The organism is Bradyrhizobium sp. 141, from assembly GCF_023074055.1.
Taxonomy (GTDB): Bacteria; Pseudomonadota; Alphaproteobacteria; order Rhizobiales; family Xanthobacteraceae; genus Bradyrhizobium.
This window is the reverse complement of record NZ_JADPKR010000053.1, coordinates 54584-167939: the sequence shown is the minus strand read 5'-3', so window position 1 is coordinate 167939 and position 113356 is coordinate 54584. Positions and strand designations below refer to the sequence as shown.

Here is a 113356-nt window from a genome sequence, read left to right as displayed (position 1 = left end):
CTCGGCGGCACCGTCGCCGACGAGGTCGCGATCGGCCCGATCACCTTCCGTCACGAGCCGTCCGGTGCGCGCGGCGAGATCGCCGGCCATCTCCATCCCAAGGCGCGCGTCTCCGCGCGCGGCCGCTCGATGGAGCGCCGCTGCTTCGTCTCCGACGGGATGCGCGCGGTGATGCCGGCGTTCGGCGCCTATGCCGGCGGTCTCAGCATCCGCGACGCTGCCTTCGCAAAGATCTTCCCGACCAATGGTTTTGTCGCCCATCTGCTGGGCGACCGCCGCGTCCACGCCATTGCGGCCTCGCGCTGTTCCTGAGATTTCAGCGTGATCTCGGAACAAATTAAGAACAATTTAGCAAGTCTTTGATATATCATTGTGATTCGGCGCGTTGCCGACACAATATCTAGCGTCTGTCAGACTTTGCGAGGACTACATGTCCACCATCGCCTTCGATCAATTTGCCCTCACCCGGATCGCCGATTTCGCGCGCTCGCTGTCGCGGCTGCATCACGCCGCGCGGCGCCAGAGGATCGACGACGACCAGTTCGACCGCGAGTTCAACGCGGTGTGCCAGTCGATCTGGGGCTACACCATCGACGATGTCAGCGATGATCTGTTCGTGGCCGAGGATCATCTGTTTCTCGACACGCTGGACGAAGCGCATGCGCGCATCTTTGCGGCCGAGCAGGGCTACGACCTCGTCGGCGATCAGGGCATGCTGACGGACTGGTGGGGCTTTTGCTGGATGATCCTGGCCGAGAAGCGCGGCCTCCTGACGCCGGACAACCGCGCTGCCGCGCGCGCGGCGATCGAGGAGAAATATCTGGCGGCGCCAAACGTGATCGGGGTGATCATCGGGAGGTGACGCGCCGTGCTCGGGACAAAGCGCAGCGCGCCAAGCGATGCGCTGCAGAGCCGGGGCCATCTCGCGGCATTCTGGGTCCCGGCTCTGCGTCGCGTCATTGCATGCCGCGCCGCGTCCGGGACACGAGAGCGAACTATTCCAATCCCGCGCGCTTCGCCGATTTCTGCGCCGTCGTCTTCGGCACCGTCACGTCAGGCAGCGTCTCACGCACGATCTCCGCAGCAGGAGCATCCGCCGATACCGTTTCCGCCCGCACCGGCGCCACCCTCATCTCGCCGAGCCGTGCGCGGACCTGGGCGGTGAGGCCGGGATAGGAGGCAACCGGGGTGAAGTCCGCCGCCTGGTCGTTGCCGACGCGGATGCCGGTATAGGCGACGAGGCCGTCAGTGGTGGCGATCACGTCGCCGGCTTTCAGCGAGGAGTCCAGCGCGAGATCGACCGGGGCAAGGCCCACGGGCTCACGGCCGTTGCAGGTGCAGTCGGCGCGCAGCGCCTTGCGGTAGGCGAACGCGTTTTCGCTGTCGGCGTAGCGTTCGCCGGTCTGTGACGCGGCACCGTCGATCGAGGAGCCGAAATAGACCTTGGTCGCGCTGGCAGGACAGAACGCCTGACACATCTGTGCCGGCGAGGCGAGGCCCCGCATCAGCGGAAAATACTTGCCGTCACAGCTGCGCACGCAGAAGGCCGGGCCCGAGCTGCCAGCCGCGGCTGACCGCGTCGGTGGCACATATTGCGGGGTCGCGGCATTTTGCTGGCCGGTGAAGGGATCGGCGTACGGGCTCGCCTGTTGCGGCACCTCGCGCCGCGGCCGCTGCTGTTGCATGCCGCCGAACAAGAAGTCGAACAGGCCCTCGGCTGAAACCGGGGCGGGAGCCGCAAGCAGCGGTGCTGCAAGCGTGGCGGCTACAAGCATCGCGCGCCGCCGCGGGCGCGCATGGGACAGGACTGTACGCAACGCTCACTCCACCCGACGCTACTGAACAAGGCTGGAACCCCAGGGCCTCAGCACATGATTCACCATAAGCCGCGATGGTAAATGAGCAGTTGAGCGGAGGCGGTTTCAAGTCGGGGTGGTGACCTCTTTGAGGCCGGGCACAGCTTCCGACGGATGGTGGCTTCCGGGCAACGCCCGGACGCGACGGCCACGCGTGTTTCGTACCGTTACGCCTTCAAGAACTCCGACGCCTTATACAGCGAGCGGAACGGCAGGCCGGCTGCGCCGAACGTATCTGTGGCGCCTTCCTCGCGGTCGACCATGGTCAGCACCAGCACCACCTCGGCGCCGGTCTCACGCACCGATTCCACTGCCTTCATCGCCGAGCCGCCGGTGGTGGTGACGTCCTCGACGATCACGACGCGCTTGCCCTCCAGCGTCTCGCCTTTCGGCAGGCCCTCGATCGCGAGCTTGGCGCCATGCTCCTTCGGCTTCTTGCGCACGAAGAAGGCTGCGATCGGATGGCCCTTGATCCAGGAGATCTGCGCCAGCGCGCCGGCGAGCGGTACCGCGCCCATCTCGAGGCCGCCGATGAAATCGAGATTGTCGTCTTTCAGCGCCTCATAGGTCAGCTCGGCGAGCAGGGTCGCTCCCTCGGGGTCGAGCATGGTCGGCTTGAGGTTGAAGTAGAAATCGCTCTTGCGGCCCGACGCGAGCGTCACCTCGCCGCGGCCGAAGGAGCGCCGGCGGATGATTTCGAACAGGCGGGCGCGGGAGGCAGATTTCGACACGGCGGTCCCTCGAACAGCTTTTTAGAGGAGGCGGAATTTATCCGCGACGGCCGCCACATTCCAGAGGGGGCGTCCCTCGTCAACAGGGATCGGCCATCCCCCGGCTGCCGGTTGTGGGGGCGCGACCTTCTGGAGTAGTTGAGAGCCCAAGTCAGGGCACGACGCCTCCTCGGGAAGGGCATGGGAATGACCATCGAGCTGCACACCTGGAACACGCCGAACGGCCGCAAGATCTCGGTCGCGCTGGAGGAGATGGGGCTGCCCTACAAGGTGATCCCGGTGAACATCACCAAGGGCGAGCAGATGGCGCCTCGGTTCCTCGAGCTCTCCCCGAACAACAAGATCCCCGCGATCGTCGACCCCGAGGGCCCCGACGGCAAGCCCGTTAGCATCTTCGAATCGGGCGCGATCCTGCTCTATCTCGGTGAAAAGACCGGCAAATTCCTGCCGAAATCGCTCAGCGCCCGTATCCCCGTCTACGAATGGCTGATGTGGCAGATGGGCGGCTTCGGCCCGATGCCCGGCCAGGTGCACCATTTCATCGCGCTGGAGAACGAGCAGGACCGCGCCTACGGCCTGAAGCGCTACATGGCGGAGACGCGCCGGCTCTACGGCGTGCTCGACCGCCGCCTGGAGGGGCACGACTTCGTCGCCGGCGACCTCTCGATTGCCGATTTTGCCATCCTGGGCTGGGCCTGGCGCCATCCTCGCCACAAGGTTGAGCTGGCGGACTTCCCCAACGTCAAGCGCTGGTATGAAGCGCTGATGGCCCGTCCGGCCGTGAAGCGGGGGATGGACGCGAAACTGGATTAGCTTGCCGGGCCTCGTGCCCCGGACGCGACGCAGCGCGCCCGGCGATGCGAAGCATCGTCCGGTGCGTCGCAGAGCCGGGGCCCATGCATCTGCGATCTCGTTCTTGGCCTGCTGGGTCCCGGCTCAGCGCAGCAGCGCAAGAGCGCTGCTGCGCGTCCGGGACACGAGCGCGCGGCTTGTGGCGTCAGCTACACCTTCTTCGCTTCGACCGCCATCCGCAGCGCAAGCCCGGCCAGCACCGTGCCCATCAGCCAGCGCTGCACCATCATCCAGCTCGGCCGGCTCGCCAGGAACTGCGCGATCGATCCGGCGGCAAGCGCGATCATCGCATTCACGCTGACGCTGATCGCGATCTGGATTGCGCCCAGCACGACCGACTGCGCCAGCACGCTGCCGGCAACGGGATCGATGAACTGCGGCAGCAGCGCCAGATACAGCATCGCGATCTTCGGGTTGAGCAGGTTGGTGACGAAGCCCATCGCGAACAATTTGCGCGGGCTGTCGATCGCGAGCTGTTTCACCTGGAATGGCGAGCGTCCGCCCGGCTTCACCGCCTGCCAGGCGAGCCAGAGCAGATAGAAGGCGCCGGCAAAGCGCAGCGCGTCATAGGCGAAGGGAATCGCGAGCAGGAGCGCCGTGATGCCGAACGCCGCACACAACATGTAGAACACGAAGCCGAGTGCCACGCCGCCGAGCGAGACGATACCGGCCATGGGCCCCTGCGTGATCGAGCGCGAGATCAGATAGATCATGTTCGGTCCCGGGGTGAGCACGAGACCGAGGCAGACGAGGGCGAAGCCGAGCAGGGCGGAGGTGTGAGGCATGGGTGAACCGGCGCGGGAGACGCGGTGGTTCTAATATGCGCGGCGAAGTGGGGCCATTGCGCAATTGCTCGGAGGACAATTCAACTCTCGTGTCCCGGACGCGGCGCAGCGTGAAACGGTGCGCCGCAGAGCCGGGATCCAGTTCGCGCGGCGTGCACCCCGGATCAGCAGCGCACCACGCCGCGAAGGGCGGCGCGCTGCGCAGCATCCGGGGAAAGCAGCCTCAATGCGCCTCGTCCCAGTTGTTCGCCGCGCGCGCGTCGACATGCAGCGGCACCGAGAGCAGCACGGCGGGGAACGGCGCGTCCTGCATGACGTGCTGCACGACGGGAAGCGTCGCCTCGACCTCGGCGTCCGGCACCTCGAAGATCAATTCGTCATGGACCTGCAGCAGCATCTGCGCCGATAGTTTCTTTGCGGCGAGCGCATCCTCGACCCGCGTCATGGCGCGGCGGATGATGTCGGCGGCGGTGCCCTGAAGCCGCGCGTTGATCGCGGCGCGCTCGTTGAAGGCGCGCACCGAGGCGTTCGACGCCTTGATGTCGGGATAGTACATCTTCCGGCCGAACAGGGTGGTGACGTAGCCGTGGCTCCGGCAGAAATCGCGCGTCTCGTCCATATAGGCGCGGATGCCGGGGAAGCGCTCGAAATATTTCTTGATGTAGGCGGAGGCTTCCTCGCGCGCGATGCCGAGCTGGTTGGCGAGGCCGAATGCCGAGATGCCATAGATGATGCCGAAATTGATCGCCTTGGCGCGGCGGCGGATTTCGCTCGGCATGCCCTTGATCGGCACGCCGAACATTTCCGACGCGGTCATGGCGTGAATGTCGAGCCCGTCGCGGAACGCCTGCTTCAGCACGGGAATGTCGGCGATCTCGGCCAGCAGCCGCAGCTCGATCTGCGAATAGTCGGCGGAGACGAGCTTGTGCCCTGATGTCGCGATGAAGGCGCGGCGGATCTTTCTGCCGTCCTCGGTGCGCACCGGGATGTTCTGCAGATTCGGCTCGTTCGACGACAGCCGGCCCGTCGTGGTTGCTGCCAGCGCGTAGGTCGTGTGCACGCGATGGGTCTGCGGATTGACATAGGTCGGCAGCGCGTCGGTATAGGTCGATTTCAGTTTCGAGACCTGGCGCCACTCCAAAATCTTCCTCGGGAAGTCGTGGCCCTGCTCGGCGAGCTCGTCCAGCACCTGAGCGGTGGTCGACCATGCGCCGGTTTTCGTCTTGGTCCCGCCTGACAATCCCATCTTGCCGAACAGGATGTCGCCGATCTGCTTGGGACTGCCGACATTGACCGGCTCGCCCGCGATCTCCTGGATCTCGGCTTCCACGCGCGCTGCGGTCTGGGCAAAGTCGCCGGAAAGACGCGACAGCACCTGGCGGTCGATCGAGATGCCGCGCCGCTCCATGCGCGCGAGCACGGACACGAGCGGCCGCTCCAGGGTCTCGTAGACTGCGGTCATGTGCTCTGCGACGAGGCGCGGCTTCAGCACGTGCCAGACACGCAAGGCGACGTCGGCGCCTTCGGCCGACAGCGCCGCGGCCTTGTCGATCGGTACCTGGTCGAAGGTGATCTTGCCCTTGCCGCTGCCGAGCAGCTCATTCTCCTTCAGCATGGCATGACCGAACCAGCGCTCCGACAGCGAGTCCAGCGCGTGCGAGCCGCGGCCGGCGTCGAGCACGTAGGAGATCAGGAGCGCATCGTCGATGTTGCGCAAGGTGATGCCGTGCTGCGCCAGCATCACGGCGGTAAACTTGACGTCGAAGCCGATCTTGAGGATGCCTGCCGATTCCAACACCGGCCGCAACGCTTGAACCGCCTCTTCATGCTTGACCTGATCGAGCGCGAGGCCTGCATCGAACAGGCCGGCACCGCCGCCGGACTGCTTGTGCGCCAGCGGCACATAGCAGGCCTCGTTCGGCGCCAGCGCCAGCGCAATGCCGCAGAGATCGGCCTGCATCGGATCGATGGAGTTTGCCTTGATCTCGATCGCGACATGGCCGGCGTCATGAATGCGCGCGACGAATGCGTTGAGTTCTTTGAGCGTCTTGATCGTCTGATACTTGCTCCGATCGACCGGGAGCTTCCGCATGGCCTCTTCGCGCGCAGCCGCCAGCGAGATCGGCGCGCCCTTCAGGCTGGCGCCCTTGTCGCCCTTGTCGCCGCCCGTTGCGCTCGCGGCAGGGGCGGCGAAGAGATCGCCGGAAGCCTCGGACGTCCTTGCTTTCGATGCGCCTTCGCCGGCCCTGGCGCCGCTGCTGTTGCTCGCATCGGCATCGACATTGGCGGGATCGATCTGCGAATAGTCGGCGACGCGGCGCGTCAAGGTGGTGAATTCCATCGCCTTCAGGAAGGCGATCAGCTTGCGCGCATCGGGCTCGTGGACGGCGAGCTCGTCGAGCGGCACGTCCAGCTTGACCTTGTCGTCGAGCAGCACGAGTTTTCGCGAGATCCGCGCCTTCTCCGCGTGCTCGAGCAGCGCCTCGCGGCGCTTGGGCTGCTTGATCTCGCCGGCACGGAACAACAATTGGTCGAGGTCGCCATATTCGGTGATCAGCTGCGCCGCGGTCTTGATGCCGATGCCGGGCACGCCCGGCACGTTGTCGGTGGAATCGCCGGCCAGAGCCTGCACTTCGACGACCTTGTTCGGCGGCACGCCGAATTTCTCGATCACCTCGGGGATGCCGATGCGGCGGTCCTTCATGGTGTCGTACATGGTGACGCAATCGGTCACGAGCTGCATCAGGTCCTTGTCGGAGGACACGATCGTCGCGCTCGCGCCGCGTTCGCACGCCTCGCGCACATAGGTCGCGATGAGGTCGTCGGCCTCGAAGCCACCTTGTTCCAGGCAGGGCAGGTCGAAGGCGCGCACCGCTTCGCGGATCAGCGCGAATTGCGGGATGAGGTCGTCCGGCGCCGGCGGCCGGTGCGCCTTGTATTCCGGATAGATCGCGTTGCGGAAGGTGACCTCCGACTTGTCGAACACGATGGCGAGGTGCGTCGGCCGGTTATCGGCCGGCATGTCGCGCAGGAGCTTCCACAGCATGTTGCAGAAGCCGAGCACGGCGTTGACCTGCAGCCCGTCGGACTTGCGGTTCAGCGGCGGCAGCGCGTGGTAGGCGCGGAAGATATAGGAGGAACCGTCGACCAGGAACACGTGGTCGCCCTTGCCAGCGGCCTTGGCTGCTACAGGTTTGGCCGCAACCGGTTTGGCAGCAGCTGTCGCGGCGGGCTTGCTCTCGGCGGCGGCGGTGGTCTTCGGGGATGTTTTGGGCATGGCCGCAATGTATGAATTTTTGCGGACTTTGACAGCCTCGTGAGGGGGGTTTTTGGCTCGCTATCCCCACTGTCATTCCCCGCATCCCCACTGTCATTCCCCGGCTTGACCGGGGAATCCAGTACGCCGCGGCCCATCGGTCGACAACGACTGTCTCTGGAATACCGGGTCGCCCGGTCGAGCCGGGCGACGACAGTGTGCTACTCCGCCGCCTGCAGCCGCACGCCCGCCTTCCTCGGTGCGATCCAGAACGCATCGGGCCGCTCGAACAGAAAGCGGGCATTGAACAGCAAGGCGGCCCGCCAGATCGCGAGCGCACCGATCACGCCGGCGATGGTGACGATCAGCGACACCGTGCCGATATCGGGAATGATGCCGGTGCGCAGTAGCAGCGTCCGTGTCGCCGCCATCGGCAGGAAGAAGGCGAGATAGATCACGATGGAATGTTCGCCGCAGAAGCGCAGGAAGTTCATCCATTGGGCGCGTGCGAGCAGCGTTCCCATGGTGATGATCGCGCAGGCGCCGGCAAAACCGAGCACGAGCGAGACGATCTTCCATTCGCTAGCCCCCAACACGACGAGGCCGGCATTGACCAACGCCCAGGTCGCGAGCGCTGCGAGCGCAAGCGCCGGATGCTTCCGCGCGCGGTCCGACAGCGCGAACACGTAAGGCGCGAACAGATAGCCCGAATAGAAATAGACGAAGCGCGAGCAGAACTCGTCGATGACGGTCCACCCCGTCGTGATGCGTGCCATCTCCAGCGCGGCGGCAATGAGCCAGATCGCGAGCGGCGGGACCTTGCGTGTCAGTTTTGTGACGATGAAGAAGATGGGAAGGAGATAGATAAACCACAGCGTGCCGAACGGCTCCACGAAGGATTCCAGATACAGCAGGCCGGCGTCACGCCAGCTCGTCTCCGCCGCGAAAGCGGGCGCCTTGAAGCCAAACTGGATTGTCACCCAGACGACATAGAAATAGGCGAAATGCACCACCTTGCGGTCGAGATAGGTTCGCCAGTCCCGGTCGATCACCAGCGCCAGGAACAGGCCCGAGATCAGGAAGAAATCCGGCATCCGGAACGGCTTTGCGAAGGCGACGGCGACATGCATGAAACCGGTCGCGCCGGCGGCGAGCTCGACCCCCAGCACCGAATGCATCATCACGACCATGATGATGCAAATGCCCTTGGCGTAGTCGACCCAGTCGACACGCGCGGCAGAAGGGGCTCTGGTGCCTCCGCTCCCTGCGATTGTGCCTGATGGTGCCATGGTGTCCCTTTTCGAGGCGCCTTTCGCCCGTCCTGTTCGGGTGTGGGGCAGTGTGGGGCCTCAGCGGTTTCCGACTTCTTTACCGGATCAATTCCCATGCCGCTTTTTTGTCTGCGGACTGTTCCCTCCCCTCGGGAAAATGCTAAACCGCCCCGCGTCGGGGTTTTGTTAACCATTCTGAAACAGGGATTTTCATGCGCATCGCGATGATCGGCACGGGCTATGTGGGATTGGTGTCCGGAGCCTGCTTTGCTGATTTCGGTCACGACGTCACCTGCGTCGACAAGGACGAGAAGAAGATCGCGGCGCTCCATCGCGGCGAGATCCCGATCTACGAGCCCGGCCTCGACGAGCTGGTTGCGACCAATGTCAAGGCCAAGCGGCTCGACTTCACCACCGACCTGAAGAAGCCGGTCGCGGACGCCGATGCCGTCTTCATCGCGGTCGGCACGCCCTCGCGCCGCGGCGACGGCCATGCCGATCTGTCCTACGTCTATGCTGCCGCGCGCGAGATTGCGCAGTCGCTTCAAGGCTTCACAATCGTGGTGACGAAGTCGACCGTGCCAGTGGGCACCGGCGACGAGGTCGAGCGCATCATCCGCGAGACCAATCCCAACGCCGACGTCGTGGTCGCCTCGAACCCCGAGTTCCTGCGCGAGGGCGCCGCGATCCGTGACTTCAAGTTTCCCGATCGCATCGTGGTCGGCACCTCCGACGAGCGCGGCCGCAAGGTGATGAGCGACATCTACCGTCCGCTCTCGCTGAACCAGGCGCCGCTGATGTTCACGGAACGTCGCACCGCCGAGATGATCAAATACGCCGCCAACGCGTTTCTCGCGACCAAGATTACCTTCATCAACGAGATCGCCGATCTCTCCGAAAAGGCCGGCGCCAACGTCCAGGAGGTCGCGCGCGGCATCGGCCTGGACAACCGCATCGGCACCAAATTCCTGCATGCCGGTCCCGGCTTCGGCGGCTCGTGCTTCCCGAAGGACACCAAGGCACTGATCAAGATCGCGCAGGATTACGACGTGTCGCTGCGCATCGTTGAATCCGTGCTGGCCGTGAACGAGAACCGCAAGCGTGCGATGGCGCGGAAGGTGAGCCAGGCGCTCGGCGGCTCGCTGCGCGGCAAGACCATCGCGGTGCTCGGCCTGACCTTCAAGCCCGACACCGACGATATGCGCGACGCGCCGTCGATCCCGCTGGTGACGGGTCTCATCGACATGGGCGCAACGGTCAAGGCGTTCGATCCCGTCGGCATGGAGCAGGCCAAGGGCGAGCTGCCTGACATCACCTATTGCGAGGACGCCTATTCCTGCGCGCAAGGTGCCGATGCGCTCGTCATCGTCACCGAATGGGTCCAGTTCCGCGCGCTCGATCTCGATCGGCTGAAGACCATCATGGCGCAGCCCGTCGTCGTCGACTTGCGCAACATCTACCGCCCCGAAGACATGGAAGCTGCCGGCTTCACCTATGACAGCGTCGGCCGCCCGCCGGTGCAGGGCTGACGATTCGCTGCCGCGAATAATTCCGTCATGGCCGGGCTTGTCCCGGCCATCCACGTCTGTTTTCTAGTCCAAGACGTGGATGCCCGGCACAGGGCCGGGCATGACGAGTGGATAAACATTGCCCCGCAGCTTCGACACGCCCCTGCCGATCGATGCCGTGCTCGACGATTTGTCGCGCACGCTGGAGACCAACAACGCCGCGGTGCTGGTGGCGCCGCCGGGGGCCGGCAAGACCACGCGGGTGCCGCTGGTCTTGCTCGATGCGCCCTGGGCCAGGGGCAAGAAGATCATCGTGCTGGAGCCGCGCCGCATCGCGGCGCGCGCCAGCGCCGACCGCATGGCCAAATCGCTGGGCGAGCGGCCCGGTGAGACCGTCGGCTATCGCGTCCGGTTCGGCTCGAAGATCTCACGCGCCACGCGCATCGAGGTAGTGACCGAGGGCATCTTCACCCGCCAGATCCTCGACGATCCCGAGCTCTCCGGCGTCGGGGCCATCCTGTTCGACGAATTCCACGAGCGCTCGCTCGATGCCGACATGGGCCTGGCGCTGGCCCGTGACGCGCAAACCGGCCTGCGCGAAGATCTGCGCATCCTTGTGATGTCGGCAACGCTCGACGGGGCGCGCGTGGCAAAGCTGCTCGGCGAGGCGCCCGTCGTCGAGAGCGAGGGCCGCGCCTTCCCCGTCGACACGCGCTATCTCGGCCGCAAGGCGGACGCACCCGTGGAGCGGCAGATGGCGGATGCGATCGCATCCGCGCTGCGCGCCGATAGCGGCTCGGTGCTGGCGTTCCTGCCGGGCGCCGCTGAAATCCGCCGCACCCAGAATTTCCTCAGCGAGCGCGTGCAGGACGCCTCGATCGAGATCGTGCCGCTGTTCGGCGCGCTCGATGCCGCCGTGCAGGACCGCGCCATTGCGCCGCCGCCCAAGGGCTCGCGAAAAGTGGTGCTGGCGACATCGATCGCCGAGACCTCGCTCACCATCGAAGGCGTGCGCATCGTGGTCGATTCCGGTCTTGCCCGCGTGCCGCGCTACGAGCCGGACATCGGGTTGACCCGGCTCGAGACCGTGCGTGCTTCGCGTGCGGCGGTGGATCAGCGCCGCGGCCGCGCCGGCCGCACCGAGCCGGGTGTCTGCTACCGGCTCTGGGACGAGCCGCAGACGGCCTCGCTCGCGCCGTACACCCAGCCGGAAATCCTCAGCGCCGATCTGTCCTCGCTGGTGCTCGATCTCGCGCAATGGGGCGTCGCTGACCCCACAGCGTTGTCGTTCCTCGACCCGCCGCCCGCACCGGCCTGGAAGGAAGCCAAAGGCCTTCTCACCGAGCTCAACGCGCTCGATGGTGACGGCCGCATCACCGCGGAAGGCAAGAGTCTGCGTGCTCTGGCGCTGCCGCCGCGGCTCGCGCGCATGATCGTGGATTCGCATCGCGTCGGGGAGGGCGAAGCCGCGGCGGAGATCGCCGCCATCATCACCGAGCGCGGGCTTGGCGGCGACAGCGTCGATCTCGAACACCGGCGCGACCAGTTCCGCCGCGACCGCTCGCCGCGCGCGTCGAGCGCGCGCGACCTGGCGCGGCGCTGGGCCTCGCAGGTGGCGGCTTCGGAGAAGGCGGGGCCACAAGATGACCTCTCGACCGGTTTGATGCTCGCCTACGCGTTCCCGGACCGCGTTGCGCGCAACCGCGGCAATGGCAGTTTCGTGCTGGCCAACGGCCGCGGCGCCGCCGTCGAGCAGACCTCCTCGCTCGCCCGCGCACCCTACATCGCGATCGGCGAGATGACGGGAACGGCGGCGAGCGGGCGTATCCTGCTCGCTGCGCAAATCACGGAGGGCGAGATCGAGCGGCATTTCGCCGAGCACATCGAGACCGCCGACGAGATCTCCTTCGATCGCGGCGCGATGGCTCTGCGTGCGCGGCGCAAGCGCGCGCTGCACGCCATCACGCTGTCCGAAGCCACCCTCGCAGTGTCACCTTCCGAGGAAACCGCGCGCATTTTCGCCGACGGCTTGATCGCCGCCGGTCTCGACCGGCTGCCCTGGTCGAAGGCGGCCAAGCAGTGGCGCGACCGCGTGATGTTCCTGCGCAAGGCCGAGGGCGACAGCTGGCCTGATCTCACGGATGACGGATTGATCGCACGGCGCGAGGACTGGCTGGTGCCGGCGCTCTACGACAAGATCGCGCTGAAGGATATCTCGCCGGGCGATCTCTCCGACGCGCTGATGGCGATGCTGCCGTGGGAGATGCGCGCGCGGCTCGAGCGCGAGGCGCCGACGCATTTCGAGGCGCCGACCGGAAGCGTGCTCGCGATCGACTACGAGGCCGAGCAGGGACCGACCATCGCGGTGCGGCTGCAGGAATTGTTCGGCCTCAACACCCATCCCTCGATCGCGGCCGGCAAGGTGCCGCTGGTGCTGGAGCTGTTATCGCCGGCACAGCGCCCGGTGCAGGTGACGCGCGATCTCCCGGGCTTCTGGCGCGGCAGCTACGCTGCCGTGCGCTCCGACCTGCGCGGCCGCTACCCGCGCCATCCCTGGCCGGACGATCCGGCGAGCGCCGTGCCCACCCGACGCGCGAAGCCGCGCGGGACGTGAGGTGCCTTCGCCCTCGCCCCGCAGGCGGCAAGGCAATCGCATATGAGCTTTGTACTTGGGGCGTCATAGTCTCCACATCGTCATGGCCGGGCTTGTCCCGGCTTGCTCCGCGGCACAAAGAACGTGGATGCCCGGGACAACCCCGGGCATGACGTGCGGTGAGGGGTTCAGCGAGGCCGCATTAACCCTCCGCTCATCCTTTTCGTCAAAATAGCAGCGCTCCGGCCGCAGCTCCGCTCGCGGCCGGGCGTGTCGCGTGGTGAAATCGAGCTTTCGGCTCGGAAGTGGTGTAATGCGTAACATTATGATCCTCGCGGCCGTCATGATCGGCCTCGGCACCTTCATGGCGCAGATGGCGGACAAGATGAGCTCGGCGTCCGCCACGTCAGCGCCGCGCACGACGGTTGCTGTCGCGGCCGCGGCACCGACCGGCGGCCGCAGCCTCGCCATTTCTCGCGACGGCCGTGGTCACTTCCAGACCGAGGGCAGGATCGAGGGCCAGCGCATCGGCTTCATGGTCGACACCGGCGCCTCCGTGGTTGCGCTGAATGAGACCTCGGCCGCCCGCTTTGGCCTCCGTCCCTCGCGCGGCGAGTACAACGCCACCGTATCCACCGCCAACGGCACCATCAAGGCCGCTCGCACCCGCATCGCGATGCTCGATGTTGGCGGCCTCATTGTGCGCGACGTCGATGCCATGGTGCTGCCCGATGCCGCGCTGTCGGAGAACCTGCTCGGCCTCTCCTTCCTCTCCCGCCTGAAGCGCTTCGAATACGCCAACGGCCAGATGGTGCTGGAGCAGTAGGCCCGCCCGGAGGCCTTTGATGGGGGCTCCCGTCGGGCCAAACAGGGTGCTATATTCTCTCAATGAATGGCCCCGATGCGATAGCGATCCTGCGAAAATCCGAGCCCGCTCTTCGCGAGCGCGGTGTTTTGCATGCCGCGTTGTTCGGCTCGGTGGCGAGGGGTGAAAATCACTCCGGCAGCGATGTCGATATCATGGTCGAGATTGATCCAGATGCGCGGATCACGGTCTTCGACTACGTCGAGCTCAAAGAATACATCTCCAACCTCTTCGGCGAGCCGGTTGACGTCGTCAATCGCGACGGTCTGAAATCATACGTCGCTCCGGCTGCGACGGCCGACGCTGTCTATGCCTTCTGATCGCACCGACGGGATTCTGCGGGACATCTTGCATCACATCGATTTGGCGATTGAGTTCGCCGCAGGTCTTGATCGCGATGCGTTTGCGGCGGACCTGCGGACGGTCTATGCGGTTACGCGATGCCTGGAGATTATTTCAGAGGCATCCCGTCGGCTTTCCGATGATGTGAAATCGAGGCATCCGGCCATCGCATGGAGGCAGATGGCGGCCGCGGGCAATGTCTATCGACACAACTACGAAGACGTTGCTGCCCATTTCGTCTGGGAGACTGTTCAACAGGCTCTGCCGCCTCTCAGGGAAGTCCTTGAAGAGGAGGTTGCACGGCTACAGACTTAGCCCCATTTTGGTCAGACATTTATATCGTGACGTCGGCACATCCTTCGTTACCAAACTGCCGCAATTAACGGCCATAAGCCTTCATTCCCGCCTTTCGTTGCGGCCCGGCATTCGCTAAGGCTGCAGCAAATCCTGCCCCCCCTTTTCACGAGACCGTCTCAATGTTCCCCAAGCCGAAATCCGTATTGCTGCCCAACACCTACGCCTTCGAATCCGAGCCGATGGTGAAGCCGACCGGCTTTCGCGAGTACGACGCGCGCTGGTTGTTCCAGAAGGAAATCAACCTGATGGGTGTGCAGGCGCTCGGCATGGGGCTGGGCGCGCTGATTGCCGAGCTCGGCGTCAAGCAGGAGATCGTCACCGGCCACGATTTCCGCGGCTATTCGGCCTCGATCAAATATGCGCTGATCTCCGGCCTGATGGCGGCGGGCTGCAAGGTGCACGACATCGGGCTGGCGGTGACGCCGATGGCCTATTTCGCGCAGTTCGATCTCGACGTGCCCTGCGTCGCCATGGTCACGGCCTCGCACAACGACAACGGCTGGACGGGCGTGAAGATGGGCGCCAACCGTCCGCTGACCTTCGGCCCCGACGAGATGACGCGGTTGAAGGAGATTGTGCTGGGCGCCGAGTTCAAGAACAAGGCCGGCGGCTCCTACCAATTCCACGAGAACTATCCGGCGCGCTACATCGCCGACCTCACCAGCCGTCCGAAGCTGACGCGCAAGCTCAAGGTCGTCGCCGCCTGCGGCAACGGCACCGCCGGCGCGTTCGCGCCGCAGGTGCTGGAGGCGATCGGCTGCGAGGTGATCCCGCTCGACACCGAGCTCGACCACACCTTCCCGAAATACAATCCGAATCCGGAAGACATGGAGATGCTGCACGCGATCCGCGACGCGGTGCTGCATCACAAGGCCGATGTCGGCCTCGGCTTCGACGGTGACGGCGACCGCTGCGGCGTCGTCGACAATACCGGCGAGGAGATCTTTGCCGACAAGGTCGGCGTGATGCTGGCGCGCGACATGTCGGCGATCCACAAGGATGCGCAATTCATCGTCGACGTGAAGTCGACCGGCCTGTTCGTCACCGATCCGGTGCTGCAGAAGCAGGGCGCGAGGGTTGCCTATTGGAAGACCGGCCATTCCTACATGAAGCGCCGCACCAACGAGACCGGTGCGCTCGCGGGCTTCGAGAAGTCCGGCCACTTCTTCTTCAACAAGCCGTATGGCCGCGGTTATGACGACGGCCTGGTCTCGGCGATCGCGATCTGCGACATGCTCGACCGCGCGCCGGGCAAGTCCATGGCGGACCTGAAAAACGCACTGCCGAAGACCTGGTCGTCGCCGACCATGTCGCCGCACTGCGCCGACGAGACCAAATACGGCGTCATCGACCAGGTGGTGAAGCACTTCGAAGGCTTGCAGGCCAAGGGCGCCAAGATCGGCGGCCAGGCGATCCGCGATCTCGTCACCGTCAACGGCGTGCGCGTCACGGTCGAGGACGGCAGCTGGGGCCTGGTGCGCGCCTCCTCCAACAAGCCCGAGCTCGTTGTCGTGGTCGAGAGCCCGGTCTCCGAGCAGCGCATGCACGACATGTTCGAGATGGTGAACAGCGTGCTGCGCACGCATCCTGAGGTGGGCGAGTACAATCAGACGATTTGATATAAAAGGCGAGAACGCCTCGAGCCACAACTTCCGCCGTCATGCCCGGGCTTGTCCCGGGCATCCACGTTCTTCTCTCTGTGCAGATGCGCGTGGATGGCCGGGACAAGCCCGGCCATGACGACTACCGATGAAGCCGCGCCAGTAGTAAGTAAAACCTAAGCCGCCACCGCTGCCGGGATCGGCAGCGCGGTGACCGACTTGATCTTCTCCATCGCGAAGCGCGAGGTGACGTTCTTCAGCGGCACGGCGCTGATCAGCTTCTTGTAGAACACGTCATAGGCCTGCATGTCCGCGACCACGACGCGCAGCATGTAATCGACGTCGCCGGCCATGCGATAGAATTCCATCACCTCGGGCATGGCGCTGACGGCTTCGGCGAACTTCTTCAGCCAGGCGTCGGAATGGTCGGAGCTTTCGACCGACACGAACACGGAGATGCCGAGCCCGATCTTGTTCTGGTCGACGAGGGCGACCCGCTTGATGATCACGCCGTCGGCCTCCAGCCGCTGGATACGCTTCCAGCAGGGGGTCGAGGACAGGCCGACGCGGTCGCCGATCTCGGCGACGGACAGCGAGGCATCCTCCTGGAGTACCATCAGAATCTTGCGGTCGATGGCGTCGAGGCGGCGGCTGGTCTCGGGGATCTGGACGGCGACATCGGTCATTTGAAGAACTTTGTTCCATTTCAGGGGCTGATTTCCCTGATATAGAGAAAATCTTTCCACAGCAAGCCCATAATCTCGGCGGGAGAGTGGAATCGCTCTACAGCGCGCCTCGCAAAAGCCCTTCAACTTCAATGCGTTGAGGGGCCGCCAAGCCTCCGCCATGGCGGGTGCATTTCAGCGCCGCGGCGGCCGCGGCGAATCGCAGCGCCTCCCGCACGCCCTCACCCTCGGCGAGGCAAAGCGTGACGGCGCCATGGAAGACGTCGCCGGCGCCAAGCGTATCGACCGCCTGGACCGGGAAGGCCGCGGTTTCTTCCAGCTCGCCCGCCTCGTTCAGCCAGATCGTGCCACACGGACCGCGGGTCGCGGCGAGGAAGGCGGGCGTCAGCTTGGCGAGAAGCCTCAAGGCCTCGCCGTCATCGGCGATGCCGGCCGTCTCCTGCATCTGCTCGCTGGCGAACAGCAGGTGCGAGGCCGCTGTGAGCAGGCCGTCCTGCAACGACATCGCGCGGTCGACGCCGACGATGACGGGAATACCGCGCCGGCGTGCCTCGGTGCAGAGAGAGATCGTGAACGCCGCGCAGCGGCTCTCGACGAGGACAGCCTGACAATCGTCGAGCAGCTCGTCGGCATCGGGCAGCTTGACCGTCCAGAGAACAGGATCGCGATAAATGGTCAGCGTCCGCTCACCCGCCGCGTCGATGATGATCGCCGAGACGGGCGTGCTCACATCAGGCATGCGCACGATATGGCTGGTGTCGATGCCTTCGGCGGTCATGCGTTCGAGGATGAAGCCGCTCGACGTCTCCCGAGCATCGCCCATCGGTCCCGCGAAGGCAACGCGGCCGCCAAGCCGGGCAATCGCGATCGCGGCATTGAGTGCGTTGCCGCCGCAGATCTCCGCGAGATGGCTGGCATTGGCCTTGCTGCCGCGTACGGGCACGGCCTCGACCCGAAAGGTCAGGTCGCGCACGGGAATGCCGATGCAGAGGATGCGCGGCGCGGCCTCAGATAGCGCCATCGGCGGTCAGCTCTTGTGGTGGACCCAGCGGCCGAGCAGGTGATGGGCGATCGCGAAGGGATGCGGGCCGGCGAGCCCGTCCGGATGCGTCCGTGTCAGCATCAAGGCGGCCTCTTCGCGCGTGAACCAGCGCGCGTCCTCCAGCTCCATGCGATCGACGACGATGTCCTCGTTCAGGGCCCGCGCGCTGCAGCCGATCATCAGCGACGACGGATAGGGCCAGGGCTGGGTCATGTAATACTGCACGTCGGTGCAATTGATGCCGGACTCTTCGAGGATCTCGCGGCGCACCGCGTCTTCGATGGTCTCGGCGGCTTCGACGAAGCCGGCGAGGCACGAATACATGCCCGGCGGAAACTGCTTCTGGCGGCCGAGCAGGCACTTGTCGCCGGAGGCGACCAGCATGATCACGACCGGATCGGTGCGCGGAAAATGCTCGGCCTTGCAAGCCGGACAGTCGCGCTTCCAGCCGCCTTCCTTCATCGCGCTGCGGGTGCCGCAATTGGCGCAATAGCCGTGGCGCTGGTGCCAGCTCACCATCGACTTTGCCATCGCGATCGCCGAGAGCTCCTCGGGGGGAATCGCGCCTTGCATCGCCATGCCGCGCAGCTCGGTCAGAGTGTAGTCCTCGCGTCCCACCAGCTTCTCGGCTGCAGCCTGCGACAGGCCCATGCCGAACATCGCGGCGCCGTCGCGAAGCCCCAGGAAGATCGTGCCGGGATTCGCGCCGCACTTCAGCGCCTCGTCGATCGAGAGCAGCGCGCGAAACTTGTCGCCCTCGCGCTTGACCAGGAGCGAGTCGCGGTAGACGAGATAGGCGCGCGAGGTCGGCTTCTGCTCCATCGCGAACAGCTTCTCGTCGTCGCGGCGCAGATGCGCGGCGCGGTCGAGAATGTTGGTGACGAAGGCCGGCTGCCCCAGCGGAAATGCGTCGAATGCTGACATTATTGCTCTTTCAACCCAACCAGATCTTGCGGCGAAGCGCGCTGATGAAATTCTGAACCTCTGCGGTGTCATGCGCCAATGGCGGCATCACGCCCCAGACCGGCCGTGGCCAGGCGGCGTCACTGGTGCGGCGCGCGATGATGTGAACGTGAAGCTGCGGCACGAGGTTGCCGAGCGCGGCGACATTGAGCTTGTCGCATCTGGTGATCTCCTTCAGCGCGCGCGAGACGCGGGAGATCTCCGTCATCAGCTGCGCCTGCTGCACCTCGTCGAGATCGATGATCTCGACCGCGTCGGGGCGCCGCGGCACCAGCAGCAGCCAGGGATAATGCGCATCCTTGATGACCAGCACCTTCGACAGCGGCAAATCGCCGATGTCGATGGTGTCGTCTTTCAGGCGGGAATGCAGCGACCAGGCGGGTTCGGGCATAGGTGTTTCCGGATGGCCCGGTGAGGTCGGGCTTGTTGGTCCGACCATACGACAGCGATTCCGATAGGGGAAGGATTGCGCCCCGCTGTCACCGCATACACGGTCGTCGCTTTCTTCTCCCTCTCCCCGTTCTTACGGGGAGAGGGAGCCTCTTTCCGCGGATGAGATCGTCGAGAGACCTGTACCCCCTCACAAGGAATTCAAACTTCGTTTGAATTCCGACCTCTCCCCGCAAGAGGGGCGAGGTGAAGCGGAACGCGCGGCTGAATCCTCCTTACGCCTCCGCCAGCACCCGCGCATTGGCGCGGATCGAGGCTTCGCTGACGCGAATGCCGAGGCCGGGCCCGTCGGGCACCACGACATGGCCGCCGCGGTTGGCGACGCGCTCTTCCAGCACATCCTCGGTCAGCACATGATGCGGCATGTAGAACTCGCAGCCGAGCGAGATGCCCGGTGTCGCCGCGATCAGCTGTGTGCCGGCGGCAAGCCCGATGCCGCCCTCCCACAGCGTGCCGCCATAGCCGGGCAGGCCGGCGATGTCGGCGATGGCCATGATCGCCTGCGCCTCGAACAGGCCGCCGGCCTTCATAAGCTTGATTGAGACGGCATTGGCCGCCTCACGGCGCACCACCTCCATCATGTCGCGGCGGTCGAAGCAGCTTTCGTCGGCCAGCACGGGCGTTTCCAGCGCCGCGGTGAGCTGCGCCATCACGTCGAGAAACTTGCGCGGCACTGGCTGCTCGATGAAGGTCGGCGCGAACTCTTCGACGTCGCGCAGGATCTTGATTGCGCCGAACGGCGCGAGCGCCTGATTGTAGTCGACGCGGAGGTCGACCTTATCGCCGAATTCCTTGCGAATCGCCTCGAGGTGATCGAGGTCCTCGCGATGCGGCTTCACGCCGGTCTTGACCTTGTAGATGACGTTGCCGTCCGGAACCATCTTCCGCATGCGGTCGAGATCGGCGGCGAAATCCGGGTCGGCGATCGAGAACGACAACGGGATCGTGTCGCGCACGCGGCCGCCGAGGAGGTCAGCGACCGATAGCCCCGATGATTTACCGACGATGTCGAGCAGCGCCGTCTCGATCGCAACCTTGGCCTCGGCATGGCCGACCAGCGCGCGGTCCAGCTCGGTCATCAGCGCACGAATGCGGCGCACCGGTTTGCCGAGCACGATGGGACGCAGATAGATGTCGAGCGCGGAGAAGGCGGCTTCAGGCGTTCCCGTGAACACCTCCCACGGCGCCGCTTCGCCCCAGCCGACGACGCCGTCGCTCGCGGTGAGCTCGACCAGCACGCGCTTGACCGTGCCCTTGACGTTGCCGACGCCCTGCAGGCGCGCCATCTTGATCGGGCTTTCGATCAGGAACAGCCTGAGACGTTCGATCGTTGCTTCGGTCATGTCAGGCCTCCATTGACGTGCCAGACCTGGCCGGTGACGTAGGATGCTTTGGGCGACGCCAGGAAGGCGATGATCTCGGCGACTTCCTCGGGCCGCCCGCGGCGGCGCATCGGGATCAGCGCCTCGGTCGCGGCGATCTGCTCGGGCGACAGCCGGCTCTCGCCCGGCTTGTCCTTGATGATGAGGCCCGGCGCGACCGCGTTGACGGTGATGCCGTCGCTGGCCAGTTCAATCGCGGTGAGCCGCACCAGCGCTTCCAGTGCGGCGCGGCTGGCAGCCGTCGCTGCGAAGGGCGCGAATTCGGGCCGGATCGCATGGGCTACGAACGACGATACCGCGACGATCCGCGCATTGCGCCCTGCGCGAAGGAGCGGAAGCGCGGCAGCGACCATTCGCGTGAAGGCGAGGGCGGACTCATCCATCGCCTGCCGGAACTGATCCGCCGGCGTGCCGATCGCACTGCCGCGGCGAGCGTGGCCGCCGACCAGGATCAATCCGTCGAGCCGGCCGAAGCCGGCTTTAGCGGCAGCGACGGCATCGGTGGCGGCGGCCGCCTCGGCAAGATCGCCAAGGCACTTTGAGACAACGGCGCCCTTCGCTTCGGCATCCGCTGCGGTGGCGTCGAGACCTTCTGCGTTCGAGCGCGTGTGCAGTAGCAGCGCGGTGCCGGGGCCCGCGAGCAATTTTGCGGTGGCACGGCCGATGCCGCTGGCGGCACCGGTGACGAGATAGGCGCGGTTGATATCGGACATCACGATGCCGTTGTGGCCGGCGGCAATGCACCGGTGCGGTGGAAATGGTTGAGGAAGGCGCGTGTCGCGGCTTCCTGCGGGTTGTCGATCACCTGCCGCGCCGGGCCTTCTTCTACCACGACGCCGTCGCGCATGAAGATGAGGCGGTCGGCGACTTCGCGGGCAAAGGCGATCTCGTGCGTCACGATCACCATGGTCATGCCCTCGGACGCCAGTTGCTGGATCACGTTCAAGACCTCACCGACGAGTTCGGGATCGAGCGCGGAGGTCGCCTCGTCGAACAGCATCACATCGGGCTCCATCGCCAGCGCGCGTGCGATCGCGACGCGCTGCTTCTGTCCGCCGGAGAGCGTCGCCGGATACTGGTCGGCTTTCTCGGCAAGGCCCACCTTGGCGAGCTGGGCGCGCGCGAGCGTCTCCGCGTCGGCCTTGGCCATGCGCCGCACCGTGACCGGCCCCTCCATCACGTTCTGGAGCGTCGTCATGTGCGGGAACAGATTGAAGTGCTGGAACACCATGCCGGTGGTGGCACGGAAATTTGCCAGCGTCCTCACGTCCGGGAGTTTTGAACCGTCGCCGAACGCAAAGCGCGTATCGCCGACGCGGACGCTGCCGCCGTCGGGCACGACAAGGAGATTGATGCAGCGGAGCAGGGTCGACTTGCCGGAGCCTGATGGCCCGATCAGCGCGACGACGCCGCCCTTGGCGACGTCGAGATTGATGTTCTTCAAGACCTCGTTGTTGCCGAAGCTCTTGCGAAGGCTGCGGATCTCGATTTTTGACGTTTCGCTCATTCGCTGACCGCCAGTCGCTTCTCGCCGCGGCGGACGAGGATGGTCAGGGGAATCAGGATCGCCGCATAGGCGACCGCGACGGCGGTGTAGGTCTCCAGCGGCCGGTAGCTGTCATGGGCGGCGACCTGGCTCTGATAGACGAGGTCGGGCACCGCCAGCACCGAGACCAGCGAGGTGTTCTTGAACTGGATGATCGACTGGTTCATCAGCGCCGGGATCATGCGCTTGATCGCCTGCGGCAGCACGATGCGGCGCATGGTCTGGACCGGCGTCATGCCGAGCGCGGCACCGGCTTCGGATTGGCCGCGGTCGATCGAGATGATACCGCCGCGGATGATCTCCGAATAGAACGAACCGCCATAGAGCGAGAGCGCCAGCGCCGAGGCCGTGATCGGCGTCATCTCGACACCGGCGAGGATCGGCAGTGCGTAATAGAACCAGATCAGCTGCACCAGGATCGGCGTGCAGCGGAACGCCTCGATGAAGGTGAGCGCGAGAAGACGCAGCGGCTTGAAGCGCGAGAGGGTGCCGAACGCCCCTAACAGGCCGAACAGCAGTCCGCACACGACGATGACCACGGTGAAGCCGACGGTGACGCCAAGCCCGTTGAGAAACAGCCAGCGATAGGTCCAGAGGATGCCGAAGTCCCACTGATACATGCGTGCTTTCTTGCTTCACCTCTCCCGCTTGCGGGAGAGGTCGCATCGCATCGAAGATGCGATGCGGGTGAGGGCTCTGTCCTCAGGGGGAATCTTGCCAGCGGAGACGCCCTCACCCCGGCCCTCTCCCGCAAGCGGGAGAGGGAGAGGAGCGGTGCCCGCGGCTCGCGCTTGCCCCAAACGGATCACTTACAGCGAAACGCCCGGCGGAATGTCCGCCTCGGTCACGCCCACCAGCTCCATGTTGGTGATGATCGCGTTGCGGATGAAGCCGAGGCCCTTGTTGAAGTCGATCCAGGTGTTGACGTAGTCGCGCCAGGTCTTGTCGGCCTCGCGGCGGAAACCGGCATTCGACGTCGTCGCGAAGATCGGCGTCGGCAGCACGAGCTGGCCGAGCGAGGGATTCTTCTTCAGCACGGTCAGGGACAGCATGGTGATCAGGCACTGCGCGTCGACGCGGCCGGTCTGCAGCGCGGCGGTGGCGTCGTCCGCGGTCTTCAGCCGCGTGATCTGCGCCTTCGGCGTCAGGCGGCTGACGACCTGGTCGTGCGAGGAGCCCTGGTCGACCGCGATCTTGATGTCGGGCGAGTTCAGCTCGGCCCAGCTCTTCGGCTTGAAGTCCTTCTTGCAGAGGATGGCGAAGGCATTGTTGAAGACCGGGACCGAGAAGTCGACCACCAGCGCGCGCTTCGGAGTGGGGTTGAGGCCGAAGAAGATGTCGATCTTGTTGGCTTGCAGATCGAGCACCGAATTGCCCCAGGTGGTCTCGGTGATCTCGAGCTCGGCCTCCATGTCGTCGGCCAGACCCTTGGCGATGTCGATGTAAAAGCCCTTCCACTGACCGCTGGAGAGATCCTTCATGTAATAGGGGGCGCCGCCGCCGACCGCGCCGATGCGCATCTTCTTGGTCCGGCGGATGCGGGCGAAGGTCGATTCATTCGAATCGGCGGTCTGGGCCACCGCCGGCGAAGCCAGCGCGGCCGCCGTCATCGCGCCAAGTCCGACAATCGATGCAACATCACGACGTGTAACCATTGGGATCAATCGCTTTTCTGGTTGGGACAGGTTCCGGCAGGTTCATACCAAGGCAGCACAATCAGTGAAAGCACAGCCTATCGGCTGGGCAGATCGGGAATTGCCCGGATGCTGGGCAGGCGCTGGCGACGAAGGGCGATAGCCGCTTGCTTTCCGGTCCTTTTGGCCCCAAATAGGGACCGGGAGATTGGCGGTGGACGAGCCACTCGCCAACCGGGTCAGGTCCGGAAGGAAGCAGCCCTAACGAGGTCCGGATCGGGTCGCTCGTCAGTCTCCTACCTGTTTTTCGAGCGAATTGCGCCGGCGGCACCAGCCGCCAGCGCGCTCCTTTCCGCAAAAGCCGGCCAAGAGACATTTCATTGCGGATCGACCGATGACCGACGCTGGCGCCCCTCCCAACCCCGACAGCGCCGGCCCGGCCGCCAACGCGCCTTACCGGGTGCTGGCGCGCAAATACCGCCCCTCCAGTTTCGATGATCTGATCGGCCAGGAGGCCGTGGTCCGCACCGTCTCCAATGCGTTCGAGACCGGGCGCATTCCGCAGGCCTGGATCCTCACCGGCGTCCGCGGCGTCGGCAAGACCACCACCGCGCGCATCCTGGCCCGTGCACTCAACTACGAGATGCCTGATGGTTCGGTGAAGGGCCCGACCATCCACATGCCGACGCTCGGCGTGCATTGCCAGGCAATCATGGAAAGCCGGCACATGGACGTGCTGGAGATGGACGCGGCCTCGCACACCGGTGTCGACGACGTTCGCCAGATCAACGACAGCGTGCGCTATGCGCCGGCCAGCGCCCGCTACAAGGTCTACATCATCGACGAAGTCCACATGCTGTCGACGGCGGCGTTCAACGCCTTCCTGAAGACGCTGGAGGAGCCGCCGGAGCACGCCAAATTCGTGTTCGCGACCACCGAGATCCGCAAGGTTCCGGTCACGGTGCTGTCGCGCTGCCAGCGCTTTGATCTTCGCCGCGTCGAGGCGGACGTGCTGATGAAGCACCTCGCCAATATTGCCACGAAAGAAAATGTTGAGATCGAGCCGGAGGCGCTCGGCATCATCGCGCGCGCCGCCGAAGGTTCTGTGCGTGATTCGCTGTCGCTGCTCGACCAGGCGATCGCGCATGCCGCTGGGCAGGTGAGGGCCGATGCGGTCAGGCAGATGCTGGGCCTGGCCGACCGCACCCGCGTCATCGACCTCTTCGATTCGCTGGCGCGAGGCGACATCGCGGCCGCGTTCAAGGAGTTCCGCGACCAGTACGACGTCGGCGCCGATCCGATCGTCGTGCTTTCGGACCTCGCCGAATTCGTCAATTTCGTCACCCGTGTGAAGATCGTGCCGGCGACCGCCGACAACGTCGCCTATGGCGAGACCGAGCGCGTGCGCGCGAAGGAGTTCGCTTCAAAAATCTCGATGCGCGTGCTGTCGCGGATGTGGCAGATGCTGCTCAAGGGCATCACCGAGGTGCAGGCCGCGACACGTCCCGCTGCGGCCGCCGAGATGGTGCTGGTGCGCATTGCCTATGTCGCCGACCTGCCGACGCCGGACGAAGCGATCAAGATGCTGGAGCAGAACGGCGGCGGCTCGCCGGTCGTGAGCGGGGGCGGTGCTGCGCGCAGTACTGCGCCGGCCGCGCCGGTGGCTTCCGCAGCGCCTGTTCGTATGCCGACGTCGTCGCCGTCTGCGTTCGGCGGTGGCGGAGCCCGGCCGCAAATGGCGGCACCGGCGCCGGATCCGCAGGGCACAGCGCCGGTGCTGCGCGTCACAAGCTTCACCCAGCTCGTGGCGCTCGCCGGGCAGAAGCGCGACATCATGGCCAAGAGCGCGCTCGAAGGCGACATGCGCCTCGTCGGTTTCGAGGAGGGCCGGCTGGAGGTCGCGCTGGAGCCGAACGCCTCCAAGACCATGATCTCCGAGCTCGCGAAGAAATTCGAGCTGTGGACCGGCCGGCGCTGGACCATGATTGTCTCGAATGAGGCGGGCCAGCCAACGCTGCGCTCGGTGAACCAGGCCGCCAAGCAGGAGCATGCGCGGACCGCGGAGGCCGATCCGCGCGTGCAGGAGGTGCTGTCGCGCTTCCCCGGCGCGAAGGTCGTCGAGGTCCGCAGGCTTGCCCCCGAGACGCCGGAAGCCAATATAAACGCTGACTATGGCAGTGACGATCCGCCCGACGGTTCCGACGGCGACGACGATCTCTGAGCCATTCTTTCTTTCCAAGGACACGCACCCATGGCTGATTTTCTCGGCATGATGAAGCAGGCGGCGCAGCTGCAATCCAAGATGCAGGAGATGCAGGAGCAACTCGCCAACGTGGAAGTCGACGGCATCTCCGGCGGCGGCCTCGTTGCCGTGCGTATGACCGCGAAGATGGACGTCAAGGGCATCAAGATCGATCCGTCGCTGATGAAGCCGGAAGAGCGCGAGGTGCTGGAAGACCTGCTCGTCACCGCCATGGGCGATGCGCGCCGCAAGGCGGAGGCCGCGATGCAGGAGAAGATGCAGGCTCTCACCGGTGGGCTCGGCCTGCCGCCGGGGTTGTTCGGCCAATAATATGGGCGCTGTTGCAGGTCCCGAAATCGAACGGCTGGTCCAGCTGCTCGCACGGCTGCCGGGCCTCGGTCCGCGCTCGGCGCGGCGCGCCGCGCTGCATCTGATCAAGAAACGCGAAGCGTTGATGATGCCGCTGGCCTCGGCCATGCAGGTCGCGCTCGACAAGGTCGAGGTCTGCAAGACCTGCGGCAACATCGACACGCAAAATCCCTGCACCGTCTGCACCGATCCGAAGCGCGACCCATCCATCATCGTCGTCGTCGCCGACGTCGCCGACCTCTGGGCGCTTGAGCGGGCCAATGCGACCCAAGGGCGTTATCATGTGCTGGGCGCGACATTGTCGCCGCTCGACGGCGTCGGCCCGCAGGATCTGACCATCGACGCGCTGGTCGCGCGCGCCCATGATTCGCAGGTGCACGAGATCATCCTGGCGCTGAATGCGACGGTGGACGGCCAGACCACGGCGCACTACATCACCGACCTGCTTCAGGACGCCAATGTGAAGGTGACGCGGCTCGCCCACGGGGTTCCAGTCGGCGGCGAGCTTGATTATCTCGATGAAGGTACGCTATCGGCAGCGATGCGGCAGCGGACCCTGTTCTAGCCATCCAAGATATCTCACGGAACGGACGACATGACGAAACTTTTCGCCACACGATTGGCTTTGGTCGCGACGATGGCGATGCTGGTGAGCCCGGCCATCTCCGCGCAGCAGGGCGACGAGGCGACGCCGCCGTCCAAGCCCGGCAAGCCGATCAACACCGGCGACGTGCTGTCGGGCGAGTTGAACGCGATGAAGGTGCGCGACGTCAAGAAGGCCGGCAAGCGGATCGCGATGTACCAGATCACCTCCGAGCCGCGCCGCCTGCCGGCACCGAACGGGCTGTGCAATCTCGAGACCGGGCCGGAGACCTTCCAGCTGGTCACCTCCAGCGACGCGCAGGCCACGCAGCTCAAATCGTTCGTCGGCAAGGAGATCTCGGTCAAGGTCGACGAGATCGCCTGCGCCAGCGATCCCGGCCAGATGAGCGAGGCCGTGATCACGAAATGGAGCCTGATCAAGAAGCAGTAGGGGGCGCGGCCTCACGGCGATCTGCCGTAGGGTGGGCAAAGCGAAGCGTGCCCACGTCCTCTTTCGAATTCCTGGCGCGATGGTGGGCACGGCGCGTTGCGCCTTTGCCCACCCTACGAGACCTTTAGACCCGCACCGGCCCCAGCGCCTCGAAATGCCCGCGCTTCTGCAACCAGGCCAGCAGCATCAGGCTCGGGATCGCGACGAGGACGGAGATCGCGAAGAACATCGGCCAGCCCGTCGCCTTCGCCAGATAGCCTGCGCCCGATGACAAATAGGTGCGTCCGACGGCGGCCAACGCAGTCAGCAGCGCATATTGAGTCGCGGTGTGCAGCGGGTTCTGGCACAGCGCCGACAGATAAGCGACGAAGATCACGGTGCCGATCGCGTTGCAGAAATTATCGGACGTGATTGCGAGGGTCAGCGCCCATTCATTGACGCCGACCAGCGCCAGCCACGAAAACGACAGGTTGGACATCGCCTGCACGATGCCGCCGATCCACAGGCTGACCGCCAGCGGATAGCGCCGCGCCACATAGCCGCCGACGAATCCGCCGGCGAGAGTGGCGATAACCCCGACGCCCTTGACGATGATCGCATAGTCGTTGCGGGTAAAACCGATGTCGATCACGAACGGCACGGTCATGTTACCGGAAAACGCGTCGGTGAATTTGAACAGCACGACGAAGGCAAGTGCGGCCCACGCTTCCTTGCGCTGCAAGAATTCCGAGAATGCGCCGAACGCGGCATGGAGCACCCGCGTTACTGCATCGTCTGCCTGCGTGGCGGCCTCGGCGCGCAGCGACTGGGGCGGCTCCGTGGCGGCGAGCGCGGTCATCGTGCCGATCAGCACCAAAGCCGCCATCACCACATAGCCCCACATCCAGGCGGCGCCACGAGGGACGATCGCCTCGAAGCCCGTGACGATGAACAAGGCGCCTGCAGTCGATATCAGCATGCCGATGCGGTAGGCCGCGACATAGGCGGCCATACCCGCCGCTTGCTCGCTTTCAGGCAGGCTCTCGACGCGGAATGCATCGACGACGATGTCCTGCGTCGAGGACATGGTCGCGACCAGGAGTGCGCCAAGCGCGACGAACAACGGAGAGCGCGCCGGATCGGTCAGCGCCAGCAGCAGAATAGCGCCGATCAGCAGCAGCTGCGAAAACACCAGCCAGCCACGGCGACGCCCGAGAGCACGCGTGAACAGCGGGACATGCAGCGCATCGACCAGCGGCGCCCACAGGAATTTCAAAGTATAGGGCGTGCCCACCAGCGCAAACAGCCCGATCGTTCCAAGATCGACCCCCGCCTCGGCCATCCACACCAGCAGCGTCGAGCCCGACAGCGCCAGCGGCAGGCCGGATGAGAAGCCGAGGAACAGCACGATCAGCACCCGCGGCTGCAGGTACACGGCAAGACTTTCGCGCCAGGAGGGCGCGGAAGCGGGAGTCGCGGCGGGAGAGGTCGCGTCGGGTGCGGTCATGGGGAGGTGTTAGCAGATTCTGGGGGCGGTGCCTCTTCTCCCTCGCCCCGTTCTTACGGGGAGAGGGTTGGGGTGAGGGGCCTCTCTCCGCACGTGAGATGGTCGAGAGACCTGTACCCCCTCACCCGAATTCGATCTGCGATCGAATTCGACCTCTCCCCGCAAGCGGGGCGAGGTAAGAAACCTCACTCCCCCGCCTGGAGCTTCCGCGGGAACAGCTCCGGCGCACTGGTGGCGACCAGATGCGGTCCCTCCGGCGCATCCGCCTTGCTGAAATCGAGCTCTTCGATTCGTCCGGCACGCTTCTCGATCTTGTCGGCGGAGATCAGCACCTGCCGCACGTCCTCATTCACGTCGGCGAAATGTTTCTGTAGCTTGAGCACGCGGTCGCGCAGGCGCCCCAGATCGTCGCCGAGCTTGATCACCTCGGTGCGAATCTGGTCGGCGGCGTCGCGCATGCGCGCGTCCTTCATGATCTGCTGCATCACCTGGATCGCGAGCATCAAGAGCGAGGGCGACACCAGCACGACGCGGGCGCGATAGGCCTTCTGGATCACGTCGTCGAAACCGTCATGGATCTCGGCGTAGACCGATTCCGACGGCACGAACATCAGCGCCATCTCCTGGGTCTCCCCAGTGACGAGATATTTTTCGGCGATGTCGCTGACATGCTTCATCACGTCGACGCGCAGGCGCTGCGTGGCAACGCGCCGCTCCTCGTCGGTGCGGGCGTCGTGCAGCGCGGTCATCGCCTCCAGCGGAAACTTTGCGTCGATGCAGAGCGGGCGCTGGTCCGGCAGGAACACGACGCAGTCCGGCCTTTTTCCGGTCGAGAGCGTGAACTGGAACTCGTAGGCCCCTTTGGGAAGGCCGTCCTGGACAATCGCCTCCATCCGCGCCTGACCGAAGGCGCCGCGCGACTGCTTGTTGGCGAGCACGTCGCGCAAGGTGGTTACTTGCGTGGTGAGGTCGGTGAGGTTCTTGTGGGCACTGTCGATGATGCCGAGCCGCTCATGCAGCGCGCGCAGGCTCTCCATGGTGTTGCGGGTCGAGTGTTCCATGGACTGGCCGACGCGATGGGTCACCGAATCCAGCCGCTCGTTGACCGCCCGCGCCATGTCGGCCTGGCGGCCGGCCAGCGCCTGGGTCATCGCGTCGACCCTTCCAGAGGATTCGCTCTGGGCGCGCAGCACCTCGCTGAGGCGCTCCTCGAGCTCGTCAGCCCGGATCGCGTGCGCCATCGCGAGTTCCGCGCCGCGTCGGCCCGAGCGGGCGATCACGACGGCAATCACCATCAGGAGGATGAGGACGAGGGTGCCGAAGCCGATCAGCGCATCGATCGTGCGCACCGGCCAGTCGCCCAGCATGAAAATGATCTCGTTCATGTCGCCCTTCTAGCCGATTCGCGGGCCTGCGCGAACGAAGAGGGAACGTCGGCGGTTAACAACTCCCTGATTTTCATGGTTAACGAAGCTTGAAGTTTTATGGTTAGCGAAGCGTTAACGGGTTCCTGGCCGCATTGACCGGCCGAGGGCAGCGGCTTAAATCGCGGCCATGGCCCTCAGAGAAATCATCATCCTGCCCGACAAGCAGCTGCGTTTGGTCTCCAAGCCGATCGAGAAGGTCACGCCGGAGATCCGCAAGCTTGCCGACGACATGTTCGAGACCATGTACGACGCGCCCGGCATTGGCCTCGCCGCGATCCAGATCGCGCAGCCGCTGCGGCTGATCACCATGGACCTCGCCAAGCGCGACGAGAACGGCGAGACCACGCCGCTTCCGCGCGTCTTCATCAACCCCGAGATCATCGCGTCCTCCGAGGAGCTGTCCGTCTACGAGGAAGGCTGCCTCTCGATCCCCGAATATTACGAGGAGGTCGAGCGTCCCGCGAAGGTGCGCGTCCGCTTCACCGATCTCGACGGCAAGGTGCACGAGGAGGACGCCGAAGGTCTCTACGCCACCTGCATCCAGCATGAGATCGACCACCTCAACGGCGTGCTGTTCGTCGACTATCTGTCGAAGCTCAAGCGCGACCGCGTGATCAAGAAGTTCGAGAAAGCCGCCAAGCGCGCGGAGTAGTCACGTCCTCCGCCGTCATGCCCGGCCTTGTGCCGGGCATCCACGTTCTTTGCCGCCGCGAGCAGGAAGAACGTGGATGGCCGGGACAAGCCCGGCCATGACGGGTACCTTGCTCGTTTTCGAGGATTGTCGCCGCCACATGCCCCTTCGCCTGATCTTCATGGGCACGCCCGATTTCTCCGTGCCGACGCTCTTGGAGCTGGTCGCGCATGGCCACGAGATCGTCGCCGTCTACACCCGCGCGCCGAAGCCCGGTGGGCGGCGCGGCCTGCAATTGCAGCCGACGCCGGTCGAGGAGGCCGCGCGAAAACTCGGCGTGCCCGTGCTGACGCCGAAGACACTGAAGACCAAGGAAGCGCTCGACGAGTTCAGTGCGTTCGACGCCGATGCCGCGGTCGTCGTTGCCTACGGCATGATCCTGCCGCAGGCGATCCTCGATGCGCCCAAGCTCGGCTGCTACAATCTGCACGCTTCGCTGTTGCCGCGCTGGCGCGGTGCGGCGCCGATCAATCGCGCGATCATGGCTGATGATGCCGAGAGCGGCGTGATGGTGATGAAGATGGATGTCGGCCTCGACACCGGCGATGTCGCGATGGCCGAGAGGCTCGCAATCACGGACAGCATGACCGCGGTCGATCTACATGATCGCCTGTCCCGGCTCGGTGCCGACCTGATGGTGCGAGCCATGGCCGCGCTCGCCCGCGGCGGCCTCCAGCTCAAGAAGCAGAGTGACGACGGCGTCACCTACGCCGCCAAGATCGACAAGGCCGAGGCGCGGATCGACTGGAGCAAGCCGGCGCGCGCCGTGCTGCGCCACATTCACGGCCTGTCGCCGTTTCCAGGCGCCTGGGCCGAGCTCGAGAATGCGCGCGTAAAGCTCCTGCGCTGTGAGTTGGCCAAGGGGGCGGGCACTCCGGGCGAGGTGCTCGACGATCAGCTCACCATCGCCTGCGGCGAGGGCGCGATCCGCATCATCGAGCTGCAGCGTGAGGGCAAGGCGCGGATGCAGGCCACAGACTTTTTGCGTGGCGTGCCCGTCAAGCCGCCGATGCGGTTCGGTTGATGCCCCGCTACAAGCTCACCATCGAATATGACGGCGCGCCGTTCTTCGGCTGGCAGGTGCAGGAGACGCTGCCCTCGGTGCAGGGCGCGCTGGAAGCGGCCGTGAAGGCGATGACCGGTGCGGATCTGCGCGTGCATGGCGCGGGCCGCACCGATGCCGGCGTGCATGCGCGCGGCCAGGTGGCGCATGTCGATGTCGACAAGCAGTTTCCGCCGGGCCGTTTTCGCGACGGACTCAATGCGCATCTGCGCCCGCATCCGATCGCGGTGTTGGAGGCCGAGATCGTGCCCGATAGTTTCGAGGCGCGCTTCTCTGCCGTGAAGCGCCATTATCGCTACCGCGTGATCAACACGCGCGCCAATCTCGCCCTCGACATCGGCCACGCCTGGCGCGTGCCGCGCCGGCTCGATGCCGACGCGATGCATGCGGCAGCGCAGCGCCTGCTCGGCAAGCACGATTTCACGACCTTTCGCGACACCGAGTGCCAGGCCAGGTCGCCGGAGAAGACGCTCGATCAGCTCGACGTGCTGCGCAACGGCCGCGAGATCACGATCATCACCTCGGCGCGCTCGTTCCTGCACAGCCAGGTGCGCTCGATGGTGGGATCGCTGGTCTGGGTCGGCGACGGACGCTGGACCGCCGACGATCTCTCCGCGGCACTGGAAGCCCGCAACCGCACCGCCTGCGGCATCGTCGCCCCGCCGGACGGGCTGTATCTAATGAAGGTGGATTATTAGCGCGTGATGCCGCCACAGGCGTCATGGCCGGGCTTGTCCCGGCCATCCACGTGCGTCAACATGCGACCATGCAAGGTGGATGGGTTTACATCCTGGCGAGCGCGCCAAACGGTATTCTGTACGTTGGCGTGACCAGCGACATTATTCGTCGCATCTACCAACACCGAAACGGACTCGTGCCTGGCTTCACCAAGAAGTACGGCGTCAAGCGGCTCGTCTACTTTGAGCGCTACGAAGACATCCAAACGGCGATCCAGCGCGAACACAACATCAAGCATTGGCCGCGGACGTGGAAAGTCCGGCTGATCCTGAAGGACAATCCCGAATGGAAGGATCTCTACGACACGATCGTCCAGTAGAGTGCGCCGAGCTCTCACCACATCGTCATGGCCGGGCTCGTCCCGGCCATCCACGATCTTTCCTTATGCAGCGGCAAAGAACGTGGATGCCCGGGACAAGCCCGGGCATGACGGCGGAGGGTTTGGCGGCAGCAGCGCCCTACCCAAAATACCTTGTCAGCATCCCGCGATACACCTTCGTCAGCTTCTCCAGATCCTTAACCGGCACGCGCTCGTCGACCTGATGCATGGTCTGGCCGACCAAGCCGAACTCGATCACCGGGCAATAGCTGGAGATGAAGCGCGCATCCGACGTGCCGCCAGAGGTCGACAGCTCCGGCTTGCGGCCCGTCACCTCCTCGATCGCGGCCACCGCAAGATCAGTGAACGGGCCGGGCTTCGTCACGAACACGTTGGAGTTCGAGGGTTCCCAGACGATGCGGGCGCGGATGCGGTTGCCGCAGGCTTTTGTCAGACGCGTCTCGACCAGCTCGCGCAGGCTCGCCTGGGTGTGGTTGTCGTTGTAGCGAATATTGAATTTCGCGCGGGCCTCGCCGGGAATGACGTTGCTCGCTTTGTTGCCGACGTCCACCGAGGTGAATTCGAGATTGGAGGCCTGGAACTGCGCGCTGCCATGGTCGAGCGGCTCGTCGGAGATCGCCACGATCAGGCGCGAGATATCCGGCACCGGGTTGGAGGCGCGATGTGGGTAGGCGACATGGCCCTGCACGCCGTCGACGACGAGCGTGCCGGACTGCGAGCCGCGGCGGCCGACCTTGATGGTGTCGCCGAGCGTCTCGACATTGGAGGGCTCGCCGAGCACGCAATGATCGAATTTCTCGCCGCGCTCGGCGGCCCATTTCAGCAGCTTGATGGTGCCGTTGATGGAGACGTCTTCCTCGTCGCCGGTGATCAGGAACGAGATCGAGCCCGAGCCTGATTTTTGGCCGTCGCTGCGCGGCTTGCCGCCATTGGCGGCGAGATGCTCCAGGACAGCTGCGACCGAGCAGGCGATGCCGCCCTTCATGTCGACCGCGCCGCGGCCGTGCAGGATCCCATCCTTCACCTCGCCGGAGAACGCGCCGACGCTCCAGGCGCTCTCGTCGCCCGGCGGCACCACGTCGGTGTGGCCGGCAAAAGTGATGTGCGGGCCGTCGTTGCCGATCCGCGCATAGAGATTGTCGACGTCGGCGGTGCCTTCCTCGCTGAACGTCACGCGATGACAAGTGAAGCCGGCGGCGCTGAGGGCTTTTTCGAGCACCCCGAGCGCACCGGCATCTTCAGGGGTTACCGAGGGGCAGCGGATGAGATCGCGGGCAATGGAGAGAGCATCGGTCATGCGTCCCGCTTAACATGCATGCCGCCGGGTGGGCTAGCACGGGGCGGAACAAATTCGATCTCGTGGCTCTGGTCCCAGCTTTTGACAGGGGGCGCGGCGGAGCCGTCCTCGATGTCGGCGAGCGGATCGGGGCCGAACCGATTGTCGCCGATACTGCCGGGGATGCAGAACATCTCGACGAAGCCCCACAGCCACAGGCTGGAAGCGGTCAGGCCGAACGGAAGCATCCAGTTGGAGTCAGGCAGCAGGTCCGAGAACTGGCTGAACAGGCCGGGTACGAAAAAGAACGGAACGATCCACCAACCGCTCCTGTCCCGATCGTGCAGCCGCTTGATGCCCGTCGCGAGGAAAATCCATGAGAACAGCGCCAGGCCGGACGACTTCAGGATCAGATCCGTGCGGTCAACGGACGCCAGCGAGCGATAGGCCCGTGGATCGACCAGACTGAAGAGGTCGTCGAGGCCGAAGTCAAAATCGAGCTTGATGGTTAGCTTCGACGATCCCTCGGCGCTGACGAGGTGGACCAGCTGACCGATGGTTCCCAGCAAGGCTGCCAGCACCGCGACGATCAGCAGCGCCTGCCACAGCAAAGCGCGGTTGATGCGGCCGTCGACGCGGAAGAGGTACCAGGTCCAGTCCATCCGAGAGCGCTCCGGACGGTGGAGGCCGCCCGAAGAGTTGGTCGCGATGGATGGGGCGAGGGTTCGACTAAGCTACCAGACCCGTCATCCTGAGGCGCGAGGCGTGGGACGCAACGCGTCCCACGAGGAGCCTCGAAGGATGCACGGCCCAGATGCAGCCGGGCCGTCGCCCTTCGAGGGCCGCCGAAGGTCAGGGTGACGGTGAGAGATTGGCGCTTGTCGCCCCGATCAATCCCGCAGCAGCTCGTTGATGCTGGTCTTGGACCGCGTGCGCTCGTCGACGCGCTTGACGATGACGGCGCAGGCGGTGCTGGGGCCGATCTGGCCGTTCTTCATCGGCTTGCCGGGCAGCGCGCCGGGCACCACGACGGAATACTCCGGCACTTCGCCCATGAAGACCTCGCCGGTCTCGCGGTCGACGATCTTGGTCGAGGCGCCCAGAAACACGCCCATCGCCAGCACCGCGCCCTTGCGCACGATCACGCCTTCGGCGACCTCGCTACGCGCGCCGATGAAACAATCGTCCTCGATGATGACGGGCTCGGCCTGCAGCGGCTCGAGCACGCCGCCGATGCCGGCGCCGCCCGAGATGTGCACGCGCTTGCCGATCTGGGCGCAGGAGCCGACGGTCGCCCAGGTGTCGACCATGGTGCTCTCATCGACATAGGCGCCGAGATTGACGAAGGACGGCATCAGCACGACGTTCTTGGCGATGAAGGCCGAGCGGCGCACGATGGAGCCGGGGACGGCCCGGAAACCCGCATCGCGAAAACGGTTCTCGCCCCAGCCTTCGAACTTCGACGGCACCTTGTCCCACCAGGTCGCCTTGCCGGATCCGCCGGGGATGACACCCATGTCGTTGAGGCGGAACGACAGCAGCACGGCCTTCTTCAGCCATTGGTTGACCTTCCACTTGCCGTCAGCGCCGCGCACGGCAACGCGCGCCTCGCCCTTGTCCAGGATATCCAACGACTGGTCCACGGCCTCGCGCACCTCGCCCTTGGTCGAGGTCGAGATGCCGTCACGCGCGTCGAAGGCGCTGTTGATGGTGGATTCAAGGGCTGCAAGGGACATCGGGATTTCCTCTGGGAAGGGGAATTTTGACGGATTGGCGCGCTTTTTCGGGATTTGGAGGGGCAGAGTCAAGGCATACTCCACCGTCGTCCCGGACAAGTGGAGCGCCCCCCGTAGCCCGGATGGAGCGAAGCGCAATCCGGGAAAGTCTTGCCGCGGCGCGAGGCCCCGGATTTCGCTGCGCTCCATCCGGGCTACCGCTTCACCGCGCCAACCTGTCCAAAAACCCGCTCAGATCATCCGTGACGTGGTCGACATGGGCCGCGTCCCGGCCCTCCAGTTCCCAATCCTCGCGCACCACCTCCTTCGTCCCATCCGGCACCACCAGCACGGTGGTCATGCCGAGCTGATGCGGGACGGTGAGGTTGCGGGCGAGGTCCTCGAACATGGCGGCTTTGGCCGGATCGACCGCGTGGTCGGAGAGGAATTTCCGATACGTCTGCTCCGCCGGCTTCGGCTCGAATTCGGCGGCGATGATGTCGAACACGCCGTCGAAATGGCTGGCGAAGCCGAGACGCGCCAGTACCGCATCGACATGGTCGACCGAGCCGTTGGTCAGGATCAACTTGCGCCCCGGCAGCTTTGCGATGGCTGCGCCGAGCGCCGGGTTCGGCTCCAGCGGCGAATGGTCGATCTTGTGGACGTAGGCGAGATAGTCGTCGGCGGAAACGCCATGCAGGGTCATCATGCCGCGCATCGTGGTGCCGAAGCGGCGGTAATAGTCCTTCTGAATAGCCCGCGCTTCCTCCGGGCCGACGTTCAGCCAGTTGCAGACGAACTCCCCGATCCGCGCATCCACCTGCTGCCACAGATTGACGTGATGCGGATAGAGCGTGTTGTCGAGGTCGAACACCCAGGTGTCGACGTGGTCGAAGGTGCGGGGTGAAGTCATCAAAACCCTCTCGATCACGGCACCGCAAAGCGCAGCGTCTTGCCGCCGCTCGACATGTCCACCGCGCCGAATCCCGTTGCCGCGAATCCGCGCGCGCCGCAATCGGTCTGCTCAACGGTCTCGAATTTGGTCTCGCGCGTGCAGAGCTGCCTGTCGCCGCCCCAGTTCAGCGGCCTGTCCTTCAGCTTGACGGCGCGGTTGTCGCCATCGACGGCTTCCGCGAAGCTGAAAATCTGTTTGGGCTGGCCGGTCACATCGGGGTGCAGGCACGTCCTGGGGTCGATGCGATACCAGCCGCGGCTGGTCACGGACTTGCCGTCGTCGGTCGCGATCGCCGCCATTACCTTGTGCGGCGTGTCGTTGCACCAGGTGAGGCCGGTCGCAGACGGCGTCTGCACCGCATCGACCATGGTCTTGAAGAAGTTTTGCGAGCCCACGATGTCCGACGACAATCCGCGGCTTTTCAGGAACGCGGCCAGCGCGCCTTGCGTCTTCGGCCCGTCGACGCCATCGATCGGCGCGGCGTCGTAGCCTGCGATCACCAGCAGGCGCTGGATGCCGGCGAGGCGGGCCTGCTCGTCGTCATATTCGGAATCCTCGGCGAGATAGGCCGTGAGGTTGCCGTCCGTTGCCTGCGTCGGCGTCACTTGCGTGAACGCGACTTGCGTCTGGCCGCTGCGGCACTGCCGTGCTGCCGCAATGACGAAATTGTCCTGCGCTATGCACAGCATGTCGCGGCCGTTCTGCGGGATCGGGGAGGCGCCATAGACGCCGAGCGCGCGGGCGTGGAGCAGGATGCGGTCGGCGGTCAGGGTGCCCTGCACCACCACGCGGCAGGTGGCGGGATCGATCCTGAACCAGCCCCGCGTCGCGGTCGCCGCCTTGTCGTCGATGCCGATCGCGGCTTCGACGACATAGGACATGCGGTTGCAGATCTTGAGGTCGGCGAAAGCCGGGGCGGAGGAGAAGAAGAACGAGACGACGGCCGCCGGCAGCGTCATCAGGACGCGGGTGAGGGGAGAGCGGCGCGGGCGCTGAACTCTCCGCTCGTCATGCCCGGGCTTGTCCCGGGCATCCACGTTCTTGGCTCCGGTCGAAATATCGTCGATGGCCGGGCCTTCGCCGCGCCGAAGCGGCTTCGGCCGCGCAGGCGGGACAAGCCCGGCCATGACGGCGTCTCTCGTCTCGTTGTCTCTCACTTGTGGATCAGCGTGCCCGTGCCCTGGTTGGTGAAGAGCTCGAGCAGCACCGCATGCTGCATCTTGCCGTCGATGATGACGACGCCCTCGACGCCCTGCTCCAGCGCGTAGATGCAGGTCTCGACCTTCGGGATCATGCCGCCGGAGATGGTGCCGTCGGCGATCAGTTTTCGCGCGTCCTTCACCGACAATTGTGGAATCAGCTTCTTCGACTTGTCGAGCACGCCCGGCACGTCGGTCAGCAGCAACAGGCGCTTGGCCTTCAGCGCGCCGGCGACGGCCCCTGCAAAGGTGTCGGCGTTGACGTTCAGCGTCTGGCCTTCCTTCGAGGTCGCGAGCGGCGCCAGCACCGGGATCAGCTCGTAGCCGATCAGCTGGTTGAGCAGCGTGAGGTCGACCTTCTCGGGATCGCCGACGAAGCCGAGATCGATCGCCTTCTCGATGTTCGAGCCCGGATCGATGATGGTGCGCGTCGTCTTCGACGCCTTCACCATGTTGCCGTCCTTGCCCGACAGCCCGACGGCCTTGCCGCCGGCCTCGTTGATATAGCCGACGATCTGCTTGTTGACGGAGCCGGCGAGCACCATCTCGACGATCTCGATGGTGGCGGCATCGGTGATGCGCAGGCCGGCGGCGAATTCCGAGACGATGCCGAGGCGCTTGAGCATGGTTGCGATCTGGGGCCCGCCGCCATGCACGACCACCGGATTGATCGCGGTCTGCTCCAGGAGCACGATGTCGCGGGCGAAGTTCTTGGCGGTCTCCTCGTCGCCCATGGCATGGCCGCCATATTTGATGACGATGGTTTCCTCGTCATACTGCTGCATGTGCGGCAGCGCTTCCGACAGGATGCGGGCCTGGTCGAGCGGGGAGATGTCGGTCATGAGGCGATCTCGCTGGCGGGTCTAACGCGGCTGCGTTCTATCCGATTGGCGGGGGCAGCGCAAAGTGTGGCTGGCATGCGGTCTCGTGCCCCGGACGCAGCGCAGCGCTTCTTCAGCGGTGCGCTGCAGAGCCGGGGCCCATGTTGCTGGGTCCCGGCTCTGCGGAGCGTCACTGCGTGCCGCACCGCGTCCGGGACACGAGCGTCACTTCCACGCCACCACCGCCGCCACACTCACCGCCAGCCAAGCCGCGATCATCACCGTCCCACCCGTCGGCGCCGCATAGGGAAACAGCGAGTGCCCGGCATATTGCCGCAAGCTGAGGTCGCCCGCGAACAGCGCGGCGCCGATCGCTAGGCCGAATGCGCCAACGAGGCCAATTCCGCCATGCAGAAGGCCGCGCGCGAGCAGGGCGACGGTCGCAAGTATGGCAGTTGCATGAAACAGCAGCATCGCGCTGGCCGAGGCGAGCCGGCTCGCATCGCTGCCATGCGCCGAGGCGGCCGCCAGTGCGACGCCGGCGGCGCCCATCAAACCGGCAAGCCCGATCAGCAGGCGGTGCGCGGCCGTCACGAGGCCCGCTCCTCCAGCAGCTTCGCCATCGCGGCGCGCAAGCTCTCCATGCCGGTCGAGCTGCGTGACGATGTCGCGAGCACGTTCGGAAACGCGGCGGGATGCTTGGCCAGCGCGGCCTCCGTTTCGGCGATGCGCAATTGCAGCTCGGAGGCCTTCACCTGGTCGGCCTTGGTCAGCACGATCTGATAGCTGACCGCGGAGCGGTCGAGCGTCTTCAGGACTTCGAGGTCGACGTCCTTGATGCCATGCCGCGCGTCGATCAGCACGTAGACGCGCGCGAGTGAGGCGCGTCCCAGCAGGAATTTGTGGATCAACTCGGTCCAGGACGCGACCTGGCTCTTGGGCGCCTTGGCATAGCCGTAGCCGGGCATGTCGACGAGGCGCAGGTCGGTCTTCCCTGGGACCTCGAAGAAGATCAGCTCCTGGGTGCGGCCGGGCGTATGCGAGGTGCGCGCGAGCGCGTTGCGGCCGGTGAGCGCGTTGATCAGGCTCGACTTGCCGACATTGGAGCGTCCGGCAAAGGCGACCTCCAGCCCCGCCATCGGCGGCAGCGTCTGGACCGAGGGCGAGGCCCAGATGAACTGCCAGTCGCGGGCGAACAGCTTTCGCCCGGCCTCGATCAGCTTCGCATCTTTGTCGTCGGTCTTCTCGTTCATCCGACCGGTCTATCCTCTCGTCATGGCCGGGCTCGTCCCGGCCATCCACGTCTTGTTACTGGGCGAGCTTCCAAAACGTGGATGCCCGGGACAAGCCCGGGCATGACGATGTGGAGGCATTTGCGCCCGCATAATCGGGCACGCTCGTGCGAAGCTACGTCGCCTTCCTCGCGAACGTCGCCTTGAGATTGTCGAACAGCTCCACTTTCACGCCGTTGCGGCGCATGATGTAGCTCTGTTGCAGAACCGAGAGCGTGTTGTTCCAGGCCCAGTAGATCACGAGGCCCGCCGGGAAGCCCGCCAACATGAAGGTGAAGATCAGCGGCATCCAGTTAAAGATGATCTGCTGCGTCGGATCCGGCGGCGTCGGGTTCAGCTTCATCTGGAACCACATCGTGATGCCCATGATGATCGGCCAGATGCCGAGCGCGAGGTAATGGCCGAACACCGGGATCGTGGTCGGATCGAACGGGATCAGCCCGAACAGGTTGAACAGATTGGTCGGGTCCGGCGCGGAGAGGTCCTTGATCCAGCCGTAGAACGGCGCGTGCCGCATCTCGATGGTGACGAACAGCACCTTGTAGAGCGAGAAGAACACCGGGATCTGGATCACCACGGGAAGACAGCCGGCAACCGGATTGATCTTCTCCTTGCGGTAGATCTCCATCATCTCCTGCTGCTGCTTCACCTTGTCGTCGGGATAGCGCTCCTTGAGCGCCTGCAGCTGCGGCTGAATCGACTTCATCTTCGCCATCGAAGCGTAGGACTTGTTCGCCAGCGGGAAGAACAACAGCTTCACGATCACGGTCACCAGCAGGATCGAGATGCCGAAATTGCCGAAGAAGCGGAAGAAGAAGTCGAGGCCGAGGAACATCGGCTTGGTGATGAAGTAGAACCAGCCCCAGTCGATCAACAGATCGAAATGGTTGAGGCCGAGCTCCTTGTTGTAGCCGCCGTGACCTGCGAGCGGAAAATTAATTCCGACCACGCCGGCTTCCTTGGCGCCGGCGAACAGGCGCGCATTTGCGGTCGCGGAGCCGCCGATCGCGACGGTGACGGGATCGAGCAGGTAGTCGGTCTGGTAGGTGTGGACGTTGCCGACCGGGTTGGACGAAAACCTCGCCTGCAGCCGCGCACCGGTGTCGGGCAGCAGTGCCGAGGCCCAGTACTTGTCGGTGATACCGAGCCATCCGTTGGTGACGTTGTTGAAGTTCACCTGCTTGGATTCGTCGACCTTCTTGTAGGCGTATTCCTGCAAGCCTTGATCGCCAAGATAGCCGATCAGGCCTTCATGCAGAATGTAGTAGCCGGAGACCTGGGGCGCGCCGTGGCGCGAGATCAGCGCGAACGGATAGAGCGTGACAGGCGCATTGCCGACATTGCTCACCTCATCCTTGATGGTGAAGAGATAATGGTCGTCGACTGCAATGGTGCGGCGGAAGGTGAGGCCGTCGCCATTTTCCCATTTCAGCACTACCGGCGTCGTCGGCGTCAGGCCGCCGCTGCCCTCCTGCTGCCAGACGGTCTGCGTGTCCGGCATCTTCGCCGTCACGCCCGTCGCCGCAACCCAGCCGAACTCGGCGTAATAGGGTTCAGCGGTGCCCGAGGGCGAATAGAGGATGATCGGCGGTGACTTCGGGTCGACCGTTTCGCGGAATTGCACCAGCGCGAGGTCGTCGATGCGGCCGCCCTTCAAGGAGATGCTGCCGGCGATCCGCGGCGTGTCGATCTTCACGCGCGGGCTGGCGGCGATCGCGGCATCGCGCGCAACGACCGGCTGAGCCTGCTGGTTCGCGCCCGGCGTTGCCGGCTGAGTCGCGTTGCCCGGGTGCGGCGCGCTGCCCGGCGTCGCCGATGCGGTCGGCTGCGGCGTGCCCTTCTGGAGCTCGGCCTGGGTCTGCTGCTGGGCGCGCTGCTTCTCCATCGCCGGCACATTGTAGAAATACTGCCAGGCGATCAGCACCAGGCCGGAGAGAATGACGGCGAGGATGGTATTGCGATTGTCGGTCATCACTATTGTCTCGTCATCAATCCGGTTTGCGGCTGGTCGCTGCGGCGTGGCCTGGCCTTTGGCCGCGCACTTTGTGCGTATGCCGCGCGGGCTTCGTGAACGCTATGCGCAGATCGTCGAGCATGGTCGTGAAGTCGCGCGAGAGCGCGTCCCTTCGGCCGACCAGCACATAATCATGATGGGGCTGCATCGACACCGGATCGAGCCGCTTCACCAGTTCGCGAAGCCGGCGCCGGATGCGATTGCGCGCGGGGGCGTTGCCGTTCTTTTTAGTCACGGTGAAGCCGACCCGGACCGGGCCGCCGTCATCGCGGGGGCGGCTTTGCAGGACGAACGCGGGACTATTCACCCGCGCGCCATTGGCAACGGCGAGGAAATCCGCCCGCTGCCTCAGCCGATCCATGATGAAATCCCGGAAAAGGGGGTCCGGCTCAGGCGCTCAGACGCTTGCGGCCGCGAGCGCGGCGGGCGGCGAGAACCTTGCGACCGCCGGCAGTGGCGAGACGGGCACGGAAGCCGTGACGGCGCTTGCGCACCAGTTTGCTGGGTTGATAAGTCCGCTTCACGGGTTTTTCTCCGCTGACCGGGCAATTTGCCTGTAGAATTGATGGTAAAGTCCGGAAGATGCGGCCCAAAACGGACCGTTTCCGGCCCCAAGAGAGCCGCTCCCGGTGTCGCACCGGGTCATCGCGGACAATTTGCGCGGCTTATAAGCGAGCGCCTTGTTTTCGTCAACGCCGCACAAGCGCACGTTTCCGGTGAATATCGCTGTTTGCTCGGGGTTTTTAACTCTTGAGGTAGCGACTCGCGATATCAGCGCTTACATCCTACCCCGGCAGATTAGCGATCCGTAATTTGACCCGACCGGGGTCGGGCCGCATCTTCACACCGCCAATCCTTCACCCGCCAAAGGCAGCGAGGGCGAATTTCGTGGCAGCGACAGACCTCCAGCCGATCCAGGATCAGGATCAGCCGGACCCGCCGGCGATGCGTCCCCGCGGGACGCGCGGGCTTGGGCTGTCAGGCAAGCTGCTGCTGCTCACCATTCCCCTGGTGATGATCGCGGCCATCCTGCTCTACGTGCCCGCCATTGCCAACTTCTGGGTCAACCGGCTGAACGACCGCGTCGCGGCGGCCAACACCGCGGCGTTGGTGCTGGATGCGGCGCCGCTCGGCATGGTTCCCGATTCGCTGTCGCGCCAGATCCTGAAAAGCATCAATGCCCGCGCCGTCGCCATCAAGATGGGCCAGCAGCGCCGGCTGCTCGCCAGCGACAACATTCCGGCCGCGATCGAGCATGACCTCGACCTGCGCGACATGACCGCCTGGGAGGCGATCACTGGCTCGTTCCGAATGATGCTGGAGACCGGCAACCAGGCCATCCGGATCGTCGGGCCCGGCGTTGGCAATGCCCAGTTCATCGAGATCGTGACCGACGAGCTGCCGCTGCGGCAGCAGATGTATCGTTTCTCCCGCAACCTCGTGGTGGTCGCGCTGATCATCGCGGCGCTGACCGCGGGGCTGGTCTATCTCGCGCTTCATTATCTCTTTGTGCGCCCGATGCGGCGGCTGACCGCGAGCCTGGTCGGCTTCCACGAGAACCCCGAAAGCTCCGCGGGCATCATCGTGCCGAGCCAGCGTAGCGACGAGATCGGGGTCGCCGAGCGCGAATTGTCGGACATGCAGCGCGATTTGATGTCGATGCTGAATCAAAAGAGCCGGCTTGCCGCCCTTGGCCTCGCTGTGTCCAAGATCAATCACGATTTGCGCAATCTGCTGGCCTCGGCCCAGCTTCTGTCCGATCAGCTCGCCAGCGTGCCGGATCCGCGGGTGCAGCGCTTTGCGCCCAAGCTGGTGCGCTCGCTCGAGCGCGCCATCGCCTTCTGCCAGTCGACGCTGTCCTACGGCCGCGCCCAGGAGGCCGCGCCGGACCGCCGCATGATCCTGATCGAGCCTGTGGTGCTGGAGGTGCGTGAGACCGCGGGCCTCGCCTCCGACGCCTCGATCGCCTGGGTCGCTGCGATCGAGCGCGGGCTGGCGATCGATGCCGATCCCGATCAGTTGTTCCGGGTGCTGCTTAACCTCGTCCGCAACGCGGCCCAGGCATTGGAGAGTCATTCCTCCGGCGAGGGTGGCCCGCAGCAGATCCGGATCACCGGAAAACGCGAGGGCGCCGTCGCGATCATCGAAGTTTCCGACACCGGCCCCGGCGTGCCCCAGAAGACCCGGGATCACCTGTTCGAGGCGTTCCAGACCTCCGGCCGCCCCGGCGGCAGCGGCCTTGGCCTCGCCATCGCCGCCGAGCTGGTCCGCGCCCATGGCGGCGACATTCACCTGGTCGAAGGCACCCTCGGCGCCACCTTCCGCATCGTCATCCCCGACCGCCCCGTGGAACTGCTCTCCATCCGCAACGAGCGGGCGCGGGCGTAGTCGGCCAGCGGCCGAGCTTTTCCGTCATTCCGGGGCGGTGCAAAGCGCCGAACCCGGAATCCGGAGGTTTCGGCACGAGATTCCGCCCTTCTGGCTTCGCGAGCCCCGGAATGATCGGGTGGAGATCGTCATCTGCCTGCAAAATCTCCCCATCCCGGACCTTGCCAATCGGGACAAGAGCGGTTAGTCAGAGCGCTCTTTCGCACCCCCTCCGGCTTTGCCGGGGGCTGCGTCGCGGGCCACCCCCGCGTTGTTTGCGAAACACGCGCCCGTAGCTCAGCTGGATAGAGCATCAGACTACGAATCTGAGGGTCGGACGTTCGAATCGTTCCGGGCGCGCCATTCTTTGACGCCGGGTAGCAACCCGGCATCCGAGATCGCGGATCGGCCGCGCGCCGTCGGGAACCAGATGAAGATATCACAGGCATTCAAATTCGAGGCGGCGCATCGGCTGCCCAAGGTGCCCGAGACGCACCGATGCAGCCGGCTGCATGGTCATTCCTACAGAGTAGAGGTTCAGCTCGACGGACCGGTCGACCCCCGCACGGGCTTCGTCGTGGACTTTTTCGATCTCGAGTCGAGCTTCGCCGATATCGTCGGCGCGTTGGACCACAGATGCTTGAACGACGTCGAGGGGCTCGAGAACCCGACGGCCGAGAACATTGCGATCTGGATATGGGATCGGCTGGCGTCGAGCCTGCGGCAAATTTCGGCGGTTCGCGTCTACGAAACGGCGGAGTGCTGGGCCGAATATCAGGGGCGGTGACGCGCGACCCTGCGCTGACCCGGCCCGGGCCTCACGAAGCCGGCGTCTCAGGCCATGCCCGCAATCGCCGTTTGCGAAAACGCGCCCTTAGCTCAGCTGGATTAGAGCGTTCAGGCTACGAATCTGTGGGGCAGACGTTCGAATCGTTCCGGGCGCGCCATTTCGATAGTAAGCTCGTCCGATGCGTACCATCGATCGTCTGTTCTCCTGCCTCGTTCTATTCCTTGCAATTTCAGCCGCCCCGGTGCTTCCCGCGCGCGCGGCCGACACCTGCCCGTTCATCAGCGCCAAGGAGCTCGCCAGCGCGATGCCGGCGCTCAAATGGTCGCTGATTTCAAATCAGGACGGCCGCGGCTGCATCTACCAGGCCGGGCGCGGCGACACGATGATGTTAACCGTCTTCCGCAATCCCGACAAGGATCGCGCCAGGGAATTGTACGCGACCTTCGTCAAGACGCTAGGCGAGCGCATGCCGCTCAACGCAGTGTCCGGGATCGGCGACGAAGGCCAGCGCGGAACGAGCGCCGCCGGCGCAGAGCGCCAGGAAGCCTCCGTCGTCGCCTTGTCCGGCGACTACATTCTGCAGATCACCGTCTATCCGATCGGCCGGCGTGCCGACGATGCGCTGCTCGGACCGCTCACCGAAGCCACGCGAATTGCCATCGCCAACGTGAACAAGAGCAGCGAACGGTTCGGCAATTGCGAGTGGCTTACGGCCGCGGATGCCGACGGCTTTCTCGACAAGAGCACGCTGACGGTGCAGCGGACCGGCGCGGGCAGCTGCATGATGTTCGATCGCGAGGCCAACACCATGACCGTCGCGGTGATCGCGACCTCGCGCGACACCGCCATCGGCATGATGAAACGCGCAGGTCCCTGTAAGCATGTGGCCATACCCGAGCTCGGCGGCGAAGCGTTCGGCGAGCATTCCTGCACCAAGGGCAACGGCAACGCCGTCACCATCTATGTCTGGAAGAACGGCAGGCAGGCTACGATCCTGTTCGCGCCGGTCAAGCCGCATCCGGAGTCCGGCTCGGTCGAGCGCCTGAAGGCGGTCGCGGGGCGGGTCTATGGAAAGCTGTAACCGGAGCGGTCGGCGGCGTTTGCGCAATTGCCTGCTGTCGTCGAGGTCGGGGTGCCCGGTTACGTCGCCGAGTCCTGCTATGTCGCGCAGGAGGAGGAACGCCGGCGCAAGCTGATCAAGAATGCGAACATCGAGGTGCAATAAGCGGGGCGAGCCCGGCTAAACATCCGGGACCGCTGAGCGGTCCCGGATGTCGTCCAACTACACCGTCAGCCCACAAGCCCGCCGGATCGCGATCTGAACCGGCGAAGCTGGCAACGCGGGATTAAACTCGCCCTTCGGCAGCAGCGGAGGCTGTGCCATGAAGCGCGGCCGTTTCCCTCGGTGGGGTTGCGCGGCATGAACAAGGAACGGGTGGCACAGATAGACGCTACCTGCCGCACCGGTCGCCAGTTCGATCTCGCAATCTCTGGTCGACGCATAGTCCTCGGCAGAGAGTTGCCGGAGCGTCGCGCCGGCCTCGCCATAGTGCAGCAGCTTCCGCGCGATGGTGGCATGCGAGCCTTTCCGGATCTGCGTCGGCGCATCATCGGCGCCGACATCCGAGAACAGGAAGAGCATTAGCAACGCACGCCCGCTGCTTTTCACATTGACGCGCCATTCCATGAAATCCGCATTGGTGGTGCCAAAGCTCATGTCCACATGCCAGCCGTCATCACCAGGCAATTCCGTTGATGGGAAGCGGATCGGAAAGGTTCCGAGGGCCGTGGGCGCAAGCCAGCGCCCTTCGCCGACGAGTTGATCGTAAACCTTGTGCAGGGGCGGCGCGTTCGCGGCGTCAATGAAAGAGGGCGAAGCCTTGAATCCCACCCGGACAACGGGTCGAGTCCAGTTCTCGGGTTCGTCTGGCGAAAGACCAATGTCCGCCCACAGCTCGTCCCTGCATTGCTTTGCAAGGTCGGTGCTGAAGGCGTTCTCGATCTTGACGAAACCGTCGTCGATGAAGCTCTGGACCTGACGAGGCGTCAGGCCAGCCTGTTCGGTCTGGGGCATTGCACATTCTCCGTGCGGCTACCGCATCAAGCGTCGCAGCCGGTTTGATCTGATTGGCGCGGATGCGCCGTGACGACTTCAGCCGTTCAGATCAGCGGAAAGAATGTGGACATGAACATCATGGTGGGAACGTATACTGCGGCGGACCCGGGAATCAAGACGCGCTGGGCGGGTCGCAGAAAATGAACTGTTCGTAAGGATGCAAGGCGAAGGTGCAGCTATCTGTCCTCGCCGTCCCGCCGGCGGAAGGGATCGGCGACATCATCGTGACCGCTGCGGCTACTGAAGAACATCAAGGCCATCAGCCCGCAACCGATGAGCAGCGAGAAGAAGCTTCCGAGACCAAGCGCGATCCAGCCATGCTTGCCCATTTCGACCCCGCTGCTGGCTCCCCAGACCGAGACAGCCCAGACGCCGGTGAGGATCAGCATGGCTCCGAGAGCGACCAACAGGGCGATCTGGCCGGCACTGATGTTTTTCATGACGGTTCTCGCTGTCGTTGCCTGACGAGAGTCAATTGCGAAGAGAGAGGAGACGTTCCTGTCACGACGCCGACCTTTGCGTGGCTCTCCTGAATTCGCTTGCCGCCGGGCGTGCCGTAAGCCCTCATTCGGAGACGGCGAGAACGGTCAGCCCCCTGGTGCGCGTGTCGGGCGTCTCGAATTCGATCCGCTGTCCCACCGAGAGGCCGATCAGCGCCGCTCCGACAGGCGTCAGGATCGAGATCCGGCTGAGCTCAATGTTCGCCTCGTGTGGATAGACCAGCACGATCTCCCGGCTCGCACCCGTTTCGTCATCGCGATAGGTCACTTTCGACCCCATCCTGATCACGCCGCGCAAGTCGTTCTCTTCCGTGACCGTCGCACGTTCCAGTTCCCGGGCCAGAAACTGGGCGACACGCGGAAATAGTTCCATGGTTGAATTTGCCAGCGAGCTGAGGCGCCGCGACTCGTCTTCCGTGATCTTGATCGGCGGCAGCGCCGGCTGTTCTCGCCGACTCCTGGTTTCGAAGTTGCGCATTTGAATTCTCCTACGCGGCAGTGGGTCCGGGGTCGTCATCGAACGGCGTGCCTCGGGGCGCCCGGAAGAGAGGGACGACCTTTGGACTTGATTGGGTTATGATCTGAACCCTGACGACGTTCAGACAGCCGGCGACGAAGTATGGCATCTGATCGCCGACCTGCAGTCCGATCAAAGCGACACCCAAAGGTGTCAGGACTGAAAGGCTGTCGGGATTCGACCAGCACTCCTCGGGCCAGACCAATTGCACGGTGCGACGCGGAACGCCCCAATTGGTGCAACATGTGACCCATGATCCCACGGTCACGAGCGAACGGAGATCGTCGCCCTCGTCGGGCACGATGTCGGCGCGGTTGATCTCACTTATGAGGAAGATCCCGTCCAGGTCGCCTTTCTGCGCGGCACGGCGGGCAAGCTGTTCAAGCCGCGGATAGTCCGATGCGGTGAGCGCGATTTTTGGAAGAGGCAGCACGGCACACTCCTTCTGCTTCAATACGACCTCTCGGGTGGAGATCACGAAAGCTGGAAAAGAGCCCGGACGGCGCGAACGCCGTCCGGCTAACCGCCTGCTTGGAGGCGGCCGGCGTGAAGACTGAAACGCGCGGTGCGCGCATCTATGTCGACGACATATGCCATGACACTCTGACTATAGTGTTTCATTCCGCTGGTAACATTGCGACGAAACCGCACAGCCGCGAGCATTGGATCTTCGCAACAAGCCGCAATTTGGCGGCGATGCGAGCTTCAGATTTCGCGGCTCAGCCTTTCACCGCAGCCCCTGCTCGTCGATCAGAATGCGGTGGATCTCGATGCGCTGCGGCAGCTCGATCAGGAATTCCGCGTCGCGCGCGAGATGATGGACCTTGGTCGGCTCGCTCTTGGTGAAGGCCGTCATGGCCGCGATATCAGCCCAATAGGAGATGGTCGTGAACCACGTCTCATCATCGCGGTCCTCGCGCAATTGCTGTACCCCGAGCGCGGTCTTCAATAGCGGCGGAATGCCTTCGGACTGCAGATAGGCCTGGTAGGCGTCGGCGAGATCGCGGCGGGTACGGCCGCGCCAGATGCGGGCGATGGTCGGCTTGGTCGGCATGGCAGGACTCCCTGCGAGGCGAACGCTGTGCCTCGCATTCCCGTTCCATGCGTCTCGGTGTCACTGCCGGTGACAGAATTTGTGCCGACCGTCGACGGCGCCGTCGCACGATTCCGGATCATTGATCTGCAGCAATGATGATCTTGACCACAAATGCTAAAGCGATTCGCAAGTCGCGCTCTGGGCCAGCCAGTCGCGAGAATCGCAGCGCGTGCTGGAACCCGAGGGCTCAATGGGACGACTCCTGAATATCGTGACGCCACTGCATACGGCGACCAAGCGCGACTACATGGGCCGCATGAACGACGACAAGATCGGCTGCTCGCTGAAGGCGCGGGAATACGAGGCCGATTATTGGGACGGTGACCGCCGCTTCGGCTATGGCGGCTACCGCTTCATCGAAGGGCGCTGGGCGCCGGTCGCCAAGGCGCTGATCGAGACCTATGGTCTGAAGGATGGGTCCAGCGTGCTCGATGTCGGCTGCGGCAAAGGCTTTCTGCTCTACGAAATGCAGAAGATCCTGCCGGGCTTGAAGGTCGTCGGCTTCGACATCTCCAAGCATGGTCTCGAAAATGCGCACGAGCAGGTGAAGCCGTACCTTTTCAACTATCGTGCCCAGGACATCTATCCCTATGGCGACGACAGTTTCGATCTCGTCATCTCGCTCGGCACTCTGCACAATCTCCGGCTGTATGAACTCGATGCGGCGCTCAAGCAGGTCGAGCGGGTCGGCAAGAACAAATACGTCATGGTCGAGGGCTACCGGAACGTCGCCGAGCTGCACAACCTCGAATGCTGGGCGCTGACGGCGGAGTCCATCCTGCACACGTCGGAATGGATCTGGCTGTACGGCAAGCTCGGCTACACCGGCGATTACGAATTCATCTATTTCGAGTGATCGGGCGCTCCTCATGGACATCAAGACTGCCAAGGCGGCCATTCTCGTCGAATCGGGCAAGCCGCTGATCGTCGACGAGTTCACCTTGCCGGATGCGCTCGAGCACGGCCAGGTGCTAGCGCACGTGCACACCTCGAGCATCTGCGGCGCGCAGATCAACGAGATCGACGCCGTCAAAGGCGTCGACAAGTTCCTGCCGCACCTCTTGGGGCACGAAGCGCTGGCAACGATCGTCGAGACCGGACCCGGCGTCGTCTCCTGCAAGCAGGGCGACACCGTCGTCATGCATTGGCGCCCGGGCAAGGGCATCCAGTCCAATACCCCGGTCTATTCCTGGCGCGGCAAGCGCCTCAATGCGGGCTGGGTCACCACCTTCAACGACTATGCCGTGGTGTCCGAGAATCGCGTCACGCCCGTTCCGGCCTCGATCGACCGCACCAGCGCGCCGCTGCTCGGCTGCGCGGTGACGACCGCGCTCGGTGTCGTCAATAACGATGCGCAAATCGCCATCGGCGAGGCCGTCGTCGTGTTCGGCGTCGGCGGCGTTGGATTGAACATCGTGCAATTTGCCGCGATGGTCGGCGCCTATCCCGTCATTGCGATCGACCGCCTCGACAACAAGCTTGAAATGGCGAGGCAGTTCGGCGCCACCCACACCATCAACTCCGAAGCGATCAAGGATGTGGCTGCTGAGGTTCGGTCCATCACAGGCACTGAGGGACCCGACAAGGTCGTCGAGACCACCGGCGTCAAGAATCTGATCGAGCTCGCCTACGAGATCACTGCGAAGAAGGGCCGCTGCATCCTCGTCGGCGTTCCCCGCGAGAAGGCCGAAATCTACACGCTGCCGCTCCACTTCGAGAAGGTGCTGAAGGGCTCGGAAGGCGGGCAATGCCAGCCGGCGCGCGATATCCCGCGTCTCGTTCGGCTGAGCGATGCCGGCAAGGTGAGCTACCGCGGGATCGTGACCCACGAGTTCGCGCTCGACGACGTCAACGACGCACTGGACTTGATGCGCAGCGGCACCTCGGGACGAATTCTGCTGAACATCAGCTGAGCGCGGCGACGAGGTCGCAAGCCTGGTCGAGGCCGCCGGCGCCGCAAGTCCGGCGCGCAGACCATCCAAGCCGTTCTTTTCAGCCTGAACGGGGCCGTTCGCAGGCCTTTCGGCATCTGCGATTGCGCCGCTGTTGCCGGCGTGGCCAGGCCGCACGTCATGACGGCTTCGCGCGCCGGCCGTAACCGCCGGTTAACCATGGATATTTACGGTGTCGCAAGCCTCTGAACTGTGACTGTCAGTTGATTTCGAGTCGAGCCCATGGCGTTCGGTAGCCGCCCATCTCCGCGAAGCATCGCCCCGACGGAGCCAGCGGCTTCGTGGGAAGCGCCGCGGGCTGCGCGGACGAAACCCGATGGTGCCGCGCCGGCGCTGATCAAGGGATCGCTGACGGTTTCCGGAGCACTCTCTTTCCTGCGCGAGAACGGTCGGCGCATTCTGACGCTGGCACTGGCGCTGTTCGCCCTCGGCGTCGTCGTTCTCATGTTTCTGCCGGTCCGGTATGCCGCGACGGCCCTGGTCGTGCTCGATCCCCGGGAGCTGCGTGTCACCACGGAGCAGGACGTTTTGCCGGGCATCGGCCAGGACGCCGCGGCGCTTCAGAGCCAGATCGAGATCGCCAAATCGGACGGCTTTCTCCGCCCCCTGATCGAGCAGCTCAAGATTGCTGATGACGATGATATATCGGGTGGTCATACCGACATGACGCGCCTGCTCGAAAAATTCCGCAGCCGCCTCGAGATCACGCGCCGCGGGCTCACCTACGTCATTGCGGTTTCCTTCACCTCGAACCGCCCCGAGCGGGCCGCTTACTATGCCAACGCCATCGCCGAGGCGTTCGTCGCCAGCCAGGGCCGCGTCCGCACCGAGGCCACGGACGAGGCCGCCGACTGGCTCAAGGACCGGCTGAAGACGTTGAACGAGCGCCTGCGCGCCTCGGAAGACGCCGTCGCCGCCTTCAGGCTCGAGCACAAGATTCTCAATGCCGGCAAGGATTCGACCACACAGCAATTGCGGGTGACTGATCTCAATCAGCAGGTCTCCGCCGCACGTCTGCGCACCGAGGAAGCCAAGGCGCGCTACGAGCAGGTGCAGCGCGATCTCAAGGCCAATGTCGAAGGGCCGGTGAAGCAGGACCTGCTGAGCATGCTGCGGGCGCAGCGCTCGACCCTGAATGACCAGATCGCGCAGAAGAAGGCGGTGTACGGCGAGCGCCATCCCGACCTCGCGATCTCCTACAGCCAGCTGGCCGATATCAACCGTCAGATCGAGGTCGAGCGGAAGAAGAACATCGACACGGCCAAGTCGGAATATGAAGCGCAGCTGGAGCAGCAGAACGCGCTGGAAAAGCAGCTCAAGGCGGTCGAGACGCAGATGCTGGTCGACGGGCAGGCGCTGGTGAAGCTGCAGGAGCTGCAGCGCGACGCCGACGCCAACAGGAACATCTACGAGCAGTTCCTGTCGCGGTTCAAGACCACCAACGAGCAGCGTCAGCTGCAGGCGTCCCAAACCAAGATCGCTTCGCCCGCCATTCCGCCGCTGCGTTCGACGCGTCCGCCGCTCGCTCTGCTGCTGGCGGCGCTGGCGATCGGCTCGCTGCTGACGTCGACCGCTGCAATTGCGGTTGTGGCGAGCATGTCCGACCAGTCTGCGCCCATCGAAGCTCCCGTGCATGCCGCGGTGGAGAACACGCAGGGTCGGCAAGCTCAGCCCCAAGTCCAGGTTCAAGTTCAGCCTCAAGTCCAACCTCCGGCCGCTGCCGTGGGCCGGCCGGAGGCGATGCCGCGCCTTCCTGTCTGGGCCCGCATCCCCGATCTTTCGTCTGGAGCCAACACCAACACCGTCTGGCAAAGACCGATCGCCGCCTCGGCCGAGCTCGATCTCGGTGCCCATCTGCGGCCGCTGCTCGAGCGGATCGATCGCGTCCCGGTGCGCGGTTGCAAGGTCGCCCTCGTGTTGTCGGTCGGCAAGAGTGCCGGCGGTAACACCGTTGCGCGCTCCCTCAATCGCGCCGCCGTGAACCGTGGCATGATGAGCGTATTGATCCGGCTGCAGCCGGAATTTGCAGGTCACCAGCCTCCGGTGACCGAATGGAATGACGGCTCGACCACGGCGGGACTGCAGTCGATCGACGAGCTCCTGAGTGCCGGCCGAAAGGCCGATGCGAGTCCCGAGGACGATATTCGCTCGGAGTTCGACCTGATCATCGTCCATGCCGGAAATCTCGCCCTGCAGCCCGACGCCATCGCGCTGGCGGCGCATGCGGATCTCATCGTCCTGGTGGCGCGCGCCGGCGAGCTCGGTTCGGCGGCGATGCGCAGGGTGACCGCGGCGCTGTCGAGGTATGACGCTTTGCCGACCGGTCTCGTCGTCAATCATGCACCTGCAGGCTCGCAAGCGCCGCACCCCGAGGGTGGCGCATTGGGCCTTGCGGTTTGACGATGACAGCGTCGCGCCGTCGTCTGCTGGCCGCGGCGATGCTCCTGTCGATCTTGTTCGGCCCTCCCGTCTTCGCCAACGATTGTGTGCCTTTGCCGCAGACCGTCGCGCCGAACCGGCTTGCCGCGCTGTCCCGCGGCTTCAATGCCGACGGCTGGATCAATGGCGCGGCCCCGAGCCGCGAATTGCTGCAGCAGCTGCGCAAGGCGGGAATGAGCCATGTCCGCCTTCCGGTGCCGGCAGAGCGCCTGATGCCTCGTTTCGCAGCGAAGGCTGAGCGCGACGAGACGCTGCGCGTGCTCGACCAGGCGCTGAAGCAGCTCACCGCGCTCGGCTATTCCACGTCGGTCGATCTTCATCCCGGCGAGCGCTTCAATCGCCTGCACAAGGAGGATCCGGACGCGGCGCTGGGGCAGATGCAGGAGGCCTGGAGCGGACTTGCAGAGGTCATACGCTCCTATCCGGCCGATCGCATCTTCGCCGAGCTGCTCAACGAGCCCGATATCGACGCCGACAAATGGCAAGCCCAGGTCGAGGCGCTCGCCGCCTTCGTGCGCGGATTGCTTCCCAAGACAACCCTCGTTGTCGGTCCGGTCAACTGGCAGCGCGCGGACTCGCTGCCACGGTTCCGGCCCCTGCCGGATCCCGATATCGTCTATGCCATCCACTTCTATGATCCGATGGTGTTCACCCATCAGGCCCATTGGGATGCACAGGATCCGCTGCACGACATCATCGATCTGCCTTATCCGATCAACGCCGGCGATCCCAAAGTTCAGGCAATGCGCCAGGATTTGCAGGCGAGGGGCGCGACCAAGGCGCTCGGCATGCTCGACGTTGCGATTGCCGCCGCCAAGGACAGGCCGGGGGCCGATCGCTGGCTCGCGCCCGCGCTTCAATGGCAGCAGCAATTTGCGCGGCCGATCATCGTCAACGAATTCGGCGTGTTGAAAGCCGGCGCGCCCAGACAGAGCCGGGTGCGCTGGCTGGCGGAAGTGACTGCCTATGCCCGCGACCATTGCTGGGGCTGGGCGCATTGGGAGCTGGCGCAGGGTTTTGGCCTCGTCGACCGCAGCACCGGCAAGCCCGATCCCGACGTGATGCGGGCGCTGCTCGGCGGCGCGACCCGGCCCGGCCGGCGCTGACCTCTCATCGCGTTCCGCTATCGTTAACGAATCCTTACACATCGCCCCGCTATCGTGCCCCCCGCGCGATGCCAAAGGACGATTGATGAGCGCCGGGTCCTCACCTCAGGTTCAGACCGTGCAGGCCGAGGCATCGCCGCCGGCCTGGCGCGAACTGGTCCTGACCTTCTGCATCGCCGTGGCGACGATCGGCTTTGCGCCGGTCCTTCACCTCGCCAATCCGGCGTTGGGCATTGCCGTCGTGGTCCTCGTCGGCATCGCCATCGTCGTGGCGGTCCCGACCTACGCGCCCGCCATCGCGATCTTCGTTCTGTTCTTCCAGAATCTGTTCGTCTCGATCCTGTCGCCGCTGGTCCCGCTGCCGTCCGATCTCGACTTCATCAAGGGCTACAATTTCCTCGTCTGCTCCATCATGTGGCTGGCGACGTTGGGCCTCTACGTGCTGGGCCAGAGGAATCAATCGGCTGAGGTGAACCGGATCATGCGCTGGGGCGTCGTCACCCTGGCCGTGGTGTCGCTGTATTTCGCGATCGGCTTCATCCAGGACGGACAGCCTGCGGCGGTTTATCTGCGCAATATCGTGATGCCGCTGTTCCTGTTCCAGCTGTCGCTTTTGACAGCCGCGACCTATGAGGTGCGCATCACGCCCTTCCTGGTGACGCTCGCGGTCATCCTCATGGTGTGCGGCTACGTCGAGCTCGCCTTCCGCGATTTTTGGCTCGCCGTCACCAACGGATACGCGTTCTGGGGTTTCGACGAGCTCAAGGCGACACACTCAGGCGTCTGGGAAGCCCAGATGAGGGCCACCGGCAACGTGCCCGTCGATCTCAAGGATCGTTTCAGCTTCGACTTCCTGAACACGCCCCTGCTCGAAGGGTTCGGCCTGTCGAAGATGCTGCGCATCCACGGCCCGAACATGCACCCGATCAGCTTCGCCTACGGGATCGGCTTTCTCGGCCTGTTCCTGTTCTCGGTGGGACGGCCGCTGCTGGCCCTTGCGGCGCTGCCGCTCCTGGTGTTTTGCAGCGTGAAGGGAGCGCTCATCGTCGTGGTCTTCGTGGTCGCGGCCTGGGTCTCGACCCGGCTGCTCGGCGCGGTGGTGACGCTGCTGCTCGGCTTCCTCGGCCTGATCGCCTTTGCGGTTCTGGCGATCCGCGTCGGCTTACAGATCGGCGACTATCACGTCATCGGCCTCATGGGCGGCCTGAACGGATTCGTGGAGAGACCGTTCGGCCGGGGCCTCGGCGTCGGCGGCAATCTGTCGGACAGCTATTTCTCCATCGACTGGAGTGCCGCGCAGGCGGCCGGAACGATCGATGGCGCGGTCGAAAGCGCGATCGGCGTGCTGCTGTACCAGATGGGCATCGCCGCCTTCGTGCCGCTTGCCTTCTATTTCGCGATGGCGCTCAAGGCCTGGCGCCTGTACGCGTCGTCAGGATATCTGACGCAGGGTCTCGCCGGCTTCGGCGTCATGGTCGTGCTGCTCAACGGATTGTTTCAGGAAGAGGCCTTGTTCGCGCCGCTGGCGCTCGGACTCATGCTCTCGCTCACTGGCCTGGTCATCGGCAGCCATGTGAGAATGCAGGCCGTCGCCAGCGAGGAGGCCGAGTTCGAGCAGCTGACGCGGTACCAGCCCGTGACGTAGGCTGGCGGAGCGCCAGTGGTCCCGACGCGGCTCTCAGGTCGCGCGCCCATCCAGGAACTTCCATTTTTTCCCGGCGTTGAACAGCGGCCCGCAGAGGCCGACGCACGCCATGAAGAACCTTTCCAACACCGAGTTCTCCCCTGAGGTGGTCGAGCTCATGACCACCGCTCTAGAAGCTGCGGTTGCCACGTTGCCGGAGCCCGTGCACTCTTCGCACGTCAACGCCCTCGCCGAATCCATTCTGCGCACGGCTGGTGCAGGCGAGCGCGATGTCGCGACTTTGCAGCGGATCGCCCTGATGGAGCTGCAACTGGCGCCGCGCAAATGATGAGGCCCGCATGAAGACGATCACTGTTGCCGTCATTGCGCTGTCTGCCACCTTGTCCGTTGCCCGGGCCGACAGCTGGACCAGCTACCGGATTCCGGAGTCAGGCACCTCGGTCGACGTTCCCGTCTCGGTTTTCACGGAGATGGCCGGCAAACCCGACGGCTACGGCCAGCAATTTCGTACGTCCGACGGCAGGGCCGATCTCACCGTCCAGGCTGTTGCCAACCGGCAGGGTCTTTCGCCGGCTGAATTTCTGGCCAGGAAGAATCCCCCGTCCGGGATCATCTACAAGCGGATTGCGTCCGATTTCTTCGTGGTTTCCAGCATCAAGCGCGGCACAATCTGGTACGACCGCTGTAACTTCTCGCGGGGCTATGTGCACTGCGTGCTGGTCAATTATCCGGCGGCCGAGAAGCGGCAATGGGATCGACTTGTCACGCGGATCAGCCACAGCCTGAGGGGCGGCTGAACCGGACCACGGAGAAGAGCTGCCCGGGTAAGCCGGGCAGCAGGTCGTCAGGATTAGCGCGCCGTCGTTGACGTGGTCGACATGGCCGGCTTCGAGCCCGGCACATGCGACATCGTCTTGGTGGTCGAACCGACCTCTTCGCCGGCCTTGACCTTGGTGCGCGTGTGCGAGCGGCTAAACGTGCCGCCCTCATGGGCCTGCGCGCGGGCGTTGGAATTCAACACCGGGCCGTTACCCTTGTTCGTGCTGACGCCGGTCCGGGCCTTGCCGTTGGCGGCCGCGGCGCTTCCGCCGGCCGCGATCGACGAGCCGGTGTTGCCCGTCGCCGAGGTGGATGTGCCGCCCGTACCGACCGTGGAAGCGGAGGTGCCGCCGGCTGCGCCCGAGCCGCCGCTTCCGCCGGTGATGCTGGTCTGTGCGGCAACTGGCGAGGCGGCAGCAAGCAGAAGCGCGACCGCCGAGGTCGTGAGTAGAGTTCTCATGTCTCAATCCTCTCTATGAATTCAGGGCGACGACGTCGAGATCGTGCAGCCGTTGACGGTGATGGTGCTGGCGCTGGTGGAGCCAGGCCCGCCCGCTGTCGACGAGGAGCTCGAGACGTTGCCGCCGCCGGCCTGCACATGCACCGATGATCCGCCTGCCGAGCTCGAGCTCGAAAGCGAACCGCTCGACGACGTCGATCCGGTCGTGCCGGAACGCGATGCGCCGGCAGCGGTGATGCTGCCGTCGGCGTGTTTTTCGACCGTGACCTTGCAGGTCTCGCCCGATGCCGTCTTGCCGGTCTTTTCCATGGTTGCTGCCTGAGCAGCGCCACCCATCAGGGCCAACGCTGCGATCGCAATGATTGATCTGTTCATGCGAGTTCTCCTCCAACAAAGACGAAGGAGCGGCATCGCTGCCGCTCCTCGTTCAAGGCATCAATTCTTGTCCTTGTGGTGGCCCTTGCCTTTTTCCATGCCTCTGTCGCTGGCATGACCCGCTGACGAGCCGGCCGCGCCGACGGTCGAGCCGCTCTTGCCGTCACCGGCTGACGAGCCGCCCGTGCCGAGCGTCGATGCTGAGTTGGAGCCCGAACCTGCCGCAGAGCCGCCGGTACCGACGCTAGACGAGCTCTTGCCGCCGCCCGCGGATGAGCCACCAGTGCCGAGTGTCGAAGCCGAGCCGCTACCCGAGCCGCTGCCGGCCGCCGAACCGCCCGTGCCCACGCTCGAGCTGCTGGTGCCGCCGCCCGCCGACGAGCCGCCGGTGCCGAGCGTCGAGGCAGAGCCCGAGCCGCTGCCGCCAGCCGAGGAGCCGCCGGTACCGACCGTCGAGTTGCTCGTGCCGCCGCCGGCCGAAGAACCGCCGGTGCCGACGGTCGAGCTCGATTGCGCAACGGCGAGCGCCGTGCCGGCCAGCAGCGCGGCCGCAGCCGCAGAAAGCTTCAGGATCCTCATGTCCGTTCCTCCATTAGTTTCCAAAACAAAAGCGCCAGATCAGGCACGGGATAAATTGGCAATCGCCCGAGCGTTCCTTAGGTCGGGCACGTTGACGCGTTCTCTTCACGCTGCCGCGAAGTTCCGCGCGCGCAACGCGCGGGCGCACATCGCATCCATTCATCCAGTATTCATCTGCACGAAGCCCTGTCGTCTCTTGCGTCGCAATCACGCGATGCCGGCAGCTCTCAGAATGCCCCGACCATCACCTGGCGCTCGAACGGTCGACGCGAGGACGCCGAGCGCGCTGTGCGATTTGAGCGGCGACCGGCTGCGCGCGTCGCGCCGCGTCGAGTTGCAGGCGCAATTTTCGTCTCGGCCTTCGGTGTTTCAGCCATTGCCAACGCGTCGCTCGCGGCATGGCTTGGCGCATCGGCGGCAATCAGGGGCGAGGCTGCCGCGGCGGCAATGCCGGTCGACGTGTGCAAGATGATCTTTTCAGGGAGGGCGTGGGCGGAACGGATTCGAATGATTGTTCGATCGACATCCGGGGCCGCAGACGCCGTCGCAAGCGGCGGCAGATTGCGATCGAGTACGAAGAGTAGCGCTATGACGAATGCGCCTGCAAAAAGAAAATATCGAATGATGGGCATCAGGCGCTACCGATAGACGAGCCAAGGGCAATTGCAGGGGCGGGCTGCCAGGCGACAGCCCGCCATGCGATGCGATCAGTCCACCTCTTGGACGACCATGCGGGTCTCGGGATCGACCAGCATGACGCGGCTGCCCGAATAGACGTAGCGATACTTGGTAAGCGAAGGGCCCCAATCGCTCGGCACCGTCGCGAGCTCGACGTCGCGCGGAACCGGCGAGCCGATCACGATCTTTTCGCGCGTTTCGACCGGACGAACCTTATGCTCGGTGACGTAAGACCGAATCCTGGTGCGAGACTCCGGCTCGATCTGCACGGCAGCGCCATGGCCCGCACCGGTGGTGGTGACGACGGTGGACTGCGCCATCGCGCTCGTTGACACGAGCAGGGCGGCGGCTGAAATCAGCATGAACTTCTTCATCGCGTTCTCCCTCGCCGCTGCATGCGGCGCTGCGATGAACTCGCGATCAGGCTGACCGTTCCGCCAACCGCCGGAACGTTTGCCGATATTTCCCGTTCTTGTCCGGGGCGCAATACAACTGGAGGAGAGGAAAATGCCTGTCTTGATTCTCTGGGCCGTGCCTGCAATCGTCGTCCTCGGCGGCGGCATCTATCTCATCGGCCACATGCACTGAAAGCAACGGGCCGCAGTTTCCGTCACGAAGAAACTGGGTCCGCAATCAGCCTGGCCTGGAAGTTCGTGCGGATAAACCAACGAACGCGCGGCGGCGTTCACGATTCCCGGTCGATTGCGGCAGCTCGCTTTCGATGCAGGTCGCAAGCTCAATGTAATCTCCTTCACACGCAATCGTGCCCAATGACGCTAGATGAACCAAGGCCTCGCCACCGCGCGGCCCAGTTCGGAGCTGGCGATGATAGCTGCACTGGCAAGGGCAATATCCCGCGCGACACGAACCAATTTCGACGTCGAGACTCTGAAGGTGCTGCTGATTTTCGCGGGCGCGGGCCTGCTGCTGTCCCTCGTGGCCGCGATGATCTACCGGCAGGCCGCCAACGCCGCCTTGCTGTGAGATCGCGCGAACCCGCCATCATCGAACCGTCACCGCTTTGTCATTCGCGCTCTATTGATCGCTGCTTCCTTCGCCGCGCATCGTGGAGGCTGATATGCATCTGACTGAGACAATTTCGTCCGACCGCCGGTCGATCCTGAAGGGTCTCGCGGCCGCCGGCGTCACGTCGCTGGCGACACCGGCCATGGCAGCCGAGGGTCTGGCAGCCGAGGGTCTCCCGGCGCAGCCGACCGGAGCGGCCGCCGCAATCGCCGCCGACAAGTCCTATTGGGCGGACGTCAAGGGGCTCTACGCCGTGACGTCCGACGTCGTCAATTTCGAGAACGGCTATTGGGGCATCATGACTGAACCCGTGAGGCGCGAGTTCATTCGCCAGTCCGACATGATCAACTATCAGAACACCTACTACGCGCGGCTGCGCGCGGGTGCGGATTTCGAGGCCGTGCGCGCCAGGGTGGCGGAGGCGGTCGGCGCGGCGGTGGAGGAGATCGCGCTCACCCGCGGCGCGACCGAAGCGCTGCAACTCCTCATCGGCGGCTACAACAGGCTGAAGCCCGGCGACGGTGTGCTCTATGCCGACCTCGACTATGATTCGATGCAGTATGCGATGAACGCGCTCAGGGCGCGCCGCGGCGTCGACGTGGTCAAGTTCGACGTGCCGGAGCCCGCCACGCGGCAGGCGGTGCTCGACGCCTATGCCCGCGCCATCGAGGCGAACCCGAAGACGAGACTTCTGCTGCTGACCCATGTCAGCCACCGCACCGGCTTCGTGATGCCGATCGCCGAGATCGCCCGCATGGCAAAGGCCAAGGGCATCGACACCATCGTCGACGCCGCGCATTCCTGGGGACAGATCGACTTCAAGGTGAGTGAGCTCGAGGCTGATTTCGTCGGCTTCAATCTGCACAAATGGATCGGCGCCCCGCTCGGCGTCGGCTTCCTCTACATCAGGAAGGACCGCCTCGCGGCCATCGATCGTGACATGGGCGACGAGGATTTTGCCGAGAGCGACATCCGCTCGCGGGTGCATACCGGCACGGTCAATTTCGCCACGGTGCTGACGGTGCCGACGGCCGTGGCGCTGCATCAGCAGATCGGCGCGGCGGCGAAGCAGGCCCGCCTGCGCTATTTGCGCGACTATTGGGTGAGCCGCGTCCGCGGATTCAAGGACATCGAGATCCTGACGCCGGATGAAGTTGGCTCATATGGCGCGATTACGTCCTTCCGTCTCGCCGGCAAGACCAGCAAGGCCGACAACGAGGCCATCGTGGTGAAGCTCCGCGACAGCCACAAGGTCATGACGGTGCGCCGGGCCGGCGTCGCCAAGGGCCAGTGCATCCGCGTGACGCCGGCGCTCTTCACCGACGAGGTCGATCTCGACCGCCTCGTCGAGGCGCTGGCCGTCATCACGGGGACGAAGACGGGGTGAAGCTGCGCGAGGCGGGTTGGCAGCGCCCAGGCATCACTTGCTTGCAATCAAAAATTGTGTTGATAGGATTTACTTCCAGGCTCCAGGGGGTGGCGCATGACGAATTCCTATCAGGTCACGGGTATCAACACCAAGGCGCCATTCACCCTGAAGATTCATCGCGGCGACGGGATGTTGCTGCTCGCGATGAATTGGCGGCAGGGCAAGCCACCGCGCGACTTCGTCGGCTTTGCGATCGAGTACAAGGAGCCGAAGGCGGACCGATTTTGGCCGGTGCCCAATCGCATCGGTTTTCCTGGTCAGCGCAAGAAGCCGAGCGACCCGATGCTCCCGAGTACGATTGCGCCGATTCAAAAATTCCGTTGGGTGCATTTCCCCTGGCATGCCGACAAGGACGGACAATTTCGCTATCGCGTGACACCCATGTTCATGGATAAGTCGGGAACGCTCAGCCGAGGCGAACCGCAGGAGGCCTCGATCGCCCTGATGCGCGAGACAATACCAGGCAAGCTGAACGTTGCTTTCACGCGCGGTTATGTGTCTTCGCAATCGTTTGTTGAGAAGTTCGCGCCGGACCGCAAGCTCGGCAGCCTCATTCCCGATGACGCGAAGGATGGTTTGACCTTCAAGCCCACGAACAAGAAGGCCGAGGACGCTTACAAGTGGATGGGTTTCGAAGCGCGTGCGTCGATCCTCGAAGTGCTGGATGAGGCGATCGCCGCCAAGGCCAATGTTCGCGTCATCGCTTATGACTTCAACATGCCCGAAATCCTGACTCGCCTCGAGAGGCTTGGAAAAAGGCTCAAGGTCATCATCGACGATTCGACGGCAAAAGGCGGCGGGCACAAAGCCAAGGATTCGCCCGAGAGCGTCGCTGAGAAGCGCTTACGTAAATCGGCGGGTGCTGGCAGCGTCAAGCGCCAGCACATGGCGAACCTGCAGCACCATAAGTCCATCGCGGTTTCCGGCAAGGGCGTGCATAAGGTCGTGTACGGCTCAACGAACATGAGCTGGCGCGGGTTCTACGTGCAGTCGAACAATGCGATCATTGTCAACAGCAAGGATGCTGTCGACGATTACTTCAAGGTTTTTGATAGCTATTTTTCGGCGGAAGCCGCCGGCGACTTTCGCGATTCCGAGGTGGCGAAGGGCTGGCGCGATCTGGGTGTGAGCGGCCTCGTTGGAAAGGTCGCCTTTTCGCCGCATACCGAAGAGAACGGACTCTTGGCGGTCGTGGGCAAGGACATAGCCAAGGCGAAATCCAGTGTTCTTTTTTCTCTGGCGTTCCTGGGCCAGATGAAGAATGGACCGATCGGTCCTGCCCTCGGTCGCGCGATCAAGAGCAAGAGCGTGTTCGCGCTTGGCATCGCCGATGCGCGCGTGAAGGAAGGGAATTTGGGCGTCACCGTATTGACGGCCGACAACAAGAAGCGCGTCGTTCGTTCGTCGGCCCTGACCGGCAATGTGCCGGCTCCGTTCAGTACCGAGCCGTCAGGACTGTCCGGCAGTGACGGTCAGCACCGCGGTACCCGGATGCATCACAAATTCGTCGTGCTCGATTTCGATACCGATGATGCACGCGTCTATCTGGGCTCGTACAATTTCTCCGAGCCCGCCGATACTGACAATGGCGAGAACCTGGTGCTGATCAAGGATCGCACGGTCGCGACCAGCTACATGATTGAAGCATTGCGCATCTACGATCATTACCGGTTCCGCTCCGCCCGGGAGGACGCAAAGGGCAAGGGCACAAAGGTGCTCGAGCTTCAATTGCCGCCTAAAAAGCCTTCAGAGAGGCCGTGGTGGCAGAAGGATTGGGACGATCCGATCAGCAGGAGAGACCGCGAGCTATTTGCCTAAAGCATGATCCGGAAAAGTGCGCAGCGGTTTTCCGAAAAGATCATGCTCGAACAACAACCTAAAGCGCGATGACGCTTCATCCTAATCGCATCGCGCTTTAGAGGTCGGGCCTCTGGTCGATGTGGCGCCAGAGTGGACCATCTGCTCACCGCCACCCCAGCGCCGGCGCGACATGCGTCAGAATCGCCTCGATCGCGTGCGCGCAATAGGCGACGCCGAGCTGGTTGGGAATCGTCAACAGCACCGTATCGGCCTCGGCGATGGCCTCGTCCTGGCGAAGCTGCTCGATCAGCACATCCGGCTCGGCCGCATAACTCCGGCCGAAGATCGCCCGGGTCTGCGGATCGATGAAGCCGATCTGGTCTTCGCCGCCGCGCTCCCCGCCAAAATAGGCGCGGTCGCGATCGTTCATCAGTGCAAAGATGCTGCGGCTGACGGACACGCGGGGCTCACGGGTGTGGCCGGCCTCTTTCCACGCGGCGCGATAGCTACGGATCTGCGCGGCCTGCTGCACGTGAAAAGCCTCGCCGGTCTCGTCGTTTTTCAGCGTCGAGCTCTGCAGATTCATGCCGAGCTTTGCCGCCCACACCGCGGTCGCATTCGAGCCGGCGCCCCACCAGATCCGCTCGCGCAAGCCTTGCGCATGAGGTTCCAGGCGCAGCAGTCCCGGTGGATTGGGAAACATCGGCTGCGGATTGGGCTCGGCAAACCCTTCGCCGCGGAGCAGGTCGAGGAAGACCTCCGCATGTCGCCGACCCATATCGGCGTCGCTCTGGCCGTCAGCGGGGCGATAACCAAAATAGCGCCAGCCGTCGATCACCTGTTCGGGCGAACCGCGGCTGATGCCGAGCTGAAGCCGGCCGCCGGCGATGAGGTCGGCGCTTCCCGCGTCTTCCACCATGTAAAGCGGGTTCTCGTAGCGCATGTCGATCACGGCCGTGCCGATCTCGATGGTGCTGGTCTTCGCGCCCACGGCCGCGAGCAGCGGGAAGGGCGAGGCCAGTTGCCGCGCGAAATGGTGTACGCGGAAATAGGCGCCGTCCGCGCCGAGCTGTTCCGCCGCGACCGCGAGCTCGATCGATTGCAGCAGCGTGTCCGCGGCCGAGCGGGTCTGCGATTGCGGCGAGGGCGTCCAGTGCCCGAAGGAGAGAAATCCGATCTTTTTCATGGGGGCAACATATGGATGATCGGAACAGTTTGCGAGACGTCGGGCGAGGGAAAGATGGCGGCAAGGCGTGTGCCCGTAAGCGCCTCCTGGAGGAAACAGGCACGGCTTGGACTGCTCGTGGAGTCTTCAGATTTCGCAGCCGGTCAAATTCAAAGCCTTGAGCAAGCCGCCGAACGCCTTGAGCCGACAGGGCTCGGTCTCGCTGGCGGCCTTTGCGCGCTGAACATTGGCGGTTCGCTCGGCAACGATTGGCTTTGGCTTCGGCTTGGAACGTTCAGCGGTCGCGATGGGCTTCGGTTTGCTTCGATGACGGACGATCGGTGCCGGCGCGGGCGAACCGACATGGATGTCTTGCGGAGCAACAGGGCTTTCGACCGAAGCAGGCTGTGCGGGCATCGCGCTGCCCACCGCGGCAACCTCGAGGCGATCGGCCTTCGCCAACGCGTCATGTGACGCGGAAACGTCTGTGCTTTGCTCGGCAAGCGGCGGCGCGATCGTGACGGCGCGACGCGGCGGAGCTCTCAGCTCCATGGCCGACAGCACTCCGACGCTGAACAGGATCAGGAGGCCCAACAAAGCCATTCTCAGCATAATGCGCCTCTAACCTAGGTTAGTGCCGCTGAAAATTCTCCGCGCCAATAAGGCAACTTTGCCGGCGGCTGCCGACCCACGGCGAATCATTTGCCGACAGGGTTAACGTCGGTGATCCTGCACGTGCCGAGAATGCTCCGCTCAGGTATGGGCAGACCAAATCTGGTCACACAAGATGGTCTTGTGAAGCCTGAGCTGAACACCACGAGAGCGATCGTCATGTCTGCTATTTGGGGAAGAAGTGCGCGTCCAACGGAACGTCCGCTTCGCGCCGACAGCAGACGCTTCCCGCTCTGACAAGCGAGCGAACTCGCAGATCCCGTTGCGCTGCTTCGGCCGGTATGATCGAAGGACTATCGCGTCCGTAGCCGAGGATGCGTTTGAGGCCGTGGGTTCCCGCCTGTGCGGCGCCCACTCATGAGGGTGGATCACCCCGTTCCGAAGGCAGATTAAATTGAAACACTGCGCCCCGTGGTTCATTCGCACAGGTCCAAAGTCGTCCTCCGTGCGCCTCGATGATCGAGCGGCAGATCGACAAGCCCATGCCGGTCCCGTCCGGCTTGGTGGTGTAGAAGGGCTCGAACAGGCGGTCAACGATTGCCAGGTCAAGTCCGGGTCCGGTATCCCGTACGGCGACAACAACGAGATTTGGGGCATCTGCAGCCGTGCTGATCCGCAGCTCCCGTGGCCCAACGTCGAGGCAGTTCATGGCCTCAATCGCGTTGAGGATCAAATTGAGAACAACCTGTTGCAGCTGGACGCGATAGCCCTTCACGAGCGGCAAGTCTGGAGCGAGGTCGGTCTGGATCAAGACATCATGTTTGAGCAACTCGCTCCGGGCTATGGTGATCACGTCCAGGATTGCACCATTGACGTCGATGCTCTCCTTCGGCGCCGGAGTTTTCTTGATGAGGGAACGGATCCAACCGATGATCTCGCCGCCTCGCTCGGCTTCTGCGACAATGGATGCGAGCGCCTGCCGTGCCTTTTCGAAATTCGGAGATTGAGTTCCTAGCCAGTTCAGTGCGGCTTCCGCGTTGCAGAGCATCGCGGTGATTGGTTGGCTTAATTCGTGTGTCACCGAAGCCGTGACCTGGCCCAGCGCCGCCGCGCGATTGGCGTGTGTAAGTTCAGCCTGCATCTCGCGGAGCGTCTCGGCAGTTCGCTTGCGTTCGGTGATGTCGCGGCTCAGACAAATGATCCGTGACCGGCCGCCCTCGCAGAATTCCCGCATACGGACTTCGACAGGAAACACAGTGCCGTTCTTTCGGCAATAGCGACTATCGAGCGTAGCGATGCCCCCGGCCTTGAGGCGTTGGCGGTTGGTCCGCCAGGTCGCTTCATCCATCTCCAGATCGAAGGAGGACGCAGTTGCCCCAACCAGTTCGCCCCGACTGTAGCCGAGGCTTTCGCAGGTATTTCGATTCACATCGAGAACGCGACCGTCTTCACTGTGGAGCATGAACATATCGGTTGCGTGATCCACGAAGGTACGGAAACGGGCTTCGCTGTCGATCAACGCCTGTTCGGCGCGCTTGCGCTCCGTGATGTGGCGGCCCACACCGCGGTAGCCCATGAAGCGCCCGGTCTGGTCAAAGATGGGCAGCCCAGAGACGGAAACATAGCGTTTGCCGCCGTCGGGCGTCGGCCGCGCGAGCTCGAAATCGCGAAACGGGAGGTGGGCATCGAGCATCTCCCGGTGCTTGCGCCAGCCCTCTGCATCAGGCTCCAGATAAGGGATCTCCCATCGCGTCCTGCCGATCTCGGAGACCGGCGGTTCGGGAAGTGTCTCAGCGAACTCCTGGCGGATGAAGCGATGCTGCGCGTCAGTTTCCCAGTACACATCAAAGGAGAATTGCACCAGGGTGCGAAAGCGCTCCTCGCTCTCGCGCAGTGCCTCCTCGGGACGCTTGCACTCATTCGAATCGAGCGCGACCGACGGCACTTGACTCGGATGTTGCATAAATCACCTCTTGCTCACGAGCGATGATCAATCGGCGCATTCTCGCACCGGATTGCGGGCCTGCTTGTCGCCCCCGGAGTGGCAGAGCGCCGGCGATCGCTAACGATGCACGGGCGGGTCCAACCTTGGCCTCGCAAACGGCCAATGATCGATCAGGAATATGCCTTGTGACGACTATACTCACGTATACAAGGCTTCTCCATAGCCATATTGCTGTGACGACCCGACCCCGCAAACAGCGCGAGCTGAGCGCCGGTTCCATCAATGCATGCGTGTGCCTGTTGGCCTGAACACGAGGTCCGTTCCGTATGGAGCCCTGGACTGTCGGTTCATAAAGTCAGACCGGAAGCGCAAGGCCGCGGTTCGTCTAGCGATCATGACCCGGGGCCAGACATCACCAACCTTTCAATACCGCCATTTCAGCTGCTATGATGGTTAGCCTGCAACAGCCTGACCCTTGGTGGTAGCCGGTCGTCGCCCGCTCGCCGTGCTGCGCCTTCAACCAGCGATCTATTCGGTTGACGATCCGGACGGCACCGAGCCCCAAGCTGTTGTGACGAGAACCAGTCATGTCAGTCGAAAAGGAAATGACATGATGGAGCGATCATGATTGGGCGCCGGCGTTTCATAACCCTCGTGAGTGCGGCCATCGTCGCTCCGCCGCTCTCGACACGTGCTCAGCAGCCGGCCACACCGGTCATCGGATTCCTCAACAACCTGTCGCCTGGTGCAATCGCCCGCCCCGTAGCCGCTTTCCGCGAGGGCCTGAAGGAAGCCGGCTTTATCGAAGGCCACAATTTGGTCATCGAATATCGCTGGGCCGAAAATCACAACGATCGTTTGCCCATGCTGGCTGCCGATCTGGTCCGGCGCCAGGTTGCGGTGATCGTTGCGACCGGCGGCGGCGTTTCGGCGCTAGCCGCCAAGGCTGCGACCAGCACAATTCCGACCGTGTTTTCCTCAGCCACTGATCCTGTCGAGCTGGGCCTCGTTGTCAGCCTAAACCGACCCGGCGGAAACGCCACCGGCGTTCATGTGATGACCAACTCTTTGGAAGCAAAGCGGCTGGGCTTGCTACATGAACTGGTGCCAAACGCCGCAACGATCGCCATGCTGGTCAATCCGGTCACCCCCGGCGCCGACAGCCAGTTGATGGAGGCGAAGACGGCTGCGCAAACCCTCGCGCGGAAGATTCACGTTCTAAGGGCACACAACGAGCCGGAGCTCGACACGGCCTTCGCGATCTTGGCCGAGGACCATGCCGACGCGCTCCTTGTCGCGGCCGATCCGTTCTTCAACGCTCACCGCCAGCAGATCGTCACACTGGCTGCGCGCTACGCCATTCCCGCAATCTACGAGTTCCGGGAATTTGCCGTGGCCGGCGGCCTGATGAGCTACGGGATCAGCCTGGCCGACGCGTACCGGCAGGTTGGACTTTATACCGGCAAAATTCTTCAGGGCGCTAAGCCCGCCGAATTGCCGGTTATGCAGCCGACCAAGTTCGAGTTGGTCATCAACCTCAAGACCGCTAAGGCGCTGGGCATCACTATCCCGCCGATGCTGCTCGCCCGCGCCGACGAGGTAATCGAATAGGAAGGTTGTTCCCGCGGTGCACGCGTCAGTTATTGGCCCGACGGCGAAGTTCAGGATGGCTCGGATATGGTCTGCTGATCGGGGTAGGCCGGAAGTGACACGCCGCCAGTCAAACCGGCGCTGTTGACCTCAACCGAGCGCGCAAGAAGCTTATGCTTTGAATTGCTCCGCCCTCAAGATTTTGGTTAATCTTGACGGCGATAGCTACAGCCGCCTGCCAGACCGCAGTGTAATGAGGCACTGAAGGGGGAGTGAAGGGATTGGGCCGGGTAACGCTTCGACGCAAGCTAGCTGCCATCGTTGCAGCCGACGTAGCAGGTTATTCTCGTTTGATAAGTCATGACGAGACCGCCACCATTCAAATACTTTCCGCTTATCGCCAAATTGTGGATGGGCTTATCTCTGATTTCGGCGGCCGGATAGCGAACACAGCGGGCGATAGTATTCTCGCCGAGTTTCCGAGCGCAACGGACGCGGTTGAATGTTGCGTGGCCGTTCAGCTTCGCATGTTTGAGGCTGAGAGGGGGCAGCCGGAAGACCTAGCGCTCCGGTTTCGGATAGGCATTCATTTGGGCGACGTGGTCGTTCAGGGGGATGATCTCCTCGGGGACGGAGTTAACATCGCAGCACGATTAGAAGGCATAGCTGACCCCGGAGGTATTTGCATATCCGGAGCCGTCTTTGACCAGATCGATGGAAAGATCGGTCACCCTATCGAACCTCTTGGGCTTCAGACTCTTAAAAATATCGCGCGCCCGGTCGAAGCCTACGCAATTCAGTTACGAAGCCGTCTGGCCTCTTCAGAGACGGCAAATCCCTCCTCATCGAAGTTTCAGCAGGAGGTTCGATATTGCCGGTCTGAGGACGGCGTCCGATTGGCTTATTCAGTCGTTGGCAATGGTCCCATTTTGTTGAAGTCAGCGAATTGGATCAATCATCTAGAGCTCGATTGGGAGCTTCCTCTGTATCGTCACCTCTTCGTAGGTTTGACGAAGCGGCACAAACTCGTTCGGTATGACGCACGCGGCAACGGCTTGTCTGATTGGGACCAAAGCGAACTGTCGCTGGACGCCTGGGTAAATGACATGGAGGCTGTCGCAGATGCAGTCGGCCTCGAACGCTTTCCTATCTTTGGTTTTTCGCAGGGATGCGCGGTGTCGATTGCGTATGCGGTCCGCCATCCCGAAAGAGTATCCAGGCTCATCTTGTTCGGTGGCTTCGTGACCGGCAGATTCAAGAGGCCTTCGATCACCGCTGCAGACCTGGAGCGATACAAAGCTACGGCAACTCTCATCAGACTGGGATGGAGCTCTGAAGATCCGACGTTCCGACAGATGTTGGCCTCGCAACTAATACCGGGCGCTACTAAGGAACAAGCGCTTGCCTTCAATGAAATGCAACGACGGAGTTTGTCAGCGGAAAGCGCTGCCAGATACTACGAAACTGTAAGTAACTTCGACGTCCGCGACCTTCTTCCGCAGGTATCTGTCCCGACGCTCGTGCTGCATTTCAGAGATGATGCTATGGTTCCGCTCGAGCAGGGTCGGCTGATGGGCGCCGGAATAAAGGGCGCAAAATTCGTTTCTTTACCCGGCAAGAACCATCTGCCCTTGGAAAACGATCCGGGCATGCCGCAGTTTTTCGACGAACTGGACTCGTTCCTTCGGGCAGACTAAGCGGCTTCGATCGATGTCTTGCGAATGTCGGCAAGTGGCTCTTAGCCGATTCGCAGGGGCGAACTGGGCCATGTCCGGTTCTGTCGGCAGAACGGTACTACCTAATTCGCGGGCTAAGGGTCATGCCCGCACGCCCTGGCGCATCCGGTTTGCATTGATGCCCAGAGTGACGACGCAGCAATGAGACTCACGTGTAAGCCACCCAGCCACGGAAGGTGAACCCCGTATAGAACAGGGTCGGATCGGAGAAGCCGGCCTCGCGCAAGATCGCCTCGTCCTGCGCGGGCGTGAGGATTTCCAGATGGTTGGTGACGGCGTTCCGCGCGGCCGCGGCCTGCTCGGGCTCGACGCCGGAGGCGGCCAGAAATGCGGAATACCGGGACAGCCATAGCGGGCGCTCCTCATTGCCATCGGGCGCGCTCAGATGGGCGGCGACGAAAGCAGCACGCGGCTTCAGCCGTCGGCGGACCTCCGAGGCGATGCGGCGTCGCTCCTCGACGTCGACGAAGTGCAGGGTCAGCAGGCAGCTGGCACCGTCGAACGGTCCCTCCGGCGCATCGTCGATGTAGCCCTGATGAAGACGTGCGCGCGATGCGAGCGGGCCCAGGGTTTGCCCGGCGAGCGCCAGCATCGCCGCGGAGGGGTCCACGCCGTCGAAGCTCCAGCGCGGCTGCGCTTGCGCAAACGTCTTCAACTCGAGGCCGCCGCCGGCGCCGAGGACGAGGATCCGCGCATCTCCACGCGCACGCTCGGCCAGCAGGATCGCCGCCATCGACAGCATGGCATTGTAGCCGGGCACGAAGCGCGGTGGGCCTTCCGTGTATCGCGCCACGGCTTGCGGATCGGAGAACATGGCTTGAATGTCCGTCATGATGTCGTCCTTGCTGAATGAGCCGATCACGCACCATGTGCGTGCATGCCATGATGCTTGCGGGATCCGAGCCGCTTGCGAAAATCCTCGCTCAGCATCGCCAGGGTCACCTCGCCGAGCCGCGACAGCAGCAGCGCCTCCGCATCGCTGAAGGCCTGATCAAGCGCGGCGTTGACGGCCTGCTCGACGAGGCAGCCGGGTGCCTCCGTCCGATTGCCCATGGCCAGCAGCGCCGGGCTGCCAAGCGCGGCGTAGACGTCGCGCAGCGTCACCTTCGAGAGGTCGCAAGCAAGCGTCCAGCCGCCGCCATGCCCCTTCTCGGAGCGGACGTAACCGAGCTCCCGCAGGCCCGCCATGATGCGCCGGATCACCACCGGGTTGGTGTCCATCGCCTTCGCGAGGGTCTCGGATGTGAACGGGCCGGGCTGTTGCGCCATGTGCAGCAGCACGTGCAGCACGCCGGATAATCGGGAGTCGCGTCTCATGTAACTTGATATGTTACATATCGCGATTAGAGTCAACGGCTGACAGGCCGGAGCCTGTGCGACCTACGGCAAGGCCGTAGAGCAGAGGAAAAGTCTTCGCTTGTCGGGATGAGGGGTTTTGCCGGGAAAGCGTGGCAGACGTTGCGCTAGGCATCGCCAGGGGCGCAACTCACGCAGCGTCCGATGATGCCCATCATGCGCCTGTGTTGCCCGACGGTGCAACGGCGTTCTGCCCGACGGATCAACATCTCCGTACTCCGCCTAAGCCATTGATCCCACTAGTTGCGGCTACTGTGCATGGGGTTGTTTTCGACTTTTTTGTTTCGGCGGGCCCAAAAGACCGAGGTCGCCATGCTGATTTGTCACGGTGACGCCGCTGCGCGCGAGGGCAACAATCGACCGAGGCAACGCGTGGACTTTTCGTCCTGAGCTCGCGCGGCGCCCGTTTTCATCCATCCATTTTTCGGAGGCGCATCATGCAGGTTTACAATGTGGTCAAGTTTAGGGTGAAGCCGGGTGAGGAAGCCGCCTTCCTCGACGCGCATCGGAACGGCAAGGCCAAATGGCCGGGCCTGGAGCACGGCGTCATCGTCAAGACCGGCGAGCAGACCTTTTGCCTCATCGGCACGTGGTCCAGTCAGGATGCACTGGTCGCGGCACGAGCGGCGATGATCAAGACCCTCGACAGTTTCAGGTCCGTGCTCGAGGACCAGGGCAACGGACGCGGCGTGACGGACGCCGTTTCGGGTGAGGTGGTGCTCGCTCTCTAAGACGAGCAGCACCCGCTACTTCATCACCCGCAAGCCCTTGGTCGTGAACCGCTGGGTCTTCTCGCCCGGGCGCACGGGCCGCCGTGTGCCGGCGGCCTTGCCGGTGCCGGGGGGCTGGTGCGCGGGGACGAGCTGGTGGGGCTGCGAGCCGATCAGATCGCGGCGGCCCATCTCGATCAAGGCCTCGCGCAGCACCGGCCAATTGTCGGGGTCGTGATAGCGCAGGAAGGCCTTGTGCAAGCGGCGCTGGCGCAGGCCCTTGATCGCCTCGACCTTGTCGCTGCCGCCGTGGCGCACGCCGCGCAAGGGATTGACGCCGGTGTGGTACATCGCGGTCGCGGTCGCCATCGGCGAGGGCAGGAAGGTCTGCACCTGATCGGCGCGGTAGCGGTTCTTCTTGAGCCACAGCGCGAGGTTCATCATGTCCTCGTCAGTCGTGCCCGGATGTGCCGCGATGAAATAGGGGATGAGGTAATATTTCTTGCCGGCGCGTTCGGCCGCTTCGTCGAACATGCGCTTGAACTTGTTGTAGGCGCCGATGCCCGGCTTCATCATCTTGTCGAGCGGACCGCGCTCGGTATGCTCAGGGGCGATCTTCAGATAGCCACCGACGTGATGGGTGACGAGCTCCTTGATGTATTCGGGGCTCTCGACCGCGAGGTCGTAGCGCACGCCCGAGGCCACCATCACCTTCTTGATGCCCTTGGTCTCGCGCACCTTGCGATAGAGCCGGATGAGATCGTCATGCGAGGTGTTGAGGTTCGGGCAGATTTCCGGGAAGACGCAGGACGGCCGTCGGCACGCGGCCTCGACCTTCGGGTCCTTGCACGCCATCCGGTACATGTTGGCGGTGGGTCCGCCGATGTCGGAGATGACGCCGGTGAAGCCGGGTGTCTTGTCGCGGATCTTCTCGATCTCGCGCAGAATAGAACCCTCCGAGCGGTTCTGGATGATGCGGCCTTCGTGTTCGGTGATCGAGCAGAAGGTGCAGCCGCCAAAGCAGCCGCGCATGATCGTCACGGAGAACTTGATCATGTCCCAGGCAGGAATTTTGGCGTCGCCATAGGACGGATGCGGGGCGCGCGCATACGGCAAGTCGTAGACCGCGTCCATCTCGTCGCTTGTCAGCGGGATCGGCGGCGGGTTGAGCCAGAGGTCGCGGTCGCCGTGACGCTGCACCAGCGGCCGCGCATTGCCGGGATTGCTCTCCCGGTGCAGCACGCGTGACGCGCGCGCATAGGCTTCCTTGTCCTGCTCGACCTGCTCCAGCGCCGGCAACCGGATCACGGTCGCGCCCTTCTGGCGCATTGCGCCCTCGTCGGCGGAATCGAGATCGTCGGCGTGCAGCTCCGTGTAGTCAGCAGGGACCTTGCGAAACAGCGCGACGCCCCTGATGTCGTCGAGTGCGCGCGGCGCTTCGCCGGCGGCAAGGCGGTTGGCTACCTCGACGACGGCGCGCTCGGCATTGCCATACAGCAACAGGTCGGCCTTGGCGTCAGCGAGCACCGAGCGGCGCACCTTGTCGGACCAGTAATCGTAATGCGCGATCCGGCGCAGCGAGGCCTCGATGCCGCCGAGCACGATCGGCACGTCCTTGAACGCCTCGCGGCAGCGCTGCGCATAGACCACGGTGCAGCGGTCCGGCCGCTTGCCGCCTTCACCGCCGGCCGTATAGGCGTCGTCGCTGCGTATGCGACGGTCCGCGGTGTAGCGGTTCACCATGGAGTCCATGTTGCCGCCGGTGACGCCGAAGAACACTTTTGGCTTGCCTAACGCCCTAAACGGCTCGGCCGAGTGCCAGTCGGGCTGGGAGATGATGCCGACGCGAAAGCCTTGCGCTTCCAGCAGGCGGCCGATGATCGCCATGCCGAAGCTCGGATGATCGACATAGGCGTCCCCGGTCACCAGCACGATGTCGCAGGCGTCCCAGCCGAGCGTATCCATCTCGGCGCGGCTCATCGGGAGGAACGGCGCCGGCTTGCGCGGGCGGGCCTGAGCCATCAGCGGCTTCTGGGCGGTGACGATCTGGGTGTCCATGGCGCCTACGCATAGGACTCCAGGCGCGTGAATTCAACCGGCCGCGATGCGTCTTCGCCGGTTAAGGTTCCCCGGTGGCGCACAATTGGGCTGCACAACGCCCGCGGGGTGGCCCGGTTCGGCATTGTGACGCCGTCCACATACCAGCCGGCGGCGCCGCGTCATTCTCCGCCTCGTTGAGAGGGAGAGATCCATGTTCCTGGTCGATGCGCTGCTGATCCTGGCGATGTTGTTTTTCCTGTTTCTGCCGATCACCGATCGCAGGACGGTGCGGATGAGGCTCTGCATGGTCTGCGCACTGCTGGCGGTGTTCTCGGTCTCGATCACCCGCACCCCTGTCGTGCCGGTGCTGCTCGCGAGCCTCGCCTCATCCCCCGAAGCACTGCGGCCGCCGCCTATGTTCACAAGCGATCCCGCTTCCAAGCTCTCACCGCGGCCCGCATGGGACGGGCGATTGCTCCATGGGCAGGGAAATTTCTGACCGTCTCTCAAGGCGTGGCGTGCGCAGTTCCATCGGCCTCGCGTTGTGGTTCATTCGCAGGAACCAACCGCCGCCGCGAACATTCTGACCTAGGCGCCGGCGCGAGCACCGCTCGCGCGCGCGCCTCGACAATCCCGGCGCCAGTGTCGCCACGGGATTTTTGCCTCGATGCTCGCTTCGGGGCGATGGGGGACTTGTGAGCACAGTCATAGAGAACTTGCTGTTGCGGAAGCAGAAGCTCGTGGAACAGCTCGAAAGGGCGCCGTCGGTCGAGGACCGCGACAAGATCGAGCACCAGCTCGAACAGATCAATACCGCGCTGGATTTTCTGGACAGGCCGGGATCAAGGGACGCGCGATAGGCACGCTCATTCCACTTTGAGCGCTCTTGCGTAGACCAGGCCCGAATTGGTGACGTGCGTGGTCATCAATGCTTCGAAGGCGGCGAGCTCGCCGCGCGCGAACAAATCGAGCAGCTTGCGATGCTCGTCGAACGACGTGCGGGTCCTGACGTCGATCGGCGAGGTCAAATTGGTGCGGAGCGCGGCGACGCGCCCGGAAACCAGCTGATAGGATTCGGCGAGGTAGCGGTTGCCGCAATGGCTGAACAGCGCCTCGTGAAAGGCCGCATCGGCGCGACCATAGGCGATGTTGTCCTTTGCCGAGACCGCCGGCTCCATCGCCGCGATCGCCTGGCTCATCGAGGCGACCGCACCGTCGCGATCGTGGCGATAGGCGAGCTCGGCCGCCTTGGGCTCCAGCGCGATGCGGAAGGTGCAGAGCGCGTTGATGTCATCGGCGCTCGGCGTGAACACGAAACTGCCGACCTGCGGGCGGATCACCACGAGGCCTTGCGCCTGCAACTGGCCCATCGCCTCGCGCACCGGGGTGCGGCTGACGCCGAAGGAATTCGCCACCATCTCCTCGGAGATGGCGGCCCCTAACGCGAACTCGCCGTCGATGATCGCCTGCCGCAACCGCTGCATCACGCGCTGCGACAGCGATTTCGGCGTATCGAGCTTGAGCGATCGCATGTGCTTCTCTCAGATCACCTTGCCGGGATTGAGCAGGTGATCGGGATCGAGCGCCGCCTTCAGCGTCCGCATCAGCGCGATCTCGGCCTCGCTCCGGGCATGCCCCAGCCACTTCTTCTTCAGCGTGCCGATGCCGTGCTCGGCGGATACGCTGCCGCCCAGTTCGCGGACGAGACCGTAGATGATCGCGTCCATTTCTTCCTTCGGCTGCTGTTCGACGGCAAGGCCGGTCACCCAGGAGACGAGATGCAAGTTGCCGTCGCCGATATGGCCGTAATATACGCTCTCGCAGCCCTTGATGCCATCAGCGAGCGCCGCCTTGCAGCGCGTGACGAACTCGTCCATCCGCTGGACTGCAAGGCCGATGTCGTAGGAGATGTGCGGGCCCAGCACCTGGGCGAACTCCGCGCAGATGTCGCGCACGCGCCAGAAGGCTTGCGTCTGCGCCAGCGATTGCGCGACGGCGGCATCAGTCAGCAGCCCGCGCTCCATCAGCGCTTCGAGCCAGGCCTGGAAGCGCGGCGCGTCCAGGCTTTCGTCGGTGCCCTGCGCTTCGACCAGCACGTAGAGGCCGTGACCTGCGGCGACCGGCGGCTTCACGCCGGCGCGAGTCGTGATCACGTCCCAATAGTCCGGCCACATCACCTCGAATGCCGACAGCAGCGGACCGAGCCCGCTGCGCGCCGCGTCGAGCAGCGCGATCACCGCGGCATAGTCCTTCAGCGCGCACAGCGCAGCCATGGTCGAGCGCGGCTTCGGGAACAGCCGCAGCACCACACGGGTGATGATGCCGAGCGTGCCTTCCGAGCCGATGAACAGATGCTTCAGATCGTAGCCGGCATTGTTCTTCATCAGCTTGTTGAGGCTGGTCATGACGGTGCCGTCGGGCAACACCACTTCGAGACCGAGCACCAGCTCGCGCGTCATGCCGTAGCGGATCACGCGATTGCCGCCGGCATTGGTCGAGAGATTGCCGCCGATCGCACAGGAGCCGCGCGAGCCGAGGTCGAGCGGAAAGAAGAAGCCGGCCTCGTCGGCGGCCTTCTGGATCGTCTCCAGCGGCGTACCCGCCTTCACCGTCATCGTCGCCGAGGCGGGGTCGATCTCCTCGATGCCGGTCATGCGCTCCAGCGAGATCGCGACCCAGCCTGCTTCGGGCGATGCGCCACGGCACAGCCCGGTCAGTCCGCCCTGCGGCACGAACGGCAGGCGCGCCTGCCGGCAGGTCAGAATCGCGTCGGCGACACCTTGCGCATCCACGGGGCGGATCACCGCGAGCGGCGTCTGCGGCAGGCTCGCGCTCCAGTCGTTGCAATTGCGCGCCGGCACGTCGGTGCCGATCAACACGGCCGCTGCGCCGAGCTTGTCGCGCAGGGCGCCGAGCAATTGGTCGGGGCGCCCGATGGGGGTCACCATGTCCATGCGAGACCTCCTCAAAATCTGGCTGCGCCCATGCGCGCCGTGGCGTCGGAAAGGGTTTGCGTGCCTCTTGTATGTAAGGTACAAGGTGGAAAGTAAAGCAAAAACAATGCTCGGTTAAGCTTCGGAAGGTCGTTTGAGATCAGAGGCTTAGTTCGGGGTCGAAGCAAAGGGTGGTGTGATGACGGAGGCAATTCGCGGGTTCTGGGTGGCGTCAGCGACGCCGTTGGCGGCCGACGGCAGCGTGGACTCTGCCAAGCTTGCGGCTCACGCCAAGCAGCTCTTCGGCAAGGGTGTCGACGGCGTCGTGCTGTTCGGCACCACCGGCGAGGGCACCTGTTTCAATGTCACTGAGCGCGTCGCGACCATCGAAGCCGTGCTCAAGGCCGGCGTTGCGCCGGAACGCATCGGCATCGGCGGCGGCTTTCCCGCCATCACCGACAGCATCGATCTCTCGCGCGCCGTGCTCGGCCTCGGCCTGCGTCACGTGCTGCTGCTGCCGCCTTACTTCGATCGCAGCGTCACGGGCGAAGGCATCGAGGATGCCTTTGCCGCGATCATCGACGGCGTCGCCGACGACCGGCTGCGCGCCTATCTCTATCACATCCCGCAGATGTCGGGCGTTGCGATCCCGACCAGGGTCGCTGCCAATTTGCGCAAGCGCTATGGCAAGCAGGTCGCCGGCCTGAAGGACTCCAGCGGCGACTTCAAGCAGTTCCAGGCCTTCCGCACTGCTGCTCCCGAGCTCGCCATCACCGTCGGCAACGAAGCCGACATCGCCCGCGCGATCGCCGCCGGCGGCGCCGGCACCATCTGCGGCATGGCCAACGTCGTTCCCGAGCTGGTCAAGGGCATGGTCGAGGGCAAGGATATCGAGGCGCGCATGCAGGCTGCGATCGACATCGTGCTGAAGACGCCATCGTTCACCGCGACGCTGAAGGCCATCCTGGCGGCGCAGACCGGCGATCCCGCGTGGTTGCGCGTGCGTCCGCCGCTCCGCGCGTTGCCCGACGGCGCCGCGTTCAAGCGGAAGCTCGACGAGTTGATGGCTCCTGCCATCGCGTGAGGCCGCACAAAATCGCGACACGCCGTGGCGGATTCGCGCACGACGTGTTGCATCCGGCGCGGCGGCATTAAAGGTTGCCTTTGGATGCCGATCCGTTCTTAGAACGATTCAACACTAGAGCGATTCAAGTCCGCCTGCGGTTCTCTTAACCTCCCGCGGCTGTTAGACGCGCGAGCTTCAATGCCGTGTCTGACTTGGAAGTGAATCGAACGTGCGTGCTCATCTGGATGGCCAGCGCGCCAGCGGCCATCGTCATCGTGCCGGCAAGCGCCGTGCAGGTCTTCTCATCGGAGCAGTCGTGCTGCTCGCCGAATCTCCCTCCAACACGACGACCGCGCAGGCGCAATCGGCGTTGCCGCCGGTGACGGTGGAGGCGCCGGCACAACGGCCGAAAACGGCGCGCCCATCGGAGCCGTCTTCACGCCGCGCGCAGACCGCCGCGCGCCAGCGCAATCGCGATACCGCACCTGCAGCGCCGACGCTTTCGGAGCGCGCGGCCGCGGAAGCCGCCGCGCAGCAGGCCGCAAAGCTCGGTTACCGCGCGATGCCGAGCGCGACCACGCTGCGCAGCGGCGCGTCCCCGCTCGACACATCCCAGGCCGTCAACGTCGTGCCCGAGCAGGTGTTGAAGGACCAGCTCCCGCGCAACATCGATGATGCGCTCATCAACGTCTCCGGCGTCACCCAGACCAACACGCTCGCGGGCAGCCAGGACGCCGTCATCCGCCGCGGCTTCGGCGACAATCGCGACGGTTCGATCATGCGCAACGGCATGCCGCTGGTGCAGGGCCGAAGCTTCAATCCCGCGGTCGAAAGCGTCGAGGTGTTGAAGGGGCCGGCCTCACTGCTCTACGGCATCATGGATCCAGGCGGCATCGTCAACACCATCAGCAAACGTCCGGAGCTCTATCAGCATGGCTCGGTCACGCTGCTCGGCTCGGCATTCAATGCTTCCAAGACCGGCGCCGATGGCCTGCTCGACGTCACCGGTCCGATCGGCGACCAGGGCCTTGCCTATCGCTTCATCGGCTACGGCGTCAGCGAGGACTATTGGCGCAATTTCGGCCGTCACCGCGAGATGCTGGTGGCGCCGTCGCTGGCCTGGTACGGTCAGGACACCACGATGCAGCTCAACTACGAGCACCGTGAGTTTATCTACCCGTTCGACCGCGGCACGGCGTTCGTCAACGGCGCTCCGCTGGCGATCCCGAAGACGCGCCGGCTTGACGAGCCCTTCAACAACACGTGGGGCACGTCGGACCTGATCCAGGCCTCGGTCGAGCATCGACTTAACCAGGACTGGAAGCTCTTTGCGGGCTACAGCTACAACACCGAGACTTTCAGCGCGAACCAGCTCCGTATCACGGGCGTCAATGCCACGACCGGCGTCGAGACGCGCAGCAATGACGGCACGCGGGGCTCGCTCAGCAATTCGAGTTATGGGACGTCCTACATTTCGGGCGGGTTCTGGCTCGGCAACATGCGTAACGATGTGGTATTTGGCGGCGACGGCCAGTATCGCACCATCTATCGCGACAGTCTGATCCGGCAGACCACTCCCTCCTTCAATTTTTACAACCCCGTCTACGGCCTGATCGGGCCGGGCACGACCGTTTCCCCCACCGATAGCGCCCAGACTGACAAGCTCGGCCAGTGGTCGCTGTTCTTCCAGGACACGCTGCATCTGACCGAACGGTTGGCGTTGGTCGGCGGCGTGCGCTACATGGACTACGACCAATTGGCCGGACGCGGGAAGCCCTTCATAGTCAATACCAACGTCTCCGCGGACAAGGTATTGCCGCTCGGCGGCGCAATTCTCAAGCTCACGGATCAGCTTTCGCTCTATGCGAGCTACACCCAGTCGCTGAAGCCGAACTCGACGATTGCGCCGTTGACCAACAGCGGTGGCTTCGTGCTGGGTTCGAACATCGCGCCGGAGGAGGGCACGCAGTACGAGACCGGTCTCAAATTCGATCTCAACAAGCGTCTCTCAGGCACGCTCGCGGTCTACGACATCGAGAAGCAGAACGTGCTGGTCAGTCAGTTCAGTCCCGCGCTCGGCCTGAACGTCTATACGGCGGCCGGCAAGGTGCGCTCGCGCGGCGTCGAGCTCGACGTCACCGGTCGGCTCTCCGACAATTGGAGCATGATCGGCAGCTATGGCTACACCGATGCGCGTGTGACCCAGGATCCGACATATGCCGGCAAGCAATTGCAGAACGTCGCGATGAACACGGCATCGCTCTATCTGGTCTACGATTTCGGCACGGCGCTTCCCGGACAGCTCAGGCTCGGCGGCGGAGCTCGCTATGTCGGCGACCGGCCTGGTGACGCCTTGAACACTTTTGTATTGCCGTCCTATATCGTCGCGGATGTTTTCGCGACCTACGAGACGAAGTACCAGACCCTGCCGGTCATCTATCAACTCAACGTCAAGAACCTGTTCGACACCGTCTACTACACGTCCGCCGTCAACAATCTCAATGTCGCGATCGGCGACGCGCGGCGCGTCTCGCTGTCGGCAACGGTGAAGTTCTAGCGATGGCAGCGCGGTTGGGACACATGATCAAGGCGGTCCTGTTCCAGGTCCATTCCATCGCCGGCCTGGTCCTCGCGCTGCTGTTGTCCCTGATCGCGCTGACCGGCGCGATCATGAGTTTTGAGGACGAGATCGTCGACCATCTCAACGCTGAGATCATGCAGGTCGTGCCGCGTCCGGCACCGGCGCTGACGCCGGACGCGCTGGTCGCGCGGCTGAAGGCGGCACAGGATCTCGGCAAGGTCGCCGCCGTCACCCTGTCGAGCGATCCGTCGGCGGCGGTTCATGTCCGCTTCGGCCGCGACGAGCAGGGCGGACGCCCGACCTCGCTCTATGTTGATCCCTATGATGCGCGCGTGCTGGGCTCGCCCCGCGGCGAGGCGTTCTTCGCGACCGTGCGCAGGCTGCATCGCTGGCTCCTGATCCCCGGCGACGGCAAGGGCTGGGGACGCCCGATCACCGGCACGATCGCGCTCGGCCTCATCGTCATGTTGGTGTCGGGCCTCGTGCTGCGCTGGCCGCGTCGCGCGGGCAGCGTGAAGATGTGGCTGAAACCAAATCTCGGGCTCGGCGGCCGCGCCCTGCACCGGTCGCTGCACACCGTGATCGGCACCTGGGTCCTGCCGGTCTATCTGACGATGACGCTCACCGGGCTGTATTTCTCCTTTGAATGGTACAAGGACGGCGTGACCTGGCTGCTATCGCGTCCGCACGTCACCGCAGCGAAGATGGCGATCAAGCCGCCGCGCCCGGAAGGCCGCGCCGAGCCTGTCGCAATCGGATTTGATCGGGCCTGGACGACGTTCCAGCGCGAAGAGGGCGATCGGTTCTCCAAGGCCTTGCTGACGCTGCCGGCCGGTCCGGGCACGGCGATACGGATCCGGTCGTGGGGGAAAGCGTCGTTGCTCGAGACCGCGCGCGACGAATTCCGCATCGACGCCGTCACCGGGCAGTTGGTGTCCGCGGAGCGCTATGCCGACAAGACATTCGGCGAAACGATCATCGCGGCCATCTACGACATCCATCGCGGCGCGATCCTGGGTTGGCCCGGCAAGCTCGCGTTCATGATCGCTGCGATCCTGATGCCGTTGTTCGCGGTCACCGGCATCCTGCTCTATCTGTCGCGCCGCAAGCTGCGCCGCCCGGCGCAGCCGCTGGCGCGGCTCGTTCCGGGCGAGTAAGCCGACAAGGCTAGCCAACACGCTTCCAATCGGTCAAAAGCCCATGGCTTATCCCTGTCAGGGTCCCATGCCATGAAGCTCTCCACCGTCACCCCCGCCGACATCCGCCGCGCGCTGCTGCTGCGCGAGGAGATCACGCTGCTCGATCTCAGATACGAGGCAGGCTTCGCGACGGGGCATCCGCTGTTCGCCGCCAATATGGCTGTCGACCGGATTGCGATCGAGGCCGAGGCGAGGCTGCCGCGCAAGGACGTGGCCATCGTGCTCTATGACAATAGTGAGGGGTTGGTCGCGACCGGCGCCGAACGTCTTGCCGCGCTCGGCTATACCAATATCAGCGTGCTTGACGGCGGGCTGAAGGCCTGGCTTGCGGCGGGCTATGAGGTCTTCGAGGACGTCAATTCCTATTCGAAGGCGTTCGGCGAGTTGGTCGAAGCGCGGCGGCACACGCCGTCGCTCAGTGCCGACGAGGTGGCCAAGCTGATCGCGAACAAGGCCAACATCGCCATCCTCGACGTCCGCCGTTTCGACGAATACGCGACCATGAACATTCCGGGCTCGGTCAGCGTGCCCGGCGCGGAGCTGGTGTTGCGGGCAGGGCAGGCCGCGCCGGATCCTGAAACCACCATCATCGTCAATTGTGCCGGCCGCACCCGCTCCATCATCGGCACCCAGTCGCTGATCAATGCCGGCGTGCCCAACAGGGTGCGCGCGCTGCGCAACGGCACCATCGGCTGGACGCTGGCGCGGCACGCGCTCGACCACGGCGCCGACAGGCGCGGCGCGATCGGGCCGTTCGAGGGTGGTCCGGCTAATGCGCGCGATGTCGCCTATCGCGCCGGCGTGCGCCACATCGGCGAGAACGAGATGGCTGCACTTGTTGCACAGTCTGGCCGCACGCTCTATCGCTTCGACGTGCGCGACGCGCAAGAGTATGCGGCCGGCCATCTCCCGGGCTTCCGGCATTATCCGGGGGGCCAGCTCGTCCAGGAAACCGACATGGCCGCGCCGGTGCGCGGGGCGCGCATCGTCCTGACCGACGACAGGAGCGTCCGCGCCGACATGACGGCGTCGTGGCTGGCGCAGATGGGTTGGGAGGTCTATGTGCTGGAGGGAGGCTATGACGGCGCGCTCGAGATCGGCCCGCCGCGCGTGCTGCCCAAGCCCGATCCGGCCCACCGTTACCGCCGGCCCTATGAAGGCACCGACGTCGCGCAAGCTGCGATGCAGGCCTATCTCGATTGGGAATATGGGCTGGTCGAGCAGCTCCGCCGCGACGGCACGCATGGGTTTTATGTGATTTGATCCCGTCACCCTGAGGTGGCCGCTTCTTAGCGACCCTCGAAGGGCGACGGCCCGGCTGCATCGGGGCCGTTCATCCTTCGAGGCTCCCCATGGGACGCGTTGCGTCCCATGTCTCGCGCCTCAGGATGACGGGACAGCTATTGTGAGCGCTGGTGGGATGCCGGGCTCCTCTATTACCCGCCATCTTCTCCCCGTATCCGATCCCTATTGTGCTTGGCCTCCTCCGCGGTCTAAGAGCTGCGGCAAAGCCGCCATCTATGGAGACACCATGCCAGCCCCAGGCCAAAGCCCTGAGCGGAGCGCCAAGGCGCTGCTGCTCGAAGGCGTCAATGACAGTGCCGTGGATCTGTTCAGGAGCGCGGGCTTCACCAATCTCGAGCGGCTGACCAAGGCGCTGGACGGTGAGGACCTGCGGCGCGCCCTCAAGGGCGTGTCGCTGCTCGGTATCCGCTCGCGCACCCAGATCACCGACGAGGTGCTCGGGGCCGCCGACCAGCTGCTCGCGGTCGGCTGCTTCAGCGTCGGCACCAACCAGGTCGATCTCATGGCGGCGCGCAAGCGCGGCATTCCCGTGTTCAACGCGCCGTTCTCCAACACGCGCAGCGTCGCCGAGCTCGTGATCGGCGAAATCGTGATGCTGCTGCGGCGGATCTTCCCGCGTTCGGTGTCGGCGCATGAGGGCGGCTGGGACAAATCGGCGACCGGCAGCCGCGAGGTGCGCGGCCGCACCCTCGGCATTGTCGGCTACGGCAATATCGGCTCCCAGCTCTCGACGCTGGCCGAGGCGATCGGCATGCGCGTGATCTACTTCGACCGCACCGACAAGCTCCGCCACGGCAACACCGAGCCGGTCGAGAGACTGGAAGAGCTGCTCGCGCAGAGCGACGTCGTCAGCCTGCACGTGCCGGAGACGCCGGAGACCGCGGGCATGATCGGCGAGAAGGAACTGCGGGCGATGAAGCCGGGCTCGTTCCTGATCAACAACAGTCGCGGCACCGTGGTCGATCTCGATGCGCTCGCGCGCGCCTTGCGCGACGGTCACCTTGCCGGCGCCGCCATCGACGTGTTCCCGGTCGAGCCGTCTTCGAACGCGGATCGCTTCAACAGCCCGGTGCAGGGCCTCGAGAACGTCATCCTCACGCCGCATATCGGCGGCTCCACCGAAGAGGCGCAGGAGCGCATCGGTGGGGAAGTCGCGCGCAAGCTGGTCGATTATTTCATCACGGGATCGACCATGGGCGCGGTGAATTTCCCGGAAGTGCAGCTGCATCTGCGTCCCGCCGGCGCGCGCTTCAGTCATGTCCATCGCAACGTGCCCGGCATGCTGCGGCGCCTCAACGAGGTCTTCCTCCAGCGCGACATCAACATCGCCGCGCAATATCTGGAGACCGCCGGCGATCTCGGTTACGTCGTGCTCGATGCCGATCTCGGCGGCCAGGATTCAGACGCGCTGCTCCAGCAGATACGTGGCCTCGACGGCACGATCGGCGCGCGGCTGGTATTCGAGCACTAGAGCGTTTTCGAGCGAAATGGATACCGGTTCGCGCAAAGAAAACGCGTCAAAATTAGAATTTAGAGCCCCACGTTCCGGTTGCATCTTGTCGCAACTGCTCTCACACTGTCGCCAAATTCGACATGGTCAAGAATCATGTCGAATTTGAACTTCAGTCGCGTGAGTGTCCGCCATGGAACGGGACGCGGTACTGATCGATCTCGCGCTTCAGGGCGGCGGTTCGCACGGCGCCTTCTCCTGGGGCGTGCTTGATCGCCTGCTGGAGGAACACCGGCTCAGCATCGCCGCGATCTCCGGAACCTCCGCGGGCGCGATGAATGCGGCGGTGCTGGCGGATGGCTGGACGGCCGGCGGCGCCGAGGGCGCGCGTGAGGCGCTCGAACAATACTGGCGACGTGTTTCGAAGGCCGCGGCCTTCAGCCCGCTCCAGCGCTCGCCGCTCGATCGCTTGATGGGGCGCTGGACCCTCGATACGTCACCGGCCTACATCCTCACCGACCTGATGTCGCGTGTGCTGTCGCCCTACGATCTCAATCCGACCGGCTACAATCCGCTGCGCGCGGTGCTGGCCGAGAGCATCGATTTCGAGCGGCTCGCGCGCTCGCCGATCCAGCTGTTCATCACTGCGACGCGGGTCCGCACCGGGCGCGGCCGTATCTTCCGCAACGCGGAGATCACGGCTGACGTGCTGCTGGCATCGGCCTGCCTGCCGACCATGTTCCGCGCCATCGAGATCGACGGCGAGCCCTATTGGGACGGCGGCTTCGCCGGCAACCCGACGATCACGCCGCTCGTCCGCGAAAGCGACGCGCACGACACCATTCTCGTCCAGATTAATCCGACCGAGCGGCTGGAGGAGCCGCGGACGGCCGCGGAGATCCTCAACCGGCTCAACGAAATCTCCTTCAACTCGCCGCTGATGAAGGAGTTGCGCATGATCGCGCTGCTGCGCCAGGCGGCTGATCCCGGCAGCGGAGAGGGCGCGCGCTGGGCCAAGATGCGGACCCATCGGATCAAGAGCGACATGCTGGCGAAGTTCGGGGCCTCCTCGAAACTCAACGCGGAGTGGGAGTTCGTCTCGATGCTGCGCGCCGAGGGGCGCATGGCCGCAGACGCGTTTCTCGCCGAGCATGGTGCCGACATCGGCCGGCAATCGACCGCCGATCTCGACGTCCTCCTGTCGGAGTGCTGAGACATGGGCCTCCTCGGCCTCCTCGTCGGGCTCGGTCTGCTCGTGTTGTTCGCCTTCCGCGGCTGGAGCGTCCTGCTGCTCGCGCCGCTCGCCGCACTCGTTGCCGCGCTGTTCGACGGTGAGCCGCTGCTCGCGAACCTGACCCAGGTGTTCATGGTGAACGCAGCGGCATTCCTGGCGCAGTTCTTCCCGATCTTTCTGCTCGGCGCCGTCTTCGGCAAGTTGATGGACGACTGCGGCGCGGTGACGTCGGTCGCCAGGTTCATGGCGGAGCGTCTCGGCGAGCGGCGCGTGATCCTGGCGGTCGTGCTCGCCGGCGCGCTGGTCACTTATGGCGGCGTCAGCCTGTTCGTCGCGTTCTTCGTCATCGTTCCCATGGCCCGTTCGCTGTTTCGCGCCGCTTCGATTCCGCGTCGCCTGATCCCGGCTGCGATCGTGCTGGGAACGTCGACCTTCACGATGTCGGCCTTGCCAGGCACGCCGTCGATCCAGAACGCCATCCCGATGCCGTTCTTCGGCACGACGCCGTTCGCCGCACCGGGGCTCGGCATCATTGCCTCGCTCATCATGCTCGTGACAGGGTTGTGGTGGCTGCACCGCGCCGAAGCAGCTGCGCGCCGCGCCGGAGAAGGCTACGGCGAAGATGCCGAGGGCGCGATCGAGCAGGCCGCCGCCGACGAGCTTTTGCGCGAGCGCGCGACGACTGCGCGCGAATTCGATCCAGCCGAGCTACAGCATGGTCAGCGCAGCGACCAGGCTTCGCCGGTGCTGAGCGCCGTGGCGCCGCTGGTCGTCGTCGTGACCGTCAATCTCGTGATGTCACTGGTGGTGCTGCCGCGGCTCGACGTCAGCTACCTCGCCGAGCAGCGCTTCGGCGGCACGTCGCTCGCGGCCGTTGCCGGCGTGTGGTCGGTCGCGGTCGCGCTGGCTGCGGCCATCGTCACGACCATCGCGCTGAACTGGGCGCGCCTGCCGGCGCTCCGCCGGACCATGGACGCCGGGGCCAATGCGTCGGTTCTGCCCGCGTTCAGCGTCGCCAGCCTCGTCGGTTTCGGCGCCGTCGTCGCCTCGCTGCCGGCGTTCACGATCGTGCGCGACTGGGTCCTCGCGATCGAAGGCGGACCACTGGTCTCGCTCGCCGTCGCGACCAACATCCTGGCCGCGCTGACCGGGTCGGCGTCGGGAGGCCTCACCATCGCCCTCGAGGCCCTCGGCCAGACCTATGTCGAACTTGCCGCGCGTATCGGCATCGACCTTGGGCTGATGCATCGCGTGGCGGTGATCGGCTCGGGGACCCTCGACATCCTGCCGCACAATGGCGCGGTGGTCAGCCTGCTCGCGATCTGCGGCCTGACCCATCGCGACAGCTATTTCGACATCGTCATGGTGGGCATCGTGACGTCGCTGCTGGCGCTGGTGGCCGTGATCGCGTTGGGCAATGCGCTGGGATCGTTCTGAAAGGCCGGCGGCGGCGATTGACGGACGGACGAAGGTTGCATTGAATGCAGGCCAACGTACGAACGCAACACAATTGGGGGGAAACGATGAGGCGAAACAGGGCGAAGCTATGTGCATGGCTCGCGGGGACCGTGGCGGCGTTGAGCGCACACGGCGCCTCGGCGCTGACGCTGATCGAGGATGCCGAGACCGTCTGCAAGAGCCTGGTCGGCGGGACCGACGCCGTGAAGATCGATTCCGCGACGTTGCAGGCACCCTCGCAGCTCGTCGTCGCCGAACGCGGGCCGACGCCGGCCGGGCGCATCACGCCGGCCAATCCCGGCTTCTGCAAAGTGCTCGGCCATATCGACCCGGTCGACCCCAAGGCGCCGCCGATCAGATTCCAGGTCAACCTCCCCGTCGAATGGAACGGCCGCTCGGTGCAATATGGCGGCGGCGGTTTCAACGGTGTGCTGATCACCGGTCTTTCGCTGCCGCCAGCCTATCCCTTCGACAAGCCGTCGCCGCTCGCGCGCGGCTTCGTCACCTACGGCACCGATTCCGGTCATGAGACCAGGCAAGGCGAACCCCCACAGGTGTTCGCGCTCAACGACGAAGCCTTCGAGAATTTTGCTCACCGCGCCTACAAGAAGGTGCGCGATGCGGCTGTTGGGCTGATGGAGCGCGCCTACGGCAAGAAGCCGGAAAAGATGTACTTCATGGGCTCGTCCGAGGGCGGGCGCGAAGGCCTCACCATGGCGCAGCGTTACCCGGATGATTTTGACGGCATCTTCGCCCGCGTGCCCGTGATCAACTGGGTCGGCCTGCAGCACGCCGGCACCCGTTCGGGGCTCGCGACCATGGGCGCGGGCTGGATCAATCCTGCGCAGGTGAAGCTCGTCGGCGAGGCCGTGCGGGCGGCCTGCGACAAGGCCGACGGCTCCGACGATGCGCTGGTTCAGGACCCCGTCGCCTGCAAGGCGGCATTCAAGGTCGAGACGCTGCGCTGCGCCGGTGGCCAGAGCGGCGATCAGTGTCTCACCGATCTGCAAATCAAGGCCGTGAACACGCTGCATGCGACCTACAAATTCCCGTTCGCGCTTGCCAATGGGCTCGACGATTATCCCGGCTGGGGCGTGTCGGGCGAGGATACGCCCGCGATCGGCCCGACCGGCGGCTGGGTCGCGTGGTGGCTCGGCACCGCGCCGCCGGCGCAGCCACCTGCACCCAACAACGGCATCGCCTGGATCTACGGCGCCGGCGGCATTCAATATGTGTTCGCGCGCGATCCCAAGCTCGACGTTACCACCTACAAGGTGGAGGAGCACAAGGCGCGGCTGCTCGAGGTCTCCAAGCTGATGGATTCGACCGATCCCGATCTCAGCCGTTTCCGCGGCCGCGGCGGCCGGCTGATCATGCTCGAGCACATGGCCGACTACGCGCAGAGCCCCTATGCCGGCATCCGCTATTTCGAAAGCGTCGAGCGCAAGCTCGGCAAGGCCGAGACCGCCGAGTTCGCGCGGCTCTACACCGCGCCCGGCGTCGATCATGTCGGCTCCGGCGCGCCGGCCAATGTCGACATGCTGAGCGTGCTGGTCGACTGGGTCGAGAAGGGCAAGCCGCCCGGCGATCTCGAGGTTATCGAGCAGAAGGTCGAGCCGCCGTCGTTCGCGACCCTGCGCGCGCTGCCGCTGTGCCGCTGGCCGGCCTGGCCGCATTACAAGGCGGATGCGGTGACGGAGGCGTCAAGCTTTACCTGCGCGCCGTAGGGCACCCGTCAGCCTCCACATCGTCATGCCCGGGACAAGCCCGGGCATGACGACCTGTTGTGGTGAGGAGGCTAATGCGCGCCGCCTCCGCCCGCCGCTTTAACGCGCCGCGTCAGTAGCACCGCAATGGCCGCGAGCACCAGCACCACGCCGATCACCGCAAATGTGTCGGAATAACCCATCACCAGCGCCTGGCGCTTCACCGTCTTGCCGAGCGCGATGATGGCCTGCTCGCGGGCGGCGTTGGGGTCGGGCACGCCGTGCGCGATGAAGTAGTTCGTCATCTGCGCGATGCGAGCGCGGACCTCCTCGCGGCCGAGCGTGACCGAATGGCCGATGATGTTGGAGTGGAACTGCTCGCGCTTGGTGACGATGGTGGCCAGCACCGCGGTGCCGATGGCGCCGCCGAGATTGCGCATCATGTTGGAAATGCCGGAGGCGGCCGGCGCATCCTGCGGCGCGACGCTGCCGAGGCTGAGCGCGGAGAGCGGCGCCAGAGTGAGAGCCTGGCCGACGGCGCGCACGACGTTGGGGACGAAGAACTGATCGCCGGAATAATCGAGCGACATCATGATGTTCATGAACGAGCTCGCGGCGAACAGCAGCAGCCCGACCGCGGCGATGTAGCGGGCATCGAACCGCTGCATCAGCTTCGGCACGAGCGGGATCAGCAGGAGCTGGGGCAGGCCGGTCCAGGCCAGCACGTTGCCGATTTGCTCGGCATTATAGCCCTGCAACTGACCGAGATAGGCGGGCAGCAGATAGACCGAGCCGAACAGTGCAAAGCCGAGAAACACCGCCGCAATGGTGCCGACGCCGAAGTTCCACTGCGTCAGCAGGCGCAGGCGCAGCAGCGGCTTCTCGACCACGAGCTCGTTATAGATGAACAGCGACAGGCTGACGGCCGCGATGATGGCGAGCCGGACGATGAAGGGCGAGCCGAACCAGTCGTCCTTGTTGCCCTCCTCGAGCACGGCCTGGAGCGCGGCGAGGCCGACCGCCATGGTCGCGATGCCGAACCAGTCGCCCTCGCGCAGCAGGCCGAGGTTCATCGGCGCGCGCTCCAGGGTGAGGAACAGGATCGCCACCATGACCGCGGTCGGCAGCACGTTGACGAAGAAGATGGTCTGCCAGCCGTAATTCTCGGTGAGATAGCCGCCGATGGTCGGACCGATCGCGGGCGCAAAGGTCACCGCGAGCGAGAACATCGCAAGGCCGATCGGCTGCTGGCCCTTCGGCAGCTTCGTGAAGACCAGCGTGAAGGCCATCGGAATCAAGACGCCGCCGAAGAAACCCTGGAAGCCGCGCATCGCGATCATCGAGGGCAGATCGTGCGTGAAGGCACAGGCGACCGAGAAGGCCGCAAACAGCGTCGCGAAGCTCAGCATGACGTTGCGGAACGAGAGCACCCGCGACAGATAATCGGTCAGCGGGATCACGATGATCTCGCCGATCAGGTACGAGGTCGAGATCCAGGACCCGTTGTCGGCACCGGTGCCGATGCCGCCCTCGATGTTGAGCAGCGAGGCGTTGGTGATCTGGATGTTCAGGATCGCCATGAACGCGCCGATCATCGCGGCGAACACGGCGATCCAGACCGTGGCGCTGGCGCGATTGGGGTCGGCTGCGGCGCGCTCAGGCGTCGCGGCCGGCGTTGCGGGAGCTGGCGTCGGGATTGAGAGGCTGTTTGACATGGCACGATCCTCCGGAAACGAGCTTTGCCTTTGACGTTGCTTGGGGCATCGTCGCCGCTTGCGCGGCCGGCGCTGAACGGGTGGCGATCGTCGGGATCACGGACATGCCGGGCCGCAGCGCGATCGCAGGCGCGGTCTCGGCATCCAGCGCGATCTTCACGGGGATGCGCTGCACGATCTTGGTGAAGTTGCCGGTGGCGTTGTCCGGCGGCAGCAGGGCGAACTCCTGGCCGCTGGCCGGCGCGATGGAATCGACGTGGCCGCGAACCAGTTGGCCCGGGAAGGTGTCGACCTCGATCTCGACCTTTTGCCCGGCGCGGACGTTGGTGAGCTGCGTCTCCTTGAAGTTGGCGACGACATAGGCGCCCTCGGTCGGCACGATCGACATCAATTGCGTGCCCGCCTGCACGTACTGGCCGACGCGCAAGGAGCGGTTGCCGACCACGCCGTCGATCGGCGAGACGATCGTGGTGTAGCCGAGATTGAGCTCGGCCTGACGCTGGAGCGCGGCGGCGCGGGCGGCGGCGGCCTCGGCTTGCAGGATCTCGGCCTTCAGCAGCTCGACCTGCTTGAGCGCCGAGGCGAGATTGGCGGTGTCGCGCTGGATCGCGGCGTCGGCGCCGGCGTCGCGCGCCTGGGCCTGCTGCGCGTTCTGCACGCTGCCATAGCCGGTCGCCGCGAGATCGGTGTAGCGCTTGTTCTCCTGCCTGGCGAAAACTTTTGCGGCATTGTCGACGTCGACCGTCGCTCGCGCTGCGGCGATCACGGCTTCCTGAACCTCGAGCTGCGCCTGCTTGCTCGTCACCGTCGCGTTCGCCGCGGCGACGTCGGCCTTGGCCTGGTCGAGCGCGACCTTGAAGTCGCGGTCATCGATCCGCGCCAAGATCTGGCCGGCCTTCACATGCTCGTTATCGCCGACCATGACGCGGTCGAGATAGCCGCTGACCTTCGGCGCGATCGTGGTGTTGTCGGCCTTCACATAGGCGTCATCGGTGGAGACGAGGAAGCGCCCGACGGTCCAGTAGTCGTAGCCGTACCAGCTTGCGCCGGCCAGCGCGGCGGCCGCCACGCCTGCCAGCAACAGCTTGCGAAGGTTCAGCTTTCTTGTGCGCGCCGGCGGCGGTGCCGCAGGGAGGACGCCTTGTGGCGGAACGGTTGGAACCACGATGGCTTCGGTCTTTGACGGGTCGGTGTGCACGGTCATGGCCGGCTCCCTGAATTAGGAAACTTGACGATTTCCAAAATAGGACTAGCTTCGGGAGTGTCAATGGAATGACAGGCATCATTTAAAAACATGGCTCAGGCAAAACCTTCGAATGAAAGCCGCCCCCGCGGCCGGCCGCCGGTGCGCAGCGACGAGGAGACGAAACGGATCGTCTTCGACGCCGCGCGCCACGCCTTTGCCGGCGACGGCTATGCCGCGACCAGCACCGAAGAGCTGGCGCGCCGCGCCGGCATCTCCACCAAGACCCTGTATCGCCTGTTTCCTGGCAAGGCCGCGCTGTTCGAGGCGATGTGCGCTGACAGGCTTGAGCGGCTGCTCTCCGCCGTCGATCTCCAGGCCAGCGACGGGGTCGATGTCGAAACCGGCCTGCGTGCCGCGCTGCTGGCCTGTGCCGATGTCGCGCTCGATCCTGAGGTCGTGGCCTTGCAGCGCATGGTGCTGCAGGAATCGGCCGCATTCCCCGACCTCGCCGCGAACTTCTACAAGAACGGCATCTCGCGCACCGCCATTGCGCTCGCGCGCTGGCTCCGCGTGCCGGTGAAGAAGAAGCTCATCGCGCTAGACGACGTCGACGAGGCCGCCGGCATGCTGATCGGCATGGTCGCATCGGCGCCGCAGCGTGCGGCGATCTATGGCGGCATGCCGCTGCCGTCACGCAAGCAGATCGAGCGCAGGGTGCAGACCTGCGTGGCCCTGTTCCTGGACGGTTGCCGTGCAGCATCGAAGTAGCGGCGCCATTTGACAACGTGCGTCGTCTCGACTAAATACTTCGCATGCGAAATAAAGACGCCGACGCGCGGCATCCTCGGCTGATCTACCTGCTGAGCGTCGCACAACGCCGGCTGCAGCGCTGGATGGCGGCTCGGCCCGAGAGCGAGGTGACGCCGGCGCAGGCTGGGCTGTTGTTCATCCTCGGCAAGCAGGACGGTGTCCTGATGGGCGAGGCGGGCGCGGCGCTCGATATGGGACCGGCCGGCATTTCCGGCCTCGTCGATCGCACGGAGGCTGCGAAATTGATCGAGCGGCGGGCCGATCGCGAGGACGGACGCGGCTGGCGGATCTGGCTGACGCCGAAGGGACGAACCGCGTTGGCGCAGGCGAAGGCCGGCGCTGCCGAGGTCAATGCGGCGCTGACGGACGGATTTACAGCTGCGGAGATCGACATCGTCGCGCGCTGGCTGACGAGCATTCAGGACAAGTTTCCAAGAAGTTCAGACGACTAGAAGGAGAGACCGATGGCCGAGCACGTCCGGATCGAGAACAATAGCGGAATTTTCACCCTCACGCTGGCGCGTCCCGACAAGAAGAACGCGCTGACCGATGCGATGTACGGCAAGCTCGCCGACAGCATCGAATCCGCCGAGTTCGATCCTTCTGCCCGCGTGATCTTGATCCGCGGCGAGGGCGACATGTTCACCGCCGGCAACGACGTCGGCGAATTCGCCGCTGTGGCGTCGGGCAAGTCGGAAGGCAGCCGTAACGTGTGGCGCTTCATCCAGTCGCTGGCCCGCTGCACGAGGCCGCTGGTCGCCGCGGTGCAGGGCCGCGCCGTCGGCGTCGGCACCACGATGCTGCTGCATTGCGATCTCGTCGTGCTCGCCGACAACGCGCAATTGTCGACGCCTTTCGTCAGCCTCGCGCTGGTGCCGGAAGCCGCCTCCAGCCTGTTGATGCCGGCGCGCATCGGCCATGCCCGCGCCTATGAGATGTTCGCGCTCGGCGAGACCGTTCCCGCCACGTCGGCGCTGGAATGGGGCCTCGCCAATCGTGTGGTGCCGCTCGACAAGCTCGATGCCGAGGCGCTCGCGCTCGCGCAGCGTCTCGCCCGCCAGCCGGCCGGCGCCCTCACCGCCACCAAGCGCCTGATGCGCAACGGCGAAGCGCTGGTTGCGCAGATGCAGGCCGAGGGCGAGCAATTCGCGCAGCGCCTGCGCACCGCCGAGGCGCGCGAGGCGTTCACGGCCTTTGCCGAGCGCCGCGCGCCCGATTTCACCAAGGTCGCGTGAGATGACGCGGCCTGCCGGGAGCAGCGGCGGACACAACCGCAGGTGCTTGATTAAAGTCTTAACCAAACCTTGGCATGTCGCGGTGCAAGGTGGCCTTTCGTGAAGAGTAGGCCCCCGACCCATGACGATGTTTAAGAAATCGGTAAGCTCGCTTCTCCTGACGCTGATGGCGCTGCTGGCCGCCGGCGCGCTGGCCTCTACGGCGACCCAGATGGTCGGGGCCTTCGGCCGCTACAGCGACAGTCTGGAGACCGAACGGCTTGCGAATGCCGACAAGGCGATCTTCCATGGCGTGCTGTCCTTGCGCAACAACCGGGGCGATGCCCAGAGTGCGCTGCTCGGCGAGGACGATCCGCGCGCCAAGCTCGGTGCTGCCGAGAAGGCGGAGCAGGCCGGCTTTGACGCCATCGTCGCCGCACTCTCCACCGTCGAATTCGCCCGCCGCGACGAGCTTGCAAGCACGCTGAAGCAGCGCTGGAGCGAGGCCGCGCCGAAGTTCCAGCTGTTCCACGACGAGGCCAAGCTGCCGCGCGCCGAGCGCAAGGTCGAGCGCACCGCACCCTGGTACGACGGCGTCACCAAGGTGATCGAGACCGCGAATCTGGCGTCCACCGCGGTGTCGAACCGCGCCTGGACCAACGATCCCTTCATCGCCCGCATGATCCAGACCCGCCGCCTCGCCTGGCAGGTGCGCGACCGTTACGGCATCCAATGCTCGACCCTGCGCCCGAACGTCAACACCTCCAAGCCGCTCGACGAAACCCAGAAGCAGACCGTGGCCGGCTGGAACGGCATCGTTACCGCCGGCTGGACCGGCATGGAAGAACTGCTGGCTGCGCCTGACGTGACGGCGAACCTCGTCAACGCGGCGAAGGAAGCGCGCGCCAAGACCGACGGCGTCCTCAAGCAGATCGGCGATCTCACCAAGAATTTCGACGGCAGCGGCCGTCCGGCGATGCCCCCCGCGGAATGGAACGCGCTGTGCCAGTCGCCTTTCGCGCCCATCGTCGCTGTCGCCAACACGGCCCTCGACCAGTCGATCGCGCGTGCGGAGATGGTTCAGGCGAAAGCCCTCACCAACCTCATCGTTCAGTCGCTGGCGTTCCTGCTCGCGTTGGCCGTGACCCTGACCGGCGTGTACGTGGTGCGCAATCGCCTGATGCGCCCGGTTCGCGCCATTCTCGACGCCATCGCCCGCATCAGCGCGCGCGACTACGCGACGCCGGTGCCGCAATCCCGCCATCCCGACGAGTTCGGCACCATGGCCGCCGCGCTCGAAAGCCTGCGCGAAAGTGCGGCGACTGCGGAACGGCTGGGCCAGGAACGCGAATCACAGCAGGCACTCCAGCTCGCCCGCTCCGGCTCCGTCGATTCCGCATGCCGCAGCTTCGACGACACCGTGCAGGCGGTCATCCAGAGTGTTGTAGCTTCGACGCGGGAGCTTGATGCCACCGCGACGGGGGTGCGCTCGCTGGTCTCGCAATCGAGCAGCCAGACCGCGGCGGTCTCCTCCGCCGCCGAGCAGGCCACCAACAATCTCGAGACCATTGCGGCCGCGACCGAAGAACTCTCCGCATCCGTCGGCGAGATCTCCGCGCAGGTGCAGTCCAGTGCCCGCGAGGCCCGCGAAGCCGTGTCGCAGGCCGAGCAGACCAACGTGACGGTCGAGATCCTCGACCAGACCGCAAGCCGCATCGGAGAAGTCGTGAAGATGATCAACGCCATCGCCGGCCAGACCAATCTTCTGGCCTTGAACGCCACCATCGAAGCCGCGCGCGCGGGCGAGGCCGGCCGCGGCTTCGCCGTGGTCGCCGGCGAGGTCAAGAGCCTCGCCTCCCAGACGGCGACAGCGACGGAAGAGATCTCGCGTCAGGTCGAGGAGATCCAGGGCGCCACCGGCCAGGCCGTGACTGCCATCCGCGCGATCGGCGGTGCCATCAGCGGCATCGACGAGAAGATGACGGCGATTGCCGCTGCGGTCGAGCAGCAGCGCGCGGCGACCACCGAGATCTCGCGCAACTTCCAGCAGGCCGCGCAGGGCACCCGCGAGGTCACCGACACCATTGGCAGCGTCGCCAGGCTCAACCAGGAGACCGGCAACGCCGGCACGGTGCTGTCGGACTCCGTCAAGAAGATGTCGGCCGACGCCGATCGCCTCCGCGTCGCGGTCGAGGGCTTTTTGGGAGCGGTGAAGACCGCGTAGTTTCGCCTCATTCTTCCATTCTGACGTCGTGCGTTCGGCATTGCCGCCGATCCGCGCGGCGGGTACATCTGTGGCGCCGCATCAAATATGCAGCGACAGACGTAAGACATCAGGGATGGAGAGTTCGATGCCGGTCACGCCACACCACAAGGCCCAGCGCCCTTATCGCGGCGTGTTCCCGGTCGCGCCCACCATCTTCGACGAGCGCGGCGAGCTCGACCTCGAAGGTCAGCGCCGTTGCATCGATTTCATGATCGACGCCGGCTCGAATGGCATCTGCATCCTCGCCAATTTCTCCGAGCAGTTCGTGCTCACCGATGCCGAGCGCGAAACGGTGATGCATGCCGTGCTGGAGCATGTCGCGGGCCGGGTTCCCGTGATCGTCACCACCACGCATTTCAGCTCGGCAGTCTGCGCGGCGCGCAGCCAGCAAGCGGAGGCGGCGGGCGCCGCCATGGTCATGGTGATGCCGCCCTATCACGGCGCGACCTTCCGGGTGCCGGAGAAGGGCGTCGTCGAATTCTTCCGCATGCTCTCGGGCGCGATCAACATTCCCATTATGATCCAGGACGCGCCGGTGGCCGGCACGCCGCTCTCGGTGGAGCTGCTCGCGCGGCTGGCGCGCGAGTTCGCCAACATCCGTTATTTCAAGATCGAGGTAGCAGGCGCGGCTTCGAAGCTCCGCAGCCTGATCGAGGCCGGCGGCAAGGACATCGAGGGTCCCTGGGACGGCGAGGAGGCGATCACGCTGCTCGCCGATCTCGATGCCGGCGCCACCGGCGCGATGACGGGCGGCGGCTATCCCGACGGCATCCGCCAGATCGTCGATCCCTATTTCGCCGGCGATCGCGAGAAGGCGAAGGCAGCTTACGAGCGCTGGCTGCCGCTGATCAATTACGAGAACCGCCAATGCGGCCTGATCGCCTGCAAGGCGATGATGCAGGCCGGCGGCGTGATCAAGTCGGACGCGGTGCGCCATCCGCTCCAGCCGCTGCATCCGGCAACGCGGGCGGGCCTGCTGGAACTCGCCAAGGAGCGCGACGCGCTGGCGCTGAGGTGGGGGAAGTAGAGACACACACTCCGCACTCGTAGGGTGGGCAAAGCGACTTGTCCGCCGTAGCTCGCAGAGCGAAGGCGGAAGCGTGCCCACCAACCTGTGTGCCGTCGAGGAGAGCGGTGGGCACGGCGCTCTGCGCCTTTGCCCACCCTACGAGGGCTGCGGGTGGAGGAAGTCGCGCGGATATACTCAACCGTCGTCCCGGACAAGCTCCGTGAAGCGGAGCGCTGATCCGCATTTCGGCCGAAGGCGTCGAATTAGCGCGGCCCGAACCGTTTCCCGCAGCTCCGCGATGGCATATTGTACGCTCGCCAACCGGCCCTGCGGAGAATCCCAAGACATCGCGTAATACCTCTTCATTATGCCGTTATCCCGAGCCAGGTTGGCGCAAACCGACAGATCAGGGAGGCAGTGCCATGACGATGAGGCCCGATCCCACCTTCCACGCATCGCCCAAGCTTGCGATGGAGGCGCCCGCGGAGAACTTTGCGTACACGTTGCTGCTCAGTCCGGATTTTTCAAAGCCGGATGCTCTCGCGGTCATCGACGTCAAGCCGGGATCGCCGACCTATAGCCAGATCGTCCACACCGTGACGATGCCCAACAAGGGCGACGAGTTTCATCACTTCGGCTGGAATGCCTGCTCCTCCGCCTTGTCGCCGCTCGCCGGACACGCCTTCATCGAGCGGCGCTATCTCATCATCCCCGGGCTGCGCTCGTCGCGGATCTACATCATCGATACCAAGCCGGATCCGACCCAAGCCAAGATCCACAAGATCATCGAGCCCGAGGAAGTCTTCAAGAAGACCGGCTACTCGCGGCCGCACACGATCCATTGCGGGCCGGACGGCATTTATGTCAGCACGCTGGGCGGCGGCGGTGAGGACGGCACCAACGGGCCGCCGGGCGTCTTCATCATGGATTGCGAGACGTTCGAGGTCCTTGGACGATGGGAGATCGACCGCGGTCCGCAGACGCGGCACTACGATTTCTGGTGGAACCTGCCGCGCGACTACATGGTGACGAGCGAATGGGCGTTGCCGCCGCAGTTCGAGAACGGGATCGTCCCGGAGGATCTGCTGTCGAACAAATATGGCCATTGCCTCCACTTCTGGGATCTCCGCGCTCGGCGCAACGTGCAAACCATCGACCTCGGCGCCAATCATCAGATGGCGCTGGAAGTGCGGCCCGCGCACGATCCGGTTCGCGAGTACGGCTTCGTAGGCGTTGTGGTCGACACCACCAACCTCGAAGCATCGATCTGGACGTGGTGGCGCGAAGGCGGGAAATTCCATGCGGAGAAGACGGCGACGATCCCGCCTGAGCCCGCGCCAAAGGAGAAGCTGCCGCCGCTGCTGCAGGGCTTTGGTGCCGTGCCGCCGCTGGTGACCGACATCGACCTGTCGATGGATGACCGGTTTCTCTACGTCTCGTGCTGGGGCACGGGTGAAATGCGCCAGTACGACGTCAGTGATCCGCGCAAGCCGAAGCTTGCCGGCTCGGTTCACATCGGCGGCATCGCACGCCGTACGGCGCATCCGAATGGCAAGGCCTTTGCGGCCGGTCCGCAGATGGTCGAGATCAGCCGCGATGGCCGGCGCGTGTACTGGACCAATTCGCTCTATTCCACCTGGGACGACCAGTTCTATCCCGAAGGGGTTCCGGGCGTGGAGGTCATGGCCAATGTCGGTCGCGACGGCGGTCTCGAGCTCGACAAGGATTATTTCGTGAGCTTCCCCGACGGATATCGTGCGCACCAGATCAGGCTCGAGGGCGGCGATTGTTCGACGGACTCTTTTTGCTACCCGTCGGTCTAGATTGGGGGCACGCGAGCCCGGCGCTTTGGCTCTGGCTCGCTCTGCTTGCGAGCGGTCTCTACCACGGGGTCAATCCGGGGATGGGATGGCCGCTCGCCGTTTCGGCCGGGCTCATGGACAAGAGCCCACGTGCGCTCTTCCGCGCGTTGTGGGCTCTGTCGGCCGGGCATTTCCTGGCAACACTTCTCGTGCTGCTGCCATTCGCGTTCCTGCTCGTGCTCGCCGAGTGGCAACGCCCAATCCAGATCGGTGCGAGCCTTCTCGTCATCGGCTTCGGCGTCTATCGGTTGATCGCGCGGCGCCATCCCCGCGCGCTGGCACGAATTCCGCCGACGCAATTGGTGCTCTGGTCGTTCGCCGTCGCCGTTGCTCACGGCGCCGCCTTGATGCTGGTGCCGATCTACCTCGGGCTCTGTCAGGCCTTCGAGCTCGATGCCGGCCACGAGGCGGTGGGCGCGCTGATGAAGGCAAGTCTCGGGATGGCGGTGCTGGTGTCCCTGGTGCACGTGATCGCCATGGTCAGCGCCGGCGGATGTCTGGCGTGGCTGGTCTATCGCTATCTGGGATTGAGGTTCGTCTCGCGAAGCTGGTTCAATCTGGATGCGGTCTGGGCGATCAGTCTCGTTCTGGTCGGCGCGGTGGCGCTCGCCTTCAATCTTGCTAGCTGACAGTGAAGCCTACCGCGCCAGCGCCCACTCGCCGACGATGCGAAAGCGCGCCTTGGCGTCGTCCTGCCTGAACAGGGCGAGGCGGTCGATCGTCAGCGTGTCGAGACGAAGCGACGCAAACCGGGTCCGCAGCATCTCCAGGATCGGTCCGCGCCGCTCCGTGTCCAGCCGGCCCGTCAGCGTCATGTGAAAGCGGAATTCTTCCATCACGTAAGGGTAGCCCCAGCGGTCGAGATAATCGCGCTGCCGCTCGCTGAGCTTCTCCGGTTTTCTTCGTGCGCGATCTTCCGCGGTCAAGGCGGCGCGGAAGGAGTCGAATTCACGAACGCATTCGGCGGCGAGCTGTTGGAGCGCATCGACCGGCTCGGCCGGAATCACCGCAATGAAGCCGCTGATGGAATCGACGACCGGACGGATCGCCGGTATATGCCGCGCCTTCCCGGCGAATGCCGCGCAAGCTGCCGCGAGCTCGGCCTCGGTCCGGCCGGGCGCCAGCGTCATCGGTGCCTTCAGCGTGGCATGAAAGCCGTATTTGCGGGGATCGGCGCTGACGTCGCGCCAATCAGGCGCGACGCGCAATGAGTCGGCGGGAAAGGCCAGTTCGTTGCCGGTGTAGGCATCGTAGCCGAGCAGCTCCGCGCCGAAGCGGGAGAGGGCACTGTCGCTGCCTGCGGCAAAATAGATCGCGTAGCGAGGAAAACCTGTCATTGCCCGAGCATAGCCGGTTTACGCCGCGACGACAGCCTCGCGCGGCGTCGATGCCGCCGCGAGCAATCGTGTCGCATCGGTGAGATGGACGAGCTTGCCGCCTGATATCACCGCGATCAGCCGCGGCCTCAGCTTCATGCTGTCGTCGACCAGCAGAATGTCGGCGCGGCGGCCTTCCGCGAGCACGCCGCGATCGGCAAGGCCGGTTGCGCGCGCAGGGCCGGCGGAGACCAGATTCCAGGCTTCGGTCAGCGGCAGCACGCCATCGGCGGCGAGGCGGAACGCGGCGAGCAGCTGAGCGGGATAATAATAGTCCGACGCCAGTACCGAGCAGAGCCCCTTGGCGATCATGTCGGAGGCCTTGGTCCAGCCGGTGTGGCTGCCGCCGCGCACGACGTTCGGCGCGCCGTAGACGATGGCATCGCCGTGGCTTGCCGCCGCCCGCGCAGTCTCCTCGTTGACCGGAAACTCCGCGATCTCAGCGCCGAGCACGCGAAATTCCCGGCGCATCGCCGGCGTCGCATCGTCATGCGAGAGCATCCGCACTTCGGCCGCACGGGCCGCTGCGGCCAGTCGCGCCACCGAAGCCGGCACCTCGTCGGCGCGCGAGACCACGCGCTCGACCAGCCGGTCGAATTCCTCGCTGGACAGCCCGGTACGCTCGACCATGCGGTTGCGCTTGCGCGGCTTGGCCATGTCGGCAACCGTGCCGTCCATATGATCGTTGAAGGCGAACAGGTCGACGCGGCCCTCAGTGAGCCATTGGCTGATCTCGGCCTCGGCGTCGAGATTGTAGGTCTCGTGCCGCAGATGGAAGCGGGTGTCGGCGGCAAACTGCGGACGCTGCCGCTCGATTGCCTCCATCAGCCCGCGCGCGTTGTCGCTGCTGCGCAGGCCCGGCTCCCACGAACAGGTCGTGGCGTGAAACACCGTGGTGATACCGTTGCTGATCGCCTGGCGGTCGCTGTCGGCGAGCGCGACGTCGATCGGAAAGTCGACGCCGGCGCGCGGCATCATCTGCCGCTCGAAGGCATCGCCATGAAGATCGACGATGCCGGGCAGCACCAGCAGGTTGCGCGCATCGATCGCCAGCCGCGTTCGGCCGCGAGAGGCGTCCATGGCGGCGATGTCCTGTCCGGCCACTGCCAATGACGTTTCGACGAGTTCGGCGCCGATCAGGGCCCGGCCGCCTTCAAGGAAGATGTCTGTCACGCGACCGCGCTTCGTTTGTTGGCAGGAGAATTGGTGAGAGAGCTCGCCCGTGCTTCGTATGTCGAGAGGAAATCTTCAATCCCAAGCTTGCGGAAATCGGGCAGCGCTTCACGCAATTTGTCGTGATCCCAGTCCCACCAGGCCAGCCGCGCAAGCCTTCTGGCAATCTCCTCGGAGAATCGCCGCCGCACGATGCGGGCCGGATTGCCGGCGACGATGGTGTAGGCCGGGACGTCCTTGGTGACGATGGCGCCGGCCGCGATCACCGCGCCGGTGCCGATGTGGCGGCCCGGCAGCACGATCGCGCCGTGTCCGATCCAGACGTCATGGCCGATATGGACGTGATGCTGGCGCCGCCAGTCGAAGAATTCGGCGTCGTCGCTCTCGCCTTCGAAATAGGCGCTGGAGCGATAGGTGAAATGCGCCTGGGTCGCGCGGTGCATTGGATGATTGCCGGGATTGATCCGCGTCATCGCCGCGATCGAGCAGAACTTTCCGATGGTGGTGTAGGTGATCTGGGCGTCGTTCACGACATAGGAGTAATCGCCCATCGCCACGTCATGCAGGATCGTGCGCGCGCCGACCTCGGTATAAGCGCCGAGCCTGGTCTCATGCAGCCTGGCCGAGGGATCGATGGTCGGCTGGACCGAAAGAGCTTTGGCGGCCATGTTGCATCCGGAGTTTAGAGGGCGGACGTTCCTCTTCGAGCGGCTTGATGACGACATCATGACGCCGCGATGACAGGGGATGAGCTGTGTAGGATCGCCGCACTGCAACGCCCATGTCACACAAGTGTTAAGCGTCGGCGTTAGCGGTGGGCTCCAGCTAATCTGGAGCCCTGCATGCTGGTGGTGGAAGGTCTGACGTGTCGCTTCGGCGCAAAAGCCGCGGTGGACGACGCCTCGTTTCAAGTGTCCCCCGGCGGCTTCGTCGGGGTGATCGGACGGTCCGGCGCCGGTAAGTCGACGCTGCTGCGGAGCATCAACCGCCTGGTGACGCCGACTGACGGACGCATCCTGTTCGACGGCGTCGATGTCACCGCACTGCGTGGCAAGGAGCTTCGGCAGTGGCGGGCACGGTCGGCGATGATCTTCCAGCAGTTCAACCTGGTCGGCCGGCTCGATGTCCTCACCAACGTCCTGATGGGGCGCCTCGCAACGATGCCGGCCTGGCGCTCGCTGTCGCAGATCTGGCCGGAGCAGGACAAGGCGCTGGCGATGTCCGCACTCGAACAGTTCGACATCGCATCGCTCGCCGCCCAGCGCGCCGACCAGCTCTCCGGCGGCCAGCAGCAGCGCGTCGCGATCGCGCGCGCCCTGGTGCAGCAGCCCGACATCATCCTCGCCGACGAGCCGATCGCCTCGCTCGATCCGCGCAACACCAAGATCGTGATGGATGCGCTGCTGCGCATCAACAAGCATTTCGGCATCACCGTGCTCTGCAACCTGCATTCGCTCGATCTGGCGCGCAGCTATTGCGATCGCCTGATCGGCATGGCGCAGGGTCGCGTGGTGTTTGACGGGGCACCGTCCGCGCTGACCGACCACGTCGCGCGCGAGCTCTACGATCTCGAAGCCGCCGATGTCATGGGCGCCATGCCTGTTCCGGCGCCCGCGGGTGTCCCCGCGCTCGGAACGGCCGCAGCCGCCTGAGCCATCCGTTTAGTTGCAAGTCTTTGCGTCAACCGACCCAAACCGATGAAGAGGGTATCATGATCACTCGCAGATTAGTCCTTGCCGGCGCCGCCGTGCTCGCGCTCACGGCTTCCGCCTCCGCGGACGACTGGAAAACCAAATATCCCGAACTGACCTTCGCGGTCGTCCCGGCCGAGAATGCCTCCGGCGTCACCGAGCGTTGGGCGCCGTTCATGAGCTATCTCTCCAAGGAGCTGGGCGTGAAGGTCACGCTGCGCATCGCCAACGACTATGCCGCCGTGATCGAAGGCCAGCGCGCCGGCAACATCCATATCGCCAGCTACGGTTCGGCCTCTTTTGCCCGCGCCCGCCTGACCGGCGTCAAGACCGACGCCTTCGCCAACGACATCAATGCCGACGGCTCGACCGGCTACTACTCGGTGTTCTTCGTCAAGGCGAGCAGCGCCTACAAGACCATCGATCAGCTCAAGGGCAAGAACCTCGGCTTGGTTGACCCGAATTCGACCTCGGGTAACAACGTGCCCCGCTTCGAGCTCGACAAGATGGGCATCCACGATGCCGACACCTATTTCAGCAAAGTCGTCTTCACCGGCAGCCACGAGAACGCGATGCTGGCGCTGGCGCAGGGCACGGTCGACGTCGCGGCCAACCAGTGGACCACCGACGACGATTCGACGCTGGCTCAGATGCTGACCAAGGGCATGCTGAAGAATGCCGACGGCTCGGCGATGAAGAAGGACGACTTCCGCATCATCCACAAGTCGGCACCGATCATCAACGGTCCCTATGCCTACAACTCCGACCTGCCGGACGACGCCAAGGCCGCCATCACCAAGGCGTTCTTCGATGCGCCGGCCAAGGACAAGGCGGCCTTCGATCGTCTCCAGGACGGCCAGAAGAAGGGCTTTCATCCCGCCACCACCAAGGATTGGGACGGCACGATCGAGCTGATCAAGTTCGTCGACGCGCTGCGTAAAAAGAAGGCGTCCTAAGTTCGGGACGATGCCACTGGAGCCGGGTCCATCGACCCGGCTCTTTCTTTGACGGGACTTAATCTCAGGCCGATGACAACAGCGGTTTCGATCCTTCCCGAACAGCAGCTTGCCGTGCTCAACGCCGCTTATCGCCAGGCGATCGGGCGCAGGCGGCTCCGCCTGCTGCTGGGGCTCGTGATCTTCGCCGCGGCTCTGATGCTCGCCGCGATCGGCGCCGAAGTGAATTTGCGCACGCTCTTCACCTATTTCGGCAATTTCATCAGCTATTTCGACCGCATCCTCACACTCGACAACGGCCAACGCGTTTGGACCGATGTCGCCGAGTGGCTGTGGGGCTGGCGCAAATGGCTGAGGATGCTGGGCGAGACCCTGCTCATCAGCTATGTCGGCACGCTGATCGGCGCCACCTTGGCATTTTGCCTCAACTTCTTCGCGGCTGAAAACACCTCGCCCGCACCCTGGCTGCGTTTCACGGTGCGGCGCCTGCTCGAATTCGCCCGCACCGTTCCGGGCATCGTCTTCGCGCTGATCTTCGTGATCGCCTTCGGTCTGGGACCCATGGCGGGCGTGCTCGCGATTGCGATCCACTCCACCGGTGCGCTCGGCAAGCTGTTCTCGGAGATTGTCGAGAACGCCGACATGAAGCCGGTCGAGGGCATCCGCTCGACCGGGGCGAGCTGGCTGTCCTGCATGCGGTTTGCCGTGGTGCCGCAGGTGACCGCGGGCTATGCCAGCTACGCGTTGCTGCGTTTCGAGATCAACGTCCGCGAAGCCTCCGTGATGGGCTTCGTCGGCGCCGGTGGCATCGGCCAGGAACTCGTCGTCGCCATCCGCAAGTTCTATTACTCGGACGTCAGCGCGATCCTGCTCACCATCATCGTCACCGTCTTCATCATCGACATCACCACCGGCTGGCTGCGCGGCCGCCTGTTCGGCGGGGAGGCGCGCACGTGACGAGGCCGCACGAGGTCGATACGCGAGAGCTTCGCGCGCGCTACCCGGATGTGTTCGACCGGCCCGCCTCGGCGCGCCTCGCCATGCCGGCGATGATCGTCGCGGCGTTCGCGATCCTCACTTACGGCCTCGTCGATCTCGATTTTTCGCCGTCGCGATTCATCGCTGGTCTCAGCCAGCTCGGCTGGATCTCACTGATGATGATCCCGCCCGATCCCGGCTCCTCGCTGCCGATCTACCTGAAGGCGCTCGGCGAGACACTCTCGATCGCGCTGCTCGGCACGACGCTGGCCGCGGTGTTCGCACTTCCGGTCAGCCTGCTCGCCGCGCGCAACGTGGTGCCGTCGAAGCTCCTTCGCTTTCCGGTTCGCCGCGTCCTGGATTCGATCCGCGGCGTCGACACGCTGATCTGGGCGCTGGTGTGGATCAACGTCGTCGGGCTCGGCCCGTTCGCCGGCGTGCTCGCCATCGCGGTGTCGGATTTCGGCGCCTTTGGAAAACTGTTCTCGGAGGCGATCGAGGGCGCCGACCAGAAGCAGGTCGAAGGCATCCGCGCCTCCGGCGGCAGCCCACTGCACGAGATCCGCTTCGGCCTGTTGCCGCAGGTCCTGCCCGTGATCGCCGGCCAGGTGCTCTATTTCATCGAATCCAACACCCGCTCGGCCACCATCATCGGCATCGTCGGCGCCGGCGGCATCGGGCTCCAGCTCGCCGAGCAGATCCGCGTGCTGGAATGGCAGAAGGTGTCGTTCCTGATCCTGATGATCCTGGTCGCGGTCGCCGCGATCGACTTCATCTCGGGCAAGCTGCGGTTTGCGATCATCGGCAGGCGCGCTGTGGCCTAAGTAACGGCGCTTGCCACGAACTCTATTTCCCTTCTCCCCTTGTGGGAGAAGGTGGCGCGAAGCGCCGGATGAGGGGTATGTCTCCCCAAACTCAGATCGCCATTGCGGAGACATACCCCTCACCCGTCTCGCCGCTACGCGGCGAGCCACCCTCTCCCACAAGGGGAGAGGGAAGAAGTCTACGACTCCACCAAGAATTCCACCCGCTCCGCGGCAAACCGCGAGTGCTTGGTCAGCAGCGGCTTGCCCTCGAGATCGTGGTCGGTGGCGTCGACTACCAGGATCGGGCGTCCCAGCGCGAGATCGAGCCGGGCCGCGTCGGTTGCGTCGACGATGCCGGCGGTGATTCGAGTCGCGCCGCGGCGATAGTCGCGCACGCCATAATGTTCGAGCAGTTTCGTCATCGAGCGCGTCGCTGCGAACACGGCCCCCGCGTCTAGAAACAGCACGGCCGACAGCCAGGTGGTGGAGACGCAGATCGGCGTGCGATCGGCGAGGCGGATCGCCTCGATCCGCACCAGCGGCGCGCCGGTCTTCAAGCCGAGTTCGCGCGCCAGCTCGCGCGTCGCGACGTCCTCCGTTGCCTCGATCAGCCGGCCATGCGGTTCGCGCCCTTCGGCGCCGACGATCTCGGAAAAGCGGGTGCGCGAGCGCAAGGGATAGGCGAGCTTCTGCGCTTCGACATAGGTTCCACTGCCGCGTTCGGCCCGCACCAGGCCGCGTTCGGCAAGGGCTGCCAGCGCGCGCCGCACGGTGTGGCGGTTGACGCGATAGGTTTCGGCGATCTCCATCTCGCCCGGCAATTTATCGCCGGCCGCAAAGCGGCCGTCGGCGATGCCTCGCTCGATGCCGTCGGCAACGAGGCGCCATAGCGCGACGCCCGACGATGCAGTGTCTTGGATGCTCATATCGCCGATCAGCCTAGCCCAGAAATCACGGCTTTGTCACGAAACAGTCATGGCGTTCACTTATGAAGTTGTCTAATATCATAGACAACTTAGAATCGGCAAGTTCGGTGGATCCGGTGACGCAACACAACGACCAGCAAGCCCAGCGCAAGGCCGCGATGGCCGTGCTGGCGCACGCGGAGGCGGGCGAGATCGCCGCCCGCCTCCGCGACTTGACCCTGCCGGCCCATCAGGATCTACGGGCGCCCGAAAACGGTCTCGTCATGCTGCGCGGCCGGGCCGGCGGCGACGGCGCGCCCTTCAATCTCGGCGAAGCCACGGCGTCGCGCGCGGCGGTCCGGCTTGCGAGCGGCGAGGTCGGCTTCGGCTACACGCTCGGACGCGACGGTGAGAAGGCGCGGCTGATCGCCCTGTGCGATGCGCTGGTGCAGTCCCGCGATTTCGGCGGAGCGGTCGAACGGGATGTTATCGCCCCGTTGCGTGAGCAGCTTATGGCGAGGCGCACGCAGGCAGCGGCCGAGACCGCTGCGACGAAGGTTGATTTCTACACCATGGTGCGCGGTGAGGGGTGAGATCATGACCACGATTGCGGAACTGCCGCCGGGTTTCGCCGACAAGGTGCTGTCGGCGCAATCGACCTTTCGCTCGGTGATGGACGCGATGGCGCGGCCCGGGTCGGTCCAGCGCATCGTGCCGGGAGCGGGGCCGCCCGACAGGATGATGCGCGGCACCGCCGCGATCGCGCTGACGCTGTTCGATCACGACACGCCGCTCTGGCTCGATTCGCGGATGGCGGAGAGCCCGGACCTGGTGAAATGGCTGAAGTTCCACACCGGCGCGCCGGTGGTGCAGGATTCCTCCATCGCGAGCTTCGCGCTGATCAGCGATGGCGGAGCGCTTCCGCCGCTCGAACGCTTCGCGCTCGGCACGAGCGAATATCCGGACCGTTCGACCACATTGATCCTCCAGGTCGATAGTCTGCGCTCGGGACGCACGTTCGAGCTACGCGGTCCCGGGATCGACGGCGCCGCGACGCTCCAGGCGTCGATCAAGCCGTTCGATCTGTTCGAGCGCCTGCGCGTCAACGAGGCGCTGTTTCCGCGGGGCATCGATGTGGTGCTGGTCGCCGATGACGCCGTGGTGGCGATCCCCCGCACCACACGCGTCGTGAGCAAGGGAAGCTAGAAGCATGTATGTCGCAGTCAAAGGCGGCGAACGCGCCATCGAGAACGCCCATCGCCTGCTGGCCAATGCCCGGCGCGGCGACCAAAACGTTCCGGAGGTCACGCTCGACCAGATCTCGGAGCAGCTTGGGCTGGCCGTGGACCGCGTCATGAGCGAAGGCTCGCTCTACGATCGCGAGCTCGCCTCGCTCGCGATCAAGCAGGCGCGCGGCGATCTGATCGAGGCGATCTTCCTGGTTCGCGCCTTCCGTGCCACGATGCCGCGTTTCGGCGCGAGCGAGCCGGTCGACACCGGCGCGATGCGGGTGCAGCGGCGGGTGTCCTCGACCTTCAAGGACATTCCGGGCGGCCAGATCCTCGGGCCGACCTTCGACTATACCCACCGCCTGCTCGATCCCTCGCTCGCGGAAGGCTTTGTGCCGGAGGCGCCGGCAATGGCCGAAGCGTCCACGGCGCCAACGCCGCGCGTGACCGACATTCTCGGGCGCGACGGCTTGATCGAATCCTCGCCGCAGGCCGAAGACGGCGCCAGCGTCGGCGATCTCACCCGCGAGCCGCTGAATTTTCCGGCCGACCGCGATTTGCGTTTGCAAAACCTCGCGCGCGGTGACGAAGGGTTTTTGCTGGCGATGGGCTACTCCACCCAGCGCGGCTATGGCCGCAACCATCCCTTTGCCGGCGAGATCCGCTTCGGCGAGGTCGAGGTCGAATTCGCAGCAGAAGACGTCGGCTTCGCCGTGCCGCTGGGCTCGATCGAATTGACCGAGTGCCAGATGGTCAACCAGTTCAAGGGCTCTGCGACGGAAGCGCCGTGCTTCACCCGCGGCTATGGCCTCGCCTTCGGCCAGAGCGAGCGCAAGACCATGTCGATGGCGCTGGTCGATCGCGCACTTCGCGCCCGCGAGCTTGGCGAGGAGGTGCGGGCGCCGGCGCAGGACGAGGAGTTCGTGATGTCGCATTCGGACAACGTCCAGGCGACCGGCTTCGTCGAGCATCTGAAGCTGCCGCATTATGTCGACTTCCAGTCCGAGCTCGGCCTTTTGCGCAAGCTGCGTCGGGAGTTCGCGGATGCCCAAGCGCCCGATGCCATGAAGGAGGCCGCGGAATGAACGCGCCCGCCTACAACTTTGCCTATCTCGACGAGCAGACCAAGCGGATGATCCGCCGCGCGATCCTCAAGGCGATCGCGATCCCCGGCTATCAGGTGCCGTTCGCCAGCCGCGAAATGCCGATGCCCTATGGCTGGGGCACCGGCGGCGTCCAGGTCACCGCCGCGATCCTCGGTCCCGCCGATGTGCTGAAGGTGATCGACCAGGGGTCCGACGACACCACCAACGCGATCTCGATCCGCAAGTTCTTTGCCAAGACCGCGGGCGTCGCCACGACCACGGCGACTGACGATGCGACCGTGATCCAGACGCGTCACCGCATCCCGGAGACGGCGCTGCACGCAAACCAGGTGCTGGTCTATCAGGTGCCGATCCCGGAGCCGCTGCGTTTCCTCGAGCCGCGCGAGACCGAGACGCGGCGCATGCACGCGCTCGCCGAATACGGCCTGATGCATGTGAAGCTCTATGAGGACATCGCCCGCTTCGGCCACATCGCCACCGCCTACGCCTATCCGGTGAAGGTGAACGCGCGCTACGTGATGGATCCGTCGCCGACGCCGAAATTCGACAATCCCAAGATGGACGATTGCCCGGCGCTGCAATTGTTCGGTGCCGGCCGCGAGAAGCGCATCTATGCGATCCCGCCTTACACGAAAGTGGTGTCGCTCGATTTCGAGGATCACCCGTTCGAGCCGTATCGTTTCAACGCACCCTGCGCGCTGTGCGCTGCGGAGAATTCCTATCTCGACGAGATCGTCACCGACGACAAGGGCAGCCGCATGTTCGTCTGCTCAGACACCGATTATTGCGAGAGCCGCCAGGCCGCCGGCCATCACGGCAGCCTCAGCGCCGCGCCATACAAGGAGAAGGCGGGCTCACATGGCTGATCCAGACATGCGCGAGAACGACGAGCCGCTGCTGGTCGCGACATCTCTCAGCAAATCCTTCGGCCGCATCGCCGCCTGCCGCGACGTGTCGTTCGCGCTCTATCCCGGCGAGGTGCTGGCGATCGTCGGCGAGTCCGGCTCGGGCAAGTCGACGCTGCTTCAGCTCCTGTCGGGCCAGCTTGCGGCCAGCGGCGGCCATGTGTCCTATCGGATGCGCGACGGCGTCGCTCGCGATCTCGCCACGCTCGGCGAAGCCGAGCGGCGCTTCCTGTTCCGCACCGATTGGGGCTTCGTGCATCAGGATCCCGCCCAGGGCCTGCGCATGGCGGTGTCGGCCGGCGCCAATGTCGGCGAACGGCTGATGGCGGTGGGGTGGAATCACTATGGCCGCATCCGCGACACCGCGTCGGACTGGCTTACGCGCGTCGAGATCGATGTCGCACGCATCGATGATGCGCCGCGCACCTATTCCGGCGGCATGCGCCAGCGCCTCCAGATCGCCCGCAACCTCGTCACCGAGCCGCGGCTGGTGTTCATGGACGAGCCGACCGGCGGCCTCGACGTGTCGGTGCAGGCCCGCCTGCTCGATCTGCTGCGCAGCCTCGTCGCAGAGCTGCATCTCGCCGTCATCATCGTCACCCACGACCTCGCGGTCGCGCGGCTGTTGTCGCACCGCGTGATGGTGATGAAGGGCGGCCGCGTCATCGAGACCGGCCTCACCGACCAGGTTCTCGACGATCCGCGCGAGCCCTATACGCAACTCCTCGTCTCCTCGATTCTGCCTCCATGAGCATCGCAATGACCGCCATGATCGATATCGCCGACGCCAAGAAGACCTTCACGATGCATCTGCAGGGCGGCATCGAATTGCCTGTCGTCAGCGGCGTGACCTTCCAGGTCAATCCCGGCGAGTGCGTCGTGCTGTCGGGGCCATCAGGCGCCGGAAAATCGTCGATCTTGAAGATGATCTTCGGCAACTACCGCTGTGACTCCGGTCGCATCGGCATCCGCCACCGCGGCGCGCTGATCGATCTTGCCGCCGCCGAGCCGCGCCAGGTGCTCAACGTCCGCCGCTCAACCATCGGCTATGTCAGCCAGTTCCTGCGTGCGGTGCCGCGGGTGGCCACCATCGACGTCGTGGCCGAGCCGCTGATCGCTGGCGGCATGGCCCGCGCCGATGCACGGGCCCGCGCCGGCGAGTTGCTGCACCGGCTCAACATCCCCGAACGGCTCTGGCAGCTTCCGCCCGCGACTTTCTCGGGCGGCGAGCAGCAGCGCGTCAACATCGCGCGCGGCTTCATCTCGGATCTGCCGATCCTGCTCTTGGACGAGCCGACCGCTTCGCTCGATGCCGCCAACCGCACTGTGGTGGTCGCGCTTGTCGCCGAGAAGAAGCGTCAGGGCGTCGCCATGGTCGCCATTGTCCACGACGACGAAATCCGTCATCTGATTGCCGACCGTATCGTCGACGTCACCAGCTTTGCCGCCGCGGCCTGAAGGAAATGGAAATGAACGCCCCGAAGGACATCGTGATCGCCAATGCCAGGATCGTGCTGGCCGACCGGGTGATCGAGCAGGGCTGGCTTGCGCTTGCCAACGGCCGCATTGCCGAGATCGGCGAGGGCAGGGCGCCTGCGGGTGCGGAGAATGCCGGCGGCGACCTGATCATGCCGGGCCTGATCGAGCTCCACACCGACCATCTCGAAGCCCATTACGTGCCGCGTCCAAAAGTGTTCTGGAATCCGGTCGCGGCCGTCGTCTCCTATGACGGCCAGCTCGCGACCTCAGGCATCACCACGGTGTTCGATTCCCTTCGGGTCTGGCGCGAGGACGGCGCCGAGGAGGTCGACGGCCGCGCCGGCGTGCTCGCCGCCGCGATCACGACCGCGCGCGAGGCCAGCCTGCTGCGCGCCGACCACTTCCTGCATCTGCGCTGCGAAATCCCGATGCCGAGCGTGGTCGAGGAGGCCAAGGAGCTGATCGACCGTCCCGACGTCAAGCTGATGTCGCTGATGGATCACACCCCCGGCCAGCGCCAGTTCCGCGA

Annotated in this window: 110 protein-coding genes, 1 tRNA gene and 1 other RNA gene (2 of these 112 cut by a window edge); 62 read left to right on the top strand and 50 right to left on the bottom strand. The window is 64.7% G+C overall.

The genetic code is table 11. From position 1 onward, the window contains the following. Both pdeM and IVA81_RS15300 read left to right on the top strand, forming a co-directional pair. Window positions 1-312: the 3' end of a ligase-associated DNA damage response endonuclease PdeM gene (pdeM, locus tag IVA81_RS15305; RefSeq protein ID WP_247319492.1), read on the top strand. It extends 360 nt beyond the left edge of the window; the window shows 312 of its 672 coding nt (coding positions 361-672); its start codon lies off the left edge, out of view; the stop codon is at window positions 310-312. A 118-nt stretch (window positions 313-430) separates the two neighbouring features. After that, window positions 431-862 (top strand): hypothetical protein, encoded by a 432-nt coding sequence (locus IVA81_RS15300; protein ID WP_247319490.1) that lies wholly within the window; start codon window positions 431-433, stop codon window positions 860-862. A gap of 133 nt (window positions 863-995) precedes the next feature. Here the strand turns inward: IVA81_RS15300 and IVA81_RS15295 are convergent, their stop codons facing one another. Both IVA81_RS15295 and pyrE read right to left on the bottom strand, forming a co-directional pair. After that, window positions 996-1775, bottom strand: coding sequence for a DUF2865 domain-containing protein (locus IVA81_RS15295; RefSeq protein WP_247319488.1), 780 nt, complete (start codon window positions 1773-1775; stop codon window positions 996-998). 248 nt (window positions 1776-2023) lie between these two features. Beyond that, the gene (gene pyrE / locus IVA81_RS15290; RefSeq protein ID WP_212277777.1) at window positions 2024-2587 is read right to left on the bottom strand and encodes an orotate phosphoribosyltransferase; all 564 of its coding nucleotides are present in this window, start codon (window positions 2585-2587) and stop codon (window positions 2024-2026) included. A gap of 186 nt (window positions 2588-2773) precedes the next feature. On the opposite strand from pyrE, the gene IVA81_RS15285 reads away from it, so the two are divergent. Continuing rightward, on the top strand, window positions 2774-3400 hold the full coding sequence (locus IVA81_RS15285) for a glutathione S-transferase family protein (RefSeq protein ID WP_247319486.1): 627 nt from the start codon (window positions 2774-2776) through the stop codon (window positions 3398-3400). 188 nt (window positions 3401-3588) lie between these two features. On the opposite strand, the gene IVA81_RS15280 is transcribed toward IVA81_RS15285, so the two are convergent. The 3 genes from IVA81_RS15280 to IVA81_RS15270 all read right to left on the bottom strand — a co-directional run bounded on the left by IVA81_RS15280 (window position 3589) and on the right by IVA81_RS15270 (window position 8769). Next, a complete protein-coding gene (locus IVA81_RS15280; protein WP_247319484.1) occupies window positions 3589-4224 on the bottom strand; it encodes a LysE family translocator in 636 nt (211 codons plus the stop codon). A gap of 223 nt (window positions 4225-4447) precedes the next feature. Further along, window positions 4448-7501 (bottom strand): DNA polymerase I, encoded by a 3054-nt coding sequence (polA, locus tag IVA81_RS15275; RefSeq protein WP_247319482.1) that lies wholly within the window; start codon window positions 7499-7501, stop codon window positions 4448-4450. A gap of 200 nt (window positions 7502-7701) precedes the next feature. Beyond that, window positions 7702-8769, bottom strand: a complete 1068-nt coding sequence (locus IVA81_RS15270; protein ID WP_247319480.1) for an acyltransferase family protein — start codon at window positions 8767-8769, stop codon at window positions 7702-7704. Window positions 8770-8963: 194 nt separating this feature from the next. Between IVA81_RS15270 and IVA81_RS15265 the strand changes: the two genes are divergently transcribed. From IVA81_RS15265 to IVA81_RS15240, 6 genes are all read left to right on the top strand, one after another. Beyond that, the gene (locus IVA81_RS15265) at window positions 8964-10280 is read left to right on the top strand and encodes a UDP-glucose/GDP-mannose dehydrogenase family protein (protein WP_247319478.1); all 1317 of its coding nucleotides are present in this window, start codon (window positions 8964-8966) and stop codon (window positions 10278-10280) included. Window positions 10281-10398: 118 nt separating this feature from the next. Continuing rightward, entirely contained in the window at window positions 10399-12873 is a 2475-nt protein-coding gene (hrpB, locus tag IVA81_RS15260; RefSeq protein ID WP_247319476.1) for an ATP-dependent helicase HrpB, read from the top strand. A gap of 292 nt (window positions 12874-13165) precedes the next feature. Beyond that, entirely contained in the window at window positions 13166-13678 is a 513-nt protein-coding gene (locus IVA81_RS15255; protein ID WP_247319475.1) for a TIGR02281 family clan AA aspartic protease, read from the top strand. Between the two features lie 62 nt (window positions 13679-13740). Further along, the gene (locus tag IVA81_RS15250; RefSeq protein ID WP_247319473.1) at window positions 13741-14037 is read left to right on the top strand and encodes a nucleotidyltransferase family protein; all 297 of its coding nucleotides are present in this window, start codon (window positions 13741-13743) and stop codon (window positions 14035-14037) included. Continuing rightward, complete coding sequence (locus IVA81_RS15245) at window positions 14027-14374, top strand: HepT-like ribonuclease domain-containing protein (protein WP_247319471.1); 348 nt, start codon at window positions 14027-14029, stop codon at window positions 14372-14374. The genes IVA81_RS15250 and IVA81_RS15245 overlap by 11 nt, the downstream gene beginning before the upstream one ends. Window positions 14375-14535: 161 nt before the next feature. After that, complete coding sequence (locus IVA81_RS15240) at window positions 14536-16035, top strand: phosphomannomutase/phosphoglucomutase (RefSeq protein WP_247319469.1); 1500 nt, start codon at window positions 14536-14538, stop codon at window positions 16033-16035. 158 nt (window positions 16036-16193) lie between these two features. Here IVA81_RS15240 and IVA81_RS15235 read toward each other — a convergent pair whose 3' ends face one another. The 9 genes from IVA81_RS15235 to IVA81_RS15195 form a co-directional block, all read right to left on the bottom strand. After that, window positions 16194-16703, bottom strand: coding sequence for an Lrp/AsnC family transcriptional regulator (locus IVA81_RS15235; protein ID WP_247319468.1), 510 nt, complete (start codon window positions 16701-16703; stop codon window positions 16194-16196). Between the two features lie 97 nt (window positions 16704-16800). Next, window positions 16801-17724 (bottom strand): sugar kinase, encoded by a 924-nt coding sequence (locus tag IVA81_RS15230; RefSeq protein WP_247319459.1) that lies wholly within the window; start codon window positions 17722-17724, stop codon window positions 16801-16803. A 6-nt stretch (window positions 17725-17730) separates the two neighbouring features. Next, window positions 17731-18669 carry an NAD(+) diphosphatase gene (gene nudC, locus IVA81_RS15225; protein ID WP_247319457.1) on the bottom strand — a complete coding sequence of 313 codons (939 nt, stop codon included), beginning with the start codon at window positions 18667-18669 and terminating at the stop codon, window positions 17731-17733. Window positions 18670-18679: 10 nt separating this feature from the next. Next, the gene (locus tag IVA81_RS15220; protein WP_247319454.1) at window positions 18680-19099 is read right to left on the bottom strand and encodes an HIT family protein; all 420 of its coding nucleotides are present in this window, start codon (window positions 19097-19099) and stop codon (window positions 18680-18682) included. Window positions 19100-19373: 274 nt separating this feature from the next. After that, entirely contained in the window at window positions 19374-20501 is a 1128-nt protein-coding gene (locus tag IVA81_RS15215; protein WP_247319452.1) for a muconate cycloisomerase family protein, read from the bottom strand. Then, window positions 20498-21253 (bottom strand): SDR family oxidoreductase, encoded by a 756-nt coding sequence (locus IVA81_RS15210; protein ID WP_247319440.1) that lies wholly within the window; start codon window positions 21251-21253, stop codon window positions 20498-20500. Before IVA81_RS15210 ends, IVA81_RS15215 begins: the two co-directional genes overlap by 4 nt. After that, complete coding sequence (locus IVA81_RS15205; protein WP_247319437.1) at window positions 21253-22047, bottom strand: amino acid ABC transporter ATP-binding protein; 795 nt, start codon at window positions 22045-22047, stop codon at window positions 21253-21255. Before IVA81_RS15205 ends, IVA81_RS15210 begins: the two co-directional genes overlap by 1 nt. Then, window positions 22044-22706 carry an amino acid ABC transporter permease gene (locus IVA81_RS15200; protein WP_247319435.1) on the bottom strand — a complete coding sequence of 221 codons (663 nt, stop codon included), beginning with the start codon at window positions 22704-22706 and terminating at the stop codon, window positions 22044-22046. Before IVA81_RS15200 ends, IVA81_RS15205 begins: the two co-directional genes overlap by 4 nt. 189 nt (window positions 22707-22895) lie before the next feature. Then, window positions 22896-23741 carry a transporter substrate-binding domain-containing protein gene (locus IVA81_RS15195; protein WP_247319433.1) on the bottom strand — a complete coding sequence of 282 codons (846 nt, stop codon included), beginning with the start codon at window positions 23739-23741 and terminating at the stop codon, window positions 22896-22898. A gap of 182 nt (window positions 23742-23923) precedes the next feature. On the opposite strand from IVA81_RS15195, the gene ffs reads away from it, so the two are divergent. The 5 genes from ffs (at window position 23924) to IVA81_RS15170 (ending at window position 27364) form a co-directional block, all read left to right on the top strand. Beyond that, an RNA gene (ffs, locus tag IVA81_RS15190) (signal recognition particle sRNA small type) lies at window positions 23924-24020 on the top strand. A gap of 94 nt (window positions 24021-24114) precedes the next feature. Beyond that, window positions 24115-25941, top strand: coding sequence for a DNA polymerase III subunit gamma/tau (locus tag IVA81_RS15185; protein ID WP_247319431.1), 1827 nt, complete (start codon window positions 24115-24117; stop codon window positions 25939-25941). A 30-nt stretch (window positions 25942-25971) separates the two neighbouring features. Then, the gene (locus tag IVA81_RS15180) at window positions 25972-26292 is read left to right on the top strand and encodes a YbaB/EbfC family nucleoid-associated protein (protein WP_247319429.1); all 321 of its coding nucleotides are present in this window, start codon (window positions 25972-25974) and stop codon (window positions 26290-26292) included. Between the two features lies 1 nt (window position 26293). Continuing rightward, entirely contained in the window at window positions 26294-26896 is a 603-nt protein-coding gene (gene recR / locus IVA81_RS15175) for a recombination mediator RecR (RefSeq protein WP_247319428.1), read from the top strand. A gap of 30 nt (window positions 26897-26926) precedes the next feature. Continuing rightward, window positions 26927-27364, top strand: a complete 438-nt coding sequence (locus IVA81_RS15170; protein WP_247319416.1) for a hypothetical protein — start codon at window positions 26927-26929, stop codon at window positions 27362-27364. A 124-nt stretch (window positions 27365-27488) separates the two neighbouring features. On the opposite strand, the gene IVA81_RS15165 is transcribed toward IVA81_RS15170, so the two are convergent. Both IVA81_RS15165 and rmuC read right to left on the bottom strand, forming a co-directional pair. Beyond that, complete coding sequence (locus IVA81_RS15165) at window positions 27489-28850, bottom strand: MFS transporter (protein ID WP_247319413.1); 1362 nt, start codon at window positions 28848-28850, stop codon at window positions 27489-27491. 185 nt (window positions 28851-29035) lie between these two features. After that, entirely contained in the window at window positions 29036-30235 is a 1200-nt protein-coding gene (gene rmuC, locus IVA81_RS15160) for a DNA recombination protein RmuC (RefSeq protein WP_247319408.1), read from the bottom strand. Window positions 30236-30404: 169 nt separating this feature from the next. Between rmuC and def the strand changes: the two genes are divergently transcribed. The 4 genes from def (at window position 30405) to IVA81_RS15140 (ending at window position 33088) form a co-directional block, all read left to right on the top strand. Beyond that, the gene (def, locus tag IVA81_RS15155) at window positions 30405-30929 is read left to right on the top strand and encodes a peptide deformylase (protein ID WP_247319405.1); all 525 of its coding nucleotides are present in this window, start codon (window positions 30405-30407) and stop codon (window positions 30927-30929) included. A gap of 139 nt (window positions 30930-31068) precedes the next feature. Beyond that, the gene (gene fmt / locus IVA81_RS15150; RefSeq protein ID WP_247319403.1) at window positions 31069-31992 is read left to right on the top strand and encodes a methionyl-tRNA formyltransferase; all 924 of its coding nucleotides are present in this window, start codon (window positions 31069-31071) and stop codon (window positions 31990-31992) included. Next, complete coding sequence (gene truA / locus IVA81_RS15145; protein WP_247319400.1) at window positions 31992-32729, top strand: tRNA pseudouridine(38-40) synthase TruA; 738 nt, start codon at window positions 31992-31994, stop codon at window positions 32727-32729. Before fmt ends, truA begins: the two co-directional genes overlap by 1 nt. Before the next feature lie 23 nt (window positions 32730-32752). After that, on the top strand, window positions 32753-33088 hold the full coding sequence (locus tag IVA81_RS15140) for a GIY-YIG nuclease family protein (protein WP_247319397.1): 336 nt from the start codon (window positions 32753-32755) through the stop codon (window positions 33086-33088). 139 nt (window positions 33089-33227) lie between these two features. Here the strand turns inward: IVA81_RS15140 and dapE are convergent, their stop codons facing one another. From dapE to rpmH, 11 genes are all read right to left on the bottom strand, one after another. Next, window positions 33228-34406 (bottom strand): succinyl-diaminopimelate desuccinylase, encoded by a 1179-nt coding sequence (gene dapE / locus IVA81_RS15135; RefSeq protein WP_247319394.1) that lies wholly within the window; start codon window positions 34404-34406, stop codon window positions 33228-33230. Further along, the gene (locus IVA81_RS15130) at window positions 34403-35047 is read right to left on the bottom strand and encodes a DUF805 domain-containing protein (RefSeq protein WP_247319390.1); all 645 of its coding nucleotides are present in this window, start codon (window positions 35045-35047) and stop codon (window positions 34403-34405) included. Before IVA81_RS15130 ends, dapE begins: the two co-directional genes overlap by 4 nt. Before the next feature lie 228 nt (window positions 35048-35275). After that, window positions 35276-36121, bottom strand: a complete 846-nt coding sequence (gene dapD, locus IVA81_RS15125; RefSeq protein ID WP_247319387.1) for a 2,3,4,5-tetrahydropyridine-2,6-dicarboxylate N-succinyltransferase — start codon at window positions 36119-36121, stop codon at window positions 35276-35278. Between the two features lie 202 nt (window positions 36122-36323). Then, window positions 36324-37013 (bottom strand): pyrimidine 5'-nucleotidase, encoded by a 690-nt coding sequence (locus tag IVA81_RS15120; protein ID WP_247319384.1) that lies wholly within the window; start codon window positions 37011-37013, stop codon window positions 36324-36326. Window positions 37014-37027: 14 nt separating this feature from the next. Further along, window positions 37028-38014 carry a DUF1036 domain-containing protein gene (locus IVA81_RS15115; protein WP_247319598.1) on the bottom strand — a complete coding sequence of 329 codons (987 nt, stop codon included), beginning with the start codon at window positions 38012-38014 and terminating at the stop codon, window positions 37028-37030. A 194-nt stretch (window positions 38015-38208) separates the two neighbouring features. After that, entirely contained in the window at window positions 38209-39096 is an 888-nt protein-coding gene (argB, locus tag IVA81_RS15110) for an acetylglutamate kinase (RefSeq protein WP_028140832.1), read from the bottom strand. 204 nt (window positions 39097-39300) lie between these two features. Beyond that, window positions 39301-39669: a DUF423 domain-containing protein gene (locus IVA81_RS15105; RefSeq protein WP_247319381.1), complete on the bottom strand. Its 369-nt coding sequence runs from the start codon at window positions 39667-39669 to the stop codon at window positions 39301-39303. Continuing rightward, window positions 39666-40328, bottom strand: a complete 663-nt coding sequence (yihA, locus tag IVA81_RS15100) for a ribosome biogenesis GTP-binding protein YihA/YsxC (RefSeq protein ID WP_247319378.1) — start codon at window positions 40326-40328, stop codon at window positions 39666-39668. The genes IVA81_RS15105 and yihA overlap by 4 nt, the downstream gene beginning before the upstream one ends. 154 nt (window positions 40329-40482) lie before the next feature. After that, a complete protein-coding gene (gene yidC / locus IVA81_RS15095; RefSeq protein ID WP_247319365.1) occupies window positions 40483-42339 on the bottom strand; it encodes a membrane protein insertase YidC in 1857 nt (618 codons plus the stop codon). 16 nt (window positions 42340-42355) lie between these two features. Continuing rightward, a complete protein-coding gene (gene rnpA / locus IVA81_RS15090) occupies window positions 42356-42742 on the bottom strand; it encodes a ribonuclease P protein component (RefSeq protein WP_247319353.1) in 387 nt (128 codons plus the stop codon). 28 nt (window positions 42743-42770) lie between these two features. Further along, window positions 42771-42905 (bottom strand): 50S ribosomal protein L34, encoded by a 135-nt coding sequence (gene rpmH / locus IVA81_RS15085; RefSeq protein ID WP_008542748.1) that lies wholly within the window; start codon window positions 42903-42905, stop codon window positions 42771-42773. 421 nt (window positions 42906-43326) lie between these two features. On the opposite strand from rpmH, the gene IVA81_RS15080 reads away from it, so the two are divergent. The 4 genes from IVA81_RS15080 to IVA81_RS15065 all read left to right on the top strand — a co-directional run bounded on the left by IVA81_RS15080 (window position 43327) and on the right by IVA81_RS15065 (window position 46619). After that, window positions 43327-44769 carry a HAMP domain-containing sensor histidine kinase gene (locus tag IVA81_RS15080; protein WP_247319596.1) on the top strand — a complete coding sequence of 481 codons (1443 nt, stop codon included), beginning with the start codon at window positions 43327-43329 and terminating at the stop codon, window positions 44767-44769. A 265-nt stretch (window positions 44770-45034) separates the two neighbouring features. Continuing rightward, window positions 45035-45111, top strand: a tRNA-Arg gene (locus IVA81_RS15075). A gap of 67 nt (window positions 45112-45178) precedes the next feature. Continuing rightward, a complete protein-coding gene (gene queD / locus IVA81_RS15070) occupies window positions 45179-45535 on the top strand; it encodes a 6-carboxytetrahydropterin synthase QueD (protein ID WP_247319351.1) in 357 nt (118 codons plus the stop codon). A gap of 181 nt (window positions 45536-45716) precedes the next feature. Then, complete coding sequence (locus IVA81_RS15065; RefSeq protein WP_247319339.1) at window positions 45717-46619, top strand: hypothetical protein; 903 nt, start codon at window positions 45717-45719, stop codon at window positions 46617-46619. A gap of 201 nt (window positions 46620-46820) precedes the next feature. Here IVA81_RS15065 and IVA81_RS15060 read toward each other — a convergent pair whose 3' ends face one another. The 5 genes from IVA81_RS15060 to IVA81_RS15040 all read right to left on the bottom strand — a co-directional run bounded on the left by IVA81_RS15060 (window position 46821) and on the right by IVA81_RS15040 (window position 49725). Next, window positions 46821-47612 (bottom strand): phytanoyl-CoA dioxygenase family protein, encoded by a 792-nt coding sequence (locus tag IVA81_RS15060; RefSeq protein WP_247319337.1) that lies wholly within the window; start codon window positions 47610-47612, stop codon window positions 46821-46823. Between the two features lie 218 nt (window positions 47613-47830). Continuing rightward, window positions 47831-48094 (bottom strand): hypothetical protein, encoded by a 264-nt coding sequence (locus IVA81_RS15055; protein ID WP_247319333.1) that lies wholly within the window; start codon window positions 48092-48094, stop codon window positions 47831-47833. A gap of 124 nt (window positions 48095-48218) precedes the next feature. Beyond that, window positions 48219-48632, bottom strand: coding sequence for a nucleoside diphosphate kinase regulator (rnk, locus tag IVA81_RS15050; RefSeq protein ID WP_247319330.1), 414 nt, complete (start codon window positions 48630-48632; stop codon window positions 48219-48221). 10 nt (window positions 48633-48642) lie between these two features. After that, window positions 48643-49125 (bottom strand): GreA/GreB family elongation factor, encoded by a 483-nt coding sequence (locus tag IVA81_RS15045; protein ID WP_247319327.1) that lies wholly within the window; start codon window positions 49123-49125, stop codon window positions 48643-48645. Window positions 49126-49398: 273 nt separating this feature from the next. After that, window positions 49399-49725, bottom strand: a complete 327-nt coding sequence (locus IVA81_RS15040) for a hypothetical protein (protein ID WP_247319325.1) — start codon at window positions 49723-49725, stop codon at window positions 49399-49401. 232 nt (window positions 49726-49957) lie between these two features. Here IVA81_RS15040 and IVA81_RS15035 point away from each other — a divergent pair, with 232 nt between their 5' ends. The 7 genes from IVA81_RS15035 (at window position 49958) to IVA81_RS15005 (ending at window position 57706) form a co-directional block, all read left to right on the top strand. Continuing rightward, the gene (locus IVA81_RS15035) at window positions 49958-50623 is read left to right on the top strand and encodes a class I SAM-dependent methyltransferase (RefSeq protein WP_247319324.1); all 666 of its coding nucleotides are present in this window, start codon (window positions 49958-49960) and stop codon (window positions 50621-50623) included. Window positions 50624-50636: 13 nt separating this feature from the next. Then, on the top strand, window positions 50637-51680 hold the full coding sequence (locus IVA81_RS15030; RefSeq protein WP_247319322.1) for a zinc-binding dehydrogenase: 1044 nt from the start codon (window positions 50637-50639) through the stop codon (window positions 51678-51680). 261 nt (window positions 51681-51941) lie between these two features. Continuing rightward, the gene (locus IVA81_RS15025; RefSeq protein WP_247319320.1) at window positions 51942-54119 is read left to right on the top strand and encodes an exopolysaccharide transport family protein; all 2178 of its coding nucleotides are present in this window, start codon (window positions 51942-51944) and stop codon (window positions 54117-54119) included. Between the two features lie 2 nt (window positions 54120-54121). Then, a complete protein-coding gene (locus tag IVA81_RS15020; protein WP_247319318.1) occupies window positions 54122-55264 on the top strand; it encodes a cellulase family glycosylhydrolase in 1143 nt (380 codons plus the stop codon). Window positions 55265-55349: 85 nt separating this feature from the next. Next, the gene (locus IVA81_RS15015; RefSeq protein ID WP_247319315.1) at window positions 55350-56909 is read left to right on the top strand and encodes a hypothetical protein; all 1560 of its coding nucleotides are present in this window, start codon (window positions 55350-55352) and stop codon (window positions 56907-56909) included. Between the two features lie 109 nt (window positions 56910-57018). Next, window positions 57019-57237 carry a hypothetical protein gene (locus tag IVA81_RS15010; RefSeq protein WP_247319313.1) on the top strand — a complete coding sequence of 73 codons (219 nt, stop codon included), beginning with the start codon at window positions 57019-57021 and terminating at the stop codon, window positions 57235-57237. Window positions 57238-57247: 10 nt separating this feature from the next. After that, window positions 57248-57706: a hypothetical protein gene (locus IVA81_RS15005; RefSeq protein ID WP_247319311.1), complete on the top strand. Its 459-nt coding sequence runs from the start codon at window positions 57248-57250 to the stop codon at window positions 57704-57706. Between the two features lie 53 nt (window positions 57707-57759). On the opposite strand, the gene IVA81_RS15000 is transcribed toward IVA81_RS15005, so the two are convergent. The 4 genes from IVA81_RS15000 to IVA81_RS14985 all read right to left on the bottom strand — a co-directional run bounded on the left by IVA81_RS15000 (window position 57760) and on the right by IVA81_RS14985 (window position 60194). Then, complete coding sequence (locus tag IVA81_RS15000; protein ID WP_247319308.1) at window positions 57760-58188, bottom strand: hypothetical protein; 429 nt, start codon at window positions 58186-58188, stop codon at window positions 57760-57762. Window positions 58189-58209: 21 nt separating this feature from the next. Next, on the bottom strand, window positions 58210-58563 hold the full coding sequence (locus tag IVA81_RS14995) for a hypothetical protein (protein WP_247319305.1): 354 nt from the start codon (window positions 58561-58563) through the stop codon (window positions 58210-58212). 60 nt (window positions 58564-58623) lie between these two features. After that, a complete protein-coding gene (locus tag IVA81_RS14990; protein ID WP_346659392.1) occupies window positions 58624-59136 on the bottom strand; it encodes a hypothetical protein in 513 nt (170 codons plus the stop codon). Between the two features lie 713 nt (window positions 59137-59849). Beyond that, window positions 59850-60194: a DUF1236 domain-containing protein gene (locus tag IVA81_RS14985; RefSeq protein ID WP_247319300.1), complete on the bottom strand. Its 345-nt coding sequence runs from the start codon at window positions 60192-60194 to the stop codon at window positions 59850-59852. Window positions 60195-60645: 451 nt separating this feature from the next. Here IVA81_RS14985 and IVA81_RS14980 point away from each other — a divergent pair, with 451 nt between their 5' ends. The 3 genes from IVA81_RS14980 (at window position 60646) to IVA81_RS14970 (ending at window position 64093) form a co-directional block, all read left to right on the top strand. Next, window positions 60646-60804 carry a hypothetical protein gene (locus IVA81_RS14980; protein ID WP_247319298.1) on the top strand — a complete coding sequence of 53 codons (159 nt, stop codon included), beginning with the start codon at window positions 60646-60648 and terminating at the stop codon, window positions 60802-60804. Between the two features lie 94 nt (window positions 60805-60898). Next, entirely contained in the window at window positions 60899-62233 is a 1335-nt protein-coding gene (locus IVA81_RS14975) for an aminotransferase class V-fold PLP-dependent enzyme (RefSeq protein ID WP_247319295.1), read from the top strand. A gap of 96 nt (window positions 62234-62329) precedes the next feature. Then, complete coding sequence (locus tag IVA81_RS14970) at window positions 62330-64093, top strand: phospholipase D-like domain-containing protein (protein ID WP_247319293.1); 1764 nt, start codon at window positions 62330-62332, stop codon at window positions 64091-64093. A 145-nt stretch (window positions 64094-64238) separates the two neighbouring features. Here the strand turns inward: IVA81_RS14970 and IVA81_RS14965 are convergent, their stop codons facing one another. The 3 genes from IVA81_RS14965 to IVA81_RS14955 all read right to left on the bottom strand — a co-directional run bounded on the left by IVA81_RS14965 (window position 64239) and on the right by IVA81_RS14955 (window position 67815). Beyond that, window positions 64239-65261: an LLM class flavin-dependent oxidoreductase gene (locus tag IVA81_RS14965; RefSeq protein ID WP_247319290.1), complete on the bottom strand. Its 1023-nt coding sequence runs from the start codon at window positions 65259-65261 to the stop codon at window positions 64239-64241. Between the two features lie 126 nt (window positions 65262-65387). After that, window positions 65388-65852 (bottom strand): hypothetical protein, encoded by a 465-nt coding sequence (locus IVA81_RS14960; RefSeq protein WP_247319287.1) that lies wholly within the window; start codon window positions 65850-65852, stop codon window positions 65388-65390. 415 nt (window positions 65853-66267) lie between these two features. After that, window positions 66268-67815, bottom strand: a complete 1548-nt coding sequence (locus IVA81_RS14955; protein ID WP_247319284.1) for a PAS domain S-box protein — start codon at window positions 67813-67815, stop codon at window positions 66268-66270. Window positions 67816-68421: 606 nt separating this feature from the next. On the opposite strand from IVA81_RS14955, the gene IVA81_RS14950 reads away from it, so the two are divergent. Together IVA81_RS14950 and IVA81_RS14945 are read left to right on the top strand one after the other, a co-directional pair. Continuing rightward, entirely contained in the window at window positions 68422-69408 is a 987-nt protein-coding gene (locus tag IVA81_RS14950; RefSeq protein ID WP_247319281.1) for an ABC transporter substrate-binding protein, read from the top strand. Between the two features lie 251 nt (window positions 69409-69659). Next, window positions 69660-71084, top strand: coding sequence for an alpha/beta fold hydrolase (locus IVA81_RS14945; RefSeq protein WP_247319278.1), 1425 nt, complete (start codon window positions 69660-69662; stop codon window positions 71082-71084). A 187-nt stretch (window positions 71085-71271) separates the two neighbouring features. Here the strand turns inward: IVA81_RS14945 and IVA81_RS14940 are convergent, their stop codons facing one another. Both IVA81_RS14940 and IVA81_RS14935 read right to left on the bottom strand, forming a co-directional pair. After that, a complete protein-coding gene (locus tag IVA81_RS14940; protein WP_247319275.1) occupies window positions 71272-71955 on the bottom strand; it encodes a class I SAM-dependent methyltransferase in 684 nt (227 codons plus the stop codon). Between the two features lie 26 nt (window positions 71956-71981). After that, complete coding sequence (locus IVA81_RS14935; protein WP_247319273.1) at window positions 71982-72440, bottom strand: Rrf2 family transcriptional regulator; 459 nt, start codon at window positions 72438-72440, stop codon at window positions 71982-71984. A gap of 476 nt (window positions 72441-72916) precedes the next feature. Here IVA81_RS14935 and IVA81_RS14930 point away from each other — a divergent pair, with 476 nt between their 5' ends. Beyond that, the gene (locus tag IVA81_RS14930; RefSeq protein WP_247319270.1) at window positions 72917-73210 is read left to right on the top strand and encodes an antibiotic biosynthesis monooxygenase; all 294 of its coding nucleotides are present in this window, start codon (window positions 72917-72919) and stop codon (window positions 73208-73210) included. Window positions 73211-73225: 15 nt separating this feature from the next. On the opposite strand, the gene IVA81_RS14925 is transcribed toward IVA81_RS14930, so the two are convergent. Further along, window positions 73226-75247, bottom strand: a complete 2022-nt coding sequence (locus tag IVA81_RS14925; RefSeq protein WP_247319268.1) for a YgiQ family radical SAM protein — start codon at window positions 75245-75247, stop codon at window positions 73226-73228. Between the two features lie 193 nt (window positions 75248-75440). Here IVA81_RS14925 and IVA81_RS14920 point away from each other — a divergent pair, with 193 nt between their 5' ends. After that, window positions 75441-75728, top strand: coding sequence for a hypothetical protein (locus IVA81_RS14920; protein WP_247319265.1), 288 nt, complete (start codon window positions 75441-75443; stop codon window positions 75726-75728). A gap of 367 nt (window positions 75729-76095) precedes the next feature. Here IVA81_RS14920 and IVA81_RS14915 read toward each other — a convergent pair whose 3' ends face one another. Then, window positions 76096-76761: a GntR family transcriptional regulator gene (locus IVA81_RS14915; protein WP_247319262.1), complete on the bottom strand. Its 666-nt coding sequence runs from the start codon at window positions 76759-76761 to the stop codon at window positions 76096-76098. Between the two features lie 9 nt (window positions 76762-76770). Continuing rightward, on the bottom strand, window positions 76771-78183 hold the full coding sequence (locus IVA81_RS14910; protein WP_247319259.1) for an FAD-binding oxidoreductase: 1413 nt from the start codon (window positions 78181-78183) through the stop codon (window positions 76771-76773). Between the two features lie 178 nt (window positions 78184-78361). On the opposite strand from IVA81_RS14910, the gene IVA81_RS14905 reads away from it, so the two are divergent. The 8 genes from IVA81_RS14905 (at window position 78362) to IVA81_RS14870 (ending at window position 90182) form a co-directional block, all read left to right on the top strand. Beyond that, on the top strand, window positions 78362-79246 hold the full coding sequence (locus IVA81_RS14905; RefSeq protein ID WP_247319256.1) for a dihydrodipicolinate synthase family protein: 885 nt from the start codon (window positions 78362-78364) through the stop codon (window positions 79244-79246). A 211-nt stretch (window positions 79247-79457) separates the two neighbouring features. Beyond that, window positions 79458-81785 carry a TonB-dependent siderophore receptor gene (locus tag IVA81_RS14900; protein ID WP_247319253.1) on the top strand — a complete coding sequence of 776 codons (2328 nt, stop codon included), beginning with the start codon at window positions 79458-79460 and terminating at the stop codon, window positions 81783-81785. 2 nt (window positions 81786-81787) lie between these two features. After that, complete coding sequence (locus tag IVA81_RS14895; RefSeq protein ID WP_247319250.1) at window positions 81788-82966, top strand: PepSY-associated TM helix domain-containing protein; 1179 nt, start codon at window positions 81788-81790, stop codon at window positions 82964-82966. Between the two features lie 72 nt (window positions 82967-83038). Next, window positions 83039-84271 (top strand): rhodanese-like domain-containing protein, encoded by a 1233-nt coding sequence (locus tag IVA81_RS14890; protein ID WP_247319246.1) that lies wholly within the window; start codon window positions 83039-83041, stop codon window positions 84269-84271. Between the two features lie 268 nt (window positions 84272-84539). Beyond that, window positions 84540-85784, top strand: a complete 1245-nt coding sequence (gene serA, locus IVA81_RS14885) for a phosphoglycerate dehydrogenase (RefSeq protein WP_247319243.1) — start codon at window positions 84540-84542, stop codon at window positions 85782-85784. Between the two features lie 172 nt (window positions 85785-85956). After that, the gene (locus tag IVA81_RS14880; RefSeq protein ID WP_247319242.1) at window positions 85957-86976 is read left to right on the top strand and encodes a patatin-like phospholipase family protein; all 1020 of its coding nucleotides are present in this window, start codon (window positions 85957-85959) and stop codon (window positions 86974-86976) included. A 3-nt stretch (window positions 86977-86979) separates the two neighbouring features. Then, the gene (locus IVA81_RS14875) at window positions 86980-88434 is read left to right on the top strand and encodes a GntP family permease (RefSeq protein ID WP_247319237.1); all 1455 of its coding nucleotides are present in this window, start codon (window positions 86980-86982) and stop codon (window positions 88432-88434) included. Window positions 88435-88520: 86 nt separating this feature from the next. Next, window positions 88521-90182 (top strand): tannase/feruloyl esterase family alpha/beta hydrolase, encoded by a 1662-nt coding sequence (locus tag IVA81_RS14870; RefSeq protein WP_247319235.1) that lies wholly within the window; start codon window positions 88521-88523, stop codon window positions 90180-90182. Between the two features lie 71 nt (window positions 90183-90253). Here the strand turns inward: IVA81_RS14870 and IVA81_RS14865 are convergent, their stop codons facing one another. After that, window positions 90254-91876, bottom strand: a complete 1623-nt coding sequence (locus IVA81_RS14865) for an MDR family MFS transporter (RefSeq protein ID WP_247319232.1) — start codon at window positions 91874-91876, stop codon at window positions 90254-90256. Continuing rightward, the gene (locus tag IVA81_RS14860; protein ID WP_247319217.1) at window positions 91818-93080 is read right to left on the bottom strand and encodes an HlyD family secretion protein; all 1263 of its coding nucleotides are present in this window, start codon (window positions 93078-93080) and stop codon (window positions 91818-91820) included. Before IVA81_RS14860 ends, IVA81_RS14865 begins: the two co-directional genes overlap by 59 nt. A gap of 90 nt (window positions 93081-93170) precedes the next feature. On the opposite strand from IVA81_RS14860, the gene IVA81_RS14855 reads away from it, so the two are divergent. From IVA81_RS14855 to IVA81_RS14825, 7 genes are all read left to right on the top strand, one after another. Further along, the gene (locus tag IVA81_RS14855) at window positions 93171-93830 is read left to right on the top strand and encodes a TetR/AcrR family transcriptional regulator (protein WP_247319214.1); all 660 of its coding nucleotides are present in this window, start codon (window positions 93171-93173) and stop codon (window positions 93828-93830) included. Between the two features lie 44 nt (window positions 93831-93874). Continuing rightward, window positions 93875-94324: a MarR family winged helix-turn-helix transcriptional regulator gene (locus IVA81_RS14850; protein ID WP_247319212.1), complete on the top strand. Its 450-nt coding sequence runs from the start codon at window positions 93875-93877 to the stop codon at window positions 94322-94324. Between the two features lie 12 nt (window positions 94325-94336). Then, window positions 94337-95107, top strand: a complete 771-nt coding sequence (locus IVA81_RS14845; protein WP_247319210.1) for an enoyl-CoA hydratase — start codon at window positions 94337-94339, stop codon at window positions 95105-95107. Between the two features lie 121 nt (window positions 95108-95228). Further along, window positions 95229-97310 carry a methyl-accepting chemotaxis protein gene (locus tag IVA81_RS14840; RefSeq protein WP_247319208.1) on the top strand — a complete coding sequence of 694 codons (2082 nt, stop codon included), beginning with the start codon at window positions 95229-95231 and terminating at the stop codon, window positions 97308-97310. Between the two features lie 127 nt (window positions 97311-97437). Beyond that, entirely contained in the window at window positions 97438-98379 is a 942-nt protein-coding gene (locus IVA81_RS14835) for a dihydrodipicolinate synthase family protein (protein ID WP_247319206.1), read from the top strand. A gap of 404 nt (window positions 98380-98783) precedes the next feature. After that, complete coding sequence (locus tag IVA81_RS14830; protein ID WP_247319197.1) at window positions 98784-100184, top strand: selenium-binding family protein; 1401 nt, start codon at window positions 98784-98786, stop codon at window positions 100182-100184. Window positions 100185-100264: 80 nt separating this feature from the next. Beyond that, on the top strand, window positions 100265-100852 hold the full coding sequence (locus IVA81_RS14825; protein WP_247319195.1) for a hypothetical protein: 588 nt from the start codon (window positions 100265-100267) through the stop codon (window positions 100850-100852). A gap of 9 nt (window positions 100853-100861) precedes the next feature. Here IVA81_RS14825 and IVA81_RS14820 read toward each other — a convergent pair whose 3' ends face one another. The 3 genes from IVA81_RS14820 to IVA81_RS14810 are packed head-to-tail and all read right to left on the bottom strand — an operon-like array spanning window position 100862 to window position 103440. Then, entirely contained in the window at window positions 100862-101560 is a 699-nt protein-coding gene (locus IVA81_RS14820) for a DUF1045 domain-containing protein (RefSeq protein ID WP_247319193.1), read from the bottom strand. An 18-nt stretch (window positions 101561-101578) separates the two neighbouring features. After that, window positions 101579-102772 (bottom strand): alpha-D-ribose 1-methylphosphonate 5-triphosphate diphosphatase, encoded by a 1194-nt coding sequence (locus tag IVA81_RS14815; protein ID WP_247319191.1) that lies wholly within the window; start codon window positions 102770-102772, stop codon window positions 101579-101581. Then, window positions 102769-103440, bottom strand: a complete 672-nt coding sequence (locus IVA81_RS14810; protein WP_247319187.1) for a chloramphenicol acetyltransferase — start codon at window positions 103438-103440, stop codon at window positions 102769-102771. The genes IVA81_RS14815 and IVA81_RS14810 overlap by 4 nt, the downstream gene beginning before the upstream one ends. Before the next feature lie 174 nt (window positions 103441-103614). Between IVA81_RS14810 and phnC the strand changes: the two genes are divergently transcribed. The 4 genes from phnC (at window position 103615) to phnE (IVA81_RS14790) (ending at window position 107221) form a co-directional block, all read left to right on the top strand. Beyond that, the gene (phnC, locus tag IVA81_RS14805; protein ID WP_247319185.1) at window positions 103615-104424 is read left to right on the top strand and encodes a phosphonate ABC transporter ATP-binding protein; all 810 of its coding nucleotides are present in this window, start codon (window positions 103615-103617) and stop codon (window positions 104422-104424) included. A 59-nt stretch (window positions 104425-104483) separates the two neighbouring features. After that, window positions 104484-105419, top strand: coding sequence for a phosphonate ABC transporter substrate-binding protein (gene phnD, locus IVA81_RS14800; RefSeq protein WP_247319182.1), 936 nt, complete (start codon window positions 104484-104486; stop codon window positions 105417-105419). A 72-nt stretch (window positions 105420-105491) separates the two neighbouring features. Next, complete coding sequence (phnE, locus tag IVA81_RS14795; RefSeq protein ID WP_247319179.1) at window positions 105492-106376, top strand: phosphonate ABC transporter, permease protein PhnE; 885 nt, start codon at window positions 105492-105494, stop codon at window positions 106374-106376. Further along, window positions 106373-107221: a phosphonate ABC transporter, permease protein PhnE gene (phnE, locus tag IVA81_RS14790; RefSeq protein WP_247319177.1), complete on the top strand. Its 849-nt coding sequence runs from the start codon at window positions 106373-106375 to the stop codon at window positions 107219-107221. The genes phnE (IVA81_RS14795) and phnE (IVA81_RS14790) overlap by 4 nt, the downstream gene beginning before the upstream one ends. 179 nt (window positions 107222-107400) lie before the next feature. Here phnE (IVA81_RS14790) and phnF read toward each other — a convergent pair whose 3' ends face one another. Continuing rightward, a complete protein-coding gene (gene phnF, locus IVA81_RS14785; protein WP_247319173.1) occupies window positions 107401-108129 on the bottom strand; it encodes a phosphonate metabolism transcriptional regulator PhnF in 729 nt (242 codons plus the stop codon). Between the two features lie 107 nt (window positions 108130-108236). Between phnF and phnG the strand changes: the two genes are divergently transcribed. The 7 genes in view from phnG to IVA81_RS14750 are tightly spaced (at most 11 nt apart) and all read left to right on the top strand, a layout consistent with a single transcriptional unit that may run on beyond the window. Beyond that, window positions 108237-108701, top strand: a complete 465-nt coding sequence (gene phnG, locus IVA81_RS14780) for a phosphonate C-P lyase system protein PhnG (protein ID WP_247319169.1) — start codon at window positions 108237-108239, stop codon at window positions 108699-108701. A 4-nt stretch (window positions 108702-108705) separates the two neighbouring features. Further along, the gene (phnH, locus tag IVA81_RS14775; RefSeq protein WP_247319164.1) at window positions 108706-109314 is read left to right on the top strand and encodes a phosphonate C-P lyase system protein PhnH; all 609 of its coding nucleotides are present in this window, start codon (window positions 108706-108708) and stop codon (window positions 109312-109314) included. Between the two features lie 4 nt (window positions 109315-109318). Next, window positions 109319-110422, top strand: a complete 1104-nt coding sequence (locus IVA81_RS14770; protein ID WP_247319152.1) for a carbon-phosphorus lyase complex subunit PhnI — start codon at window positions 109319-109321, stop codon at window positions 110420-110422. Then, on the top strand, window positions 110419-111309 hold the full coding sequence (locus tag IVA81_RS14765) for an alpha-D-ribose 1-methylphosphonate 5-phosphate C-P-lyase PhnJ (RefSeq protein WP_247319150.1): 891 nt from the start codon (window positions 110419-110421) through the stop codon (window positions 111307-111309). Before IVA81_RS14770 ends, IVA81_RS14765 begins: the two co-directional genes overlap by 4 nt. Next, on the top strand, window positions 111302-112099 hold the full coding sequence (gene phnK, locus IVA81_RS14760; protein ID WP_247319145.1) for a phosphonate C-P lyase system protein PhnK: 798 nt from the start codon (window positions 111302-111304) through the stop codon (window positions 112097-112099). Before IVA81_RS14765 ends, phnK begins: the two co-directional genes overlap by 8 nt. Window positions 112100-112107: 8 nt before the next feature. After that, complete coding sequence (gene phnL / locus IVA81_RS14755) at window positions 112108-112806, top strand: phosphonate C-P lyase system protein PhnL (RefSeq protein WP_247319594.1); 699 nt, start codon at window positions 112108-112110, stop codon at window positions 112804-112806. Window positions 112807-112817: 11 nt separating this feature from the next. Then, window positions 112818-113356: the start of an alpha-D-ribose 1-methylphosphonate 5-triphosphate diphosphatase gene (locus IVA81_RS14750; RefSeq protein WP_247319144.1), read on the top strand. 616 nt of this gene lie beyond the right edge of the window; the window shows 539 of its 1155 coding nt (coding positions 1-539); its start codon is at window positions 112818-112820; the stop codon falls past the right edge of the window.

Coding starts and splice junctions, on each gene's coding strand:
- IVA81_RS15035 (WP_247319324.1), top strand. CDS start 49,958: ATGGGACGACTCCTGAATATCGTGACGCCACTGCATACGGCGACCAAG.
- IVA81_RS14820 (WP_247319193.1), bottom strand. CDS start 101,560: ATGACAGGTTTTCCTCGCTACGCGATCTATTTTGCCGCAGGCAGCGAC.
- IVA81_RS15280 (WP_247319484.1), bottom strand. CDS start 4,224: ATGCCTCACACCTCCGCCCTGCTCGGCTTCGCCCTCGTCTGCCTCGGT.
- IVA81_RS15200 (WP_247319435.1), bottom strand. CDS start 22,706: ATGTATCAGTGGGACTTCGGCATCCTCTGGACCTATCGCTGGCTGTTT.
- IVA81_RS15285 (WP_247319486.1), top strand. CDS start 2,774: ATGACCATCGAGCTGCACACCTGGAACACGCCGAACGGCCGCAAGATC.
- IVA81_RS15270 (WP_247319480.1), bottom strand. CDS start 8,769: ATGGCACCATCAGGCACAATCGCAGGGAGCGGAGGCACCAGAGCCCCT.
- IVA81_RS14960 (WP_247319287.1), bottom strand. CDS start 65,852: ATGCTGAGAATGGCTTTGTTGGGCCTCCTGATCCTGTTCAGCGTCGGA.
- queD (WP_247319351.1), top strand. CDS start 45,179: ATGAAGATATCACAGGCATTCAAATTCGAGGCGGCGCATCGGCTGCCC.
- phnL (WP_247319594.1), top strand. CDS start 112,108: ATGACCGCCATGATCGATATCGCCGACGCCAAGAAGACCTTCACGATG.
- phnK (WP_247319145.1), top strand. CDS start 111,302: ATGGCTGATCCAGACATGCGCGAGAACGACGAGCCGCTGCTGGTCGCG.
- yidC (WP_247319365.1), bottom strand. CDS start 42,339: ATGACCGACAATCGCAATACCATCCTCGCCGTCATTCTCTCCGGCCTG.
- IVA81_RS14910 (WP_247319259.1), bottom strand. CDS start 78,183: ATGGACATGGTGACCCCCATCGGGCGCCCCGACCAATTGCTCGGCGCC.
- IVA81_RS15130 (WP_247319390.1), bottom strand. CDS start 35,047: ATGGACTGGACCTGGTACCTCTTCCGCGTCGACGGCCGCATCAACCGC.
- IVA81_RS14810 (WP_247319187.1), bottom strand. CDS start 103,440: ATGGCCGCCAAAGCTCTTTCGGTCCAGCCGACCATCGATCCCTCGGCC.
- IVA81_RS14835 (WP_247319206.1), top strand. CDS start 97,438: ATGCCGGTCACGCCACACCACAAGGCCCAGCGCCCTTATCGCGGCGTG.
- IVA81_RS14770 (WP_247319152.1), top strand. CDS start 109,319: ATGTATGTCGCAGTCAAAGGCGGCGAACGCGCCATCGAGAACGCCCAT.
- IVA81_RS14875 (WP_247319237.1), top strand. CDS start 86,980: ATGGGCCTCCTCGGCCTCCTCGTCGGGCTCGGTCTGCTCGTGTTGTTC.
- IVA81_RS15065 (WP_247319339.1), top strand. CDS start 45,717: ATGCGTACCATCGATCGTCTGTTCTCCTGCCTCGTTCTATTCCTTGCA.
- IVA81_RS15165 (WP_247319413.1), bottom strand. CDS start 28,850: ATGACCGCACCCGACGCGACCTCTCCCGCCGCGACTCCCGCTTCCGCG.
- IVA81_RS14870 (WP_247319235.1), top strand. CDS start 88,521: ATGAGGCGAAACAGGGCGAAGCTATGTGCATGGCTCGCGGGGACCGTG.
- IVA81_RS14915 (WP_247319262.1), bottom strand. CDS start 76,761: ATGCGATCGCTCAAGCTCGATACGCCGAAATCGCTGTCGCAGCGCGTG.
- IVA81_RS15210 (WP_247319440.1), bottom strand. CDS start 21,253: ATGTCCGATATCAACCGCGCCTATCTCGTCACCGGTGCCGCCAGCGGC.
- IVA81_RS15240 (WP_247319469.1), top strand. CDS start 14,536: ATGTTCCCCAAGCCGAAATCCGTATTGCTGCCCAACACCTACGCCTTC.
- IVA81_RS15195 (WP_247319433.1), bottom strand. CDS start 23,741: ATGGTTACACGTCGTGATGTTGCATCGATTGTCGGACTTGGCGCGATG.
- IVA81_RS14845 (WP_247319210.1), top strand. CDS start 94,337: ATGGCCGAGCACGTCCGGATCGAGAACAATAGCGGAATTTTCACCCTC.
- IVA81_RS14980 (WP_247319298.1), top strand. CDS start 60,646: ATGATAGCTGCACTGGCAAGGGCAATATCCCGCGCGACACGAACCAAT.
- IVA81_RS15055 (WP_247319333.1), bottom strand. CDS start 48,094: ATGAAAAACATCAGTGCCGGCCAGATCGCCCTGTTGGTCGCTCTCGGA.
- IVA81_RS14840 (WP_247319208.1), top strand. CDS start 95,229: ATGACGATGTTTAAGAAATCGGTAAGCTCGCTTCTCCTGACGCTGATG.
- fmt (WP_247319403.1), top strand. CDS start 31,069: ATGCCCCTTCGCCTGATCTTCATGGGCACGCCCGATTTCTCCGTGCCG.
- IVA81_RS15205 (WP_247319437.1), bottom strand. CDS start 22,047: ATGAGCGAAACGTCAAAAATCGAGATCCGCAGCCTTCGCAAGAGCTTC.
- IVA81_RS15265 (WP_247319478.1), top strand. CDS start 8,964: ATGCGCATCGCGATGATCGGCACGGGCTATGTGGGATTGGTGTCCGGA.
- IVA81_RS14955 (WP_247319284.1), bottom strand. CDS start 67,815: ATGCAACATCCGAGTCAAGTGCCGTCGGTCGCGCTCGATTCGAATGAG.
- IVA81_RS14880 (WP_247319242.1), top strand. CDS start 85,957: ATGGAACGGGACGCGGTACTGATCGATCTCGCGCTTCAGGGCGGCGGT.
- IVA81_RS14925 (WP_247319268.1), bottom strand. CDS start 75,247: ATGGACACCCAGATCGTCACCGCCCAGAAGCCGCTGATGGCTCAGGCC.
- IVA81_RS15000 (WP_247319308.1), bottom strand. CDS start 58,188: ATGAGAACTCTACTCACGACCTCGGCGGTCGCGCTTCTGCTTGCTGCC.
- IVA81_RS15080 (WP_247319596.1), top strand. CDS start 43,327: ATGCGTCCCCGCGGGACGCGCGGGCTTGGGCTGTCAGGCAAGCTGCTG.
- IVA81_RS14975 (WP_247319295.1), top strand. CDS start 60,899: ATGCATCTGACTGAGACAATTTCGTCCGACCGCCGGTCGATCCTGAAG.
- IVA81_RS15120 (WP_247319384.1), bottom strand. CDS start 37,013: ATGACTTCACCCCGCACCTTCGACCACGTCGACACCTGGGTGTTCGAC.
- IVA81_RS14895 (WP_247319250.1), top strand. CDS start 81,788: ATGGCAGCGCGGTTGGGACACATGATCAAGGCGGTCCTGTTCCAGGTC.
- def (WP_247319405.1), top strand. CDS start 30,405: ATGGCCCTCAGAGAAATCATCATCCTGCCCGACAAGCAGCTGCGTTTG.
- IVA81_RS15300 (WP_247319490.1), top strand. CDS start 431: ATGTCCACCATCGCCTTCGATCAATTTGCCCTCACCCGGATCGCCGAT.
- IVA81_RS15295 (WP_247319488.1), bottom strand. CDS start 1,775: ATGCTTGTAGCCGCCACGCTTGCAGCACCGCTGCTTGCGGCTCCCGCC.
- IVA81_RS15020 (WP_247319318.1), top strand. CDS start 54,122: ATGACAGCGTCGCGCCGTCGTCTGCTGGCCGCGGCGATGCTCCTGTCG.
- IVA81_RS14930 (WP_247319270.1), top strand. CDS start 72,917: ATGCAGGTTTACAATGTGGTCAAGTTTAGGGTGAAGCCGGGTGAGGAA.
- IVA81_RS14850 (WP_247319212.1), top strand. CDS start 93,875: ATGCGAAATAAAGACGCCGACGCGCGGCATCCTCGGCTGATCTACCTG.
- phnC (WP_247319185.1), top strand. CDS start 103,615: ATGCTGGTGGTGGAAGGTCTGACGTGTCGCTTCGGCGCAAAAGCCGCG.
- IVA81_RS15245 (WP_247319471.1), top strand. CDS start 14,027: ATGCCTTCTGATCGCACCGACGGGATTCTGCGGGACATCTTGCATCAC.
- rnk (WP_247319330.1), bottom strand. CDS start 48,632: ATGCGCAACTTCGAAACCAGGAGTCGGCGAGAACAGCCGGCGCTGCCG.
- dapE (WP_247319394.1), bottom strand. CDS start 34,406: ATGACCGATGCTCTCTCCATTGCCCGCGATCTCATCCGCTGCCCCTCG.
- IVA81_RS14950 (WP_247319281.1), top strand. CDS start 68,422: ATGATTGGGCGCCGGCGTTTCATAACCCTCGTGAGTGCGGCCATCGTC.
- IVA81_RS14920 (WP_247319265.1), top strand. CDS start 75,441: ATGTTCCTGGTCGATGCGCTGCTGATCCTGGCGATGTTGTTTTTCCTG.
- IVA81_RS14995 (WP_247319305.1), bottom strand. CDS start 58,563: ATGAACAGATCAATCATTGCGATCGCAGCGTTGGCCCTGATGGGTGGC.
- serA (WP_247319243.1), top strand. CDS start 84,540: ATGCCAGCCCCAGGCCAAAGCCCTGAGCGGAGCGCCAAGGCGCTGCTG.
- IVA81_RS15170 (WP_247319416.1), top strand. CDS start 26,927: ATGACGAAACTTTTCGCCACACGATTGGCTTTGGTCGCGACGATGGCG.
- IVA81_RS14940 (WP_247319275.1), bottom strand. CDS start 71,955: ATGACGGACATTCAAGCCATGTTCTCCGATCCGCAAGCCGTGGCGCGA.
- IVA81_RS15250 (WP_247319473.1), top strand. CDS start 13,741: ATGAATGGCCCCGATGCGATAGCGATCCTGCGAAAATCCGAGCCCGCT.
- IVA81_RS15185 (WP_247319431.1), top strand. CDS start 24,115: ATGACCGACGCTGGCGCCCCTCCCAACCCCGACAGCGCCGGCCCGGCC.
- IVA81_RS14935 (WP_247319273.1), bottom strand. CDS start 72,440: ATGAGACGCGACTCCCGATTATCCGGCGTGCTGCACGTGCTGCTGCAC.
- IVA81_RS15040 (WP_247319325.1), bottom strand. CDS start 49,725: ATGCCGACCAAGCCGACCATCGCCCGCATCTGGCGCGGCCGTACCCGC.
- IVA81_RS15025 (WP_247319320.1), top strand. CDS start 51,942: ATGGCGTTCGGTAGCCGCCCATCTCCGCGAAGCATCGCCCCGACGGAG.
- IVA81_RS14765 (WP_247319150.1), top strand. CDS start 110,419: ATGAACGCGCCCGCCTACAACTTTGCCTATCTCGACGAGCAGACCAAG.
- dapD (WP_247319387.1), bottom strand. CDS start 36,121: ATGTCCCTTGCAGCCCTTGAATCCACCATCAACAGCGCCTTCGACGCG.
- IVA81_RS14985 (WP_247319300.1), bottom strand. CDS start 60,194: ATGAAGAAGTTCATGCTGATTTCAGCCGCCGCCCTGCTCGTGTCAACG.
- IVA81_RS15140 (WP_247319397.1), top strand. CDS start 32,753: ATGGCCGGGCTTGTCCCGGCCATCCACGTGCGTCAACATGCGACCATG.
- phnF (WP_247319173.1), bottom strand. CDS start 108,129: ATGAGCATCCAAGACACTGCATCGTCGGGCGTCGCGCTATGGCGCCTC.
- yihA (WP_247319378.1), bottom strand. CDS start 40,328: ATGAACGAGAAGACCGACGACAAAGATGCGAAGCTGATCGAGGCCGGG.
- IVA81_RS14855 (WP_247319214.1), top strand. CDS start 93,171: ATGGCTCAGGCAAAACCTTCGAATGAAAGCCGCCCCCGCGGCCGGCCG.
- IVA81_RS15060 (WP_247319337.1), bottom strand. CDS start 47,612: ATGCCCCAGACCGAACAGGCTGGCCTGACGCCTCGTCAGGTCCAGAGC.
- IVA81_RS15220 (WP_247319454.1), bottom strand. CDS start 19,099: ATGCCCGAACCCGCCTGGTCGCTGCATTCCCGCCTGAAAGACGACACC.
- truA (WP_247319400.1), top strand. CDS start 31,992: ATGCCCCGCTACAAGCTCACCATCGAATATGACGGCGCGCCGTTCTTC.
- phnE (WP_247319179.1), top strand. CDS start 105,492: ATGACAACAGCGGTTTCGATCCTTCCCGAACAGCAGCTTGCCGTGCTC.
- rnpA (WP_247319353.1), bottom strand. CDS start 42,742: ATGGATCGGCTGAGGCAGCGGGCGGATTTCCTCGCCGTTGCCAATGGC.
- IVA81_RS15215 (WP_247319452.1), bottom strand. CDS start 20,501: ATGACCGAAGCAACGATCGAACGTCTCAGGCTGTTCCTGATCGAAAGC.
- IVA81_RS14860 (WP_247319217.1), bottom strand. CDS start 93,080: ATGACCGTGCACACCGACCCGTCAAAGACCGAAGCCATCGTGGTTCCA.
- IVA81_RS14825 (WP_247319195.1), top strand. CDS start 100,265: ATGGGATGGCCGCTCGCCGTTTCGGCCGGGCTCATGGACAAGAGCCCA.
- nudC (WP_247319457.1), bottom strand. CDS start 18,669: ATGTCAGCATTCGACGCATTTCCGCTGGGGCAGCCGGCCTTCGTCACC.
- IVA81_RS14890 (WP_247319246.1), top strand. CDS start 83,039: ATGAAGCTCTCCACCGTCACCCCCGCCGACATCCGCCGCGCGCTGCTG.
- IVA81_RS14965 (WP_247319290.1), bottom strand. CDS start 65,261: ATGAAAAAGATCGGATTTCTCTCCTTCGGGCACTGGACGCCCTCGCCG.
- IVA81_RS14970 (WP_247319293.1), top strand. CDS start 62,330: ATGACGAATTCCTATCAGGTCACGGGTATCAACACCAAGGCGCCATTC.
- IVA81_RS15255 (WP_247319475.1), top strand. CDS start 13,166: ATGCGTAACATTATGATCCTCGCGGCCGTCATGATCGGCCTCGGCACC.
- IVA81_RS15030 (WP_247319322.1), top strand. CDS start 50,637: ATGGACATCAAGACTGCCAAGGCGGCCATTCTCGTCGAATCGGGCAAG.
- IVA81_RS15010 (WP_247319313.1), top strand. CDS start 57,019: ATGAAGAACCTTTCCAACACCGAGTTCTCCCCTGAGGTGGTCGAGCTC.
- IVA81_RS15115 (WP_247319598.1), bottom strand. CDS start 38,014: ATGACGCTGCCGGCGGCCGTCGTCTCGTTCTTCTTCTCCTCCGCCCCG.
- IVA81_RS15230 (WP_247319459.1), bottom strand. CDS start 17,724: ATGGCGCTATCTGAGGCCGCGCCGCGCATCCTCTGCATCGGCATTCCC.
- rmuC (WP_247319408.1), bottom strand. CDS start 30,235: ATGAACGAGATCATTTTCATGCTGGGCGACTGGCCGGTGCGCACGATC.
- IVA81_RS15015 (WP_247319315.1), top strand. CDS start 55,350: ATGAGCGCCGGGTCCTCACCTCAGGTTCAGACCGTGCAGGCCGAGGCA.
- IVA81_RS14865 (WP_247319232.1), bottom strand. CDS start 91,876: ATGTCAAACAGCCTCTCAATCCCGACGCCAGCTCCCGCAACGCCGGCC.
- argB (WP_028140832.1), bottom strand. CDS start 39,096: ATGACCGACATCTCCCCGCTCGACCAGGCCCGCATCCTGTCGGAAGCG.
- phnD (WP_247319182.1), top strand. CDS start 104,484: ATGATCACTCGCAGATTAGTCCTTGCCGGCGCCGCCGTGCTCGCGCTC.
- IVA81_RS15005 (WP_247319311.1), top strand. CDS start 57,248: ATGAAGACGATCACTGTTGCCGTCATTGCGCTGTCTGCCACCTTGTCC.
- IVA81_RS14905 (WP_247319256.1), top strand. CDS start 78,362: ATGACGGAGGCAATTCGCGGGTTCTGGGTGGCGTCAGCGACGCCGTTG.
- recR (WP_247319428.1), top strand. CDS start 26,294: ATGGGCGCTGTTGCAGGTCCCGAAATCGAACGGCTGGTCCAGCTGCTC.
- IVA81_RS15180 (WP_247319429.1), top strand. CDS start 25,972: ATGGCTGATTTTCTCGGCATGATGAAGCAGGCGGCGCAGCTGCAATCC.
- IVA81_RS15235 (WP_247319468.1), bottom strand. CDS start 16,703: ATGACCGATGTCGCCGTCCAGATCCCCGAGACCAGCCGCCGCCTCGAC.
- phnH (WP_247319164.1), top strand. CDS start 108,706: ATGACCACGATTGCGGAACTGCCGCCGGGTTTCGCCGACAAGGTGCTG.
- IVA81_RS14830 (WP_247319197.1), top strand. CDS start 98,784: ATGACGATGAGGCCCGATCCCACCTTCCACGCATCGCCCAAGCTTGCG.
- polA (WP_247319482.1), bottom strand. CDS start 7,501: ATGCCCAAAACATCCCCGAAGACCACCGCCGCCGCCGAGAGCAAGCCC.